The following is an 88,785-nucleotide window of genomic DNA, read 5'->3' as shown; positions in this document are numbered from 1 at the left end:
GCCAACGCCAACATCGACCTCGGCTACTACGCCAACTACACCTACGACCAGCACCTGCGGACCTCGCCGCCGCTGAACTTCCCGACGCCGGCGAACCCGACCTGGGTGCAGGACACCTTCGCCGAGATCCCGATCTCGAAGCTGCCCGCCGGCTTCTAGGTCGCCCGCCAACGAGTGCCCTCCTGACGGGTCGTCAGGGGGGCACTCGTTCGTTGTCCGGTCGGTGCTGCGCGGGAGTTTTTGTCGGTGGTGGGTGCGACGATCGGTTCATGTCCAGCGACCCCGCTGCCACCACCCCGGTGCTCGACGCCGCGGAGTTGGAGTGGCTGTTCTCGTCGGACGTGCCGGAGTGCGGCAGCGGATTCGACACGCCAGAGGATGCCGAGTCGTTCGGCGTCGAGTCCCGCGAGTTGGCGCTGATCGCCTCGTGCGAGCGGCAGATCCCGATGTTGCACGGCATTCAGGTCAAGGCGACGGCCGAATTCGTGGCGCAGACCAAGGCCGAGATGATGTTCGACTGGCCGGGCGACGCGGAGCGGTCCGCGACCGCGGAGATCGGACTGCTGCTGGGGCTCTCGCCGCGGGCGGCGTCGGGTCGGGTGACCGAGGCGGCGGTGCTGGTCGAGCGATTCCCGCGCACGGTTGAAGCGTTGTGCGACGGGCTGATCAGCTCGATCAAGGCCCGGATCGTGCTCGAGGAATCGGCGAACCTGCCCGACTCACAGTGCGCGGCGCTGGAGGCGGCGGTGCTGCCCAAGGCCGTGGGGTTGGTGCCGAGCAGTTTGCGGCGGGCGGTGCGCCGGGCGGTCGAGAAGTTGGACGCCGAGGCTGTCGTGAAACGTGCGGCGGCGGCTCGCCTGGAGCGATCGGTGCAGCTCTGGGCCGAGCCGAACGGAATGGCGACCGTGACGGCGAAACTGCCGGTGGAGCAGGCATTCGCGGTGTTCGGCATCATCGACGCCCTGGCGCATGAGAACCGAGCACCGGGGGAGTCGCGCACGATCGACCAGTTGCGTGCCGACGCCCTGGTCGAGTTGGTGTGCCGTCCCGGCGATGTTCCGGCCCGCGTCACGCACGAGGTGCGGATCCTGGTCCCAGCGAATCTGCTGCTCGGCACCGGGGCCGAGGCCGGCCGGATGGCCGACGGAACGCCGATCCCTACGCACATCGCCGAGGCGATCGCCACGGACGCCCGATGGCGGCGGATTCTCACCGACCCGGCCGACGGCAGCTTCCTCGACCTGAGCCCGAACACCTACGCGCCCAGCAATCCGCTGGGACGGTTCGTCCGGGCTCGTGATCAGCGGTGCCGCTTCCCGGGCTGCCGACAACCGGCGGACCGCTGCGACATCGACCACACGATTTCGTTCCTCCTGGGCGGCCGGACCGTCCGGATTAATCTGGGGTCGTTGTGTCGGGCCCATCATCGGGTGAAACACCTACCTGGCTGGATATGCAGTCAAGAACCCGACGGCACCCTCACGTTCACCACACCGCACGGCGAGACCTACCGAACTCGTCCGCCGACCGCCGATGCGGCGGAACGGTCCGTCGAGAGGCTGACTTCGGTGTCGGCCTTGCCGCCGTTCTGATTTCGCGGCGCTGAATCCGTCGGTGGCTGCGGCTATCTTCTCCTCGACACACCATCGAGGGGGGACCGTGAGCGGTAGGGTACGTCTGTCGGTGATCTCGTTCTGCGCGGCTGTGCTGCTCGCGGCCTGCTCCGGTGGGTCAACCAGCCCGTCGCCCGCCGCCGGTGGTTCGGCGCCGCCGCCGACACCCAGTGCGACGTCGACTGTCGACGCGGGCTACTACCGGTTGGTGCAGTACCCCGACTCGGGGTTCAGCGGCTTCTACGCCCAGACCGCCGCGGCCCAGCACACGATCGACATGGAGATGTACGAGCTGGCCGATACCACCGCGGAGTCCGCGCTCGCGGCTGCCGCGGCCCGGCACGTCACCGTGCGGGTGCTGCTGGACTACGACTTCTCCGGGCATGCGGTGAACCAACCGGCGTTCGACTATTTGAGTGCGCACGGTGTCCAGGTCCGGTGGGCACCGACCGGCGTCATCTTCCACATCAAGGCCGCCACCTTCGACGGCGCGACCTCGGACATCTCGACGGCGAACCTCACCAGCAAGTACTACGCCGACACCCGCGACGCCGGGATCGTCGACACCGACCCGGCTCAGGTGAAAGCGGTCGAGCAGACCTTCGACGGCGACTGGAACCTCGGTTCGACCGGCAGGCCCAACGACGACGCCGCGCAGGTGTCCGGGCTGATCTGGTCGCCGATCACCGGCGACAGCACCGCGCAGACCGCGCTGGTGAACCAGATCGCCGCGGCCCGGCAGTCAGTCTTCTTCGAGTCCGAGGAGCTCAGCGACGCTCCGCTCTACAACGCACTGGCCGCGGCGGCCAAGCGCGGGGTGAACTGCGAGGTCGTGATGACCGACGCAACCCAGTGGCACAGCGCCTTCGCGACGTTGGACGCAGCCGGCTGCCACGTCCGCACCTATCCGAACCGCTCCGGGACGCTCTACATCCACGAGAAGCTGATCCTCGACGACGCCGGCACCCCGGACGCGTCGCTGCTGCTGGGCAGCCAGAACGCCAGCTCGAGCTCGCTCACCCGAAACCGCGAACTCGGGCTGCTGCTGACCGCGGCGCAAGCCCCGTCGGTGATCTCGGCAGTGGCGGCCACGTTCGCCGGCGACTACTCGGGAGCCACAGCCTGGGGCAGCACGCCCGCAGCGAATCCGGCACCGGGGCCGACGGCTGCCGCGTCGCACCCGACTTCGACCGGGGCGAACTCCTGCACGCCGCTGACGAACGCCGGCAACTGCTACCGACCGGGCGAGCAGTGCCGCACCGTCGACCGCGGTAGCTCCGGCATCGACGCCGACGGGCAGCCGATCACCTGCCGCCAGGCGAACGGATGGCGCTGGGAGACCACCTGAGCCAGCCCGGTCCGGTCAGTGCGCGTAGGTGCCGCTGAAGGTGCCCTTCGAGCCGATCGCCTTCACGACGAGCTTGCCGTTCGACTTGAGCGTCGCCTTGTAGGTGCGGCCACCGGCCTTGAACTCGATCGCGCCGTCCTTCAGGTGCTTGTACTTCACCGTGGTCGACAGGTCGTAGCCGCCCACCTCATAGGTGAGGTGGTTCTTGTAGACGATGATCACGGTCTGCCGAATGTCGTCGATGTACGACCCGGAGGGCGCAGTGGCCAACTGTCCGGCGACGAGAGCTGCGGCGATCATTCATTCCCCGTGTGTGTGATGTGGCCTGCCTGCCCCAGTAAGACGGTTCAGGGCCGCTGCCGCGGGTCGGCCGAACAGTCGGATTTGTCCGCCGTTCGTACCAGGGCAAGGCGAAGCCCCGCGACGCGTTCGGGGCGTGCCGCGGGGCCTCGGTCCTGGAGTCCTGAGAGCAGGGCCTACGACTGCACCAGGTCGTAGATCTTGAACATGGGCAGGTACAGGGCGACGATCATTCCGCCGACGATCGTGCCGAGGAACGCGATCATCAGTGGCTCGATCAAGGCGGTCAGCGACTCGGTCATCGTTTCGACCTCCTCGTCGTAGAACTCGGCGATCTTGCCGAGCATCTCGTCCAGCGCCCCGGTCTCCTCGCCGGAGGCCATCATGTGCACGACCATCGACGGGAACACGGGGTGGTTGCGCAGCGGTCCGGAGATCGTCTCGCCGGACTTCACCGACTCTCCGACGTCCTTGATGGCCCGGCCGATCACGACGTTGCCGGTGGTCTCCGAGGTGATGTCCAGCGCCGCCAGGACGGGCACCCCGGAGCGGAGCAACGTGCCAAGGGTGCGCGCAAAGCGGGTCAGGGCGATCTTCTGGAACAGCTTGCCGAAGACCGGGATCTTCAGCTTGAGCGGGTCGACCAAGTTGCGGACCTGCTCGCTCTTGCCGTGCTTGCGCCACAGGTAGGCGGACAGGACAGTAGTCAGCGCCATCAGCGGCGCGATGTACTTCATACCGTTGGAGGCGTCTACCAGGACCTGTGTCGCGAACGGCAGTTGGCCGCCGAGGGACTTGAACAGTCCGCTGAAGACGGGGACGACGAAGATCAGCATAGCGGTGACGAGCAGGACCGCCATGACCAGCACGACGACCGGGTAGGTCATCGCCGACTTCACCTTGCCGCGGAGCTTGACCTCGGACTCGAACGTGTCCGCGATCTGACGCATGCTCAGGTCGAGGAAGCCACCCTGCTCGCCGGCCCGGACCATGCTGATCATCAAGGGCGGGAACGCCCGCGGATGCTTCTGGAACGCCGCGGACAACGAGTTGCCGGCCTCGAGGTCGGCCTTCACGTGGGTGAGCACTCGCTTCAGCTCGACGCTGTCGGACTGCTCGGACAGGATCGTCAGCGTGCGCAGCATCGACATGCCCGCGTTGATCATTGTCGCGAACTGCCGCGAGAACACCGCGAGGTCCTTGAGCTTGACCCGCTGCTTGCGGAAGCGGATCTCGCGTTCCAGGCCCTGGGCGGCCAGGCGCACTTCCAGCGGCCGGTAGCCCATCTCCCGCAGACGTTCGGCGACCGCCGTCTCGTTGGCCGCCTCCACCTTGCCCTCGATCAGGCGACCCTTGGCGTCCTTCACCTTGTACGCGTACTGGGTGGCTGTGCTCACCGGCAGGTCTCCGTTGTCGTCGTTGCGGCGTGGGCGAGGTGAGGGTGCGTCAGATCGACAGCGGCTGCGCGTCGTAGCGCATCTGCTGCGGCGGACGGCGCATCGTGGAACCGGTGAGCGTGAGCAGGTCGTCGCGGTTGGAGCAGTGCTCCATCGCCTCGGCCAGCGTGATCTTGTTGGTGCGGACCAGGTCTGCGAGGTGCGCGTTCAGCGTCTGCATGCCGTCCTTGGCGCCGGCCTGCAGTGCTCCCGGGATCTGCGGCAGCTTGTCGTCGCGGATCATCGCCCGGATGCCCGGAGTGCAGACCATGATCTCGACCGCGGCCACCCGCCCGGTGCCGTCCGCGGTCCGGCACAGCGTCTGGCAGGCCACACCGGCCAGCGTGGCCGCGAGCTGGGTGCGGATCTGCTGCTGCTGGCCGGCGGGGAACACGTCGATGATTCGGCTGATCGTGTCCTGCGCGGACTGGGTGTGCAGGGTGGCGAGCACCAGGTGGCCGGTCTCCGCGGCGGTCAGCGCGACCGAAATCGTCTCCAGGTCGCGCATCTCACCGACCAGGATGACGTCCGGGTCCTGGCGCAGCACGTGGCGCAGGGCCTTGGCGAACGAGTGGGTGTCGACGCCGACCTCGCGCTGATTCACCAGCGAGCTCTTGTGCTGGTGCAGGAACTCGATCGGGTCCTCGATGGTCATGATGTGATCGCGTCGGTTGCGGTTGATCATGTCGACGATCGCGGCCAACGTCGTCGACTTGCCGGATCCGGTCGGGCCGGTGACCAGCACCAGGCCACGCCTGAGCTCGGCGAAACTGGACAGCACCGCCGGCAGATGCAGGTCCTCGAGCGACTTGATCTCCCACGGGATCACGCGGAGCACGGCGCCGATCGACTCGCGTTGCTGGTAGATGTTCATGCGGAATCGCGCGTGCCCGGGCAGTGCGTATGACAGGTCGAGCTCGAGGTTCTCCTCGAACGTCTTGCGCTGACGCTCCGTCAGCATCGCGTAGATGACCTCACGAAGCTTCTGGTGGGTGAGGACTGGTTGGTCCTCGATCACCATCATCTTGCCGTTGTGCCGCACCGCCGGTCGGGCGCCGGCGGTCAGGTGCAGGTCGGAGCCGCCCACCTCGAGCAGGTGGATCAACAGTTCGTCGAGGTCGATGCGCTTGCGTTCGATCTCGGCCCGCCGCTCGACTTCGTGCAACTCCGCGGCGGCGGCGATGCGGGCCAACGTCTCCAACCGGTGCTCAGCGGTGAGGGCCTCGATCGCCATCTCGTGGGTGGCCGCCAGCGCTTCGGCCTCGTTGTAACGGGAGATGATCTCAGCGGGCGCGTCGCCCGGCGGGTACCACGGCCGCGACCCGGAATAGCCCGACTCGGAAACGTCGTACTCCACCTTGATCCTCCGGCGCTACGAATCGGCCGGCCGGGTCGGCCGGGCCTGACGAGAAGTCCCTCGATGGACATTCGTCATTTCCGTAGCGCGAGTTGAGGATCTGCCAAGGAAACGTCTCAGCGGGACGGGCGTCCGTCGCGCCGCGCCTCCTCCTGCACCATTCGCGCGGAATTGGGCTCCCGGGCGGCCGGCATCGGTTCGTGCTTCGGCATGGTCTCCTCGCGCGGGCTTATCATCGAGTCCGGGTCGGTCTCGATCTCGTCGTCGGGGCCGGGCGCGTCCTGTGGGCTGGTCGCCGCGTCGTCCGGGTCGTCCTGGGCCGGTTGGTTGTTCTGCGAGCTGTTGCCGGGCGCCGTGTTCGCCGGGCCGTGCCGCGTCGAGTCGTCGGGCATCGGCTGCGGGTTCGTCGGCGTGGTCGGCTCTTCGACTTGGGGCTCGTGCTTGTGCTTGTGCTTCGGCTTGTGGACCGGTTTCGGGCACGGCTTGAGGTTGATCGTGTCGCCGTAGGCCGGGACCGGCTCCCCGAGGTACTTGCGGCACGGGCCGTATTCCATCGGCGCGACCTTGCCGGTCCACCACGAAGTGCGCTTCTCCGCACCGGCCCAGTCGAAGGAGAAGTGGATGTGGTCGGTGTGGTCGCTCTCGCCGTGGTAGCCGTTCCAGCCCTCGTCGAGCTTGTGCGCGGACCAGATCCGCTGGTTCCAGATCACGTACATCAGCCCGAGGCGACGGGCGATGGTCGCGTCGTCGGACAGCAGCCAGTCGATGACCCGCTGCCCGGCCACGACGTCGGCGTAGCTGTTCGGGTTCAGCATCCAGTCCCACGCGCGGCCCTCCTTGTGCTCCGAGGTCGCGCCCTTGCTGCACTCGCGGACCGCGCCGCCGCTGAAGCCGCGGTGCCAGGTCGTCAGCACGAAGTCCTCGAAAGCTTTGACGCCGGGTTTCACGTGGGGGTCGCAGGAGACCTGCGGCTCATAGGGGGAGAGGTCCTCGATGCCGGCGGGCAGCGCGACCTCGGACCGGGGCATCGGCGCGACGCCCGGCTGGCTGGCGCGGTCCGGGTGCAGCACGCCGGCGGCCTCGGCGCCGGTCGCGCCGAGCACCATCGGGAGCGCGACGCCGAGGACGCCGGCGGCCATCGCACGGTGCCGCGTCGTGCCCGAGACAAGGCCCCGGCGCGGTGCGCGGTGCCGACCCTTTGCGTACTTGCCCGCCATGCCCGTGCCCCCCGAGTGACCCGTGTTGCTGGTTCCGCTCGGGGTTGATTGTTCGGGCGCAATGGATGCGTGAGGCAGGCGATTGCGCCGAACCGGTGAGTTACACAGGTGTCGTTCGGGTCCATCGGAAGGTGGCAATGACGGCGTTGAACAGTTGGATCAGGTCGCTCGTCAGATCGTCTTCCAGCGCGGAGAAGGTGATCAAGATCCAGCGATCGGGCTCGTCCGGGACCGGCAGCACGTAGCCGACCCGGCGGGAGGCCGCCGCGGCGCCGCGGGCCGGATCGGCCGGGTGGCCGCTCTCGGTGCGGGAGCAGACGACGCCGTCGAGGATCAACCGCTCGGTGTCCGGGGCGGCGGCGCGGCGGGCGAGCAGCACCGCGGGGTCGAGCGGGTCGAGCGAACCGAACGCGACCTCGGCGACCACGAACGACTCCGCCATCGGCCTGCCGTACCGGGCGACGACCGGCAGGTACAGATCCACGCCGTTGCCGTCGCGCGCCGCCGCGGCGGCCTTCCGGATCGCCTCGGCCGCGTCCGTGCGCCGGTCGGCTGGAACGCTCGACGGCTCTGGTGCGACCGCGTTGAGGACGGCCTCGATCGCCTCGGCGGTCCCGGAGCGGAGCGGGATCCGGGCCCAGCCGGGCGGCAGGACGATCCGGTAGCCGACCTCCGCGGCGCCCGCCTCCGGGTCGGTCACGCGCCGGGGATCTTGCCCCCCGCGACCGGGGTCCCGTCGGCGAGGCTGAGGGTGATGGTGCGGACGAAATCGTCCAGGTCGTCCTGCGCGGCGGCCATCCGTTCCAATTCGGTGGTACTGGCCGACACGATCACGACTGCCGGCCGATCGGGCACCTTGAACGCATACCGGAGGGAGATGAAGATTCCCGTGTCGTGCCGATCGGCATCGTCGGGGTCGGCCAATGAGGCGTGCCGGGTGACCTTCAGCCAGCGGCCGAGGGCGTCGGTGCGGAACTGCTCCACGGCAGGTTTCTCGATCGCCTCGGGGTCATCGACGCCGGCTGCCTCCTCGACTGTCAGGTCCGGATGATCGTCGACCCAGACGCGGGTCACGATCGCGGACTGGCGCGGATCAGGCAGGTACAGGTAAGTGACGATCTCGAATGGCCGGGACGGGTCGAACCCGCCGAACTGCGCGCCGTAGACCGCAAATTTCAGCGCGGTCTCCGCGACTGCTTCGTCGCCTGGGTGCTCGGCGCCAGGGTTCGTCTCGACCCAGGCGCCCCATGTGATGGGAGCCGTTTCTTCGCCCCATTGCTGGGGGTCCTTCCAATGGCCACCCCAGGACGGAATACCGATCCAACAGCGGAAGTCATAGTCGACGTCGGCGTGGATGATCTGATTCAGCGGCGTGCCGAACTGGCTGTGGCCGAGTTCGCCCGCGGTGGGGCAGCCGGTTCTCGAGCCGTCGGGGGCGTCGTGCTTTTGGCGAAACAGGTTCATTGCAGCGGGCCTCCGGCCACCACCCAGTGTTTGAACCCACCGTATGACTTCTTGAGGGCCGTGTGGTTTCCGATCTTGTCGGCGGCGTCCACTCCTGTCGCGGTCGGGAAGTTGGCCCGACCGGCACTGACCAGGCGATCCCCGTGATCGGCCAGCCGCTTCACCGTCGCGTCGTTGCCGTACCGAAGGCGCATGGTGTCGATGACTGCCGCGCTGTCGGCGGCCTCACGCTCGCCTGCCAGCAGCACGTGGCCCAGGCCGGCGCTCGGCTCGGGAGTCGCCAGGACCTCGCCGGCCGCGTCGCTTGAGGCGCGAGCGCGTCGTTGCTCAAGCTCCTGCAGGTCCTTCTGTGCGTGCTGGCGCACGGGTTGCGTGCTGGCCGGGTCAGACATGACTGTCTGGAACTCCGCTTCGGTCCTGATTTGGACCTCGTCGGCGGCCTCGCGCCCGGCGGCCTGAGCCGCCGCTTCCCGGGTGGCTTCGGCGGTGCGGCCCAGGCCGCGGGTCAGGCGCTTGGCTGCGCTGAGGCTGCCCAGCGCGAAGATGTCCAGGCCGAGGTCGAAGCGGGCGCCCTTCTCGCCGCCGGCGACCTGCACTGCGTGCGCGGCGAGGCTGATCCCGGCGGAGGCCTGGCCCACTCCCTCGGCAAGCTCGACCAGTTCCACCAACGCGACGCCCTCGCCCAGTCCCGGGACCAGCAGGGCCGCGCCGGCGGCGATGGTGGTGATCCAGCCGAGTTTGTCGGTCAGGCCCTCGATCCGGCCGTTGTTGCGTTCGACCCATTGGTGGATGTGGTCGAAGAAGCCGTCGGTGAGGTTGTCGTCGATGGCCTGGGAGATCTGGTGCGCCCAGTAGCGGTCGCGGCCAGCGGCTTCGTCCAGGAGGTGTTGCAGGTCCCGGCGGGCCTCTGCCAACTGTGCCTCGGGGCCGGTGAGTTCCGGGGCTGCGCCCAGGCCTCCGGCGGGCATGGTCTGGTAGGTGAACAGGTTCGGGTTCAGCAGATCCGAGTGCGGGTTGCGCTTGCGCTCGGCCTTCGCCGCCAGGGCCCTGTTCAACGCCTTGACGGTGGCGGCCTGGAACTCCTCCAGTTCCGGGGCCCAGGAGTTCAGCAGCCCGGAGACCTTCGAGTAGCGCTCGGCGACGGTCTCCAGCCTCTTGGGCGCCTCAAGCGCCGAGGCCCGCAACTCCTCGACGGACTGCCCGGTCATCGACGCATCGGCCCCGATCCGCCGCAGCCGACCGGCCTGGTCGCGGATCCCGACGGCCATGTTCCGCAGGCGCGAGGTCTCCCCGAAGATCGCGTCCGGGTCGCCCGGCAACGGATCCCGCTCTGCCAGGGGCGCCCAGTCGGTCGGTCGGGACGTCAAGTCCGCTCGTGCCCGCGAGCCGAAGCCAGTGCCTCGTCCACCGACCGGAAGGTGTCGGCGATCGCCCCGCAGTGTGTCCCGAGCTTCTGCAGATGGTTCGTCAGGTCCTCGCGGTGGCGGTCCCAGTTCGAGGCGAACTCGTTCATCTGGTGCCGGATCTGCGCCCCGCCCCAGATCCGGGCCTCGTCGTTGCGGCGTTGGTGCAACTGCTCGAACTCCTCGGCGATGGCCGCCAACGACAGCCGCGTCCCGTGCAGGACCGAGTAATCGACGCGGAGATTGGCCACGTCGGAATCGTCGCACGCAAGATCGGTCCGCAGAAGCGACGCTGTCAGGCGACGACGCGCAGGACTTCCTCGATCGAGGTCAGGCCCTTCTTGACCTTCAGCCAGCCGTCCTCGCGCAGCTTGGTCATGCCGTTCTCGACGGCCACCCGGTAGATCTCGTCGGCGGTGGCCCGGGCCACCGCGAGGCGCTCGATCTCCTCATCGACGTGCATGACCTCGTGCAACGCCATCCGGCCGCGGTAGCCGGTGCGGGCGCAGTGGTTGCACCCGATGGGCCGGTACAGGGTCGGCAGGCCGGTGTGGTCGATGGGGAAGCGCAGATCGGCCAACTCGGTCGCGGTCGGGGTGTAGGCCTCGCGGCAGGACAGGCACAAGGTCCGGCACAGTCGCTGGGCCAGGATCGTGTCGATGGCCGAGCCGACCAGGAACGGTTCGATGCCCATCTCGACCAGACGACCGATCGCGGACGGGGCGTCGTTGGTGTGCAGGGTCGACAAGACCAGGTGGCCGGTCAGCGCGGACTCGATCGCGATCTGGGCGGTCTCGTGGTCACGAGCCTCACCGATCAGGATGACGTCGGGGTCGGCACGCAGGATCGAGCGCAGGGCCCCGGCGAAGGTCAGTCCGGCCTTGGGGTTGGTCTGCACCTGGTTGACCCCGGGCATCCGGTACTCGACCGGGTCCTCGACGGTGATGATGTTGACCTCAGGCTTGTTCAGGATGTTCAGCGTCGCGTACAGCGTGGTCGACTTGCCCGATCCGGTCGGCCCGGTCACCAGAATCATCCCGTAGGGCTTGCTGTACGCGGTCCGGTAGCGGGTGAAGTTCTCCGGCGAGAAGCCGAGGTCGTCCAGGCCGAGTTGGGCGGTGGTGTTGTCGAGAATTCGGGCGACGATCTTCTCGCCCCACACGGTCGGTAGGGTCGCCACGCGCAGGTCGATCTTGCGGCCCTGGTGGTTGACCGACAACCGGCCGTCCTGCGGGATCCGCCGCTCGGCGATGTTGATGTCCGCCATGATCTTCAGCCGGGAGATCACCCCGGCCTGGATCGACTTCGGCGACCGGTTCGTCTCGTGCAGCACGCCGTCGATGCGGTACCGGACCCGCAGGCTGTTCTCGGTCGGCTCGACGTGGATGTCCGACGCCCGGTCCGAAATAGCCTGTGAGATAAGGAGATTGACGAACCGGACGATCGGCGCCTCGGTGGCCACCGCGGTGAACGAGGCCAGGTCGGCCGCCTCCGGCTCGGCCGTGGCGATCGTGCCGGACAGGTCGGTCAGCTCGTCCTCGGCGCGGAAGATCTGCTGGATCCGCGCCTCGATCTCCTCGGCGTCGGCCAGCACGAACCGCACCCGCGCCTTGACCAGCCGGGTCAGGTCGTCCTTGAGCTCGATGTTCCCGGCCTGTTTGAGGCTGACCGCGACCAGCAGCTCACCGTTGACGATCTCCAACGGGAGGATGCCGAACCGCCGGGCCTGGTCGGCGGGGATCCGCGAGGCCGCCGACGGGTCGACCGAGTAGCCGACCAGGTCGACCGAGGTCATCCCCATCGCGATGGCCTCGGCCCGCAGGACGTCCTGCGGGCGGACCTCGCCCTCGTCGATCAGCACCTGCAACGGGGTCCGCCCGTCGGCTGCGGCCCGGGCGATCGCCCGCCCGAGCACGTCGGGCTGGATCGCCTCGGAGTTCAGCAGCGCCCGGACGGTCTCACCGTCGTACGGCGCGGCATGACGCGCCGTCAGTTCAGTCATTTCCCCGCCCCGCGCACTGTTTTCGTCCTGGTCGAGTCCGCAACGCCCCCGCGCCGATCACGTGGGTGGCAGTACCGCCAGGGCCGCAGTCGGGTCCTCCTTGTAGCGCACGATCAACTCGGCGGTGGCCTCGTCGATGCGCTCGAACAACGCCTTGCGATAGGCGGTGAGCTTCTCCTCAGCGGCACGCAGCCGGGCGGTGGCCTCCTCGACCGCGGCGGCGTCGTGGAAGTCGATCTCGGTGACCCACATCCACTCGGACTCGGGCAGGTCGGGCAGCGGCCCGGCCGGGTGCACCGACGACAGCGCGGTGCGCGAGGCGCCGGTGCCGGTGTCGCCGAGCACCTTGATCAGCTGAGGCAGCGTCAGAGATCCCTGGGTGTGCGAGCCGGCGGCGATCAGGTCGAGCCGGGCGTGCACCAGGCGCCGCCAGTAGGAGACCTTGTCCTCCTCCTGCTGGAGGTCGCGTCGGTAGATCCGCAGCGCCTGCAGGTCCATGGCGGACAGAGCACGGACCTGACCCTGCGTCATATCCGCTGGTTGGCGCTCGCTCATCGTCACCTCGTCGGTCTCCCCCCGCCGTGCCGCCGGGACCCGCTTGTCCGCGATGCTCATCGTGCCACCACCTCCGCCTGGGCCGCGCTCATCCCGGCGCGGCGCAACATCACCGACAGGTCGTGCGGACGCGTCGCGACCAGACGCGCCTCCTCGAGGCTCACGGTGCCCTCCAGCACCAGCCGGCACAGGTCCTGGTCGAAGGACTGCATGCCGAGGTAGCTGCCACCGGCGACCAGGTCCGGGATTGTGTCGGTCTTCTCCGGGTCGGCGACGGCCTCGGCGATCCGGGCGTCGGCGACGGCGACCTCCATGACCGCGATCCGGCCCTCGCCGTCGGCCTTCGGCACCAGCCGCTGGCAGACGATGCCCTTCAGCGCCGCGGCGAGCGAGAGCCGTACCTGGCGCTGCTCGTGCTCGGCGAAGAAGTCCACGACACGGTTGACGGTCTCCTTCGCGTCGGTGGTGTGCAGCGTCGACATCACCAGGTGGCCGGTCTCGGCGGCGGCGAGTGCCGCACGCACCGTCTCGGTGTCGCGCATCTCGCCGATCAGGATGACGTCGGGGTCCTGTCGCATCGCCGCGCGCAGCGCCGTCGAGAAGTTGCGCGTGTCGAAGCCGATCTCGCGCTGGCTGATCGCGGCTACCTTGTCGTGGTGCGCGACCTCGATCGGGTCCTCGATCGTGATTATGTGGACCGGCCGGGCGCGGTTGATCTCGTCGACCATGGCGGCCAATGTGGTGGTCTTGCCGGAGCCGGTCGGGCCGGTGACCAGCACCAGTCCGCGGGGCTCGAGCGCCAACTTGGCCAGTGCCTCGGGCATGCCGAGTTGTTCCAGGGTGAGCGGTTCGTCGGTGATGTGTCGCAGGACGGCGGCGACCTCGCCGCGGGTCTTGTAGACGTTGACGCGGAACCGGCCGACGCCCGCGACCACGGCAGCGAAGTCGACCTCGTTGTTGGTGTCGAAGAGGGCCGCCGACTCGCGCGTCATCGTCGGCATCACCAGGTCGGAGACCTCCGCGGAATCCAGCGGATCCTCACGCAGGTTCACCAGCGAGCCGGAGATCCGCACCCGGGGCGGGCTGCCCGGCTTCAGGTGCAGGTCCGAGGCCTTGTTCTCCAGCACGGCGCGGACCAGTGGGGTGATCTCCAGGCTCGCGCGGCGGCCGGAACGCGGTGCCGGGACGACGACCTCGGGCTCGACCGAAAGGTCCCAGGCCGAGGTGTCGAATCCGTCGGTGGTGGGCTCGGGCGCGCGGTGCCGCGGGGTGGCGTGACCGATCGGCGGTTCGCTGCTCATGCCTTCTCTTCGGCTTCGCACCGGGTCGGCTTGAGTCCACCAACGGTAGGAAATTCTCACACCCGCGCCGATCATCGATGATCGCAGTGCGCACTCTCATACGCGGAGTGCGCACTCTCATACGCGGAGCGTCAGGAATCGTCCGCCCGGAGCGCGAGAAATCGCGCCCCGATCATCGATGAGCGTGTTGGGCCCGGTGCCGGCCGACGTTCGGCTGATTTCGACCGGGAGGTATTCAGCCCGGGATCACCTCCGCCGATGTAGCGGTCACACGCAGTTCAGGCGTGCTTCGACACCCAGGAGGACCCAGCGGTGAATCGTCCCTTCGATCGCAGCGTCGTCGCGCTCGACATAGGCAGTTCCGGGGTCCGGGCAGCCGAGTTCACCGTCGGACGTCGACCGCGACTGGAGAAGTTCGCCGCGATGCCGTTGCCTACCGGCGCGGTCAACGCCGGCGTAGTGGTCGACCCCAGCGCTGTGGGCAAGGCACTGAAGCAGCTGTGGTCGAGCGCCAAGTTCACCTCCAAGCAGGTCGTGTTCTCCATCGCCAACGACCGTGTGCTCGTCCGCCAACTGGACCTGGACTGGATGGAGCCGTCGGACTTCCGCAAGGCGCTGGTCTACTCCGTCGCCGACGCGATCCCGATGTCGCTGGACGACACCAACCTGGATTACCACATCCTGGAGGAGCTGTCGGCCGTTCCGGAACTGGGCATCGACCGGACCCTGCGGGTCCTGATCGTCGCCGCCGGTCGCGACATGGTCGAGACGTTCGTGACCGCGTTGGACGAGGCCGGACTCTCGCCGCTGAAGGCCGATCTGGCGCCGTTCGCCTTGATCCGCGCGGTGTGCCCGTCGGCCGTCAACGTGGCCGCCGACACCGCCGAGGCGATCGTCGACATCGGCGCGGACACCCTCACCGTGGCGGCCCATTCCGGCGGCCGGCCCCGGTTCGTCCGCACGATCAGCCACTTGGGCGGCCGCTTCATCACCGGCGAGCTGCAGCAGAAGTTCGGTTGGAGCTTCGACCAGGCCGAGCAGGCCAAGGCCAACTTCGGCCTGCCGCGCCAGCGCACGGGCCTCATCCCGGCGCCTGCCGCGCCGCACGGCGCGGCCTCGAACGGAACCGGCAGCACCCCGGCCACCTCGGTCGGTTCGGTCGCCGAACACTCGGCGCAGCAAGCGATCGCCGAGCGCGCGACCGCGGTCGTCGGCGAGGTCCGCACCACCCTGAACTTCTTCCTGTCCGCGGGGACCGGCGTCACCAAGCTGTCCCGCGTCGTGCTGACCGGCGGCGGCTCGTTGCTGTCCGGGCTCGACGAGCGGATCTCCGAGGCCCTCGGTGTCCCGGTGGAGGCGTTGGCGCCGCCGGAGAACGTCCGCTTCTCCCGCGCGGTGCCGAAGGACCCCGTTGGGTCCGCCTCGGTCGCGCTGCTGTCCGGTCTGGCTCTGGGAGCTGAGTGAGATGACGTTCCCCGCAATTGATTCGACGCGCTTCGACGCCGCCGCACGCACCGGTATTCCGGTGCTCAAGCTTCCGTCGGTGAACCTGCTCTCGCCGGCCACCCTGCAGTCGATCGCGGTGCGCCGGGTGCGTCGCCGTCTGGTCGCTGCCGGCCTGGTCGCGGCGGTCTTCGTCGGCGGCGGCTGGATGGTGCAGAACGCCCGCCTGGGTGCCGCCAACCAGCGGTTGGACAACGAGAAGTCGGCGACCGCACCGCTGAACCAGCAGTTGGCGGCCCTTGCGCCGATCGCGCAGTTCTACTCCGAGCTCGACGCCCGCAAGACCGCCGCCTCGCAGGCGATGGCCGCCGAGGTGCTGTTCTCCTCGGCGCTGACCGACCTGAAGAACCGCACCCCCTCGGGCGTCACGATCACGAACTTGTCGGTCACGCTGACCCCGGCCACGGTCACCGCGGTCGCCCCGCCGGTCTCGCCACTGACGAAGGCCGGCATCGACGGCAACGGCAACGACATCACGCAGTCGCAGGCCCAGGCCGCCGCCACCGGCACCGCGGCGAGCACGACTTCGACCGGCAGCAGCACCGCGCCGGCGAGCAGCACGCCCACCAGCACGTCGTCCACAGGCGCGTCCTGTGCACAGCCCGACCCGTTCAGCCCGGCAGTCGTGATCGGCTGCATCACACTCAGCGGTGACGCACCCAGCCGGGCTGCGGTCGGTCAGCTGATCAACAATCTGAAGGTCAGTCAGTTGTACGCGTCCCCGTTCATCACCACGACCACCGTCAGCGGCGCCGACGGTTCGCAGCAGGTGCAGTTCAACGGCACGGTCGGTCTCACCAGCGCCGCCGTCAGCGGTCGGTACGCCGATCTGAGTTGGCTGGCGGACCCGAAGGTGCTGTCGGCCGCCGAGGCGATGATCGCCGCCGGCGACACCGCCGGCAACCGTCTGGCCAAGGAGACCGCCGCGCTGCAGGCGCTGCAGGCCGCTCAGGCCGCTGCCGCCGCCAAGGCGCAGGCCGCCGCCGCGGCCGCGGCCCAGACCGCCGCGGAGCAAGCCGCCGCCGCGCAGTTGGCGGCAGCGGCCGGGGCAGCGCAGACCGCGGCCGGCGGCAGCGCGACGAGCGCGCCGAAGGCGAGCACCAACAGCAGCACCACGACCACCACGAAGGGGAAGTAGCGGTATGGCGCTGGACTGGGCACAGGGGATCTCGTTCCGCCGCGGACGTGCGCCCGGTGCGAACATGCGCCGCGGGATGCCGCCGCTGACCCCGACCGCTAAGGTCACCGCGATCGGCGCCGTCGGCATCGCCGCGGCGCTGGCGGTCTCGTACGTCGCCGTCCTGCACCCGCGTGGTGAGCAGGTCGGCAAGGTCGATGCACAGACCGCGCAGGTCGCCGCGTCGAACGACGCGCTGCGCAGCCAGATCTCCGCCCGCCAGGCGGAGCAGGCGCAGTTGCCGCAGCTGGAGAAGATCTCCTCGGCGATCGACGCCCGGTTCCCGGCGAGCTCGCAGCAGGCGAAGATGTTCCAGATGGTCACCGCGGCCGCGGCCTCGGCGGGCATCGCGCCCCAATACCTGACCAACCTGACGGTGGGCGTGCCCACCTCGGTCTCGGCGAGCACCAACAGCTCCGCGCATCTGCCCGGCGTCGGCCAGCAGATCGGCCAGGTTGCCTCGCAGTCTGTCTCCCTGACCGTGCGCGGCACCGCCGCCGACATCCGCAAGTTCGTGGCCAACCTGGAGCAGTTGCCGCGAGCCTTCGAGGTCACCTCGCTGAACCTGACCCAGCCGCTGCCGGTCACCGCCTCGACCACGGCCGGGACGACCACCGCCACCACCACGACCACCACGACGCCGGCCGTCCCGGCCGCACCGGACGCGAACTTCGACACCGCCACGATCAGCGGCCAGATGTTCCTGATGCCGACGGTGGCAAACCCGACCACGGCGAGCAAGTAGTAGTTGTGCTCGCGCTCGCTCTCGGCCTGTTCGGCCTGCTGATCGGTTCGTTCCTCAACGTCGTCGTCCACCGGGTGCCGCAGGGCGTCTCGGTGGCCGACGGTCGGTCCGCCTGTCCGAAGTGCGACCACCAGATCCGATCGCGCGACAACATCCCGGTCCTGTCCTGGGTGCTGCTGCGCGGGCGGTGTCGCGATTGCGCGAACTCGATCTCGATGCGTTACCCACTGGTGGAACTCGGCACCGGGGTGCTCTTTTCCTTGCTGGGGCTGCGTTTCGGGTTGTCCCCGATGCTCCCGGTGGTCCTCCTGCTGGGTGCCGCCGGTGTGGCCCTGGCGCTGATCGATCTCGACACCGGTCGGCTGCCGTTCGCGATCACGGTGCCGCTGCTGGCCGCGTTGGCGGTGCTGATGGTGGTGCCCGGCTCGACCCACAGTTGGTCGCCATTGGGCGCCGCGCTTCTTTCGGTGCTGCTCTGGTTCGGTGTCTACGGCGGGTTGTGGCTCGGCACCGCCGGCCGCGGCATGGGTCTGGGCGACGTCGTGCTGGCGCCCAGCCTGGGCCTGGTTCTGGGCTGGCTCGGTTGGGGCCCCAGCGTGATCGGCCTGTTCGGCGGCTTCGCCGCGGGCGGCGTCATCGGGGCCGCGCTGATCGCGGCCGGCCGGGTCCAGCGGCGCTCGGCCGTGCCCTTCGGGCCGTTCATGCTCACCGGCGCAGCGATCGGCCTCTTCGCCGGTTCCCCGCTCTGGACGGATTACCTGCGCCTGGTCGGCGTCTGACGCCTCGACCTGCGAAGGGCCCGGTCCGAGATTCTCGGACCGGGCCCTTCGGCGTTCGGTGAGCTCAGGCCGCCGACTCAGCGGCGGCCTGGGTCCTGATCAGCGTGCGCAGCGCCAGCACCGCGCGGGTGTGCAGCTGGCTGACGCGAGACTCGGTCACGCCCAGCACCCGGCCGATCTCGGCGAGCGTGAAGCCCTCGTAGTAGTACAGCGCGACGATGACCTGGTCGCGCTCGCGCAACTGGCGCACGTGGCGCAGCAGCAGGGTGCGCACCACGTCGTCCTCCAGTGCGTCGCCGGGCGCGGGGGCGTTGTCGACCACCACGAGGTCCTCGGTGGCCGAGATCGAGGTGTAGGAGACCTTCGCGTACAGGTCGCGCAGGGCGGCGGCGCTGATCCCGAGCTCGGCGGCGACCTCTTCCTCGGTGGGCATACGGTCCAGCCGCGTCTGCAGGGTGAGGTGCGCCTTCTCGATCGCACGGACCTTGTCGCGCACCGAGCGGGGCACCCAGTCGGCCGCGCGCAGGGCGTCGATCATCGCGCCCTTGATCCGCGGCACAGCGTAGGTCTGGAACTCCAGTCCACGGTCGAGGTCGAACTTGTCGATCGCGTCGATCAGCCCGAAGATCCCCTCGGAGACCAGGTCGTTGGGGTCGACGCTCTGCGGTAGCCCGGACCGGACGCGACCGGCCACGTACTTCACCAGCGGGGCGTACTGCACGACCAACCGGTTGCGCAGCTCGGGCGACCGGGTCTCCCGATACTCCCGCCAGACCTGGTGGATCTCGACCGACACGATGCCTCCGCACCCGAACGAACCGCTGAAATCCCGCGACCCGGGGCCGGCTTCACCCGAGGCTTTTTCACTGTAGGCGTCGGCTTGAACACGCTCCGTGTGAACGAAAGAGCCACTGCTCTCGAAGGCGAAAGTCGCTCCGTTCGGCTGAGGCCTTGATGGGCCGAACGCTCAGGAGCGGAATCGGGAACCTTGCGACGAAACCTGGAACCACGGTCCTGCGTCCTATGGGCGAAAGCGCCAACCGTGAGCTTTCCGCCTGCCCCGTGTGGTGGTTGGCCCGTACTGGTCAATTGACCCGTACTGCCCAATCCGCACCCGGCGACTCGACAAGAGGAATACCGTGAACGCCATGCTGATTGAGAAGTCGCCGATCTACGACGCCCTCGTCGGTGAGCTCGGCAACCCTGTGCCCGCCACCCCGATCGACTGCACCTACGCGGCCGTCCTGGCCATGGCTGAGGTAGAGCCCGGCGCTGAGCCGGTCAGTCTGCCGGCGCCTGGCAAGCGTTCGAGTGCCAAGCCGTACGCTCCCAAGCAGATGGCTGCCAGCTGACCCTGCACCGCCTGTGGCGCCGCCGGACCGCTGCCCGGTCCCGGCGCCGGAGTTGCCGGCTCCACCAGCCTGCGTCCGCCGTGTCGTAGCTCGACGCCGGACGTCGCCGAGTGGCGCGTCCGCGATCCACTGCGCCGCACTGTCCGCCCGCCGGACTGTGCGGCGTTGTGCTTTTCCGGTGCCGTTTGGCCCCAAGTTGTTCCTGACTCACCGGTACGGGAGACTGGAAGGGAGCTTCAGTACCCGGGAAGGGACATCATGAGCGAGGGCAAGCCCGCTGGTAGCGACACGCTCACCGTGACCGACAACCGCACCGGCCGCTCCTACGAGATTCCGATCGAGGACGGCGCAATTCGGGCGAATCACCTGCGCCAGATCAAGGTGGACTCCGACGACCCGGGCCTGCTGTCCTACGACCCGGCCTTCACGGCCACGGCCAGCTGCCACTCGGCGATCACCTACATCGACGGCGACGCGGGCATCCTGCGCTACCGCGGCTACCCGATCGACCAGCTCGCCGAGCGCAGCAACTTCCTCGAGGTCGCCTACCTGCTGATGAACGGCGAACTGCCGACCGGCGAGCAGCTCACGGAGTTCGGCGCGACGATCACGAACCACACGTTCGTGCACCAGAACGTCAAGAAGTTCATGGAGGGCTTCCACCACGACGCCCACCCGATGGGCATCCTGGTCGGGACCGTCGGCGCGCTGTCGACGTTCTACCCGGAGGCCAAGCAGTTCACCGACCCGGTGAACCGGCGTCTGCAGATGGCCCGCCTGATCGCGAAGATGCCGACCCTGGCGGCCTACGCCTCCCGGCACTCGCGCGGGCTGCCGTACGTGATCCCGGACAACGACCTGTCCTACGCCGGCAACTTCCTCAACCTCATGTGGAAGATGTCCGAGCCCCGCTACGAGCCGGACCCGATCCTCGAACACGCCCTGGACGTGCTGTTCATCCTGCACGCCGACCACGAGCAGAACTGCTCGACCAACGCGATGCGTGCGGTCGGCTCCTCGCACGTCGACCCGTACTCGGCCGCGGCCGCCGCGGTTGCCGCGCTCTACGGCCCGCTGCACGGCGGGGCGAACGAGCAGGTGCTGCGCATGCTGCGCGAGATCGGCGACGTGAAGCACGTGCCGAACTACGTCGAGCGGGCGCGCAAGGGTGAGTTCCGCCTGATGGGCTTCGGGCACCGGGTCTACAAGAACTACGACCCGCGGGCCCGAGTAGTACGGCAGATCGCCGAGGAGGTGTTCAAGGTCACCGGGCTGAACCCGCTGCTCGAGGTGGCCGTGGAGCTCGAGCGCATCGCGCTGGAGGACGACTACTTCATCTCGAAGAAGCTGTACCCGAACGTCGACTTCTACACCGGCATCATCTACGAGGCGATGGGATTCCCGGCGGAGATGTTCACGGCGCTGTTCGCGATCGGCCGCATGCCAGGCTGGTTGTCGCAGTGGGAGGAGATGCTGCTCGACCCGGAGCAGAAGATCGCCCGGCCGCGGCAGCTGTACTTCGGGGCCCCGGAGCGCGACTACGTGCCGGTCGCGACCCGCGACAAGGTCTCGCACGGCCTGTTCTCGCCGCCGGACAAGCCGATCGTCGGCGACTGACTGACCGCGAGGAAAAACTAGAGGCTCCCCACCGGGCGGTGGGGAGCCTCTACGTTCTGTGTGCCGGTTACTTGACCTCGACGGTCGCGTCGCCCTGCTTGTCGATCTTGTCGACCGTGACGGTGTGCTTGCCGAACGTGCCCGACTTGCCCTGGGCGATCGTTTCCGTCTTCTTGCCGACGGTGACCTCGACGCCCTTCTTGGTCGCGCTCTTGCCGAGCTCGACCGTGACGCCATTGATCTTGACCGACTTGCCGGCCTTGACCTGGGTGCCGGTTGCCGCAGCGGTGTTGGTGGCCGGCGCGGGGGCCGGTGCGGGGGCCTCGGCGGGGGCCGGGGCGTCGGCCGACGAGGCACTCGACGCGAGCGCGGGGTTGTCGCCCCCGGTGATGTCACCGTTGGTGAACGAGCCCGCGATGATGACTACGGCTGCAGCCGCGACACCCAGGGGCAGCAGCGGCGAGGAGGCAAGGGAATTCTGCATAGCACAGGATTCTAGGACAACTCCGGCGTCCGTTGAATGGAAACTTCAACATCAAATGCGCTACCGAATGTGACGTTCGTCCGGTGCAATCGTCCGGCCACTGTGTGCTACTGGCAGGTGCTACTGGGCGGTGCGCGCCTCGGCACGGGCCCGGGCCACCGCTTCGTCCCAGTTCTCGAGCGTCTCGACGTAAAGCTGCCGCACAGCTTCCACGCGTTGATTGAGCTCGCGCACCGTCCAGTCCGAGACGTCGATCGGCGGCGCGACCAGCACCTCCATCCGCCCGGCCCGGATGAGGTTCGAGCCCCGCCACATGAGTTCGCCGGCGTTCCGAATGATGACCGGGACGATCGGCACCCCGCCCTGCATGGCCAGGTGGAACGCGCCCTTCTTGAACTGTCCGACACGGGGCGTGAGCGACCGAGTGCCCTCCGGAGCGATCATGATCGAGTAGCCGTCGGCCAGTCGCTCCAGCGCAGGCTGCAGCGCGGCCTTGGCCTGCCGGCTGTCGGTGCGGTCGACCAGCGCCGCGTTCGTCAGCCAGGCCATCTGGCCGATCAACGGCATCCGCTCGACCTCCTTCTTGCCGATCGGCGTGATGTCGCGCTGGACGACCTGGAACACCGCGAGCGGGTCGAGCAGGCTCTGGTGGTTGAAGATGAACACCGCCGGCCGGTGGGTCCAGGCGTGGTGCTCGCCGACGACGTCGACGTCGACACCGGCCAGGCCCAGCATCAGGTCGCCGCCGACGCCGATGAGGGTGTTCGCGGTCACCCGGCGGCTGCGATTGAGCAGCCCGAGCCCGGCCGCGATGACGCCGCCGGCCGCCATGCCGGTGTAGGCGGCGACCGTGCGCGGCATGTCCAGGAACGAGGCCGAGGTGCGCGGCACGAAGCGCTGCACCTGCCAACGGTGGGCGTCGGCGTGGGCGAGCAGTTCCGGCTCGGGGTTGACCGGGCGTGGGTTGCCGACGGTGGAGAGGAACTCGATGTCCTCGTCGCCGTTCGCGTAGCCGTAGCTGGCCTCGAGGTCGATGTCGTTCTCGCGGGCATAGGCCTGCACGGCCAACGCCTTCTGCTTGCCCCAGAGCATCTCGCCGTCGACCTCGCCGGTGGCCCGTCCGTCGGCGTCGAAGGCCATCCGCGTGCACAGCACGTGGTCGAAGCCCAATTCCTCGGCCAGCGCCTCGACCTGGAACGTCAGTGCGGAGGACGCGATCACCACCAAGTGCCCCTGGCGCTGGTGGTGCGCGATGCGGTCCACCGCGTCGGCGAACAGATGCCCGCCCAATGTCGAGCGGGCGAACTTGCGGCCCATCTCGTCGAGCTCATCGGCGTTCTTGCCGCGGAAGATCGCCAGGCCGGCCTTCATGAAGTCCTCGACCTCGGTGTGCCCGGTCCGGGTGCCGAGCCCGGTGAGCACCAACCGCGCGGTGTCGACCGGCCCGATCTGACGGTTCTTCAGGCGCTCCTTGATCAGTGCGAGCGCCGAGTAGCCGTCGACGATCGTGCCGTCGAAGTCGAAGAACGCGGCGACCTTCCCACTGCCGGATCCAGAAGTCCCCATCAGGTAGCTCCCGTCGTCGCCACAGCGGCCTCGGTCTGATTGCCTGTCAGATGCTTGCTGCGCAAGGCTTCCCGGGCCGTGGCGACCCGGTGCAGCTCGTACTGGTTGATCCGTTCCAGTCGGGCGAGCAAGTCGTCCAGTTGCGCGGCGAACGCCACCCGGCCGTCCAGGACCTCGGCGCCCGCGCCGAGCAGGCCACGGTTGGCGGCCAGCGCGAAACCGTTGCGGAACAGGTGCATCGAGATCGCCTCGGAGGAGGTGACCCGCCGCTGCAGTTGGAACTGCTTGCCCAGCCCGAGGCATGCCTGCGCGGCGGCCTTCGGGTCGACGGCAACCGGCCCGGCCGCGACCAGGTAGTCGGCGACCACCGCGTAGGACTCGACGAACGAGCGCAGTGTGCGTTGCGCGACCAACGGTCCGCGCTCGGCCAGCTCGGCACCGATGTCCTCGAGCTTCTCCCAGCGGGCCTCGTCGGGCTCGATGCGGCGCAGTTCGGCCTGCAGCTCCTGGCGAAACTCGTCCTTCTCGCTGAAGAAGAACTCGAACTTCAACAGGTCGCGCAACCGCATCGCCTCGCGCCACGCCCCGATCATGCCGCCGCCGGTTGCCGAGACGTGCAGGAACGCCAGCTCCAGGATCGCCCGGGCGACGAAGATGTGCACGGTCGCGTTGCGGTAGAACGCGGCGATCAGCTCCTGATCCGGGCCGATCCGGTAAACCGTCTGCGGACCGCCGCCGTAGCACTCGACCACGTCGGAGTCGACGAGCTTGGTCAGCGTGGCCAGCACGCCGGCGTCGGTGGCCAGCTCGCGGGTGGCGCCGTCGACCAGGGTGTCGCGGGACAACGCGAACTCCAGGATCGGCGCGACCACCGCCCGGACCTCGGGCAGCGTGAGCGCCCGGTCGCCGGCCCCGAGCAGCGCGAAGGTGACCAGCGCCGGCGCGGTGACCATGGTGGCCAGGTTGATCCGGGTGCAGACCTCGAACGCGACCTTGCTGCGGGCCAACCGGGACCGGGCCGCGAGCTGCTTGGCGTCGGTCGGCACGCCGTTCTCGCCGACCAGGTAGGTCGCCAGCGCGTCGCGCAGGTTGATCGGCTCACCGAAGCGGACGTGGACCTCGCCGAGGTGTCCCTGGCGCTGCTGCTTGACGAAGTGCGCCAGCCAGCGGATCCCCTCCACCTGTTTGACCGCACCGCGGGACTCCGCGGTGGTCTCCTCGGCCTCGTGCAGCAGGTCGTAGACGATCGCGGTCGGGACCAGCAGGACGTCGCCCAGTCCCTGCTCCTCTACGGCGTCGCACAGGTAGTTCAGCAGCCCCATCATCGGCGGCAGCAGCTTTCCGGTGCGCGATCTGGTGCCCTCGACGTAGAACTCCAGGTTGAACCGCTTGGCCGCCAGGAACCCGAGGTAGCGGGCGAGCACGAAGCGGTACACCGCGTTGTCGCGGAAGCTGCGCCGGATGCCGACCGCGCCGATGCGCTTGAACAGCGGGGTCAACGGCCAGAACATCATGTTGATGCCGCCGAGCACATGGTTGTGCGGAAGCCCGTTCTCGTAGGTGATCGAGGCCATCACGTACGGGTCGAGATTCGACTTGTGCGTGGGCAGGAACACCATCGGGTGACGGGTACTCAGTTCGCGCAGCCGGGCCAGCTGCTCACGGTCGACGTCGAGGTCGTAGGACCGCGAGTGCAGTGAGCGCGCCCAGGCCGCCCAGACGTCGATCGCCCAGCGCCGCTCGGCGCTGGCCATCTCGCCCAGGTAGACCTTGCAGTCGGCCAGCACCGACTCCGGGCTGCGGCCGATCTGCCCGGCCAGTTCCTCCGCGTGCTCGATGAAGTCCCGGTTGTTGAGCAGTTCTTCCACGATCCCCAGTGGGGCGCGGAATCGGTCGCCGAGCAGGCGCCGCTCAGCCATGCCCAGCACGATGTGGGCCTGCCGGTCGACGAACGCGGCGAACGCCGCAGCCGAGTCCAGGTTCAGCGCTTTCGGGTCGAGCTCCCGCTCGGTCCACCGGGTGCGCAGTTCCGCGCGGGTGGCCGGGGCCCCGATCAACAGCCGGGCGCTGTCCGGATCGCGGGCCAGCGCCCGGGACTGGCCGCGGTCGCGCAGCGCGCCCGGTTGCGGCAACCGTATCCGGGCCAGCGCCGAACGCACCCCGGCCTGCGGGTCGCGCTCGAGCTCCACCGTCCAATGCACGCGGACCGGCACGATCGCCGCCGATTCGCCGGCTGCGGCCACCGCCGCCGGCGCGGAGGAGTGCACCGGTGCGCCCACCGACTCCGCCCAGCGCCGGATCAGCGCGGCCTCCACGTCGGTGTCGGCCTTGGCCAGCACGACCATCGCAGAGGCCGGCGGCCAGGCGATGCCCACCGGCTCGACCACCCGCGGCATTGGCACCGCGCTCATCAGCAGACCGAACCGGGGGCGTCGGTCATCGGCCCAGTGCGATGATCTCGTCGAAGCCCTGCCGCATGCAGTCCAGCAGCAGGTCCGGGTCCGGCACGGCGTCGTGGTCGGTCGCGAAGGTCAGGCAGCACGTCCCCGCGTGGGTCAGCATCACCGCCATGATCGCGCAGCCGGGCACCGGGCCGAACGGGAACATCCGCTCGATGTGCGCCCCGGCCAGGTAGGCCGGACGGTTCAGCCCGGGGATGTTCGAAGCCTGCAGCGCGGTCTTGTCCGCGATGCCCAACGTCATCGGGCCGAGCACCCCGATCGGCAGCCGGGAGGTGAGCGGGGCGGTCGCGGCCAGGAAGTCCAGGGCCGGTTCGCTCCGGGCCGCGCGGACCCGCTCGCCGATCAGTGTGATCCGCCGCAGCGGGTCGGGCTCGCCGACCGGCGCGGCGACGTACGCGCCGGCGAACTTGTTCCCGCCGGCCGCCTCGTCAGCCTTGCGGGTGCTCACCGGGATGGCGATCGGGACGTCGCCGACCGGGGCTCCGTGCTTCGCGTGGTAGTGCCCCAGACCGCCGAGCAGTCCGGCCAGGTACACGTCGTTGAGACTCGCGCCGGCGGCCTTCGCGGCCGTGCGCAGGTCGGTCAGCGGGAAGTCCAGGACCCGCAGCCGGCGAGCCAATCCGCGTCGGCTCAGCAACGGCGACGGGTTGCCCGGGACCGCCAGCACCCGGCGCAGCGAACGGAGGTAGGCCAACGCCGAGTTCGGGTGCCGCAGCGCCGCAACGGCGACTCGCCCACCCTCCACGACGAGATCCGTGACCGCGCGCACCGAGTCGACCGGCTCGCGCAGCGGGGTGGCCGCCGAGATCGTCGGCAGCACCGGCTCGTCGGACTCCTCCGGCCCCGCGGGCAGCAGCATGTTGAACAGGGCCACCCCGGAAGCGCCGTCGGTGATCGCGTGATGGAGCTTGAGCAGGTAGCCGGCCTTGCCGTCGGGCAGGCCCTCGACCAGCATCGCCTGCCACAGCGGCCGGGCCGGGTCGAAGGGCGCCATGTGCAACGCCGCGGCCAGGTCCAGGAGCCCCTCCTCGCCGCTGCCGGCGGGCAACTGACACCGCGTCAGGTGGTAGGCCAGGTCGACGTCGGTCTGCTGCCAGCGCGGCCGGGCCAGCCGCAGCGGGTCGTCCACGACGCGCTGCCGGAAGCGCGGCACCGCCCCCACGTGCGTGGCGTGCACGGCGACCAACCGGTCCCAGTCGGGGGCGCGGTCCAGAATGTTCAGCAGGAGGACGTCGGACCGCAGCCGGGCCTCGGCCTCGGCCCGCCACATCAACGCCTCGGTGTCGGAGAGTTCATGCCCGGCCGACCAGGCCGCCAGAGCGGCCGCGTCCGGGGACACCGATTGCTGACGGGTCGTCACTTCTGTCCTCCTGCCAATCCGAGCACCTCGTCGAGGGACTCCTGCATGCAGCTGTTCAGTAGATCCGGGTCCGGCACCGCCTGGTTGTCGGTGGTCACGCCGATGCAGCAGATGCCTTCGTGGGTCGCGAGAGTGGCCATCATCGCCGAGCCGGGGACGGGACCGAACGGGTACATCCGCTCGAGATGGGCACCGGCCAGGTAGGCCGGGCGGGTCAGGCCGGGGAAGTTCGAGGCCTGGATGTCCAGGGCGTTGGACACCCGCAGCGTGATCGCGGTGACCAGTTGTGCGGGCAGCCGCGAGAGCAGACCCGCCGACTCACCGAGGTAGTCCAATGCCGGCTCGGTACGCACGGCACGCACCCGCTCGCCGACGAGCGCGATGCGTCGCGCCGGGTCCGGTTCGCCGGCCGGCCCGGCGATGTAGGCGCCGGCGAATTTGTTGCCCCCGGCCGGGTCTCCGGCCACCCGCAGGCTGACCGGCAGAGCGGTCGGGATGTCTCCGATCACCGAGCCGTGCTTCGCGTGGTAGCTGCCCAGCCCACCCAGCATCGCGGCCAGGTACGCGTCGTTGAGGCTGCCCCCGGCAGCTTTCCCGGCCGCCTTCAGATCGGACAGCGGGCACTCCAGCGTCCGGACCCGACGGGCCAGGCCACGATTGGCCAGCAACGGCGAGGACGTCCCGGGCAGTTTCAGCACCCGGCCGAGGGACTGCACATAGTCGACCACCGACCCGGGCCGGCTCAGCAGCCGTCCGGTCATCCCGCTCACAGTGCGAGCCGCGCCCAGGGTCGCGTCGACCGAGTCGCGCACGATCGCCAGCCGGTCGGACTCGGCCGGCTCGTCCGGGCGGGCGGGGACGCCGTAGCGCTGCGGATCGTCGGCAGGCTCGGGTCCGCGGGCGAACAGGATGTCGAAGAGCTGCATGAACCCGGTGGCGTCGGCCAGTGCGTGATGCAGCTTGATCAGGTAGGCCGCCTTGCCGCCGGGCAGGCCCTCGACCAACACCGCCTGCCAGACCGGCCGGGCGGTGTCGAACGGCGCCATGTGCAGTCCGGCCGCGATATCGAGCGCCCCGGCCATCCCCGTGCCGTCCGGCAGTCGCACCCGGGTCAGGTGGTAGGCAAGGTCGGAATCGGTGTCGACCCAAGCCGGTGTCCGGAGCCGCAGCGGGTCGTCGACGACCCGCTGCCGCAGGCGCGGCACCGTCTCGATGGCCCAGGCGTGGGTGGCAACCACGCGGTCCCAGTCCGGGGTCCGGTCGAGCACCGCGAGCATGATGCCGTCCGAGCGCAGCCGGGCGTCGGCCTCGATGCGCCACATCAGCGCCTCGAAGTCGCTCATCCGCGGGGCGGCCGACCACAGCGCGCCGGCGTCGTGGTGGTCGGTCATCGGGCCCGGCCTTGCAACCAGGCCACCAGTTCGCCGATGACCGCGGCCTGGATGGGCTCGTTGTAGATCTCGTGGAACAGCCCCGGCCACAGCCGGGCCGTCACGTCGGCCGAGGACACCCCGGACACGATCACGCCCAGGGCCCGCGACGGGACCAGCCCGTCGGCGCTGCCGTGCATCACCTGGACCGGCAGGGTCAGTTCCGCCAAGCCGGCGATCAGTTTCTCGGAGTCGGCCAGGATGCCCAACGTGGTCCGCGACGGCGGCCCGTGGTGGACCAACGGGTCGGTCCGGTAGGCCTCGACGACGGCCGGGTCGCTGGACACGGCCGGCGACAGGTCGAGTTCGGGAATCTCCGGCAGGGCAACCAACGCGAGCAATTCGGGCGGGAACACGATCGCGGCGCCGGACAAGGACAGCCCGGCCAACCGCTCCTGGTGCGCCTGGGCGTAGGCCAGCGCGATCGCCCCGCCCATCGAGTGCCCGAGCAGGAAAACCGGCCGCTGCCCGGCGGCGGCGAGGTCGACCAGCAGGTCCAGGTCGGCGACGACGTCGGCCATCGAGTCGATGTTCCCGCGCTCGCCGGCCGACCGGCCGTGGCCGCGGTGGTCGACCGCCCAGACGTCGTAGCCGGCCGCAACCAGCGCGGTCGCGACGTGGGCGTACCGGCCGCTGTGCTCGGCGTAGCCGTGGGCGATCACGACGTCGGCCCGGGGATTCTGGGTGTGCCACGAGCGGAAGAAGAGTCGCCCGTCCGCGAGGCTGCCCTCGTTGTGATTCACAGAGGTTCCTCCGGACACAGGTCACCGGTGGTTCGGAACCCCCAAGTTACGGCCAACCGGGCCGCATGGCCATTCCGGGATCACGGCCCGACAAGCTGGGTGTGAGGCCGCCCCTCAGCGCGAGGTGCGCGCCTTCGCGACCACCTCGAGCATGTGCGGGACGGTGCACAGCTTGACCCGCGGCCGCCCGCCGGCCTCCCCGGAGGCGGTCTCGTGCCGGTCGATGGCACGCCAGTCGAGTTCCTCGACCACGTCCGGGCAGCGCGAACGGACCCAGTCGGCCAAGCCGGCGATGTGGGCCGCGTCGCGGTCCGGCCGCCCGGCCAGGTCGGCCAGCACGGCCTCGGCCGTCTGCTGCCCGTCCTTGCGGTTGGTCCCGATCACGCCGCTGGGGCCGCGCTTTATCCAGCCGGTGACGTACTCCCGCTCGCCCCCGGTGACCCGGCCGCCCTCGTTCGGGATGATGCCGCGCCTCTCGTCGAACACCACGTCGGGCAGGGCCACGCCGCGGTACCCGACAGCACGCACGACCACGCCGGCCGGCAGCGTCTCGCGGGTGCCGTTGTCGCGGGCCTTGACGCTGCCGTCCTCGGCAGTGACCAGGTCGTTGCCGCCCAGCACCACCTCGGTGACCCGGCCGTTCTCATCGGAGTGGATCTCGATCGGCGAGCTCGCGAACCGCAGCACGAGGCGCCGGGGCCGGCCGCTCGGCGGGTGGTCGTTGACCAGTCGACGCATCGCCTCGAGGTTCGTGCGTACCGTGTGCGGGGCCCCTTTCATGGTCTCGGCGTCCAGGCCCTCGAGGACGGCAGGGTCCAGCACGCAGTCGACGCCGTCCAGCTCGCCGAGCTCACGCAGTTCGACGGTGGTGAACGCGCCTTGCACAGGGCCACGGCGGGCGACGACCACGACCTCGCGGACCTTCGAGGCGCGCAACGTGGTCAGCGCGTGGTCGGCGATGTCGGTGCCCGCGAGCACCTCGGTGTCGGTGACGAGGATCCGGGCCACGTCGAGCGCGACGTTGCCTGCACCGATCACCACGACCCGCTCGGTGTCGAGGTCCACCGTGAAGTCGCGGAAGTCCGGGTGGGCGTTGTACCAGCCGACGAAGTCGGTCGCGGCGACGCTGCCGGGCAGGTCCTCACCAGGGATTCCGAGGTGGTTGTCGCTCTTCGCCCCGACCGCGTACACCACTGCGTCGTAACGCTCGAGCAGGTCGGCCCGGGAGACGTCACGGCCGAACTCGACGTTCCCGAAGTACCGGAAACGTTCGTGGTCGGCGGTCTTGGCGAACGTCGCGCCCACGTTCTTGATCTTCGGGTGGTCGGGGGCGACCCCGGACCGGACCAGGCCCCACGGAGTCGGCAACTTCTCGTACACGTCGACGTGGACCAACGGCTCGTCCGACCGCAACAGGACCGTTGCGGCGTAGAACGCTGCCGGGCCGGAACCGACAACTGCTACGCAGGCTGTACTCATGCGGTTGCCTCGCTGCGTCCGTACTGCTGTCCGGGGGGTTGCCGCACGACCCTATTCGGTCGGCTCCCCGGCGCTTTCAGGCCCCGAGGTGGAACGCGGCAAGTCGGCGCGGCTCCCCGACCGCGCAGCCCAGCCGGTTCAGCCCGAGCACGTCCTCGGACAGTGCGAGCATCGAGCAGTCGGTCATCGGCGCGATCACGGCGACATGCTTGGTGGTGGGGGAGAGGACCAGGGCCGGGATGTGGTTGCTGGTGCTGTCGCCCTCGTCCCAGTCGATCATCACGACCAGCCGCCCGGCCCTGTAGTCCGGCGAGGCGAACACGGCCGGGAGCACGTTGTGCAGCCAGGTGTCGCCCTCGGTCACCATGTTCCCGGCCGGACAGTTCGTGGCGCCGTGCATGTCGTCGCACAGGTTCGGCACGAGCATCGAGTACGCGGGCAGGTTGCCGCTGCTCAGGTCGGTGTGGAACGCGCCGGAGCTCATCGCCCCCATCGGGACGGCGGAGGTGGCGCACTGGCTGCGCAGCCCGGTGTAGTAGGTCGCCGGGACGTGTCGCACGGCGTAGTCGCCGCTGTTGGTCAGGTCGCAGTTGCTCGGCATCGACTCGGCGTAGGTGCGCCACGTTCGGCCGCTGCCGGTCACCTCGGCGAAGATGCTGCTGCTCGGGTCGGGATGGGCCGACGGTGGATTGTCGTCGCAGATGCCACGGCGGTCGCCGCTGGTCAGCAACAGGTACGAGGCCAGCGACGTGCACTGCACCGGGTAACCGGCGTCGAACGCGGTAGCGGTGCCGTACTGCTGGGACAACGAGGTCAGGTACGGGGCCTTCGCGGAGCTCAGCACGGCTCCGTAGGTCTCGTTCTCCTCCATCACGACCAGCACCTTCTGGTACGGGTCGGCGACCGACGAGCCGGCCGAGGCCTGGTTGGACGATGCAGCCTGGGCCGGCGCCGTGCTCGCCGCCGCCGAGGAGCCGGACTGCGCCGCGGAGCAACCGGCGAGCCCGGCGCCGATCAGGCTGAGCGCCCCCACCGTGGTCAGCACACGCTTGGTCGCGCGCGACAGCGGTTTGGGTCCGCGGTCCCGTCGACCAGGCGTCGGCATCGTGTCGATCGTGCGGCGGCCCATGACCGACCCTCCTCGCGCCTGGTGCCCCCCGGACCCGGCTGTGCTCGAGTGTGGGGCTCGGACCTTGGAGTGGGTGGATCTTAACAAGTTCCTAGCTATTGGTCCGTTGGACGAAGCTTCGCGCCTCGCCGATCCGCCCGGGGCACGTGCCATACCGTTACCCGGTGACCGAGACCGCGGAGCCCGCCGCCACGGCTCCCCAGGAGCCCGGGCCGGCGCACGGTCCGCACGCCCCGTGGGGCGACGGGCACCCGGAACGCGCGGACAAGTTGATCCTCAGCCTGATGGTGTTCATGGGGTTCTACTACCTCGGGACCATGTTTCTGGTCGGTCCGCTGGTCGGGCGGCACCCGGTGTGGCTGGCGCTGATCCGCGGTTCGACGTCCGCGGTCATCACGCTCGGGGCACTGGCCGGGACCGGGCACGGGTCGATGCTGGTCGCGATCTTCGCCGGGCTGCCCGGGACGATGCTGTTCGACTGGGTGTACTGGTGGGCCGGGCGTCGCTGGGGCGAGAATGCGCTGCGCATGGCCTTTCGGGGCCGCAAGGCCGAGCGTCGGATCGAGTTGGCCAAACGCCTCGGCGGTCGGTACGGCCCACTGCTGGTGGTCACGGCCTACATCGGGCCGATTCCCATGCAGCTGATCACTGTCGCGGTCGCCATGGCCGGAATGTCCCTGCCGGTCTTCCTGATCCTGGACGCGATCGGTGCGCTCATCTGGCTCGGGCTGTGGGCCGGGCTGGGCTACTGGATCGGTGAGGACGCGGTCCACGTCGCGGACGCGGTCTCGCACTATTCGCTGCAGGTCACCATCGGCCTGGTGGTACTGGTGGTCCTGCGTCAGAGCTGGGCCCGCAAGCGTGCCGGTGCCCCCGCCGGGGGACCCCGGCGGGAGCGCCGCTGACGCTGAGTCAGAAAGGGCGACAGAGTCGCGGCGTCAGATGATGCGGGTCGAGTCCAGGAACTTCGCGCCGAGTTCGTCGTCGCCCTTGATGTTGACCCCGGACTCGCGCCACGGCGCGCGGCCGGTGCCCCACACCCCGAACGTCGCCGCGTCGCCGGAGATCGCCGCGGCCGCCTGACCGGCCGCGCCCTCGGTGACCCGGACCCGGCCGTTCTTGCCGCCCGGCCCGACGGTCCAGACGCTGCCGCCCGGGCCGACCAGGTCCAGCTCCACCGGGCCGGTCAACCACGACAGCCGGTCGCCGGACATCGCGGGCAGGCCGAGCATCATCCACTCAGTTCCTACCGTGACCATGTTGGCGTCCGGTTGTGGCGCGGGCCGGCCGATGGCGCCGGCGATGTCGTGGGTGACGTGCAGGGTGTGGTCGAAGACGAACGCGCTCGTGAGGATCGCCGCCGGGTAGGTGCCGACCTCGGCCACCTTGATCGGCAACGCCCGCAGGGGTGGCGCCTGCAACGCCTTGGCCATGGGCCGGAACCGCTTGCCCCACACCGCGTACTCGGTCAGCACCCGCGAACCTGGCCACTCCTGGCGCTTGGCCACGTCGGCGTTGTTGGCCGCCTCGATGTCCTTGCCCAGCATCAGCTTGATGAACCACGGCGTGAACGCACCGTGGTACGCCGCACCCATGTGCGAGACCACGTCCTTGACCGTCCAGCCGGGGCAACGGCTCGGCGTGGCCCACTCCTCGGCGGTCAGCGCGGACAGGTAGGCGACGTTGGCCTCGTGGCCGGCGGCCAGTGCGGCCACCCGATCGGCAGACATCGGAGAACTCCCGGGATCAGTTGTGCGAGAAGGATTTGGCCAAGCCCTTGAGGTAGATCGCGGCGACTGCCTCCATACCCGCGTGGAAGGCAGGCAGCGCCTTGGTCTTCACCAGCTTCGTGCTCGGCGGCTCGTAGCGGTAGGTGAACTGCAGCGTGTGGGGGATGCCGTCCTCGCCAGGGGTGAAGAGGTAGTCGGTGTTCGCGTCGGCATGCCCCGTCGGCCAGGTCACGCGCTGGGTGGTGGTGAACCGCACCGAGCCGTCGGACCGTTCCTCCACCTCACCGAGCTTCTCGTCGATCTCGATGTCCACGAAGGCCGCGCCGCTCAGGTTCATCCCGACCGTGTAGATCAGCGTGTAGCCACTCTCGTAGCTGGGCACCGCTCCCGGCCAGTTCTCGCGGGACCGCATGGTCCTGCAGTACTCCACCAGCGACTTGACGTCGCCGTCGAACGTTCGGGTCGCCACGACCGTCTCCATGTCCGCCTCCTGGGCGTTCCTGCTGTGTCTGATCTGACTGTGTCTGATCTGACTGATAGTCAGTTGATCGTGCGTCCGTGTCCGGCCCAGAACGGGGCCCGCAGGTCGCGCTTGAGCACCTTCATCGCGGCCGACAGCGGCAGGGGTTCGCTGCGCAGGTCGATCGAACGCGGCACCTTGTAGCCGGAGATCGTCGTGCGGGCATGGGTGATCAGGTCCTCGGCGGTGACCTCGTGGCCGGGCCGGATCACGCAGATCGCATGCACCGCCTCGCCCCACACCTCGTGCGGGATGCCGATCACGGCGACCTGGAGCACCGCCGGGTGGGTGCAGATCGCGTTCTCCACCTCGACGGAGTAGACGTTCTCCCCGCCGGAGATGATCATGTCCTTGGCCCGGTCGACCAGGAAGAGGTAGCCCTCCTCGTCGAGGTAGCCGACGTCGCCGCTGTAGTACCAGCCCTCGCGCAGGGCCTTGGCGGTCTCCTCCGGCTTGTTCAGGTAGCCGGTCATGAAGTTGCCGGCTCGGGCGCAGACCTCTCCGGGTTCGCCGACCGGTAGCGGGTTGCCGTCCTCGCCGCGGATCTCGAGCTGCACGCCCGGGACCGCGCGGCCGCACGAGCCCAGCCGCTTTCCCTTACGGTGCTCGGAATCCGGCAGCACGGTGAGCACCGTGCAGCACTCGGTCATGCCGTAGCCCTGCACGATCTCGCAGTCCGGCAACAGTTCCAGCAGCTTGCCCAACAGGGCCCCGGGCATCGGCGAGGCGCCGTAGGTGATGCGACGCAGACTGGCCAACCGCTCGGGCCGGAAGTCCGCGGAGTTCACGATCATGCCGAGCATCGTGGGCACCAGCACCGTCGAGGACGGCCGGTAGGTCTCAGTGGCGACCAGCGAGGCCTCGGGGGAGAACATCGGCAGCACCACCATCGAGGTGCCGAACATCGGTGCGCCGACCAGGCCGATCATCGTGGCGCCGTGGAACATCGGGGTCTGCACCAATGTGGGCGCGGCGGTGTCCCAGGGCAGCACCATCGCCGCGTGGTACTGGTTCAGGACCTCGGCGCGGTGGGACAGGATCACGCCCTTGGGGTGCCCGGTCGTCCCGCCGGTGTACATCAGAACGGCAGGTGACTCCTCGTCAGGTTCGGCGGGGAGCCGCGGCTCAGCGGCCGCCAGCATCGCCTCGTAGCCGATGTCGGCCGGGCCCTCACCACTGGTCAGCACGACCCGCTTGAGCTGCGTGCGGTCGCGGATCGACTCGATCAACGGCGCGAACGTCGGGTCGACGAAACACACCGTGGTGCCGCTGTCGTTGAGGACGTAGACCAGTTCCTCCGCGGAGAACCGCAGGTTCAACGGGTTCATGATCGCCGCCCCGAGCAGGCAGCTGTGCCACAACTCCACGAACGGCAGGCTGTTCAGGCTCAACGTCGCGACCTGGTCGGACGCGGTCACGCCCAACTCGGTACGCATCGCGTAGGACAGGCGCGAGATCCGGTCCAGGTGCTCACCGAACCGGACCTCATGCCCGGTCGCGGCGTCGATGAAGCCGATCCGCTCGGCGTTGGCCTGCAGGCTGGGCAGCAGGGACCGGGTGAACACGAGTTCCTTCATCGCACCCTCCATTGGGTGGCCGGTGTTGACGCCCCGCGTATGAGTGTTGACGCCCCGCGTATGAGAGAGCCCCGCCAGATCATCGATGAGCGGAGGGAGGCTTGCCGAACCTTAGCTCTCCTGCAGCGCGGCGAGCACTGCGCCGATCTGGACCTGCTCGCCCTCCTTGACGTTGAGCGCCGCCACCGTGCCGTCCTGGGGGCTGCGGATGGTGTGCTCCATCTTCATCGCCTCCAGCACCAGCAGCGGCTGGCCGGCCTCCACGACGTCGCCGACGGCGACCAGGATCCGGACCACCGCGCCGGGCATCGGTGCGGTCAGCCCGCCGGTCGGCCCACCGGCGCCCGGCGCGGGCAGGGGGTCGAGCACGTGGAAGGTGGAGTGGCCCAGCGGGCTGTCGACGGCTGCCAGCCCGATCGTCTCGGCCGTCCGGTCGTCGGACAGATGGACCCGGTAACGCCGCCGGACGCCGCCGGCGGTGAGGTCGACGTTCGCCCCGTCGGCTCGGTGGATGGTCATCGGGACGCGTTCGTCGTCGATCTCCAGGACCGCGTCGGCCCCGGTCAGGTCGGACGCGACCTTGATGGTCTCGCCGTCGGCGGTCTTGAAAGTGACCGTCTCCAGCGTCGCCCGGTTGTTGCGCCACCCGCGCGGCACCGCGGGCTGCGGCAGCCCGGCGGGCCGGGCGCGGTGGTGCCGGGCGATCGCGGCCACGGCCGCATGGAGGCGTTGCGCGGTGGCGTCGCCGGCAGGATCCAACAGACCGGTGACGCGCTCCAGGAAGTCGGTGGTGGTGTCGCCGGCCAGGAACGCGTCGCTGCGCAGGATCGCGACCAGCAGGTCGCGGTTGGTCGTGACGCCGTGCAGTCGCGCCCGGCACAGGGCATCGGCCAGCAGCGCGGCCGCCCCGGCGCGGGTCGGCGCGTGCGCGATGACCTTGGCGATCATCGAGTCGTAGTAGGGACTGACGGTGCCGCCGTCGGTCAGCGCGGAGTCGACGCGCACGGAACCGCCGCCGCTGCGCGCCGGAGCGAACTGCGCGGCGGCGGCGATCTCGAACAGTTCGAAGGTGCCGGAGACCGGCAGGTACCCGGCGGCCGGGTCCTCGGCGCAGAGCCGGACCTCGATCGCGTGGCCGTTGATGTCCGGCGCGCACGCGGTGGCCGGCAGCGGTTGGCCCGCGGCGACGGCGAACTGCAGCGCCACCAGGTCCAACCCGGTGATGGCCTCGGTGACCGGGTGCTCCACCTGGAGCCGGGTGTTCATCTCCAGGAACGCGGCGGTGCCGTCGGTGCCCACGATGAACTCGACGGTGCCCGCGTTGCGGTAGCCGACGGCCTGCGCCGCCGCGACCGCGGCCTGGCACAGGTGCGCGCGAAGGTCGGCGTCGACGAAGGAGGAGGGCGCTTCCTCGACGATCTTCTGGTGCCGGCGCTGGATCGAGCACTCGCGTTCGAACAGCGCGACCGTGTTGCCGTGGTCGTCGGCGATCACCTGGATCTCGATGTGCCGCGACGGCGACAGGTAGCGCTCCAGGAACACCATCGGGTTGCCGAACGCCGACTCCGCCTCGCGCTGCGCCGAGGCGATCGCATCGGCGGCCTCGTCGGCCGAGGCGATGATCCGCATGCCGCGCCCGCCGCCACCGGCCGAGGCCTTGACGATCGCGGGCAGGCCCACGGCCGCCAGCGCGGTCGCGACGTCCACGGCGTTGCCGTCGCCTGGCAGGCCATAAGTACCGCCGCCACCCTCGGGCAGCGCCCGTCCGTCGGCGCCGATCGTGAAGCCGGCCAGTACCGGGACCCCGGCGGCGGCCATCATCCGCTTCGCGGTGACCTTGTCGCCCATGGCCGCGATGGCCTCCGGGGTCGGGCCGATGAACACCAGTCCGGCGTCGGCGACCGCCTGCGCGAACGCCGCGTTCTCGGACAGGAAGCCGTAGCCGGGGTGGATCGCGTCCGCGCCGACCCGGGCCGCAGCGTCCAGGATCAGGTCGCCGCGCAGGTAGGTCTGCCCGGGCGCGGTGCCCGGCAGTCGGACGGCCTCGTCGGCCTCGGCGACGAACAACGCGTCGGCATCGGCGTCGGAGTGCACGACCGCGGTGGCGATCCCGAGCGCGCGGGCGCCGTGGATGACCCGACGGGCGATCTCGCCGCGGTTGGCGACGAGAACCTTCTTGATCTGAGTAGGCATCAGGTGAGGGGCCCTTACATTCGGAAGACGCCGAAGCCGCGCCGGCCCTGCACCGGGTTGTTGTGCGCGGCGGACAGGGTGATGCCCAGCACGGTGCGGGTGTCGACGGGGTTGATGATCCCGTCGTCGTAGACCTTGCCGGACATGAAGAACGCGTGCGACTCGCGGTCGATCTGTGTCTCGATGGCCGCGGTGCGCGCGGCGTCCTTCTCCTCGTCGAACTCCTTGCCCGCGGCCGCGGCGGCGTCGCGGGCGACGATGGACAGCACACCGGCCAACTGCTGCGGACCCATCACGGCGATGCGCGAGTTCGGCCAGGTGAACAGGAACCGCGGGTCGTAGGCCCGTCCGCACATGCCGTAGTTCCCGGCTCCGAAGGAGGCCCCGATGAACACCGTGAAGTGCGGCACCGCCGAGTTGGCGACGGCGTTGATCATCTTCGCCCCGTCCTTGATGATCCCGCCCTGCTCGTAGGACTTGCCGACGATGTAGCCGGTGGTGTTCTGCAGGAAGATCAGCGGGGTGTCCGTCTGGTTGCACAACTGGATGAACTCGGTGGCCTTGTTGGCCTCCTCGCTGAAGATCACCCCCCGGGCGTTGGCCAGCACGCCGACCCGGTAGCCGTGCAGCATCCCCCAGCCGGTGACCAGCGACGAGCCGTAATCGGGCTTGTACTCGGAGAACTCGCTTGCGTCGAGCAGTCGGGCGAGCACCTCGTACACGCTGAACGGCACCCGTAGGTCTGCCGAGGCGATGCCGAGCAGTTCGGCCGGGTCGTAGAGCGGGTCCCGCACCACTTCTGCTGCCGGACCGAGCTTGCGCCAGTTCAGCGAGCGGACGATCTGCCGGCCGATCCGGATCGCGTCGCGTTCGTCGACGGCCATGTAGTCGGACAGGCCCGAGATGAAGGTGTGCATGCGGGCGCCGCCGAGTTCCTCGTCGGTGGCGACCTCCCCGGTGGCCATCTTCACCAGCGGCGGGCCGCCGAGGAACACCTTGGACTGCCCGTCGATCATCACGGCGTAGTCGCACATGCCTGGCACGTACGCCCCGCCGGCCGTGGAGTTGCCGAACACCAGCGCGATCGTCGGGATCCCCGCGGCGGACAAGCGGGTCAGGTCACGGAACAACTGCCCGGCGGGCACGAACAGGTCGGCCTGCGTGGGCAGATCCGCGCCGCCGGATTCCACCAGGTTCATCACCGGCAGGCGGTTCTGCTTCGCGATGTCCAGCGCGCGCAGCATCTTGCGCCACGTGTAGGGGTTCGAGGTGCCGCCTTTGACGGTGCCGTCGTTGGCGATAAACATGCACTCGACGCCCTCGACGACGCCGATCCCGGTGACCACGCTGGCACCGACCGTGAAATCTGTGCCCCAGGCGGCCAGCGACGACAACTCCAGGAAAGCCGCACCCGGGTCGACCAACAGGTCGATCCGTTCGCGGACCGTCATCCGGCCGCGCTCGCGATGGCGAGCCATGTAGGCCGCACCACCGCCGGCCCGGGCCAGCGCCAACTGCTCGTCGAGCAGCTTCAGCATGCCCTCGTTGTGGGCGAGGTTGTTCCGGTACTCGTCACCGTGGACGTCGAGTTCAGACCGCAGGGTCGGCAAGAGCGGCCTCCGGGGAGTTGACATGCGCTCTGCACAACGGTCGTCCGGGGCGGTTCACGGGTGCTCCCGGCGAGTTCCGCATCGCGTACCGGGATCGCGGATCGGCCCCGGTAGGTTTATGGACATTAACACGACAGGTCGCCGGCTGTCCACGTTGCGGTTGTCCGGATCGCGGACACCTGCGGGTCAGGACTTGGGATCCGATCGCATCGTGCGCATCCGCTCGGCCCGACCGGTGGCCGGCTCCAACGGCTCCACCGGAGTCTCGAGCAGCACGTGCAGCGCCATCGCGGTCAGCAGTGGTTCCTGCTCCGCGCGGGTGAGCTTGTTCGTGAACTCGGTCGCGGACTGGATCAGCGAGATCGCGCCCTGGCACATCGTCCGGATCTGCTCGATGTCCAGCACCGGCCGTAGCTGGTTCAGCGCGCGGACCCATTCCTCGGTGTAGAGCCGCTGCAGGTAACGCAGGCGGTGCCGGTCCGACTCGGGCAGGCTGCGGAACTCGGTCCGCCAGGTGACGATGTCCGCGGAGTGGTCGAACACGAATTTCACGTGGTTGCCAATGATGGCCCCGAGTGCGGTGCGGGCGTCCGGGATGGCGCGCGCGAGGTCGCCCACCTCCTGGAGGTGGGTGGTGATGGCGTCGTCGAGGATCGCCACCAGCACCGCCTCCTTGCTGGGGTAGTGCCGGTAGAAGGCCGGCCCGGTCAGCCCGAGTGCGCCGCTGATGTCGTTGATCCCGACGGCGTGGTAGCCGTGCTGGGCGAACAGTCGTGCCGCGGCCGCGATCAGCTCCCGCTGCCTTGGCGTGCGGGAGTCGTTCCCGGTCGCGAGCGTCATCGGCGGTCTCCTTCCGCGGGCCCGGGGCGGCCCAAGGCGTCCCGGCGTGACCGACGTGACTGAACGCTAACGATGCGGCGCCGGCGCCGGTTTGTCGATACCCGCCCCCAGGGTATGGTCGCCGTGGTGCGCAGCGGCGAACCTGCGGTTCTTGACACGGCCAGTTTGTCGTCGTTAACGTCCGAACGACGTCGCGCCGGGATTCCGGTGGGCGGAACACATCGCGTGGCGACCGCCTGCGGCGCCAACCGAGGAGGCAGCCGATGAGCGCCAACAAGTCGGACTCGATCGTCATCGCCAACTGCGGCGGCTTCTGGGGCGACGACCCGACTGCCGCGCGCCGGCAGGTCGAGGGCGGGCCCATCGACTACCTGGTCATGGACTATCTCGCCGAGGTCACCATGGCGATCCTGCAGAAGCAGCGCGCCCGGAAGCCTGAACTCGGTTATGCCGGCGACTTCCTGACCCAGATGCGCGACGTGCTCGTCCCGTGCATGGAGCGCGGCGTCACGGTCATCACCAACGCCGGCGGGGTCAACCCGCACGCCTGCGCGGCCGCGCTCGAGGCGCTGGCGGCCGAGCTCGGCGTCGCCGCGGCGGTCAAGGTCGGCGTGGTCTCCGGCGACGACCTGTTCGGCGACCTGGACGGGATCGTCGCGGGCGGTCAGGCGCTGACCAACCTTGAGACCGGCCGGCCGCTGACCGAGGTACGCGACTCGGTGCTGGCCGCCAACGTCTACCTGGGCGCGCCGGGGATCGTGCGGGCCCTGGAGCTCGGCGCGAACGTCATCGTCGCGGGCCGGGTCACCGACACCTCGGTGACGCTGGCGCCGATGATGCACCACTTCGGCTGGGCCCCGGACGACTGGGACAAGCTCGCCGCGGGCGTCGTCGCCGGGCACATCATCGAGTGCGGCTGCCAGTGCACCGGTGGCAACTTCACCGACTGGCACAAGGTGCCCAGCCACGTGAACATGGGCTACCCGCTGATCGAGGCCCACGCCGACGGCAGCTTCGTGGTCACCAAGCACCCCGGCACCGGTGGCCTGGTCAGCGTCCACACCGTCAGCGAGCAGTTGCTCTACGAGATGGGTGCCCCGGGCTACCTCTCCCCGGACTGTGTCGCGCGCTTCGACTCGGTCCAGCTGACCCAGCAGGGCCCGGACCGGGTGCACGTGTCCGGGATCGTCGGCAGTCCGCCGCCGGAGAGGCTGAAGGTCGCGATCAGCGTCGCCGACGGCTACCGCGCCGTGGGCCGGTTGCTGGTCGCCGGGCCGGACACGCTGCGCAAGGCGCGCAAGGCAGCGGAGATCATCTGGAACCTGGCCGGCGGGACCGAGCACTACGAGGCCACCTGCACCTCGTTCATCGGCTGGGACGCCGCCCACCCGCCCCTGGGCAGCGAGGAGCCGAGCGAGGTGCTCGTTCACCTTGCGGTCCGCGACCAAGACCGCAAGAAGATCGACCGCGACTTCGCACCGATGGTCGTCGGCTCGATGCTGCAGTCGATGCCGGGCATGACCGTGCCGGCCGAGCAGGGCCGCCCGCGGGTCGCCGACGTCGTCGCGCACTGGCCGGCGTTGATCAGCCGGGATGTCCTGTCCCCGAGTGTGACGGTGGGTCAGGTGACCGAGCCGGTCACGGCCGGTGCGGCCGCGACCGTCGACCCGGCGCAGATCTCCGGGGTGGCGGCCGGCTCCGACGCCATCGCCGCGTACGCACCGGACGACTCGGCACCGGTGACCGTGCCGCTGCTGCGGCTGTGCCTGGGCCGGTCGGGCGACAAGGGCGACACCGCCAACGTCGGCATCATCGCCCGCAGCCCGCAGATCTTCTCCTGGCTGATCCAGTACCTCTCGGCCGACATGGTCAAGTCGCACTTCAAGGAGATCTGCCACGGGCCGGTCGAGCGCCATCCGTTGCCGAACCTGCTCGCGGTGAACTTCCTGCTGCACAACAGCCTCGGCGGCGGCGGCACCTCGTCGCTGATCTTCGACGCGCAGGGCAAGACCTACTCGCAGTACCTGCTGAGCATGGAGGTCACCGTGCCCTCGTCGTTGGTGGCCACCGCCGGCTGAGAGGGGCGCCGTGAGCGAGCCTGCGAGTGAACCAATGTCACAGTGCCCGCCACTTCCCGACCCGCACCGCAGCACGATGGTGCACCCGTGAGCGGCCTGCGGGACCGGTTGCGGGCGCAGGCCGCTCAGTCGCGCCGGCGGATCGTGTTGGCCGAGTCTGCCGACCCACGCGTGCGGACGGCCGCCGAGATTCTCTCCGGCGACGGGTTGGTCGAGCCGGTGTTGCCGGACGAGGACCTGATCGCGCGCCACCGTGACGATCTGATGCAGCGTTACGTGACGGCCCGTCGGGCCAAGGGAGTCGAGCCGAGCGCGCAGGAGTTGGCCGGGGTGTTGCGCGACCCGCCCACGGTGGGTGCGCTGCTGGTCTCCCTCGGGCACGCCGACGGCTGCGTGGCCGGCGCGGTGGCCACCACGGCGGCCACGGTTCGCGCCGCTCTGCGGATCATCGGGACGGCGCCCGGCGTCGAAACCGTCTCCAGCTTTTTCCTCATGGACTGTCCGCACGCCGAGGGTGGCCCGCGGGCGATGATCTTCAGCGATTGTGCGGTGGTGCCGGATCCGGACGTGACCGCGCTTGCCGACATCGCGATCGCCGCCGCGGCCGGCGCCGAGGCCTTCCTCGGCGAGCCGGCCCGGGTGGCGATGCTCAGCTTCTCCACCCACGGCAGTGCCCGCCACGCCCACGCGGACAAGGTGATCGCGGCCACCGCGGAGGTCCGGCGCCGCCGGCCGGACCTGTGCGTGGACGGCGAACTGCAGGCCGACACCGCGCTGGTCGAAGCGGTCGCCGCGAGCAAGGCACCCGGCGGTTCCGTCGGCGGTCGGGCCAACGTGCTCGTCTTCCCCGACCTGGACGCGGGCAACATCGGCTACAAACTCATCGCCCGCCTCGGCTCGGCGGTCGCGATCGGGCCGATCCTGCAGGGCCTCGCGCTGCCGATGAACGACCTGTCCCGCGGCGCCGGCGTCGGCGACATCGTCGACGTCGCCTGCATCACCGCGATCCAGGCGGGGCCTGGCGTCGCCGGCGCAAGCGCCCCATCCGCGTCTCTTGCGCATCCCAGTACGCCCGAGGTACGTTAACCATCATAAACGTCATGACCGACGTGAGCCGGTTGTGGGTGTGCAGTGCTGGACCGTCGGACTGCTGTGCGGCCTCCCTGGGTGTCAAAGGCGACGTGAGCGAGGGGTAACTCGACAATGCATTACAACTTCGGAATTCAGTGGCTGAAGGCCTTCCGGGCGAGCCCGGAGGCGGTTTGCGCGTTGTACAACAAGGACGGCTTCGTGTTCGAGGACGTCATGCTCGATCAGCACGAGATCACCGACTACGAGGACCTGCTGCGCAACTTCGCGCCGTACGCCAACAAGGACCCCGACGCCGGGATCGGTATCCACAACTTCCGCATCCGGTCCTACATCGGCGACCGCCACTCGGGCCTGCTGCGCTGGGAGTGGTATCCCGAGCACGCCGCGATGTTCCTCGGCCTCGACGTCGCCGGTAAGCCGTTCGGCACCCAGGGCCACACGTTCCACCAGTACAACGAGGCGGGCCTGATCGTCCGTGAGTCCTCCTGGTGGGACGCCTCGGCGATCCTGCGCGCCGTCGGCCCGGTCAGCCCGACCAAGAGCCTTACCGGCAAGACCTCGATCGCCTCGGCCGAGGGCGGGGTCTACCGCAAGGCCGCCTCGGGCGCGGAGCACGCGCAGAACTGGTGCGCCGCGTTCGGCAGCGACGTCGCGGCGTTGCGCGCGCTGTACTCGGATTTCTTCACCCTCGAGCACACGATGGTGGACGACCACGAGGTGGACACCATCACCGACAGCGCGATGCTCGCCGATGCGCTCGGTGGAATCTCCAGCGGGGAGAACGGCGCTTACGCGTTCACCCCGACCGCGGTGTTCGAGGGCAACGGCCACCAGTTGACCCACTGGGACGTCACGATCGAGGGCGCCTCGACGTACCGCGGCCTGCCGACCGGTGGGAAGACGCTGACCACGATCGGCTCGACGTTCCACGAGTTCGACGCCGACGGCCGGATCAAGCTGGAGTCCACCTGCTGGGAGGACAACCGGGTGTTCATTCAGCTCGGGCTGCCGATCCTGCGCCCGCACTACTGGGAGGCGGACTTCGACATGGCTGCGTTCGTTGCCAGCCTCGGCTGACCTAGCAATATTGCGACGAATAGTCGCACAATAGACAGGGCCCACCCTGTCGGTCCGGCGGCGGCGCAGGCTCTTCGCCCGCCGCCGGACCGCATTCGTCGCAAGCAGAAAGGGGTGCGGAAGATGTCCGTCGCCGCACCGGTGCGCGTGCTGTGCGTCGGGGGTTCCACCCGACCCGGCTCGGGTTCCGAATCCGCGATCAAGGTCTGTGCTGCCGCCGCCGCGGCCGCCGGCGCCGAGATCGACCTCATCACCGGACGGGACCTGCTGTTCCCGATCTACGACACCGAGACCGCCGAACGGGACCCGTTGGCCCGCCATTTCGTCGAAGCGGTCCGCGCCGCCGACGCGTTGATCATCGCTTCGCCGGGTTACCACGGCTCGATGTCGGGGATGCTCAAGAACGCCCTGGACCACCTCGAGGACACCCGCAACGACGACCGGGTCTACCTCGACGGGATGCCGGTCGGCTGCGTCGCGGTGGCCTACGGCTGGCAGGCCACCGTCTCGACGTTGCACAGCCTGCGGGTCACGGTGCACGCGTTGCGCGGTTGGCCCTCGCCGCTCGGCGCGACCTTGAACGTGTCGTCGGGCAAGATCTTCGATCCATCCGGGGCCTGCGTCGAGGACTCGGCGCGATTCCAGTTGGAGACCGTTGCCGCTCAGGTCGTGGAGTTCGCGAAGCTGCGGAAGGCGGGCCTCGCCAGTCTCGCCACGGTCGGGACTGCCGGGGGTCTCGCTTGAGGCCGACGCTCGACGACCTGCGTCAGGACCTGGAGGCGGAGACCGCCGCGCTGCTCGACCTCATTCGCCCGCTGACCGAGACGCAATGGCGCACGGACACGCCCGCCGACGGCTGGACCATCGCCGACACCGTCGGGCACCTCGCTTACTTCGACGAGTCGGCCGCGCTGTCCGCCTGCGACCCGGACCGCTTCAACGCGCAGGCCGCGGTGCTGATGGAACGCGGGATGGACTTCCCGGACCGGTTGGTGGTGGAGTTCCGCTCCCTGACGGGTCGTCAGGTGATGGCCTGGTTCGAGCGCGTCCGGGCCGAGCTGATCGACCGCAGCGCCACTCTTTCGACGTCGACCCGGGTGCCCTGGTACGGCCCGTCGATGAGCCTGGCGTCCTTGCTGACGTCGCGAATCATGGAGACCTGGGCGCACGGCCAGGACGTGGCCGACGCGCTCGGCGTGAAGACCGAGCCGACGGCTCGACTGCGGCACGTGGCGCACATCGGCGTCGGGGCGCGCCCGTTCAGCTATTCCATCCGGGGCCTGGCCACGCCGACGACGCCGTTGCGCGTGGAGCTGTGCGCGCCGGACGGCGGGCTGTGGGTCTGGGGCCCGGCGGACGCCGCGGACCAGGTCGTCGGTGATGCATTCGAGTTCTGCCGGGTGGTGACACAACGGCAGCATCTGGCCGACACTTCGTTGCAGGTCGTCGGCGAGCACGCCAACGGCTGGATGCAGATCGCGCAAGCCTTCGCGGGCGCGCCCGGACCGGGCCGCCCGGCCGAGGCGGAACAGGTGGCGTAGGAGATGGATTTCCGCGAGTCGACCGAACATCGTGACCTGCGCGCCGCGGTCGCCTCGATAGCCCGGAACTTCGGGCCGGAGTACTACCTGGCGCACACCGCCTCCGGCACGCCCACCACTGAGCTGTGGGCCGAGGTCGGCAAGGCCGGGTTCCTCGGCATAAACGTCCCCGAGGAGTACGGCGGCGGGGGCGCCGGGCTGACCGAGCTGGCGCTCGTGTGCGAGGAACTCGGCGCGGCGGGTTGTCCGTTGCTGCTCATCGTCGTGTCGGCCGCGATCAGCGTCGAGGTGCTGAGCAAGTACGGCTCCGACGCGCTGCGCGCGGAGTTCCTGCCGCCGTTGGCCTCCGGCGAGCGCAAGATCGTCTTCGCGATCACCGAGCCGGATGCCGGGTCGAACAGCCGTGAGATCAGCACCACGGCCACTCGTGACGGCGACGACTACCTGCTGCGGGGCACCAAGTACTACATCTCCGGGTTCGACGAGGCCGAGCACGTGCTCGTGGTGGCGCGCACCGGCACCGACCCGGCCGGGAACGGCCTGTTGTCGCTGTTCCTGGTCGACACCGACGCCCCGGGGCTGGTGGCGAATCACCTGCCGGTCGACGTGAAGATGCCGGAGAAGCAGTTCACGCTGTTCTTCGACGACGTGCGGGTCCCGGCGTCCCGGCTGATCGGCGTCGAGCACGAGGGCTTCAAGCAGGTCTTCCACGGGCTGAACCCGGAACGCATCACCGGGGCCGCGCTGTGCGTCGGTGTGGGTCGGTACGGGTTGGCCCGCGCCGCGCAGTACGCCAACACCCGCGAGGTGTGGGGCCGTCCGATCGGGACCCACCAGGGCGTGGCGCACCCGCTGGCGCAGGCGAAGATCGAGGTCGAGCTGGCCGCGCTGATGACCGCGAAGGCCGCCTGGCTGCACGACGCCGGACTGCCCGCCGGGTCGGCCGCGAACATGGCCAAGTACGCGGCCGCGGAAGCCGGCATCGCCGCACTCGACGCGGCGATCCAGAGCCACGGCGGCAACGGGGTCAGCTCCGAGTTCGGGCTGATCCCGTACTGGGGCATGGCCCGCCTGCTGCGCATCGCGCCGGTCAACCGCGAGATGATCCTGAACCATGTCGCGCAGCACGACCTCGGGCTGCCCAAGTCCTACTGAGCGAGGAGCCCAAGCGGACAACGGCACTGATCCGCTCGTCCCCAGCTCGGCCGGGGTCTCGGCACGGATGTCGCGTCAGGCCCGGGCGCACACCGCGCCCGAGGTTGCGCTGCGCCGGGTCCTGCACCGGGCCGGGTTGCGTTACCGCGTCGGGCTCCCCGTACCGGGAATGCGCCGGCGGACGATCGACGTGGCGTTCACCCGGGTGCGGGTAGCGGTGTTCGTCGACGGGTGTTTCTGGCACTGCTGCCCGCAGCACGCCACCCAACCAGCCGCGAACTCCGGGTGGTGGGCGGCCAAACTCGCCGCGAATGTCGCCCGGGACGCCGCCACCACGGCACATCTGGAGTCGTTGGGCTGGACGGTGGTACGGATCTGGGAGCACGACCCCCCTGAGGCGGCCGCCGAACAGGTGGCTGCGGTGGTGCGTGACCAGGTGGCGGAGGCCGCTCGCTAACCTCCTCGTTTGCGAGCAACCGGGAGGGCGCGCAGGATGACAGCGGTCGAGAGCGGGACAGCGCCGAGGTCGTTGGCCGACTCGCTGAGCAAGCGTCAGGTCAACATCATCTTCCTGACGATCGTGCTGGGCATCCTGGTCTCGGCACTCGACCAGACGATCGTCTCCACGGCCCTGCCGACGATTGTGGGCGACCTGGGCGGCCGCGGGCACGTGTCCTGGGTGGTCACCTCGTACATCCTCACCGACACGATCGCCACGGTGCTGGCCGGACGGTTGGGCGATCTGTTCGGACGCAAGCTGGTGTTCCAGGCCTCGGTGGTGATCTTCCTGGCCGGGTCCGCGCTGTCCGGCGCGGCCTCCTCGATGGACACGCTCATCGCCTGGCGCGCGATCCAGGGCATCGGTGCGGGCGGCCTGACCGTCACCGCGACCGCGCTGATCGGCGACGTGATTCCGTTGCGCGAACGCGGCAAGTACTCCGGGCTGATCGGCGCCGTCTTCGGCGTCACCACGGTCATCGGTCCGCTGCTGGGCGGCTTGTTCACCGATCACCTGACCTGGCGCTGGGCGTTCTACGTGAACCTGCCGATCGGCGCAGTCGTCGTGCTGCTGGCCCAGACCTCGTTGCCCGGCATAACCCAGAAGGTCAAGCCGGTCATCGACTACGCGGGCACGGCGTTGATCACCGTCGCGGCCGGCGGCGTGGTGCTGGCCACCAGCCTCGGCGGCACCAGCTACTCGTGGACCTCGCCGATGATCCTCGGCCTTTACGCCGCCTCGGCGCTCGGCACGATCGGATTCGTGCTCGTCGAGAGGCGCGTCCGCGAGCCGATGCTGCCACTGCGGTTGTTCCGCGACCCGGTGTTCTCGGTGATCCAGGTGCTGGCGTTCGTCGTCGGCTTCGCGATGCTCGGCGCGATCACGTTCCTGCCGTCGTACCTGCAGTACGTGAAGGGCGTCGACGCGACGACCTCCGGCCTGCGGACGCTGCCGATGGTCGTCGGGCTGCTGGTCACCTCGATCGCCACCGGCATCGCCGTCAGCCGCACTGGGCGCTACAAGATCTTCCCGTTGACCGGCTTCGCGGTGATGGCGGTAGGGCTCTGGCTGCTGTCGCGGCTGAACCCGGACACCGGCTACCCGACGATGGCCGGCGCGATGCTGGTGCTCGGGCTGGGCATCGGCCTGTCGATGCAGGTGCTCACGTTGATCGTGCAGAACACCACCGCGTACTCGGACCTGGGGACGGCGACCAGCGCGGTCACGTTCTTCCGGACGCTGGGCAGCTCGGTGGGGACGGCGGTGTTCGGGGCCATCTACGCGAACGCGCTCCTGCCCCGGTTGACCTCCGCCCTCAAGGAGTCGAAGGGGCTGGACCCGAACAGCATTTCCACCCCGAAGGCCCTGCACGCGCATCCGAAGCCCCTGATCGCCAAGGTCATCTCGGCGTACTCGGACACCTTGCACGTGGTGTTCCTGTGGGCGGTCCCGGTCGCCGGCTTAGCGTTCGTGGTCGCGATCTTCCTGAAGGAGGTCCCGCTGCGCGGGATCGCCCGGGTCGAGGCGACCAACATCGGCAGCGGCTTCGGCCTGCCCGACGGCGACTCGCTGCAGCAGCTGGAGATCGCGCTGGGCAAGCTCATCAAGGCCGAGGGAACCGCGCAGCTGCCGGTGCTGCGCGCCGAGTCCGGGACGGTGATGAGTGAGTCCGACATGTGGTGCGTGATCCAGGTCCGCATCCGGCGCCAGATCGGGGACACCGCGGATCTCTCGCGCATCGCCCTGCAGATAGGCGTGCCGGCCGCGGTCCTGCTGCCCGCGTTCAACAACGCCTGCAACGGCGGCTACCTGACCGGGCCGATCGACGACCTGATCCTCACCCCCCGAGGGGTCGAGGAGGCTGACAAGGTCCGCGCTGCCTGGCGCCGGTGGATTGTCGGGCGCCTGTCGCCACTCGGCGCCGACGACCCGGAGGCCCTCGACACCGCGCTGGACCACCTGGCCCGAGTCACCTTCGCCGAGCCCACCGTCCCGGCCTGACGCCCGGCCCCGGACGCCCGGGCGCGCGGTGGGAAGAAGCCTGACGTAGGACGTAGGCCGTTCGAGTCAACCGCCGAGGCGGAGCTCCTTCTGCATGCGCACGACGGTGCCTGCGGGGCCACTCTCGATGACGGCGTGGTCCATCAGGTTCTCCATGAGCTTCCGGCCCCGGCCGCGGTTGCCGCGGTCCAGCGGCTCCTTCCAGGCCCCGCAGTCGGAGACGACCAACTCCAGGCTCTCCTCGACGAACGCGGCCCGGACTTCCACACTGCCGAGGGCGGGCCCGTACGCGTGCTCGAGCGCGTTCGTGCACGCCTCGCTGGCCGCGATCAGCACGTCGTCGATCCAGTCCGAGTCCGCGCCGATGGCCGCCAGCCACTGCCGCAGCGCACGGCGCGTGGGGGACAGCTCGACGGCTCCCTCGGTCAGCGTGAAGCAGAACTGGCTCGGGACGACCGGCGCATCAGCCATCATCATGCTCACCTGCCAGGAATTCGGCGACGATCCGGTCGGCCGCGTGTCCGGGCGAGAGCTCGGCCGCGCGGACCTGTTCGGTCAATTCCGCTCCCAGCTTGCGGATCTGCGGCGAATCCCGCAAGCGCTGATCGAGGTCGTCATGGACGCTGCTCCACATCCAGTCGACGCGCTGCTGCTGCTGACGACGCGTCAGACCGCCGGTGTTGGTGAGATGCGCGAGGTGCGACTCGAGTGCCTCCCAGACCTCCTCGAGCCCGTCGCCGGTCATCCCGCTGCAGGTCAGCACCGGTGGCGTCCAGCCGGTCTCGTCGTGGCCGAGCAGGTGCATCGTGCCGGATAGCTCGCGCGCGGCGACCCGGGCCTCGCCCGCGGCCGCGCCGTCGGCCTTGTTGACCGCGACCACGTCGGCGAGTTCCAGGACGCCCTTCTTGATGCCCTGCAGGCTGTCGCCGGTGCGAGCCAGGGCCAGGAGCAGGAACGTGTCGGTCAACTGCGCCACGGTGGTCTCCGACTGCCCGACGCCGACGGTCTCCACCAACAGAGTGTCGTATCCGGCGGCCGCGAGCACGGTCATCGCGGATCGCGTCGCCCGCGCGACACCACCGAGGGCACCCGCAGTGGGCGAAGGCCGGATGAACGCCTTCGGATCGGCGGACAGGCGGGCCATGCGGGTCTTGTCGCCCAGAATGCTGCCGCCGCTACGGGCCGACGACGGGTCGACGGCGAGAACCGCGACCCGATGGCCGCGCCCGGTGAGCAGCGTCCCGAACGCATCTATGAACGTGGACTTGCCCGAGCCGGGTACGCCGCTGATGCCGATGCGGCGGGCGCCCATCGCGTTGGGCCCGAGCTCGTCGAGGAGCCGACCGGCAGCCTCGCGGTGCTTACTGCTGGTGGACTCCACCAACGTCACCGCGCGCCCGATGGCAGCGCGCGACCCCGCTCGGACCTCGTCGACCAGCTTGTCCACGTCGAGCTTCGCCACGGGTCAGTGCTGCGCGTTGAGCATCGCGATCAGGTCCAGCGCCGCGTCCGGGATGACCGTGCCCGGGGTGAACACGAACGCTGCGCCCGCCTCGTGAAGCGGGGCCACGTCCGACGGCGGGATGACCCCGCCGACCACCACGACGATGTCCCCGCGGTCCAGGTCGGCCAATGCTGCCTTCAGCGCGGGCACCAGCGTCAGGTGCCCGGCGGCCAGCGAGGAGACCCCGACGATGTGCACATCGGCCTCGACTGCCTGCCGTGCGACTTCCTCCGGGGTGGAGAACAGCGGGCCCACGTCGACGTCGAAACCGAGGTCGGCGAACGCGGTCGCGATGACCTTCTGGCCGCGGTCGTGCCCGTCCTGCCCGATCTTCGCGACCAGGATTCGTGGTCGCCTGCCGTGCTCGGCCTCGAATTCGGCGGCGGCGGCACGGACCTCGGCGATCTTCGGGTTGTCGCCTGCCTCGCTGCGGTACACGCCGGTGATCGTACGGATGTTGCCGGAGTAGCGGCCGAACACAGCCTCCATCGCGTCCGACATCTCCCCGACGGTGGCGTGCGCGCGGGCCGCGTCGATGCAGCGGGCCAGCAGGTTGTCCTCGTCGCCCTTGGGTTCGCGGGCGGCCGCGGTCAGCGCCGCGAGGGCGTCCTGGCAGGCCGCCTCGTCGCGTTCGGCGCGCAACCGCGCCAGCTTGGCCAACTGCTTCTCGCGCACCGCGCCGTTGTCGACCGCGCGCACCTCGATGTCGTCGGCCCCGGAGACCCGGTAGCGATTGACCCCGATGACTGTCTGGGTTCCGGAGTCGATCCGGGCCTGGGTGCGTGCCGCGGCCTCCTCGATGCGCATCTTCGGGATCCCGGCCTCGATCGCCTTGGCCATCCCGCCCGCCGCCTCGACCTCCTCGATGCGGTCCCACGCGCGCTTGGCGAGTTCCTGCGTGAGCCGCTCGACGTAGGCGCTGCCGCCCCACGGGTCGATGACCCGGCAGGTCCCGGACTCCAACTGCAGCAGCAGTTGGGTGTTGCGGGCGATCCGCGCGGAGAAGTCGGTGGGCAGCGCGAGGGCCTCGTCCAGGGCGTTGGTGTGCAGCGACTGGGTGTGCCCCTGGGTCGCGGCCATGGCCTCGACGCAGGTGCGCACGACGTTGTTGAACACGTCCTGCGCGGTCAGCGACCAGCCGGAGGTCTGCGAGTGGGTCCGCAGCGACAACGACTTCTCGGACTTCGCGCCCTGCGACTTCACGATCTGAGCCCACAGCAGGCGCCCGGCCCGCATCTTGGCGACCTCCATGAAGAAGTTCATGCCGATCGCCCAGAAGAACGACAACCGCGGTGCGAACGCATCGATGTCCAGACCGGACGCGACGCCGGCGCGCAGGTACTCCAGACCGTCGGCGAGCGTGTACGCCAGCTCGAGGTCGGCGGTCGCCCCGGCCTCCTGCATGTGGTAGCCGGAGATCGAGATCGAGTTGAACCGGGGCATGTTTCGGGAGGTGAACCCGAAGATGTCGGAGATGATCCGCATCGACGGCAGCGGCGGGTAGATGTAGGTGTTGCGGACCATGAACTCCTTGAGGATGTCGTTCTGAATGGTCCCGGTCAGGGCCTCCGGCTTCACCCCCTGTTCCTCGGCGGCGACCACGTAGAGGGCCAGGACCGGCAGCACCGCGCCGTTCATGGTCATCGAGACGCTCATCTTGTCCAGCGGGATGCCGTCGAACAGCTGCCGCATGTCCAGGATCGAGTCGATCGCCACCCCGGCCATGCCGACATCGCCGGTCACCCGCGGGTGGTCGGAGTCGTAGCCGCGGTGGGTCGGCAGGTCGAACGCGATCGACAGACCTTTCTGACCCGCAGTCAGATTCCGGCGGTAGAAGGCGTTCGACTCCTCGGCGGTGGAGAACCCGGCGTACTGCCGGATGGTCCAGGGCTGGTTGACGTACATGGTCGGGTACGGGCCGCGCAGGAACGGCGCGATGCCTGGCATCGTCTGCAGGAAGTCGACCTCTGCCAGGTCGCCCGCGGTGTAGAGCGGCGGGACGTCGATGCCTTCCGGCGTCCTCCAGGCGGCCTCCGCCGGCGCGCGGCCGGCCTGCTTCTGAAAGGCTGACGCCCAGTCAGTTTCGTTACCGGAAACGGGTTCGTCCAGCGCGATATCGCTGAAGTCGGGGATTGTCGTCACGACTTCTTCTCCAGTTCCGCCTCCCAGCGGATGCGGGGCAGGCCACCTCCGACCGGTTCGGGCAACGTGTGCCGGTCCAGCAGACGTTCGTCGGCGACGGGGAACTTGGTGACCCCGACTATCGCGGCCTCGCCGGCGGCCAGGTCGGCGAGGCGAGCCTCGCGCGTGGCCGCCAGGTGGTCGGCGACCCAGCCGCTGTCCAGCGCGGCCACGATTCCGCCGCCCGACTCCACCTCGGTGAAGACGTCCCAGGCGGCCTGGGCCATGGCCTCGGTCAGCGCCTCGACGTACCAGGAACCGCCGGCCGGGTCGACGACCGCGGTCATGTGCGCCTCCTCGACCAGCAAGGTCGGGGTGTTGCGCGCGATGCGCCGGGCCAGGGTGTCCGACCGGCCCAGCGCCGCGTCGAACGGACGAACCGTGATCGCGTCGGCCCCGCCCACGCAGGCGGCGAAGCAGGCCAGCGTCGTGCGCAGCATGTTGTTCCACGGGTCGTGCCGGGTGGTCATCGGCCACGCGGTGACGACGTGCTGGAACTGCCCGGCCGCGGGACCGGTCTCGCCGCACACCGCGGCCACCCGGGCCCAGGTCCGGCGAGCCGCCCGCAGCTTGGCGATCGTCGTGAATTGGTCGGCGGTCGCGGCAAGGCGGAACTCCAACTGGCCCAAAGCGGTTGCCACGTCCAGACCGGCCTCGGTCAGGGTGCGCAGTGTGGCGACGCCCGCGGCCAGGGCCAGACCCAGTTCTTGGGCGTCGGCGGCGCCGGCGTCGTTGTAGGCCAGCCCGTCGACCGCGGCCGTGCGCAGGTTCGGCCACGCGGTCGCGACCCGTGGTGCCAACTTGCCGAGCTCAGCACGCAACGCCTGCGCTGCGGCCGAGTCGCCGCTGCGGGCCAGCGTCCCGACCGGGTCGATGCCCAGACAGCCGCTGAGCACGTGCCCGCCGAACCCGCGAGCCGTGGCGGCGCCGAGGAACTGCTCGGCCGCGGCAGCGCCTTCGCCCCCGGAGTCCAGGCTCACACCCGCGACATCGAGCAGCACCTCGGAAAGCACCGCGGGAATGTCGGCCACCGCGGTGCCCGCCGGACCGATCGACAGCCACACCGAACTGGCCCCACCCTCGAGATCCTCGAGGAGTTGCTCGGCCGCGAGTTTCGGGTCCGGGTCGGCAATGTGTGCCCGGACGTCCCAGCCGGTGCGGTTGCCCGCCGCGGTCCGGCCACGGGTGAATGGGGCCGCGCCGGGGGCACCGGTGGCCGGCGCGGCGGCAGGTGTCACATCGGTGTAGAGCGGCGCGATCTTCAGCCCGTCCGCGGTTCGGGATGTCAGCGCGGCGACCGCACCGGCCGCGTCGGCGACCTCGACGCCGGAGCGCGCGAGGACTTTCGCCACCAGCGACTGCCACTGCTCGACCGAGGCCGGCGGGAACTGCGCACCGAGCACCAGGTTTTCCACCGGGCCAGGCTACTGTGCCGCGTCAGGTGCTTCGTCAGGTCATCGAATCGACCGGCGCTCCCGCGAACAGTTGCACGTTGTGCGCACGTTCCACGGTGATCCCGCGCGAGGCTCGCTCCTGGTGGAGTTCGGCCAGCGAGGCCGATGCCTTCTCGATCGAGTCCTTCGACGACCAATAGGTCACCGCGGCCATGCGGCCCTCGGCGGTGTTGTTGCCCCAGTAGCCCAGTTGGAAGCCGGGCGACTTCTCGAGGCGTCGGACGACGTCCTGGACGCTCTTGCGCATGTAGTCGATGACGCTCGTGTCGGTGGGGTTTTCGGCCTTGTAGATGACGATGCGGATCCAGGTCTCGGACACGTCTGTCTCCTGTTTGCAGGTCGGGATCACGCCGCGCGGCGGCGCACCGTCGGGTCAGCGTCGTCCGAACAGCCGCCGGTGCTTCGGCTGCGTCTCCTCCTCGGCGTCCGCCGCCCACATCGCGATGGCGGGCACGGTGAACAGCTGCACGTTCTGCACGCTCTCCACGACGATCCCGTGCTCGCGGCGCTCCGCCTGGAGCTTGCCCAACTGGGTGCCGGCCTTTTCGATGGCGGCCTCGCTGCTCCAGTACGTGACCGCTGCCATCGTGCCCTCGTCCGGGTCCAGTCCCCAGTAGCCGAGTCGGAACCCCGGTTGGCCCTCCAGCAGTGCCAGTGTCTGCGCGGTGCTGCTCTTCATGTACTCCAGAGCACTGGGGTCGTTCGCGTCCTGCGCCCGGTAGATGACCACCCGCAACCAGGTCTCGCTCGACATGCCGCCTCCATCCGTCGCATTTCCGCCAGCGCTGCTTCACCTCAGCTTCCTCCCGGTGATCACGGCGGGGCAAGACCGGGTGGCCTCGGGATTGCCCGTCGGCCTGAGCGGCCGTCAGAACCGCGAACGCGGCGGTCTAGCATGTGCCGACGACGCCGAGAGGGGCGAGCCATGAGTCTTGCGGGCCGCACGTTGTTGATCTCCGGCGCCAGCCGGGGGATCGGGTTGGCGATCGCCCTGGCCGCTGCTCGTGACGGCGCCAACGTCGCGTTCATCGCGAAGACCGCCGAGCCGCACCCGAAGCTCGAGGGCACGATCTACACCGCGGCCGCCGAGATCGAGGCGGCCGGTGGGCAGGCGCTGCCGATCCTCGGCGACGTCCGCGACGAGGAGTCGGTGGGCGCCGCAGTGGCAATGACGGTCGAGCGCTTCGGCGGCATCGACATCTGCGTGAACAACGCCAGCGCGATCAACCTGGCGCCGGTCGAGCACCTCGACGTGAAGCGCTACGACCTGATGCAGTCGATCAACTCGCGTGGCACGTTCTTGCTCTCCAAGGCGTGCATCCCGCACCTGAAGAAGGGCACCAACCCGCACATCCTCACGCTCTCCCCGCCGATCTCGCTGCGCCCGGACTGGCTGGGCGCGCACGCCGGGTACACCGTGGCCAAGTTCGGCATGACGCTGCTGGCGCTCGGCCTGGCCGCCGAGCTGGCCGAGGCCGGCGTCGCGTCGAACTCGCTGTGGCCGCGCACGCTGGTCGCCACCGCCGCGGTGCGCAACCTGCTCGGCGGCGACGATGCGATCGCCGCCGCGCGGCGGCCCGAGGTCTACGCCGACTCGGCGTACCGGATCCTCACCTCGCCCAGCCGCGAGTGCACCGGCAACCAGTTCCTCTGCGAGGACGTCCTGGTGGCCCACGGCGTCACCGACCTGTCGGCCTACGACGTCGTGCCCGGCGGCAAGCTCCAGGCGGACCTCTACGTCGACGACGTCAATCCGCCTGGCTACAGCGGCAACTGACGGTCCGTCAGGTCAGATAGTTGCTCAGCTCGATCAGGTTCGCGTCCGGATCGCGGAGGTAGACGCTGAGCATCTGCCCGATCGCGCCGCTGCGCTCGACCGGGCCCACCTCGATGGCCACCCCGGATCGCTCGAGGGTTGCGACCACCTCCGCGAGCGGATCGTCGACGACCAGGCACAGGTCAGCGCTGCCGGGTGTGGGGCGAAGCGCCTTGGGTTCGAACTCGTGTCCGGCGAGGTGCAGGTTGATCTTGCTGGAGCCGAAGTTCAGGGCCTTCCTGCCGTCGTCGAAATCGACGGCTGTCATCCCCAGCACTTCGGTGTAGAAGGCCGTCGTGGCGTCGATGTCGGCAACGGTCAGCACCAGATGGTCGAGTCGGCTCACCTTCATCCGCCACCGGCCACGAAAGTCACCCGGCCGACGGTCGTGCCGTCGGCCAGGTGCTGCAGCCCGTCGGCAACGTCGGCCAGCGCCAGGCGCTGACCGACCAACGGCTTGAGCTTCCCAGCTGTGGCCAGTTCGGCCAGCGCTGCCTGACAGACGGTGATCGCCCCCGGGTCGCGTTCCCGGTACAGCCCCCAGTGCAGCCCGATCACCGAGTAGTTCTTGATCAACACGTGGTTCAACGCCGCCTGCGGGACCTCGCCGCCGGCGAAGCCGATGACCAGGATCCGGCCCTCGAACGCAATGCACTTGGTCGACTGGGTGTAGGCCGAACCGCCCACCGGGTCGTAGACCACGTCGACGCCCCGGCCGCCGGTCGCGTCCTTGACCGCCGCGACCACGTCCTCGGTCCGCCGGTCGACGACCACGTCGGCGCCGAGGTCCCGGGCCACCTTGGCCTTGTCCGCCCCGCCGACGACCGCGATCACGCGGGCGCCCGCGGCCTTGCCGAGTTGCACGGCCGCGCTGCCCACGCCGCCGGCCGCGGCGTGCACCAGCAGCGTCTCGCCGGGGGACAGCGAGGTCCGACGATGCAACGCGAACCAACCGGTGTGGTAGGCGATCAGGAACCCGCCGGCCTCGGCATCGTCCAACGCCGCCGGCGCCGGGAACGTGAACCGGGCGTCCAGCACGGCGTAGTCGGCGAACCCGCCGTGCGGCAGCAGCGCGGCGCCGATCACCCGCTGTCCGGGCACCGCCTCGGTCACCCCGGGGCCGACCTCGACGACATCGCCGCAGACCTCCACCCCCGGTGTGAACGGCAACTCCGGTCGCTCCTGGTACATGCCGCGGCACATCAGCACGTCGGGGAAGTTCGCCGCCGTGGCCCGCACCCGGACCAGCACCTGACCGGGCCCCGCGGTGGGTTGGTCGACCTCGCCGAGTTTCAGCACGGCGCGCGGTTCACCCGCGCCGGTCACCTGCCAGGCCCTCATCCGTGTTCCCTCCGTGCCGTCCGACCGCTGTGCGCACCCTTCGGTCCGAATGGCAAATCCGGACGAACCCGCATTGTTCTCCTAATGGTTTGAGAACTGTCGGGGGTACATGCGAGCCTCACGGCCATGAGTCTTCTCCCTGCCTCCCGAGGCGCCGACGCCGACCTGGCGATCTGCGCGCGGGGACTGGTCAAGCGCTACGGCGCGAAGGTCGCGCTCGCGGGTGTCGATCTCGACGTGCGGCGTGGCCAGGTGTGCGGTCTGCTCGGCCCGAACGGCGCCGGTAAGACGACCGCGGTCCGCATCCTGACCACGTTGACCGCGGCCGACTCCGGCGCCGCGACCGTGGCCGGGATCGACGTGCGCACCGACCCGATCGGGGTGCGCGCCGCGTTGGGCCTGGCCGCGCAGGACGCGACAGTCGACGGCAAGCTCACCGGCCGGGAGAACCTGGTCATGATCGGCGAGCTGCATCACCTCGGCCGGAAGGCAGCCAAGCTGCGTGCGCAGCAGTTGCTCGAGCAGTTCTCGTTGACCGAAGCGGCCGACCGGCGCGCCGAGCAGCACTCCGGCGGGATGCGGCGGCGGCTCGACCTGGCCGCCACGCTGGTGGCCCGGCCGCCGGTGCTGTTCCTGGACGAGCCGACGACCGGACTGGACCCGCGGGCCCGGCTGGAGCTGTGGGAGGTGCTCGACCAACTGGTGGCCGGCGGCTCCACGATCCTGCTGACCACGCAGTACCTGGAGGAGGCCGACCGGCTGGCCGACGAGATCGTCGTGGTCGACCACGGCCGGGTCATCGCCCGGGGCGACTCGCGCAGCCTCAAACGCCAGGTCGGCGGCGACCAGTTGCACGTCGTGGTCACCGACGAGGCCGACCTGGCCCGGGCGGTTGCACTGGTGGAACGGGTTGCCGGCGGCACGGCCAAGGTCGATGCTCCGGCTCGGGCGGTCAGTGCCCCGATCACCGGTGGGCCCGCCGCGGTCGCCGAGCTGGCCATGCTGCTGACCACCCACGCGATCGCGGTCGAGGACCTCGGGCTGCGCCAGCCCACGCTCGACGACGCATTCCTCGCGCTGACCGGCAAGCCCGTCGCCGAGCAGGAGGAGTCCGCCACCGCGCCCGAGGCCTCGCCGATCGAGACGTCCGGCAGCGCCACGCAACGGGTGAGGTTCGAGGTCTGATGGCAGGGGCAGTGGCAGTGTCGAGCTCGGCTCCCGCGTCGTCCCGACGTCGGTCCACGCTGGTCAGCGACAGTTGGGTGATTGCCCGGCGGTGCCTGCTGCACATGCGCCGGCAACCCGAGGCGCTGTCCGACGCGACCATCCAGCCGATCATGTTCGTGCTGTTGTTCGCGTTCGTGTTCGGCGGGGCGATCGACGTGCCCGGCGGCGGGAACTACAAGGAGTTCCTGATGGGCGGCATCTTCGCCCAGACGATCGTGTTCTCCGCGTTCGGTGTGGCGATGTCGCTGTCCAACGACCGCAACAACGGGGCGATCGACCGCTTCCACTCGATGCCGATCGCACCGGCCGCGGTGTTGTGCGGCCACGCGACGGCGAGCCTTCTGCGGGCGCTGCTGCCGATCACGCTGATGTCGCTGACCGGCGCCGCGATCGGTTGGCGCATCCGTGGCGGTCCGGTCGCCACCGTCGAGGCCTACGGGGTGATGATCGCGTTCTCGTTCGCGATGATCTGGATCGGCGTGCTGCTCGGCAGCCTCTGCAAGACCCCGGAGGCGGTACAGGGCGTCTCGTTCGTCGCGATCTTCCCGATCACGTTCGTGGCGAGCACGTTCGTCCCGTACGACACGCTGCCGAACGGGCTGCGCCCCTTCGCCGAGTGGAACCCGACAACCGCACTGTCCGAGTCGCTACGCCAGTTGTTCCACAACCCGGGCGGGCATCCGGCGGCGACCGCGCCGTGGCCGATCGTGCACGCCACTGAGTACACGCTGCTGTGGATGTTCGCGATCGTGGCGATCTGCGCGCCGGTGGCGACCCGGGTCTACTGGCGGAAGTTCCGCGGCTGACTAGAAGTTGGAGGCCGCGCCGACCGCCGGTCGCAGCCGGCCGACGAAGTCCGGGCGGATGCGGGCCGCCAGCGCGGTCGCTGCCGACGGGTCGCCGACCCCCGCCGAGCGCAGCACCTCGCAGGTGGCCTCCTGGTCGAGGCCCTCGAAGTGTCGCAATGCGTACGCGGCCCGGGTCGCCGGCAGCAGCCACGCCAACTCCGAGGCGCCGGCCGAGCTGTCCACCCGGCGCAGCGCCCGGGTCGCCGAGGTGGCGCCGGTCGAGCGCCGTCGGCCGGCAGTCAGCGCCCAGCGGACCACGTGGGCCCGGAGCTGCTGGTACTCGGTCGGTCCCGCGCTCCCCGGGGTCGGGCGCAGGACGTGCTCGACGGCCATGCGGGCGATCAGGGACCGGCGGTCACCGAGCACCGGCGACAGGATCGTGTACGCCAGATGCACGAGCCTGGCGCGGTTTTCCCGACTGGCGAGCGGTGCGGCCCTAACAGGAATGACAGGTCCGGGCATGGCGTCGTCGCCTTCCTGCCGGTGGCACGCGAGGCCGAGTCGCGTTCGGGCGATGATGCCACCCGGTGGAGACGATCTTCCGGCGGGGTGCGGCTGCTGCTGATTCGGGAGGTAGCGCGGAAATTGACCGTTCGGTTCCACTCGCCTGAGCCGAACGCCCGATGGCATCGCCAGTACGGGTCCGTACGGTCGATTGAGGCGAGTGGAACGAGCGCTCCCGCTGCTTTCGACTGGAACGAACGGGAGCGCTCGTTCCCGAGCCGATCGAGACCGTCGACGAGCGCAGCGCGGACCACCGTCTTGGATCAAGCTTGTACGTGGACGGGGGAACGGGATTGACCCGCTTGGCGGAGTTCGTGCTGCGACGGCGGAAGACCGTGATGGTCTTCTGGCTCGCGATGGTCGTCGTCGGCATGTTCACTGCCGGGCAGACGTCGAAACGACTTTCCGTGGACTTCTCGCTGCCGGGTCAGCCTGGCTACGAGACCGCGAAGCAGATCGAGGCCACCTACGGCAACGGCGGCACGATGCCCCCGTCGATCGTGGTCGTGACGGTCCCGCAGGGGACCACGGTCAATGCTCAGCAGACCAAGATCGATTCGGTCATCGCGCAGGTCCAGGCCGCCGCCCCCGATGACCGGATCGTCGACTACTCGACCACGAACGACCCGATCTTCCTCACCACCGACCAGCGGACGACCTACGCGCTGGCCTACCCGCCGCCGTTCAAGTCGTTCACCCAGAAGCTGGACACCGTCGCGATGCAACCGGTGCTCGCGCAGGCGGAGCAGACGACCGGGTTCGACTGGGGGGTCACCGGCTATTCGCAGCTGTCCCAGGGCGGTGGTAAGTCCAACGGCCCGAGCATCCTGACCGAGACGATCATCGGCGGCCTGGGTGCGCTGGCGGTGCTGGCGTTCCTGTTCGCCTCGTTCCTCGCGCTGGTGCCGCTGGTGATCGCGGCCGTGTCGATCCTCAGCACGTTCAGCATCGTGTTGCTCGGGACCTACGTATTCAACATCAGCTTCGTCGTCCAGTTCCTGATCGCCCTGGTGGGTCTCGGGGTCGCGGTCGACTACTCGCTGCTGCTGGTCAACCGCTGGCGTGAGGAGCGGGCCCACGGCCGCGACAACCACGAGGCGGTCGTCGTCGCGATGACGTACGCCGGGCACGCCGTGCTCGCCAGCGCCGGCACGGTCGCCGTCAGCATGTGTTCGCTGCTGGTGATCCCGGTTCCGCTGCTGCGCAGCATGGGCGTCGGCGGGATGCTGATCCCGCTGGTCAGCACCGCGGTCGTCATGACGCTGCTGCCCGCGCTGCTCGGTGGCATCGGTCCCCGAGTCGACTGGCCGCGGATCCGCAACGAGTCCCGCGCCTCCCGGGCCTGGTCGGCCTGGGCCCGCGGCGTGATCAAGTTCCGGTGGCCGGTCGCGGTCGGCACGCTGGGCCTGCTGGCCGCACTGATCGTCCCGATCTTCGGCATCAAGATCGGTGAGACCCAGACCGGCGCGCTGGCGCACACCGGCGCCGCGTACACCCAGTTCCAGACGTTGACCGATGGCGGCGTGCCGACCGGCGTGGTCTCCCCGATGGAGATCCTGGTCAAGGGCCCGGACGTCGATTCCTCGATCAACCAGGTCGTCACGGCGGTGAAGGCCGTGCCGGGCATCGCGAGCGTCGACGCCCCGGACGACCCGGCCTGGCGCAAGGACGGCTCCGCGGTCGTCCAGGTCATCCCGGCCGTCGAGACCGTCGACTCGACCAAGGCGCAGATCGCCAACGACGTACGCAAGTCGATCGAGAACATCCCCGGCGTGGTCGGGGTGTCCGGCACCGGGCCGACCGTCCTGGACTACATCAACGCGGTCTACAAGAACTTCCCGTACAGCCTCGCCGTGATCGCGATCGTGACGTTCCTGCTGCTGGTGCGCACGTTCCGGTCGATCCTGCTGCCGATCAAGGCCGTGCTGCTGAACATCATCTCGGTCAGTGCGACCTTCGGCGCCACGGTGCTGTTCTGGCAGGACGGGCACGGTTCGCAGCAGATCTTCGGGGTCGCGCCGACCGGCGCGGTGACGTTCTGGCTGCCGGTGCTGATCTTCGCTTTCCTGTTCGGTCTGTCGATGGACTACGAGGTGTTCATCCTGGCCCGCATGCGGGAGGAGTACGACCGCACCGGCAACACCAACGCCGCAGTGGTCGAGGGACTGGGCCGCACCGGTCGGCTGGTGACCGGCGCCGCCACGATCCTGTTCCTCTCGTTCCTCGCGCTGGCGGCCTCGCCCGGAACCGACATCAAGGTGTTCGCGACCGCGCTGGGCATCGGCATCCTGCTCGACGCCACGATCGTGCGAGCGCTGCTGGTGCCGGCCCTGGTGGCCCTGTTCGGCAAGTGGAACTGGTGGCTGCCGGACTGGGTGGCCAAGGTCCTACGGATCAAGCCGGTCGCGATCAGCGGCGCGCGGGTCCCCGCGCAGGCCACCGGCCCGGGTCAGATCGACGACGTTCCGTCGCAGATGGCGCGCTTCGACCTGTAGCGCTCACCGGCCCGTCGGCGTACTCGGACGCAGGTCACGGCGCAGTGGGTGGTCGGCCGGCACCTCGACCAGCACGATCGCGAGCTCGTCCGGGTCGGCGATCCAGCACTCGATCAGCCCCCACGGCTCCAGACGTGGCTCCCGGCGCACCGGTACCCCGAGCGCGGCCAGCCGCTGGTGCTCGGCGGCGACGTCCCGCACCTGCAACCACAGCGCTACGCCTGGCCGGGCCGCCTGCTCCACCGCCGCGGACACCTCGAGCAGCCCGTTGCCCAGGAAGAAAACCGTCCCCGGGGCGTCGGACGGGCCGAACTCCCGGGCCACGGCCAGGCCGATGATGTCGCGGTAGAAGGCCACCGACCGGTGATGGTCGGTGGGATGCAGGAGCACACGGCTGCTCAGAACGTCCATGCCCAAGAGGGTGTCTCACGTGGCCGTTCGTAGCGAGCCGATGCCAGGTCGGACGATCGGCCGCTGTGGGGCCGCTGTGATTCGGCTCCCGGAGGTAGCCTGGCCCGAAGCTCACCGCGGCCGTCGGGCGACCTGGACGGCGGTCGCCCAACCGGCCACGACGCAGGCGGCGGCGGGCGCGCCGGTGAGGTAGCTGCCCCGAAGGCCGGCTTTCCGGCCCGGGCGGCTGCCGCACGGCACCAGAAGCCCCCGGGTAGGGCGCCATTCGACGTGTCCCGGGGGCTTCGTCGCGCCGGATCAACCAGTGGTCGCCTTGGGCTTGGCCGATGTGGTAGCCGAGGCGGCCGGCGAGGCCGACGGCTCCGGGCTGGATGTGCCGGCGACGGTTGCCCCGCCGGCTCCGATCACGCCCTTGGCGACCTTGTCCGCGGTGTCCTCGGTGAACCACAGGTTGTGGTCCGGGCCTACGGTCAGGCCCGCGACGACGCTGGTGCTGCTGGGGGTCGGGAACGCCTTGACCACACCGGCCGGGGTGATCTCGTCGATCTTGCCGTCACCCTGGGCGGCCCACAGGTTGCCGTCCGGCCCGGTGACGATGTCGCCGAGGGCGGCATTGGCGTCCGAAACCGCGAACTCCTTGATGGTCCCGGTCGGCGTGATCTGACCGATCTTGTTCCCGGCGCCCTCGGTGAACCACAGGTTGCCGTCCGGCCCGGTGATGATCCCCTCCGGGCTCGACTTGGCCGTCGGCACCGCGAAGTCCTTGATGGTTCCCGAGGTGGTGATCTGGCCGATCTTGTTGCCGTCCTCCTCGGTGAACCAGAGGTTCTTGTCCGGGCCGGTGGTGATCGAGGCCGGGCTGCACCCGTCGCTGCCGCAGTTCGGCAGCGAGAATTCCTTGATGGTTCCCGAGGTGGTGATCTGGCCGATCTTGTCCCCGTCGTTCTCGGTGAACCACAGGTTCCCGTCCGGCCCGGTGGTGATGCCGTCAGGGGTGCACCCGTCGCCGCCGCAGTTGGTCGGCAGGACGAATTCCTTGATGACCCCGGCGGGCGTGATCTGGCCGATCTTGTTCCCGTCGCCCTCGGTGAACCACAGGTTGCCGTCCGGCCCGGTGGTGATGCCCGAGGGGCCGGCCGACGCGGTGGGGACAGCGAACTCCTTCACGGTCCCGGTGGGCGTGACCGTGCCTATCTTGTTGCCGTCGTTCTCGACGAACCAGAGGTTGCCGTCCGGCCCGACGGTGATCTCGCCAGGCGTGGCCGAGGCGGTCGGGATCGAGTACGAGGTGAAGCTCGGCGAGCCGACCACAGGCGTGGAGTCGGTCGGCGGGGCCGAGGCGGTGTCGCTCGGCGTGCTCGCGGACCCGGAGCCCGCGGGGGCCTGCGACGAGGAGGAGGAACTGGAGCACCCGGCGAGCAGCAAGGTGACCACGGCGAGGCCGAGCACACCGGCTGTGGTGCTGTGGCGGCGAAGTTTGAGAGTCACACGATCAACTTACGGGCTGATCATCCGGCGACACGACGATTCCACGAGGTCCAAACTGACTCACAGTCAATTTAATGAAGTGCCGAGCCGATTGCAGGCTGTTGACGCCAGGGATCACAGTAACGCGGCCGCCGGGCTCCGCACGCTCAGCGCAGGAAGCCAACCCGGGATCGGATGTGACGAACAGTCACGTAAAGGTCGGCTCCGGGCGGGACGGGCCGTACCGGGCGAACCGGGAGCGTCCGGGCAAGGGCGACAGCACACCGCCGGGCCCGGTGACCCCGCGACGTCCTCCCACGCCCTCGGCGCCATCGGCTAGTGCCCGTCGGTCCCGGCGTGCGAGCCGTCGCCGGAGGTCAGCCGCAGCCGGGAGGCCTTGATCTCGGCCTCAGCGGCCGCCCGGTCCACCCAGGTGGCGCCCTCGACCGACTTGCCCGGCTCGAGGTCCTTGTAGACCTCGAAGAAGTGCTGGATCTCCAACCGGTCGAATTCCGGCAGATGGTGGATGTCGCGGATGTGCTCCATGCGCGGGTCGTTGGCCGGCACGCAGAGCACCTTGTCGTCGCCGCCCTTCTCGTCGGTCATCCGGAACATGCCGACCGCGCGGCAGAGGATGAGGCAACCGGGGAAAGTGGGTTCCTCCAGCAGGACCAGGGCGTCCAGCGGGTCGCCGTCCTCACCCAGGGTGCCCTCCACGAAGCCGTAGTCGGCGGGATAGCGGGTCGAGGTGAACAGCATCCGGTCCAGCCGGATGCGTCCGGTTTCGTGGTCCACCTCGTACTTGTTGCGGTGGCCCTTGGGGATCTCGATCGTGACGTCGAACTGCAGGGGCGTTTGCACGACAGTTGGGCACCTCGTCTGGACAGAGCTCGCGACGGCACCGGCCGCGCGACTGGTCGCCCCATTCTCCACCGTCCCAACTCGTCGACTTCTGCTGCCTGTCCCACCTTTCGGAGCGGCTCGACAGGTGCGGCAGGCAGCAGAAGTGCGGAATTGGGGGGAGCTGTCGCTAGGGTGCCGGACGTGCGGGGGCGATCGGCGGTGTGCGGCGTTGCGCTGCTGGTGGTCGCGGTCGCCCCGCCGGCGGCGGCCGGCCCGACCCCGACGCCAGGTCCGGCAACGGTCACGACCGCGACCGAACTGAGCCCGATCTTCGCCGCGCAGGGCGCCGAACCGACCTCGACCGGCCTGGCCGCCCGGCTGGCGAAGCTGCTCACGAACAGCGCGCTCGGTCCCCACGTCGGGCTGGAGATCGTCGACGCGGGCACCGGCACCCCGCTGTTCAGCCAGGGCGGCGACGAGGGTTTCACCCCGGCCTCGACCACGAAGCTGATGACCGCCGCCGCGACGCTGGCCACGCTCGGCCCGGAGGCCCGGTTGCACACCCGGGTGGTGCTGGAGCCCTCGGCGCCGGAGCCGACGCCAACACCGGCGACCGTCGCGCCCACCCCCAGCGCGCCACCCGAGCGCACGATCGTGCTGGTCGGCGGCGGCGACCCGCTGCTGACCTCGGTGGCCACCGGCAGCGACGACCTGTACCCGTACCCGCCCCGGGCGCACCTGGACGACCTGGGGATCCAGACCGTCCAGGCCCTGCACAACGCCGGGATCGACCGGGTCCGGCTGCGCTACGACACCTCGTTGTTCAGCGGCCCGGCCGCCGCCCCGGAGTGGGCGAAGAGCTACACCCACGACGTGGTCGGCTCGGTCGTGTCGCTGGCCGTCGACGCGGGCCGCGCGGACCCGCTGCAGGAGGGCCGGGTCGCCGACCCGGCCGCCCGGTCCGCGGCGCTGTTCGTGAACGAGCTGACCGCGTCCGGGATCACCGTGCTGGACAAGCCCGCCCCGGCGACCGCGACGCCGGGTGCCCCCACGATCGGCGACGTCGCCTCGGCGCCGCTGTCGGCGATGCTCGAGGAGATGCTGGAGAACAGCGACAACGACGTCGCCGAGGCGATGGCCCGCCAGGTCGCCATCCACGACGGGCGGCCCGGGACTTTCACCGACGGTGCCGCCGCGGTCCGCACCGAGGTGAGCAAGCTCGGCGTCGACCTCACCGGGGTGACCACCTACGACGGCAGTGGGTTGTCGCGGCAGGACCGCATCCCGCCCCGCGTGCTGGCCCAGGTCATCGCAACCGCTGCCGGCGGGCCGGCCTGCGAGTCCCTGCCCTCCGGCCCGTGTCCCGCCGCGCCGCCCGGCGTCGCGCCGAATCCGGCCCTGCGGGTGCTGGTGGCCGGACTGGCCGCTGCCGGGGTGAACGGGACGCTTGGTCCGCACTTCGTCGACAGCCAGTCCCGGGCCGCGCGGGGCATCCTGCGCGCCAAGAGCGGCAGCCTGCAGGGCGTGGTGTCGCTGGCCGGGATCCTGCCCGACGCCGACGGGCGCCTGCTCACCTTCGACGCCGTCGCCGATCAAGTGGCCCCCGGATTCGGCCTGGCTGCCCGGGTGGCCATCGAACGCATCGCCGCCGCGCTTCTTACCTGCGGCTGCCGCTGACGTCCCGGGCCCGCCCCCCTCTGCAGGTGGGTATCTGCACGGGGCGGATCGGGTGACGGAAGCGCCCTGAGGCCAAGGGGTCTGCGTAGGGTGGGGCCATGGGGAGCGAGCCGGGGAAGAACGAAGTCGTCGACTGGGATCTGGCCGCGCAGATCGGCCGCAAACTCGTGGCCAGGTCGCCGGTCGTGTCGACGTTCGAGGCCATCGAGGTGGTCGACCAACTGCGGCGATTCGCCGCCGAGTCGGTCGGGCACGTCCAGGAGTTCACCGGCCTCACCGCGCCTGACCCGGGCCCGCCGACCCTGGTCGTCGACCGGCAGCGTTGGGTCGAGGTCAACGTCGAGGGCTTCGCCAACCAGGTCCAGCCGCTGATGGACAAGATCGCGGCGACCCGGACCAACCAGATCTCGGGAGCGATCGGCGCGGTCGGCCGCCGGGTCAGCGCGCTCGAGGTCGGGTTCCTGCTCTCGTTCGTGGGCTCCCGGGTGCTCGGGCAGTTCGAGCCGTTCCTGCCCTCGATCGGGGCGGCGGGCCGGGGCACGCTCCTGTTGGTGGCGCCGAACGTGGTCGCGGCCGAGCGGGACATGAAGCTGCGTCCGGACGACTTCCGCCGCTGGGTGTGCCTGCACGAAGAGACCCATCGGGTCCAGTTCACCGCCGTGCCGTGGATGCGGGAGCACATCGCGGGCCTGATCCGGAAGTTCCTGCTGGCCACCGAGGTCGACCCCGGGGTCATGCTCACCTGGGCCAACAACGTCAGTCGCGCGGCCGGCGACATCGTGCGCGGCAGGGGCAGCGTCAGTCTCATCGACCTGCTCACCAGCCCCGAGCAGCGTGAGCTCCTCGACCAGCTGACCGCGGTGATGAGCCTGCTCGAGGGCCACGCCGAGTTCGTGATGGACGGCGTCGGCCCTACCGTGGTGCCAACCGTCGAGGCGATCCGCCTCGCATTCAACGCACGCCGGGCCGGCAGCTCCAGCCTCGACTCGATGCTGCGCCGGCTGCTCGGCCTGGAGGCCAAGATGCGGCAGTACCGCGACGGCGAGGCGTTCGTCTCGGCGGTCGTCGCGCAGGTCGGCATGACCGGGTTCAACCAGATCTGGGCCGTTCCACAGAACCTGCCCACGCTCGCCGAGGTGCACGAGCCGGCGGCCTGGGTGGCCCGAGTGCACGGTGGGGTGCGCCGGGTGCAGCCGGTCGCCGCGGCCCCCGAGCCCCGGTAACGGCGGACGCCGTGGGGCCGCACCCCGCGGTCGCGACGACCCGCTCGGCAGTCCGTGGCGCCCTGGCCGAGCTGGCAGGCGAAACTGTCCTGGTGGCGTGCAGCGGGGGAGCGGACTCACTCGCTCTCGCCGCCGCCGCTGCCTTCGTCGGCACTCGTTCGGGCCTGCGCGTCGGGGCGGTGACCGTCGACCACGGGCTGCAGGACGGTTCGGCGGACCGGGCCGGACACGTCGCCGAGCAACTTCGTGGCCTCGGGCTGGACCCGGTCGAGGCAGTGCGGGTCACGGTCGGGACGGCCGGGGGTCCGGAGGCGGCCGCCCGCGTCGCCCGCTACCGGGCACTGGATGCCGCCGCCGATGCGTACGGTGCGGCCGCGGTGCTGCTCGGGCACACCGCCGACGACCAGGCTGAGACCGTTCTGCTCGGGCTGGCCCGCGGCTCCGGGCCCCGCTCCCTGGCCGGGATGGCACCGGTCGTCGGCCGCTACCGGCGGCCTTTCCTCGGCCTGCCGCGCGACGTCGTCCGCCGGGCCTGTCACGAGGCCGGGTTGACCGCCTGGGAGGACCCGCACAACAGCGACCCGGCCTTCTCCCGGGCCCGGGTGCGCTCGGCCGCGTTGCCCGCGCTGGAGGAAGCGCTCGGCCCTGGGGTGGCCGCCGCCCTGGCCCGCACCGCCGCGCTGCTGCGGGCCGACGCCGACGCGCTGGACGCCGTCGCCGTAGCGGCTGCCGAACGCTGCCGCCGCGAGGGCGGCCTGGACCTGGCCGAGCTCGCCGGGTTGCCCGAGGCGATCCGGACCCGGGTGCTGCGGCGAACCGCGGTGGCTGCCGGGTGCCCGGCCGGGGCGTTGTCCGCCGGGCACGTCGCCGCGCTGGCCCGGCTGTGCGTCGGCGGCGTCGTCGGGCCGCTGCATCTACCCGGCGGCCTGCGGGCCAAACGGTCGTGTGGGACGCTCGTGCTGTTCCGCCCCACGACTGTTCCGCCCCCGACGAATGAGAGCCCGTGAGCGAGCCTGCGAGCGAGCCAATGTCACAGTGCCCGCCAGCGTCGACGCAGGACCGACGGACGAAGGCACGCCGGTGAACGCCGAGGACCTGTCCGGCGACATCGCGAAGGTGTTGGTCTCCGCCGAGGAGATCGCCGTTCGCACGGCCGAGTTGGCGGATCAGATCGACATCGACTATGCGGGCCGCGATCTGCTGCTCGTCGGCGTGCTCAAGGGCGCCGTCATGGTGATGGCCGATCTTGCCCGCGCACTGTCGCACCCGCTCGAGATGGACTGGATGGCTGTCTCGTCCTACGGGTCGGGGACCAAGTCCTCCGGCGTGGTGCGCATTCTCAAGGACCTCGACCTGGACCTGAGCGGCCGCAACGTCCTGGTCGTCGAGGACATCATCGACTCCGGGCTGACGCTGTCCTGGCTGCTGGCGAACCTGTCCTCGCGCGGCCCGGCCAGCCTCGAGGTGTTCGCGATGCTGCGCAAGCCCGAGGCCACCAAGGTCGACGTCCCGGTGAAGTACCTGGGGTTCGACATACCGAACGAGTTCGTCGTCGGGTACGGGCTGGACTACCGCGAGAAGTACCGGAACCTGCCGTTCGTGGCGACCCTGGACGAGCGGGCCTTCGACTGAGCGTACCGGCGGAGACCGTGCGCAGGGCGTTGAAGCGCAGGTCGTAGTACCGTCATAGCTTCAGGGCGGATCTCGGCCGCTCAGGCGCGTCGACCTCCGACGTGGGGGCACCAACGGGTCAGGAGGCAGGGGCGCAGAGCCCCGCGATGATGGACGTCAAGCGCTATCTGCGTGGCCCGGTGATCTGGATCGTCCTGGCCGTGGTCGCGGTGATCCTGCTGTCCCGGGTCCTGGACGCGGCCAACGGGTACAAGAAGGTCGACACCGCGACCGTCGTCAACTCGATCGAGCACAACCAGGTCCAGAAGGCGACCCTGGTCGGTGGCGAGGACATGAAGATCCGCGTCACGCTCAAGCCCGGTTCCAAGAACGAGAAGATCCAGGCCTCCTACATCGAGGGCCAGGGCAAGGACCTGGCGAACCTGCTCCAGACCAAGTCCGACGACGGCTCGATCCCGGACGGCTTCGACGTCGACAACCCGAAGCAGAACTTCTTCGTCTCGCTGCTGGTCACGCTGCTGCCGTTCGTGCTGATCGTCGTGGTCTTCCTGTTCCTGATGAATCAGATGCAGGGCGGCGGCTCACGGGTCATGAACTTCGGCAAGTCCAAGGCGAAGTTGATCTCCAAGGACACCCCGAAGACGACTTTCGCGGACGTCGCCGGCGCGAATGAGGCGGTGGAGGAGCTCCAGGAGATCAAGGAGTTCCTGGAGGCCCCCGGCAAGTTCCAGGCCATGGGCGCCAAGATCCCCAAGGGCGTCCTGCTCTACGGCCCGCCGGGAACCGGCAAGACCCTGCTGGCCCGCGCGGTGGCCGGTGAGGCCGGCGTGCCCTTCTACTCGATCTCCGGCTCGGACTTCGTCGAGATGTTCGTGGGTGTCGGTGCCTCCCGGGTCCGCGACCTGTTCGAGCAGGCCAAGGCCAACGCCCCGGCGATCGTGTTCGTCGACGAGATCGACGCTGTAGGTCGCCACCGTGGAGCCGGGCTCGGCGGTGGCCACGACGAGCGTGAGCAGACCCTGAACCAGTTGCTCGTCGAGATGGACGGCTTCGACGTCAAGGGCGGCGTCATCCTGATCGCGGCCACCAACCGGCCGGACATCCTCGACCCGGCGCTGCTGCGCCCGGGCCGGTTCGACCGGCAGATTGCGGTCGAGCGTCCCGACCTGGCCGGTCGCTTCGACATCCTGCGCGTGCACGCTCGTGGCAAGCCGATCGCCACCGACGTCGACCTGATGGCCGTCGCCCGCCGGACCCCGGGCTTCACCGGTGCCGACCTGGCCAACGTCCTCAACGAGGCGGCGCTGCTGACCGCCCGGCAGGACGGCAAGATGATCGACAACAAGGCACTGGACGAGGCCATCGACCGCGTAGTCGCCGGGCCGGCGAAGTCGTCGCGGCTGATGAACGACAAGGAAAAGAAGATCACCGCCTACCACGAGGGTGGGCACGCCCTGGTGGCCGCGGCGTTGCCGCAGACCGACCCGGTGCACAAGATCACGATCCTGTCCCGCGGCCGGGCCCTGGGCTACACGATGGTGCTGCCGGACGAGGACAAGTACTCGACCACCCGTAACGAGATGCTCGATCAGCTGGCCTACATGATGGGCGGTCGCGCGGCCGAGGAACTGATCTTCCACGACCCGACCACCGGTGCCGCGAACGACATTGAGAAGGCCACCGCCCTGGCCCGGGCGATGGTCACCCAGTACGGGATGACCGAGACCCTGGGCGCGATCAAGCTGGGGCAGGAGCAGGGCGAGGTTTTCCTCGGCCGCGACATGGGCCACCAGCGCGACTACTCCGAGGACGTCGCCGCGATCGTCGACTCCGAGATCAAGAAGCTCATCGAGAATGCGCACAACGAGGCGTGGCAGATCCTCGTCGACAACCGCGACGTCCTCGACGCGCTGGTGCTGGAGTTGTTGGAGAAGGAGACGCTGAACAAGCAGGAGATCGCGACGATCTTCACCGACCTGCGTCGGGTCCCCCAGCGTCCGGCCTGGACCGGTTCGCACGTCCGCATCCCGAGCAACCGGCCGCCGATCATGACGCCGAAGGAGATCGCGCTGGCCAACGGGGTCTCCGAGGACACGACACCCCCGCGGACCTACCCGCCGGACAACCGTCCGGCGTACGAGCCCAACCCCGAGCAGGGCCGGCCGGGTCGCCCGCTCTGGGACCCGCCTAGCGCTTGACGGGCCGGCGCGGCTCCGTACGCTGCCTGGGCAGCCTGCCGAGACGCGACGATCCATCGACCGGCCGACGCAATTCCTGGACGCGCATCCCGGGCCGGGCCTGCAACCGGCGCCGCACTCGAGCGGTTTGGTCCTCGGTGAGCCGCGCGAAGCCCATCGCCAGCAGTGCCACAACGGCGCAGGCCGGGATGAGGAAGAGGCCTGCCGGCCCGGCCAGTTCCCATCTTTGGCCGTAGTGCGGGACCAGCACCGCCGCCGCCAGCACCACCACGGGCATGTGGATCGCGTACAGGGAGAACGAACAGCCGGCCAGTCGGTTGGCGACCCGGACAGCCCGACCCGGCGGCTTGGTCACGTCGGTGATCAGGGTCCACAGCAGGACCGCGGTCGCTGCTCCGATGAGCACGCCGGAGATCTGGAGGGGTGCTGCGGCCAGATGCGTGCCTGCCATCACCACCAGCAGTGCCCCGACCGACACGCGCCGAACGAATCGGATCCGCCGCACCGTAGATCGCGCCGCCCACCGGACAGCCTGCGGCTTGAGCGCCGCCGCGCCCACCCCGATCAGCCAGGCCGGGAAGAGCTCAAGCACGGGCCCGCCGGCGATGACGGAGCCTACGGCCACGACCGCGAGGGCAAGCAGCCGAGTCCGCCGCTGTCGACCGACAACCAGCACCGTCACAGCCCCGAAGATGCAGTAGAACCAGAACTCGTAGGACAGTGACCACAGCGGATAGTCGTGCCCGAAGACCGGTACGTGCAGATCCTGGACGAAGAATATGTTTCCGAGCAGGACGTGCGGAGCATGGGTGAACGGTTTTCCGGTGTGAGCGGTGGGGTTTGCGTACACATCGGCGGTTCCGAAGAAAGTCATGCCCGCCCGGTCCACGCAGAACGTCAACGCCAGGGCGGGCAGCACCACGATCCACAAGCGGGTCAGGCGGGCGGTCAGGTATTCCCGGATGACGAACTGCCCGGTCCGGCACTTGTCCAGAACCGCGCCGCCGACCCAGTAGCCGCTGAGGGCGAAGAAGACCAGCACCGCCTCGCCGCCGAGCGAGGCGAAGGTGTAGCCCAGTTGGGCCGCCGGATTGTGCGGGACGGTCAAGTAATCCCGGAAGAAGAACATCCGAATGTGGCCGGCGAGCACCGCGAAGGCGGCCAGTGTCCGGATCGCGTTGATCAGATGGTTCTCCGAGGCGGCTCGGCCGCTCGAACGCGGTTCCTCCGAAACAGCCATCCGGCACTCCTGATGAATCGCTCCGGTGTGTGCGGGGAAATTCGCACACACAAGTGATTAGAAGATTGTCGAGCGTTCGCTGCGCCGAACACTCGGCGTTAGGTCGTTCGAGTGCCGTGCTCCCCACGGCGCGCCACGCTTGACCAGAGGGCCGCCACCTACACTGGCGGGATGGTCGATCCGATCTCGTTGGACGTCCCCGAGGTGGGCGTGGCCGCGCTCCGGCCGTACGACGCCAAGCGGGTCGAGGACGCGATCCGGGAGATCCTGTACGCGATCGGCGAGGACCCGGACCGCGACGGCCTGCGCGAGACCCCGGCCCGCGTCGCCCGCGCCTATGCGGAGATGTTCGCCGGGATGTGGCAGTGCCCGGTCGAGGTCCTGAACACGACCTTCGACATCGGGCACGACGAGTTGGTCCTGGTCCGCGACATCGAGTTGTACTCGTGCTGCGAACACCACCTGGTGCCCTTCCACGGGGTCGCCCACGTCGGTTACATCCCGGCCGCCGAGGGCAAGATCACCGGGCTGTCGAAGCTGGCCCGGCTGGTCGACGTCTACGCCCGCCGGCCCCAGGTGCAGGAACGGCTGACCACTCAGATCGCCGACGCGCTGATGCGCATCCTCGAGCCCCAGGGCGCGATCGTGGTCATCGAGGCCGAACACCTGTGCATGACCATGCGCGGCGTGCGCAAGAGCGGTTCCCGCACGATCACCTCGGCGGTGCGCGGAATCCTGGCGAACGAAGCCACCCGCGCCGAGGCGATGAGTCTGATCATGCAGCCCGGATCGAGACGCTGACGTCCACCGCGGCCGTCCCGCACGGGGCGCGCCCCGCGTGGCCCGGGTGGCCGGCGCCCGACCGTTGTCTGGTCATGGGCGTGGTCAACGTCACCCCGGACTCGTTCTCCGACGGCGGTCGTTTCTTCGACCCCGAGGTCGCGGTGGCCCACGGCCGGGCACTTCTGGCCGAGGGCGCGGACCTGCTCGACGTGGGCGGGGAGTCCACCCGGCCCGGGGCTCTCCGGGTCGACGAGGCCGAGGAGCTACGCCGGGTCGTGCCCGTGGTCCGGGAGCTGGCCGGCGCCGGTGCGCCGGTGGCGGTCGACACCATGCGCGCGTCGGTGGCCGAGGCCGCGTTGGCGGCGGGGGCCCGGATGGTCAACGACGTCAGCGGAGGGCTCGCCGACCCGGCGATGACCCCGCTGATCGCCGAGGCCCGCGTACCGTACGTCCTCATGCATTGGCGGGGCCCGAGCTCGGACATGGCGTCCCGAGCCGTCTATGACGACGTTGTGGCCGACGTGCGCGCCGAGCTCGCGAAGCGCCTCGAAGCTGTTGTTGCGGCCGGGGTCGCCCCGGAGCAGATCGTGCTCGACCCCGGGCTGGGCTTCGCCAAGAACGCCGAGCACAACTGGGCCCTGCTGCGGGGGTTGGCGCGGCTGCACGAGCTGGGTCGGCCGGTGCTGGTCGCGACCTCCCGCAAAGGCTTCCTGGGGCGCCTGCTCGCCGTCGACGACCAGCCGCGCGACCTGGCGGATCGTGACGACGCGACCACGGCCACCTCGGCCCTCGCCGCCGCGGCCGGTGCCTGGTGCGTCCGCGTGCACGCCGTCCGCCCGTCCCGCGACGCCGTGGAGGTCGCGGCCGCGTGGGCGGCAGGTCAGGAACTCACCGGCACCGCCACCATGATCATTGACTTGGAGAGCGGCCGGGACCGGCCGACGAATCCCCAGTCAACCGGGCGAAAACCCTGATCGAGGGCCATCGCCGTCAATGTGTTCCGCGAGAAGAATTTGATGTGCCCGTGGTCCCACCCGACCGTCCAGTGCTTGTCGCTCTGGTTCAGAGCCGCGATCGCCAGGTTCTTCAGATAGCCGTGGTACGGCGTGCTGAGGACAAGTCGCCCACCGGGCCGCAACGCTTCGGCCGCCCGGCCGAAGAGCCGGCGCGGCAGGAACAGGTGCTCGATCACCTCGACTGCGAGGACCACGTCGAAGTTGCCGCGCAGTCGGGGCGCCAGCGCCTCGTTGATGTCCTGCGCCTCCCAATCCAAGTCCGGGTGAGCGCGCCGGGCCATTGCGATTCCGGAGACCGAGGCATCCGCACCCACCGTTCGGAAGCCCGCCGATGCCAGCGTTCGGGTGAGAGCGCCGTTGCCGCAACCAAGGTCCAAGAGGTCGCGCCCGGCTGCCGGGCCGAGTTTCGCGAACAGTCCGGGTATCAGACAGCCGTGGCTGTCCAGCGCGTCCGGAGAATCGAAGCGAAATTCGTCGAGCAGCGGCCCGCTCGTCTCCCCCGTCGCAGAGTCGCCTTTCACCAGTAACAACCTTCTTCCACGGTCAGGTATCGCTGCGGCCGCTCCTCCGCCGACGGGCGGGTCCAGGCTGCGTTGGCAAGCTTGCGGATCTCGTCGTCGCGCTCCCAGCGGGCGCCAAGAACCCCGAACAGAAGCTGGGTCGCGCCACCGAGGTGGATGCCCCAGCGGCCGAGTGCGCGTGCGTGGGCGGCCAAGGGCAGCGACCAGGCTCCGGCGCCGATCACGGCGACGTCCCAATCCCGCGCAGTCATCTCATCCTTCAGCCGGGCGAGCGCGCTGGACCAGTTCAGATCCACCGGCGGGACGAGATGAGCGTGCGGAGGCGGGCACAGCACGTCCATCTCGAAATCGGGCAGAACCCCGGGCCGGCCGGCCCATACCAATTCGCGCCGCTCGTACTGCGCGCGGATGGTCATGCCGAAAGGCGAGACCACAAGTACCCGCTTGCCGTGCAGCGCCGCGCTCCACGGTTGAAAGTGCCGAAAGGGTTCGAGGGCTGACATCGGGATGTAGGTGGCGTGCGGCGCGTAATCCCGTACCACCGCTCGCTCGCCCCATCGAAACCACACCGCCAGTGCGTCGATCTGACCGACGGCGTCCAGATATGTCCGGGCGAAACGCGAGTGCTCCGCGGCATCGACCGGGAACACGCCTGCACACTTGTAGAGACGAACGGCGTGACGGCCCCAGTCCTGAACCGAGCCCGCCGCGTCGCGATGTGCGAGGTAATGGCGGATGCTGAAAAGTTCGGCGGCACCGATCTTCGCCACCGCCATCGGCCTGCCCTCGCGGATCGTTGCGGCGAGCAGTTGATTACCGCTCTGGGGGGCAAGGACCGTGCACCCGCGGTACTTCCGTCGTTCGACGACGAACCGCGCCCGAGCCACGGGCCGCACAACGTCTTTGGCTCGTTCGATCAGCCTGAGCTGGAGACGCTCGACCCCGCTCAGCCCGGCCTCGGCTCCGCCCGCCGGTTGGTTCAGCCCCGACACCCCGGAGCCTCCGGTGTCCCGATGCTGCGATGTGATGCTCACGGCACGCCCCCGTCCGTCTCGCGACCACCTTGGGTGAGGGACCCGGAACCCGGCGAGCCGGTTGCTCCGGATGTGCCGCCAAGCCCGGGTAACGTACTGCTCCATGCGTAAGCGGCACGCCTCGAGCGGCAAGGGGAGATGACCGCCGCGACCCCATCGGATGGGGACGTGCTGCTCGAACTCAACCAGGACCTCTACACCGCGTTCGAGAACGCGGACCTGGACGGGATGGACGCCCTGTGGGCCGGCAACGGCCTGGCCGAGTCCGTGGTCTGCGTCCACCCCGGCTGGCCCACCCTGCGCGGCCGCGACGAGGTCATGCGGTCCTGGGCGATGATCATGGCCAACACCAGCTACATCCAGTTCGTGCTGACCGACATCGAGGTGGCGGTGGCCGGCGAGGTTGCCGTGGTGACCTGCGTGGAGAACATCATCACCGCAGCCGATGACGACTCGGAGTCCGAGTCCACGGCCTTCGCCGGGGCAAAGGGCGTGGCCACCAACGTTTTCCGGCGAACCGACTCCGGCTGGCGGCTGTGGGTGCGGCACGGCTCACCGGTCCTGGACGGCGTGGAGGACACCCTCGAGGAGTCCGACGACTCACCGGGCTGACGGTCACCCGCTCGCGCTAAGCCGGGCGCCGCACTCCTGACCGCTCGATAATGTTCCCTACCTGTACGAATGCGGCGTCTTCGGTGTCGGGGGCCCTGCACCGCGGCGGTGCGGTGTCGCTTGGGGAGGCGCAGAACGTGGCTGCATCGGGCACCTTGCGGGACCTGGCGCGCGCCGGTTTCTACTGGTCGAAGGCGCTGGTCGGCTACTGCACGCATCGCACGGACTACTTCTCCCCGTTGCCCACGCTCGGTCGACGGGCCACCGTCCGGTCGCGGACCGGTGGCACGATCCGGCTCTCGTTGCGGCCCGGCCTCTCGGACGCTCGCTCGCTGTTCCAGGTCTTCCTGGCTGAGGAGTACCGACTGGACCGCCTGGCGCGCTCCGCCGAGATGCGTACGTACTGGACCGATGTGCTCGCGTCGGGTGCTTGCCCGCTGATCATCGACTGCGGGGCCAACAACGGCATGTCCGCCGCCTATTTCGCCTCCGCCTGGCCCGGGTCGAAGGTCGTCGCAGTGGAGCCCGACAGTCGAAACATGGAGATGCTGGTCCGCAACACGGCCGCCTTCGACGTGGATCCCATCCTGGCCGCGGTCAGCGACGCTCCCGGCCGGTTCAGCATCATGAACCCGGACGACGACCTGCGCGGACTGCGCACGGCGGCGACCGAGGACGGCTCGATCGAGGGCGTCACCATCCCGGAGATCCTGGCGCGGTACCCGCGCCCGCAGTACGAGCCGTTCATCCTCAAGGTCGACATCGAGGGCGCCGAGGAGAACCTGTTCCGCGGCGACACCGACTGGGTGGACGACTTCCCGCTACTGGCCCTGGAACTGCACGACTGGATGCTGCCGGGCAATGCCACCTCCAAGAACTTCCTGTGTGCGGTGGCCCAGCGCAACCGTGATTTCGTCCAGATCGGGGAGAACACGTTCTCCATCCGAAACGGGCTGAGTTCCCCGCAGACCACGGCCACGATGGGCTGATCCGGCCCGCATCCCGGTACGGAGGGTCGGGGTACGTCCGAGCGAGTCGGTGGTCGGCCTGCGCCCTCCCGGCCCCTTGTCCCGGCCCCTTGTCCCGGCGCCGACTCGCCGTCCCCTGAGATCGGGGAGAGCCCCAAGCCCTCGACCTGCGCGGTGGTGCCCTCCGGTGCCGCGGCGGGTAGGTTGCTCTCCGGGAGTCGTGGCCGTACTCAGCAGCCGGAAGGGGGATGCTCGATGCGAGAGCTGGATCGCGTGGCCCTGCGCGGCCTGCGCGGTTTCGGTCGGCACGGCGTCCTGCCCGCGGAGCGGGATCTCGGCCAGCCGTTCATCATCGACGTCGATCTCGGCCTCGACACGAGCACCGCGGCCGGCTCCGACGATGTGCGCGACACGATCGACTACGCCGAGGTCGCCGACTCCGTGATCGCCCTGGTGGAGGGCGAACCGGTGAATCTGATCGAGACGCTGGCGGAGAGAATTGCGGCCGAGTGTCTGGTTCGGACGGTGGTGCAGACGGTCGAGATCACGGTGCACAAACCCTCCGCCCCGGTGGCGGTGCCATTCCAGGACGTATCAGTGACGATCACGCGGAGTCGCCAGTGAACGACACCCCGGCGTACCAGGTCGACGACACTCTCACCGGCCAGCTGCGTCCCATCCGACGCGCCGTGCTGTCGTTGGGCAGCAACTCGGGCGACCGTGCCACGAATCTGCAGAACGCGATCGACGCGATCCTCGACGCCCCCGGGATCTGGGGCCTGAGTGTCTCGCCCGTCTACGAGACCCTGCCCGAGACCGAGGCGGACGGGCCCAAGTTCCTGAACGCGGTGCTGATCGTCGACACCGAGATGTCCGGCGCCACGCTGCTGGAGCGCTGCCACGCGGTCGAGGAGGCTTTCGGCCGGGCCCGGGTCGGCGAGGACCGCAGTGGCCCGCGTCGCCTCGACATGGACGTGATCGCGCTGGCCGACCGGGTGCTGGACGACCCGGCGATCACGCTTCCGCATCCGCGGGCCCACGAGCGGGCGTTCGTGCTGGCGCCGTGGCACGACATGGAGCCGGACGCGCAACTGCCGACCCGCGGCAAGATCGCGGACCTGCTGCTCGACGTCGACCTCGGGACGATCCGCAAGATGCCGGACTTAGTGCTGGAACTTCCCGCCTGACGATCTGCGGGTGAGCCAAGGATGAACGCCACTCGCGGATGGGTGCTGGCAGCGATCGCGGCTGTCTCCGCCTCGCTGGGTTGGGGCGGGGCACTGCTGATCGACGGCCTCGGTCGGGCCTTGCCGCAGGTCCCGGCCTCCGCCCCGTCGGTGTTGGCGCTGTTCGCGGCGACCCTGTTCACGTTGGGCTTCACGACCCGGGCCCGGATGCGGGCCGCCCGGGAACGGCCTCCCGGGGCCAAGGCGATGGATCCGTTGCTGGTCGCCCGGTACGCCGTGCTGGCCCGGGCGAGTTCGCCGGTCGGTTCCGGGGTCATGGGCCTGTACGCCGGGTACGCCGTCTTCCTGGTGCCCGGTCTGGACCAGTCCGGGCACCGCAGCCTGGTCGGGATGGCAGCGCTGGCGGTGGCCTCCGGGTTCGCTGTGGTGGTCGGCGCGTTGTTCCTGGAGCGCATCTGTCGCGTGCCCGGCGACGGCGGTCCGGACAACTCGAGCCTGCCCCAGCCGCGGGATCGGGCACGCTGATCGGAAGCGTTCGCGACACCCGGCGCGCCTCACCAGAATCTCCAGTCACAGAAGTTACGTTTTGGCCATGACTCGTGGTCGACACCGCCAATCAACTCTCGTCAAGGCCGTCCCTCCGGTGACCGTCGCGACTCTGGCTACGGCCGGGCTTGCGCTCGCCGCGTTGACCGGCAGCATGCAGGTGCTGCGGATGGCCGTGATCGCGTCCTGGCTCATCGCGCTGGCCATAGCGGGCTACGCGGGCCACCGCGGCCGGAAGGACTCGCGGGAGCTGGCGCTGGCGGAATCGACCCGGCGACGCGACGAGAGCCTGTTCGCCGCACAGTTGGAGACCCTCAGCACCGGTATCAAGTCGCTGGAGACTCAACTCCAGCGGTTGAACACCGAGGCGGCCACGCTGCGCTCCGAGGTCGTCCAGCTGCGGGCGGAGAAGGCCGAGGCCGACGAGATCGTCCGGCTGGCACTTGCCGAACGGGCCCGGGCCGCTGTCGCCGAGCGGGAGGCCAACGACCAGCGCCTGCTCACCGCGGCTGCGTTCGAGGCCGCGGCGGCGGTCCTGGAGAGCCTCAGCTCCGGGGTGATCAGTGAGGACGAGCCGGACTGGGTGTCGTCCTGGATCGCGAACCTCGGCACCCGCGGGGAGCTCGACCTGACCATGCACGACGACACGATCGCACTCGACCTCTCGGCGTGCCGCGATGACACGTTGGTCGCCACCGCCTGAACTCGATCTGGCCGTGCACGACGACACGATCGCACTTGACCGCTGGTTGTTGCGCGAACAGACGTTGGTCGCAAGCGCCTGAGGAACACTCGGCGACCCGCGAAGGTGCCCGATCCGCAGCCGGCGGATCGGGCACCTTCGCGTTTCGGGTCGTCCGCCGCTCACGGGCGCGCCTCGATTCGCCGGTGCGGGCCGAAGGTGGCGCGCACTGTGCCATTGGTTCGCTCGCAAGCTCGCTCACGGACGACCCGGGGACCCCCGGCGGCTCAGGGGGTCAGGTCGGTCAACACGTTGGCCTGCGTGGGCGCCGAGCCGCGGGCGGTCCGGGTCGGCTTCTTTGCCTTGGTCGAGCTCGTGGACTTGGTCGCGGTCGAGGTGGTCGGCGTGTTGTTGGCCGGCGTCGACTGCGTGACCGAGGGTGAGCCTGACGAGTCGCTGCCGCCACCGAGCAGGCCGGGGTCGACGGCCCGCCAGGCGCCCGACCCGACCACCAGCGCGGCGGTGATGGCCATCAGCGCAAGCACCCGGCGCGGCTTGACGACGCCCAGCCCGCGCCGCCACGCATCCTGCGGCTCCGACTCGGTCTCCGCGTCGGCCCACTCGTAGACGTTGCCCTCGGCGTCGACGATCTGGCCGTCCTCGTCGATCCAGAACTCGCCCTCGGTGTACTCGTAAAGTTCCTCGACCTGCGTCCCGGCGACGATCTCGAGGGTCGTCTCCATCGCGCTCTCGTCCTGGTCGGCGGGGGCCTCGACGCTCGACGCCGCCGCGGGCAGTCGGTGCGGGGTCGGAGCGGCGAGCAGGTCCTCGAGGCTGCCCAGCTCGCGCGGCGCGACGACGCTGCGCGCGGAGACCGCCCCGGCCACCACTGCGCCCGCGTGCGACCGGCGCCGGTTCGGGCGGGCCTCCGGACCGGGCAGATCCGGGATCGAGCTGACGACCGGGGGCTCCTCGTACACCGGCGGGAACTCGACGTCGGCCTCGGGCCGACGCGCAGCCGGGATGGGCGTGGTCGGCGCCTCCGGGCGGCTACGCGCCGCCTGCTCGCGCTCGGCGTGCTCGCGGGCGATCCGCTCGCGAGCGATGCGCTCCCGCTCGGCGCGAGCCGCGGCGGCTCGCTGCTCCTCCGCGGCAGCCCGTTCGGCCGCGGCCTGCGTGGCGGCTGCCTGCTGCGCGGCCGCGCGTTCCGTGGCCGCCTTCTCGGCAGCGGTCTGCAGGGCCGCGGCGCGTTTCGCGTTGGCCTGCTCGGTGGCCGCACGTTCGGCAGCCGCACGCTCCGCGATGGCATGCTCCTGCGCCTGGCGCGTGTTCTCCTCGGCCAGCCGGGCCCGCTCCGTGGCTGCCCGCCGCACCGCCGCCTTGGCCGCGGCCAAGGCCTTCTGGGTGGCGGCCTTCTCCGCCGCCGCGATCTGCTCGGCGGCTGCCTGCTCGGCGGCAGCGTTCTCCGCGACGAGTCGGGCGTTCTCCTCAGTCAGCCGGGCGATCTCGGCCGCGAGCCGGGCGTGCTCAATTTCTGCCCGCTCCGCGACCCGCTCGGCCACGGCGCGCTCGGCCTCCAGCCGCGCCCGCTCCGCGGCGTCGGCCTCTGCGGTGCGCTGCGCGGCCGCCACGTCCTCGGCCGTGTGGGCCGCTTCCGTCGCCCGGGCGGCCATGGCCTCGCGAGCTGCCTCGGCGGCCTGCGCGACCGCGAGCTCCTGCTCGGCCTGCGCCGCCGCACGCTGGTGTGCGATAGCTGCGTGCTGCGCCTGGGCGTGCTGCTTGCCGGTGGCCTTGGCCGCGGCGGGGACGATCGGCTCGCCGCCCTTGCGCATCGGGGCGATTCGGATGCTTCCCCAGCGATCGGCGCCGTCGGTCGGCTCGGCCGCCGTGGCCTCGATGACAGCCGGCTTGCGTCCGACCACCGTCGGCACCTCGAGCTGCGGGCGCTTCTTCCCCGCGGGTGCCGGCTGGGGTGCGGCCGGAGCCGCGCCGGCGAGCAGCGCGGCACCGGCCGCGGCGGTGAAAGCAGGGTGGATCTCGCGCATCAGCCGGGCCGTCGGGCCCAGCCGCGTGGTCAGCTGCTGGGCGATGAACGGGACCGCGCTCGTGCCGCCGCACAGCAGCACACCGGCCAGGTCGCCGACCCGCAGGCCGGCGCTGCCGACGGCGTCCAGCAGCAGGTCGATCGACCGCTGCGCGACGTCCGCGACGGCAGACTCGAACTCGGCCCGGGTGATCCGCGTGGTGATCCGCCGACCGTCGAGCGTGACCTCGATGGTCGCATCGGTGGCCGACGACAGCGTTTCCTTGGCCTGCCGGCAGGCGAGGCGGAGCTGCTCCAGGACGGGGGAGTCCGCCCGGACCTCGGCGAGAGACTGCGTCGCGGTCGGCTCGAGGCCGCCCAGGACGTGGCGCAGGACGGCGTCGTCGAAGTCGACGCCGCCGAGGTCGTGCCGTCCCGAGGGGGCGCCGAGTGGCCAGGCCGCCCCGTCGTCGCCGACGCGCAGCGCCGAGGCCACGACCGACTCGCCGCCGAGGTCGAACACAGCGAAGGCGGCGCCGGGCCCGGCGCCGGTGACCCGGATCCAGGCCTGGCCGGCTGCCACCGCGCCGCTGACCAGCCGGACGTGCGCCAGCCCGCGCCCGGACAGGGCGCGCTGCATGAGCTCCAGCTTGTGGGCGCCCCAGCCGGCCGGGTGCACCAGGGTGACCGCGTCCGGCATTGCACGCTCGTTGGCCGCGGACTTGGCGATCACCCAGGCGACCACCGCGGCGGTGATGTCCTGCGGGAGCAGCATCGTGTGCCGACCGTTGGCCGGCCCGACCGTCATCGGGATCTCGTCGCCGATGCGCGGGACGAAGCGGCGCACCATGCGGTCCGGCAGCTTGGCTGCCGCGGCGGCCGCCTCGTCGCCGCAGCGGATCGCCCCGTTCGTGTCGACGAGCACGGCCGCCGGAACGGCAGCCTCCCGACCCAGCGGAACCGCGCGTACGGCTCCCGTGTCGTCTGCAACCGCCGCCACAACGACGGTCGCGCCAAGGTCGATCCCCAGCCGATACCCCATTGGAATCCCCCTCCAACCGGCTCCGCTCATGGCAACACAACGCGACGAGCCGGCGGGGAGTGTTGGCGCAATCATTGACCTCGCTGAGGTGAGCGGCCGAATTCTGGCCCCACCAAAATGGGCGAAGACGTGCACCAGCGCGGTTTTGCACTGCACGCTCCGCTCATCGATGATCGGGATGGGCACTCTCATACGCGGGACGGGCACTCTCATACGCGGGGCGTCAGATTTCGGCGGCCTCGGGCCCTCCAGATGACGCCTCGCTTATGAGAACGCCTCCGGCGGAGGCGAATTGGTGCCCTCTTGGGGGGCTTCCGAGTGGATTGCCCCATTCGGCCCATCCGGTAGAGGCCGCGATCGAGGCGAGATCAAGATGGTCGCGCTGAATCCCACGTGCCCGGGGACGTCGGCTCCGTCGGGGCGTTCGTGGAAGGACACCAATGTTGGACCGCGACCCGGAAAACCGCCCTGCCGAGCAGGAGCCCACCGCTGCGGCGGACTTCGGTTGCGCCGAATCCCCGATCCTCGCGCCGGTTCGAGACGCTGCGTTCCTCGCGGCCGAAACGGTGATCCCGCCGCAACGCGTCGCGCCGGTCCGGGTCGAGCGACCCCAGCGGCGCACGGACATCCAGGCCTTGCGCGCGCTCGCCGTCTGCCTGGTGATGCTGTACGACCTCTGGCCGAACTCGGTACGCGGCGGTTTCGTTGGCGTGGACGTGTTCTTCGTGATCTCCGGTTTTCTGATCACCGCTCAGTTGCTGGAGATCCGCCCGTCCCGGTTGGTGGAACTTGCTGCGTTCTGGGGCGGGCGAATCCGTCGTTTGCTGCCTGCCGCGACGCTCGTGCTCGCGGCGACGCTCGCGTTGTCCGCCTCGGTCGGCCCGCCCGGAGAGTGGAAGCACGGTGCCACCGGTGTGCTGGCTGCCGCCGTGGGAGTGCAGAACTGGGCGTTGGCCGGGCGGTCGTTGCCGCGCATCGACATCAACGACGGGTTGGGTTCGGTCCAGCAGTTCTGGTCGTTGTCGGTCGGCGAGCAGTTCTACCTGTGCTGGCCGATCCTGCTGCTCGCCTGCTTCTGGGTGGCGCGGCGGATTCGTCGCGACGACCGGGCGGTCGCCGGTGTGCTGCTGACGCTGCTCGTCCTCGGTTCGTTCGCGTGGTCGGTCAGCATCACCGCGACGTCGCCCGCTGCGGCGTTCTACGCGACCCCGTCGCGAATCTGGGAACTCGGCGTGGGCGCACTGCTCGCGGCGGTGGGCCCGATGCTGCCCCGCAGTTCCGGCGAGGAGCCGGACGACCGGTTGCGGATGATCTGCGCTGCAGCGGGCCTGGGCGCGATCGCCTGTTCCGTGCTCGCGTTCTCCACGGCGACGCCGTGGCCCGGCTGGATGGCCGCCGGTCCGGTGCTCGGTACCGTGGTGTTCCTCGCCGCTCGGGTGCCCGACGAGAGCATCCCGGGCCTGCTGCTGGCTGCCCCGCCGTTGCAGTGGCTGGGCGGTGCTTCGTACTCGATCTATCTGTGGCACTGGCCGCTGATCGTGTTCGGACCGCAGCTGATGGGGCATCAGTTGTCCATCCTGGAGAAGCTCGGGGTGCTCGTCCTGAGCCTGCTGCTCGGCGGGCTGAGCAAGCGGTTCGTCGAGGACCGGTTCCGGCCGGCCCGGCCCGGTACCAAACCGTGGCGTACGTTCGTCGCCGCGCTGGCCGGGATCGTCGTGCTGGTGGGCGGCTCCGGCGCGCAGTTGGCGGCCGCCGGGCAGGCCGAGGCTCCGGCCTGGACTCAGCTGCACGCCGCGCTGGCCGCCGACCACGGATGCCTGGGCGCGGGCTCGCGCCTGGCGGCCCGGCGCTGCCCGAGCGCGACCAACCAGATCGTGCCGAATCCGCTGATCGCCACCGCGGATCTTCCGGTGGCGGAGAAGAGCAACTGTCTGGTCGCCGAACCGTTCGTGGCGTTGCCGCGCTGCACCTACGGCCCAGCCGACGCCAAGGTGAACATCGCGCTGGTCGGTAACTCGCTGGCCGCGCAGTGGATGCCCGCCCTGCGCCAACTGGCCGACCGCAACCACTGGCGGATCTCCGAGTTCCTGTCCACCGACTGCCCGGTGACCACCCGTCAGTTCCTGCTGCGGGACCCCGCCACGGACGCCGCGTGTCTGGCCTGGGGACGCAAGGTGATGACCGCGACCACAGCCGGCCACTTCGCCGTGGTCGTAACCTCGGACCTCAGCGAGCAGACGAGTCGCACCTCGGCCGCCCACGTCGCCTGGGCCCGCGGGTTCGCGGCCGAGTTGACGTCCTGGCGAGCCGCGGGCTCGAAGGTCCTCGTGCTGCGGGCCACCCCGCTGCCCGCACACACGACTTCCTCGCCTGCCAACTGCGTGGCCCAGCACGGATACGACTACTCGGCCTGCGCGGGACCGCGTTCGCAATGGGTGCGGCCCGACCCGTTGGCCGACGCCGCGACCGCGCTCGGCGGCCCCGGGATGGACATGGTCGACCTGACGGACTGGTTCTGCGAGTCGCAGTGCCCGGCAGTCATCGGCGGCGTACTGGTCTACCGGGACGGCCTGCACCTGACGGCCACCTTCGCCCGGACGATGGCCCCGGCATTGGAGCCGTACCTGCAGCAGGAATTGCGGTCGCAGTCATCCGCAGCGCACAAGTAAGCGGCGACCCGGCCACGGTTGGTGTCGATCCGCGCTCGCGCTCGCGCCCGCGGCTGCAGGGGCGAGGAACTCTCGGCGACCCACGAGGGTGCCCGATCCACTGCGGAGGATCGGGCGCTCCTGCGTTCCGGGCTGAATCGACCACCCCATTCCGCTGCCGGCCGAGGGCTCGGGCGACCGAAACCCGTCCGGACTATTAGATTCAGTTCGGGACGAAGGCGCCTTTACGATCCTGTTCATGGCTGACCGAACCGGCGCGCAGAAACTCCTGTATCCGGAATCTGCCGCCGGCGGGTTCTCGCACGTCGACAGCACGGTCGCGTTCTACTCGCGGGTCAATGCCCTACTGTCCCCGGACTCCGTCGTGGTAGATCTGGGCGCCGGGCGGGGAGCATTCCTGGAGGATCCCGTCAGCTATCGCCGCGACCTGCGCCGACTGCGGGGCAAGGTGGCGCGGGTCATCGGGTTGGACGTCGACGAGGCCGTCCTGGACAACCCGGCCTTGGACGATGCACACCCCATCAAGGTCGGCGGCTCCTTCCCGTTGGCCGACAAGTCGGTCGATCTTATGGTCTCGGACTTCACTTTCGAGCACATAAGCGATCCCGCCCAGGTAGCCCGCGAGATCTCGCGCGTCCTGCGGCCGGGAGCTTGGTTGTGTGCCCGGACACCAAATCGGTTCGGCTACATCGGGATACCAACCCAGGTCGTGCCCAACGGGCTGCACGGCCGGGTGCTGGCCCGAGTTCAGCCGGACAGGCAGGCGAAGGACACGTTTCCCACCTGCTACCGACTCAACACGATGGCGGATCTGAAGCGCCATTTCCCGGAGGACGAGTTCGAGCACTGCTCCTACCTCGCCGACTCCGAGCCGGCATATTTCGGTGGTTCAACGGCTGCGTGCCGCGTCGTCCGAGCCGTCTCACAGATCGTCCCGGGCCGTTACCGTTCCGTGCTGTTCGTGTTCCTGCGGCGCAAGTGACGTTCGCCTGACCGACAGGCCGCTGGAGGCCGACGGCTGTCAGATAGGGCAGATCGGCGGCGGGGGCAGCCGACTCTTCGCCGCAGCGTCGCACGGTCGATCGACGAGGGCTGCGGACGGGACACCTTTCGCCACACCTGGCGAAGAAACGCCCCCAACCTGGACCGTTTCATCCGTTCGGCTCAGCGACCAACCGCCGGCGTATTCGGATAAACCATGATCTTCGGAGCGGCTACGTGGCCGTCACACCGTGGGCACGTGAGGAACTGCGGAGGATCTGCATGAACTTCCAGGACTACGTGTCGGTCATTCGCGAACGTTGGCTCTTGGTGCTGCTCGGTACCGTCCTGGGCCTTGGTCTCGGGTCGGCCGCAGCGTTTCTCTCGACCCCGGAATACCAGGCCAGCACCACATTCTTCATTTCCACGCCGGACCAGTCGCGGGACGCCAATCAGGCCCTGCAGGGCTCGCTGCTGTCCGAACAGAAGATCAAGTCGTACATCGATCTTGCGAGCAGCCGAAGGATCCGGGAGGAGGTCTCCCGTCGCGTCGGATTTCCGGTGGCGCCCGGTGCGATCTCCGCTTCCGCCCAATCTGGCACGGTCCTGCTCACCCTGAGTGTCCAAGACGACTCGCCGAAGCGTGCGCAGACGTTGGTCGATGCAGCCGCCGGCGCGTTCGGCGACCTGGTGGCGGATCTCGAGCGACCGACCTCGGGCGAACAATTGGTGGTTGCCCGCCAGGTGCAGGCTGCCGACCTACCCGTCGCTCCGGTCTCGCCGCGCAAGAAGACGGACATGTCGCTCGGGCTGCTGCTGGGTCTGTTGCTGGGGATGTTCGCCGCGGTTGCTCGGCACACGATGGATCGCACCGTCAAGTCGTCGGAGGCATTGGGCGACCTGGTCCAGGCGCCGGTGCTCGGAG

79 protein-coding genes (1 of these 79 running past the window's edge) are annotated in these 88,785 nt (G+C 69.8%); 37 read left to right on the top strand and 42 right to left on the bottom strand.

Annotation, left to right across the window (positions count from 1 at the left end; all coding sequences use genetic code 11):
- Positions 1-269: 269 nt before the first annotated feature.
- On the top strand, positions 270-1,592 hold the full coding sequence (locus tag VHU88_22015) for a DUF222 domain-containing protein (protein HEX3614378.1): 1,323 nt from the start codon (positions 270-272) through the stop codon (positions 1,590-1,592).
- A gap of 67 nt (positions 1,593-1,659) precedes the next feature.
- Positions 1,660-2,961, top strand: coding sequence for a phospholipase D-like domain-containing protein (locus VHU88_22010; GenBank protein ID HEX3614377.1), 1,302 nt, complete (start codon positions 1,660-1,662; stop codon positions 2,959-2,961).
- A gap of 15 nt (positions 2,962-2,976) precedes the next feature.
- On the opposite strand, the gene VHU88_22005 is transcribed toward VHU88_22010, so the two are convergent.
- The 11 genes from VHU88_22005 to VHU88_21955 all read right to left on the bottom strand — a co-directional run bounded on the left by VHU88_22005 (position 2,977) and on the right by VHU88_21955 (position 13,996).
- Complete coding sequence (locus VHU88_22005) at positions 2,977-3,261, bottom strand: hypothetical protein (GenBank protein HEX3614376.1); 285 nt, start codon at positions 3,259-3,261, stop codon at positions 2,977-2,979.
- 176 nt (positions 3,262-3,437) lie between these two features.
- Entirely contained in the window at positions 3,438-4,658 is a 1,221-nt protein-coding gene (locus VHU88_22000; GenBank protein ID HEX3614375.1) for a type II secretion system F family protein, read from the bottom strand.
- Between the two features lie 49 nt (positions 4,659-4,707).
- Positions 4,708-6,054, bottom strand: coding sequence for a PilT/PilU family type 4a pilus ATPase (locus VHU88_21995; GenBank protein HEX3614374.1), 1,347 nt, complete (start codon positions 6,052-6,054; stop codon positions 4,708-4,710).
- Between the two features lie 116 nt (positions 6,055-6,170).
- On the bottom strand, positions 6,171-7,193 hold the full coding sequence (locus VHU88_21990; protein ID HEX3614373.1) for a hypothetical protein: 1,023 nt from the start codon (positions 7,191-7,193) through the stop codon (positions 6,171-6,173).
- A gap of 178 nt (positions 7,194-7,371) precedes the next feature.
- The gene (locus VHU88_21985) at positions 7,372-7,971 is read right to left on the bottom strand and encodes a hypothetical protein (protein HEX3614372.1); all 600 of its coding nucleotides are present in this window, start codon (positions 7,969-7,971) and stop codon (positions 7,372-7,374) included.
- Positions 7,968-8,735, bottom strand: coding sequence for a hypothetical protein (locus tag VHU88_21980; GenBank protein HEX3614371.1), 768 nt, complete (start codon positions 8,733-8,735; stop codon positions 7,968-7,970). The genes VHU88_21985 and VHU88_21980 overlap by 4 nt, the downstream gene beginning before the upstream one ends.
- Positions 8,732-10,102, bottom strand: a complete 1,371-nt coding sequence (locus tag VHU88_21975; GenBank protein ID HEX3614370.1) for a hypothetical protein — start codon at positions 10,100-10,102, stop codon at positions 8,732-8,734. Before VHU88_21975 ends, VHU88_21980 begins: the two co-directional genes overlap by 4 nt.
- Positions 10,099-10,389: a hypothetical protein gene (locus VHU88_21970; GenBank protein HEX3614369.1), complete on the bottom strand. Its 291-nt coding sequence runs from the start codon at positions 10,387-10,389 to the stop codon at positions 10,099-10,101. The genes VHU88_21975 and VHU88_21970 overlap by 4 nt, the downstream gene beginning before the upstream one ends.
- Positions 10,390-10,433: 44 nt before the next feature.
- Entirely contained in the window at positions 10,434-12,140 is a 1,707-nt protein-coding gene (locus VHU88_21965; GenBank protein HEX3614368.1) for an ATPase, T2SS/T4P/T4SS family, read from the bottom strand.
- 57 nt (positions 12,141-12,197) lie between these two features.
- A complete protein-coding gene (locus tag VHU88_21960; protein ID HEX3614367.1) occupies positions 12,198-12,755 on the bottom strand; it encodes a hypothetical protein in 558 nt (185 codons plus the stop codon).
- Positions 12,752-13,996, bottom strand: coding sequence for a PilT/PilU family type 4a pilus ATPase (locus VHU88_21955; protein HEX3614366.1), 1,245 nt, complete (start codon positions 13,994-13,996; stop codon positions 12,752-12,754). Before VHU88_21955 ends, VHU88_21960 begins: the two co-directional genes overlap by 4 nt.
- Before the next feature lie 312 nt (positions 13,997-14,308).
- On the opposite strand from VHU88_21955, the gene pilM reads away from it, so the two are divergent.
- From pilM to VHU88_21935, 4 genes are read left to right on the top strand one after another with little or no spacing between them, the layout of a single operon-like run.
- Positions 14,309-15,460 (top strand): type IV pilus assembly protein PilM, encoded by a 1,152-nt coding sequence (pilM, locus tag VHU88_21950; protein HEX3614365.1) that lies wholly within the window; start codon positions 14,309-14,311, stop codon positions 15,458-15,460.
- A 1-nt stretch (position 15,461) separates the two neighbouring features.
- On the top strand, positions 15,462-16,637 hold the full coding sequence (locus tag VHU88_21945) for a hypothetical protein (protein ID HEX3614364.1): 1,176 nt from the start codon (positions 15,462-15,464) through the stop codon (positions 16,635-16,637).
- A gap of 4 nt (positions 16,638-16,641) precedes the next feature.
- Positions 16,642-17,421 (top strand): hypothetical protein, encoded by a 780-nt coding sequence (locus tag VHU88_21940; GenBank protein ID HEX3614363.1) that lies wholly within the window; start codon positions 16,642-16,644, stop codon positions 17,419-17,421.
- Positions 17,422-17,426: 5 nt separating this feature from the next.
- A complete protein-coding gene (locus VHU88_21935) occupies positions 17,427-18,200 on the top strand; it encodes a prepilin peptidase (protein ID HEX3614362.1) in 774 nt (257 codons plus the stop codon).
- Positions 18,201-18,264: 64 nt separating this feature from the next.
- On the opposite strand, the gene VHU88_21930 is transcribed toward VHU88_21935, so the two are convergent.
- Entirely contained in the window at positions 18,265-18,996 is a 732-nt protein-coding gene (locus VHU88_21930) for a FliA/WhiG family RNA polymerase sigma factor (protein HEX3614361.1), read from the bottom strand.
- 352 nt (positions 18,997-19,348) lie between these two features.
- Between VHU88_21930 and VHU88_21925 the strand changes: the two genes are divergently transcribed.
- Together VHU88_21925 and VHU88_21920 are read left to right on the top strand one after the other, a co-directional pair.
- Positions 19,349-19,552, top strand: coding sequence for a hypothetical protein (locus VHU88_21925; protein ID HEX3614360.1), 204 nt, complete (start codon positions 19,349-19,351; stop codon positions 19,550-19,552).
- Between the two features lie 258 nt (positions 19,553-19,810).
- Positions 19,811-21,169: a citrate synthase gene (locus VHU88_21920; protein ID HEX3614359.1), complete on the top strand. Its 1,359-nt coding sequence runs from the start codon at positions 19,811-19,813 to the stop codon at positions 21,167-21,169.
- 67 nt (positions 21,170-21,236) lie between these two features.
- Here VHU88_21920 and VHU88_21915 read toward each other — a convergent pair whose 3' ends face one another.
- From VHU88_21915 to VHU88_21880, 8 genes are all read right to left on the bottom strand, one after another.
- A complete protein-coding gene (locus tag VHU88_21915) occupies positions 21,237-21,653 on the bottom strand; it encodes a hypothetical protein (protein HEX3614358.1) in 417 nt (138 codons plus the stop codon).
- A 120-nt stretch (positions 21,654-21,773) separates the two neighbouring features.
- Positions 21,774-23,219 (bottom strand): HAD-IB family hydrolase, encoded by a 1,446-nt coding sequence (locus VHU88_21910; GenBank protein ID HEX3614357.1) that lies wholly within the window; start codon positions 23,217-23,219, stop codon positions 21,774-21,776.
- A complete protein-coding gene (locus VHU88_21905) occupies positions 23,219-25,630 on the bottom strand; it encodes a 1-acyl-sn-glycerol-3-phosphate acyltransferase (protein HEX3614356.1) in 2,412 nt (803 codons plus the stop codon). Before VHU88_21905 ends, VHU88_21910 begins: the two co-directional genes overlap by 1 nt.
- A gap of 25 nt (positions 25,631-25,655) precedes the next feature.
- The gene (locus VHU88_21900; protein ID HEX3614355.1) at positions 25,656-27,041 is read right to left on the bottom strand and encodes a wax ester/triacylglycerol synthase domain-containing protein; all 1,386 of its coding nucleotides are present in this window, start codon (positions 27,039-27,041) and stop codon (positions 25,656-25,658) included.
- Complete coding sequence (locus VHU88_21895; protein ID HEX3614354.1) at positions 27,038-28,432, bottom strand: wax ester/triacylglycerol synthase domain-containing protein; 1,395 nt, start codon at positions 28,430-28,432, stop codon at positions 27,038-27,040. The genes VHU88_21900 and VHU88_21895 overlap by 4 nt, the downstream gene beginning before the upstream one ends.
- The gene (locus VHU88_21890) at positions 28,429-29,214 is read right to left on the bottom strand and encodes an alpha/beta hydrolase (protein ID HEX3614353.1); all 786 of its coding nucleotides are present in this window, start codon (positions 29,212-29,214) and stop codon (positions 28,429-28,431) included. Before VHU88_21890 ends, VHU88_21895 begins: the two co-directional genes overlap by 4 nt.
- Before the next feature lie 114 nt (positions 29,215-29,328).
- On the bottom strand, positions 29,329-30,693 hold the full coding sequence (locus VHU88_21885; GenBank protein ID HEX3614352.1) for an FAD-dependent oxidoreductase: 1,365 nt from the start codon (positions 30,691-30,693) through the stop codon (positions 29,329-29,331).
- Between the two features lie 76 nt (positions 30,694-30,769).
- On the bottom strand, positions 30,770-31,822 hold the full coding sequence (locus tag VHU88_21880; GenBank protein HEX3614351.1) for an alkaline phosphatase family protein: 1,053 nt from the start codon (positions 31,820-31,822) through the stop codon (positions 30,770-30,772).
- Positions 31,823-31,986: 164 nt separating this feature from the next.
- Here VHU88_21880 and VHU88_21875 point away from each other — a divergent pair, with 164 nt between their 5' ends.
- The gene (locus VHU88_21875) at positions 31,987-32,727 is read left to right on the top strand and encodes a DedA family protein (protein HEX3614350.1); all 741 of its coding nucleotides are present in this window, start codon (positions 31,987-31,989) and stop codon (positions 32,725-32,727) included.
- Between the two features lie 33 nt (positions 32,728-32,760).
- On the opposite strand, the gene VHU88_21870 is transcribed toward VHU88_21875, so the two are convergent.
- From VHU88_21870 to VHU88_21845, 6 genes are all read right to left on the bottom strand, one after another.
- Positions 32,761-33,552, bottom strand: coding sequence for a maleylpyruvate isomerase family mycothiol-dependent enzyme (locus tag VHU88_21870; GenBank protein HEX3614349.1), 792 nt, complete (start codon positions 33,550-33,552; stop codon positions 32,761-32,763).
- A 16-nt stretch (positions 33,553-33,568) separates the two neighbouring features.
- Positions 33,569-34,033 carry a hypothetical protein gene (locus VHU88_21865; GenBank protein HEX3614348.1) on the bottom strand — a complete coding sequence of 155 codons (465 nt, stop codon included), beginning with the start codon at positions 34,031-34,033 and terminating at the stop codon, positions 33,569-33,571.
- A gap of 59 nt (positions 34,034-34,092) precedes the next feature.
- The gene (locus VHU88_21860) at positions 34,093-35,649 is read right to left on the bottom strand and encodes an AMP-binding protein (GenBank protein ID HEX3614347.1); all 1,557 of its coding nucleotides are present in this window, start codon (positions 35,647-35,649) and stop codon (positions 34,093-34,095) included.
- A 111-nt stretch (positions 35,650-35,760) separates the two neighbouring features.
- On the bottom strand, positions 35,761-37,842 hold the full coding sequence (locus tag VHU88_21855; protein ID HEX3614346.1) for a biotin carboxylase N-terminal domain-containing protein: 2,082 nt from the start codon (positions 37,840-37,842) through the stop codon (positions 35,761-35,763).
- A gap of 14 nt (positions 37,843-37,856) precedes the next feature.
- On the bottom strand, positions 37,857-39,452 hold the full coding sequence (locus VHU88_21850) for a carboxyl transferase domain-containing protein (protein HEX3614345.1): 1,596 nt from the start codon (positions 39,450-39,452) through the stop codon (positions 37,857-37,859).
- 186 nt (positions 39,453-39,638) lie between these two features.
- Entirely contained in the window at positions 39,639-40,292 is a 654-nt protein-coding gene (locus tag VHU88_21845) for a TetR/AcrR family transcriptional regulator (protein HEX3614344.1), read from the bottom strand.
- A 263-nt stretch (positions 40,293-40,555) separates the two neighbouring features.
- Between VHU88_21845 and VHU88_21840 the strand changes: the two genes are divergently transcribed.
- From VHU88_21840 to VHU88_21805, 8 genes are all read left to right on the top strand, one after another.
- The gene (locus VHU88_21840; protein HEX3614343.1) at positions 40,556-42,370 is read left to right on the top strand and encodes an acyclic terpene utilization AtuA family protein; all 1,815 of its coding nucleotides are present in this window, start codon (positions 40,556-40,558) and stop codon (positions 42,368-42,370) included.
- Positions 42,371-42,457: 87 nt separating this feature from the next.
- Positions 42,458-43,456, top strand: a complete 999-nt coding sequence (locus tag VHU88_21835; GenBank protein HEX3614342.1) for a phosphotransacetylase — start codon at positions 42,458-42,460, stop codon at positions 43,454-43,456.
- Between the two features lie 117 nt (positions 43,457-43,573).
- On the top strand, positions 43,574-44,539 hold the full coding sequence (locus VHU88_21830; protein HEX3614341.1) for a hypothetical protein: 966 nt from the start codon (positions 43,574-43,576) through the stop codon (positions 44,537-44,539).
- Between the two features lie 123 nt (positions 44,540-44,662).
- A complete protein-coding gene (locus VHU88_21825) occupies positions 44,663-45,283 on the top strand; it encodes an NAD(P)H-dependent oxidoreductase (protein ID HEX3614340.1) in 621 nt (206 codons plus the stop codon).
- The gene (locus tag VHU88_21820; protein ID HEX3614339.1) at positions 45,280-46,080 is read left to right on the top strand and encodes a TIGR03084 family metal-binding protein; all 801 of its coding nucleotides are present in this window, start codon (positions 45,280-45,282) and stop codon (positions 46,078-46,080) included. The genes VHU88_21825 and VHU88_21820 overlap by 4 nt, the downstream gene beginning before the upstream one ends.
- Positions 46,081-46,083: 3 nt before the next feature.
- Positions 46,084-47,235, top strand: a complete 1,152-nt coding sequence (locus VHU88_21815; protein ID HEX3614338.1) for an acyl-CoA dehydrogenase family protein — start codon at positions 46,084-46,086, stop codon at positions 47,233-47,235.
- On the top strand, positions 47,195-47,692 hold the full coding sequence (locus VHU88_21810) for a very short patch repair endonuclease (GenBank protein HEX3614337.1): 498 nt from the start codon (positions 47,195-47,197) through the stop codon (positions 47,690-47,692). The genes VHU88_21815 and VHU88_21810 overlap by 41 nt, the downstream gene beginning before the upstream one ends.
- Before the next feature lie 36 nt (positions 47,693-47,728).
- Positions 47,729-49,735, top strand: coding sequence for an MDR family MFS transporter (locus tag VHU88_21805; protein ID HEX3614336.1), 2,007 nt, complete (start codon positions 47,729-47,731; stop codon positions 49,733-49,735).
- A 66-nt stretch (positions 49,736-49,801) separates the two neighbouring features.
- Here VHU88_21805 and VHU88_21800 read toward each other — a convergent pair whose 3' ends face one another.
- From VHU88_21800 to VHU88_21775, 6 genes are read right to left on the bottom strand one after another with little or no spacing between them, the layout of a single operon-like run.
- Positions 49,802-50,206: an ATP-binding protein gene (locus tag VHU88_21800; protein ID HEX3614335.1), complete on the bottom strand. Its 405-nt coding sequence runs from the start codon at positions 50,204-50,206 to the stop codon at positions 49,802-49,804.
- Complete coding sequence (gene meaB, locus VHU88_21795; protein HEX3614334.1) at positions 50,199-51,197, bottom strand: methylmalonyl Co-A mutase-associated GTPase MeaB; 999 nt, start codon at positions 51,195-51,197, stop codon at positions 50,199-50,201. Before meaB ends, VHU88_21800 begins: the two co-directional genes overlap by 8 nt.
- A gap of 3 nt (positions 51,198-51,200) precedes the next feature.
- Positions 51,201-53,381, bottom strand: a complete 2,181-nt coding sequence (gene scpA / locus VHU88_21790; protein HEX3614333.1) for a methylmalonyl-CoA mutase — start codon at positions 53,379-53,381, stop codon at positions 51,201-51,203.
- The gene (locus tag VHU88_21785; GenBank protein HEX3614332.1) at positions 53,378-54,835 is read right to left on the bottom strand and encodes a methylmalonyl-CoA mutase subunit beta; all 1,458 of its coding nucleotides are present in this window, start codon (positions 54,833-54,835) and stop codon (positions 53,378-53,380) included. The genes scpA and VHU88_21785 overlap by 4 nt, the downstream gene beginning before the upstream one ends.
- 34 nt (positions 54,836-54,869) lie before the next feature.
- Positions 54,870-55,193: a hypothetical protein gene (locus VHU88_21780; GenBank protein ID HEX3614331.1), complete on the bottom strand. Its 324-nt coding sequence runs from the start codon at positions 55,191-55,193 to the stop codon at positions 54,870-54,872.
- Between the two features lie 54 nt (positions 55,194-55,247).
- Positions 55,248-55,628 carry a hypothetical protein gene (locus VHU88_21775; GenBank protein HEX3614330.1) on the bottom strand — a complete coding sequence of 127 codons (381 nt, stop codon included), beginning with the start codon at positions 55,626-55,628 and terminating at the stop codon, positions 55,248-55,250.
- Between the two features lie 171 nt (positions 55,629-55,799).
- Here VHU88_21775 and VHU88_21770 point away from each other — a divergent pair, with 171 nt between their 5' ends.
- A complete protein-coding gene (locus VHU88_21770; protein ID HEX3614329.1) occupies positions 55,800-56,651 on the top strand; it encodes an NAD(P)-dependent oxidoreductase in 852 nt (283 codons plus the stop codon).
- A 7-nt stretch (positions 56,652-56,658) separates the two neighbouring features.
- Here the strand turns inward: VHU88_21770 and VHU88_21765 are convergent, their stop codons facing one another.
- Both VHU88_21765 and VHU88_21760 read right to left on the bottom strand, forming a co-directional pair.
- Positions 56,659-57,042, bottom strand: a complete 384-nt coding sequence (locus VHU88_21765) for a VOC family protein (GenBank protein ID HEX3614328.1) — start codon at positions 57,040-57,042, stop codon at positions 56,659-56,661.
- Positions 57,039-58,031 carry an NADPH:quinone oxidoreductase family protein gene (locus VHU88_21760; protein ID HEX3614327.1) on the bottom strand — a complete coding sequence of 331 codons (993 nt, stop codon included), beginning with the start codon at positions 58,029-58,031 and terminating at the stop codon, positions 57,039-57,041. The genes VHU88_21765 and VHU88_21760 overlap by 4 nt, the downstream gene beginning before the upstream one ends.
- A 126-nt stretch (positions 58,032-58,157) precedes the next feature.
- Here VHU88_21760 and VHU88_21755 point away from each other — a divergent pair, with 126 nt between their 5' ends.
- The gene (locus VHU88_21755) at positions 58,158-59,216 is read left to right on the top strand and encodes an ATP-binding cassette domain-containing protein (protein HEX3614326.1); all 1,059 of its coding nucleotides are present in this window, start codon (positions 58,158-58,160) and stop codon (positions 59,214-59,216) included.
- Between the two features lie 77 nt (positions 59,217-59,293).
- Complete coding sequence (locus VHU88_21750) at positions 59,294-60,064, top strand: ABC transporter permease (protein ID HEX3614325.1); 771 nt, start codon at positions 59,294-59,296, stop codon at positions 60,062-60,064.
- On the opposite strand, the gene VHU88_21745 is transcribed toward VHU88_21750, so the two are convergent.
- Positions 60,065-60,502 carry a hypothetical protein gene (locus tag VHU88_21745; protein HEX3614324.1) on the bottom strand — a complete coding sequence of 146 codons (438 nt, stop codon included), beginning with the start codon at positions 60,500-60,502 and terminating at the stop codon, positions 60,065-60,067.
- Positions 60,503-60,903: 401 nt separating this feature from the next.
- On the opposite strand from VHU88_21745, the gene VHU88_21740 reads away from it, so the two are divergent.
- Complete coding sequence (locus VHU88_21740) at positions 60,904-63,105, top strand: MMPL family transporter (GenBank protein HEX3614323.1); 2,202 nt, start codon at positions 60,904-60,906, stop codon at positions 63,103-63,105.
- 3 nt (positions 63,106-63,108) lie between these two features.
- On the opposite strand, the gene VHU88_21735 is transcribed toward VHU88_21740, so the two are convergent.
- The 3 genes from VHU88_21735 to VHU88_21725 form a co-directional block, all read right to left on the bottom strand.
- On the bottom strand, positions 63,109-63,516 hold the full coding sequence (locus tag VHU88_21735; protein ID HEX3614322.1) for a VOC family protein: 408 nt from the start codon (positions 63,514-63,516) through the stop codon (positions 63,109-63,111).
- 297 nt (positions 63,517-63,813) lie between these two features.
- The gene (locus tag VHU88_21730; protein HEX3614321.1) at positions 63,814-65,004 is read right to left on the bottom strand and encodes a hypothetical protein; all 1,191 of its coding nucleotides are present in this window, start codon (positions 65,002-65,004) and stop codon (positions 63,814-63,816) included.
- 315 nt (positions 65,005-65,319) lie between these two features.
- Positions 65,320-65,832, bottom strand: a complete 513-nt coding sequence (locus tag VHU88_21725) for an inorganic diphosphatase (GenBank protein ID HEX3614320.1) — start codon at positions 65,830-65,832, stop codon at positions 65,320-65,322.
- Between the two features lie 195 nt (positions 65,833-66,027).
- Here VHU88_21725 and VHU88_21720 point away from each other — a divergent pair, with 195 nt between their 5' ends.
- From VHU88_21720 to ftsH, 5 genes are all read left to right on the top strand, one after another.
- The gene (locus tag VHU88_21720; GenBank protein ID HEX3614319.1) at positions 66,028-67,503 is read left to right on the top strand and encodes a D-alanyl-D-alanine carboxypeptidase; all 1,476 of its coding nucleotides are present in this window, start codon (positions 66,028-66,030) and stop codon (positions 67,501-67,503) included.
- 98 nt (positions 67,504-67,601) lie between these two features.
- Positions 67,602-68,726 (top strand): zinc-dependent metalloprotease, encoded by a 1,125-nt coding sequence (locus VHU88_21715; protein HEX3614318.1) that lies wholly within the window; start codon positions 67,602-67,604, stop codon positions 68,724-68,726.
- A gap of 11 nt (positions 68,727-68,737) precedes the next feature.
- Entirely contained in the window at positions 68,738-69,733 is a 996-nt protein-coding gene (gene tilS, locus VHU88_21710; GenBank protein ID HEX3614317.1) for a tRNA lysidine(34) synthetase TilS, read from the top strand.
- A gap of 73 nt (positions 69,734-69,806) precedes the next feature.
- Positions 69,807-70,358 (top strand): hypoxanthine phosphoribosyltransferase, encoded by a 552-nt coding sequence (gene hpt / locus VHU88_21705; protein HEX3614316.1) that lies wholly within the window; start codon positions 69,807-69,809, stop codon positions 70,356-70,358.
- Positions 70,359-70,507: 149 nt separating this feature from the next.
- A complete protein-coding gene (gene ftsH, locus VHU88_21700) occupies positions 70,508-72,556 on the top strand; it encodes an ATP-dependent zinc metalloprotease FtsH (GenBank protein ID HEX3614315.1) in 2,049 nt (682 codons plus the stop codon).
- Here the strand turns inward: ftsH and VHU88_21695 are convergent.
- Positions 72,546-73,796 carry an acyltransferase gene (locus tag VHU88_21695; protein HEX3614314.1) on the bottom strand — a complete coding sequence of 417 codons (1,251 nt, stop codon included), beginning with the start codon at positions 73,794-73,796 and terminating at the stop codon, positions 72,546-72,548. The two genes, ftsH and VHU88_21695, sit on opposite strands and share 11 nt — an antisense overlap.
- Positions 73,797-73,967: 171 nt before the next feature.
- Between VHU88_21695 and folE the strand changes: the two genes are divergently transcribed.
- A complete protein-coding gene (folE, locus tag VHU88_21690) occupies positions 73,968-74,597 on the top strand; it encodes a GTP cyclohydrolase I FolE (protein ID HEX3614313.1) in 630 nt (209 codons plus the stop codon).
- A gap of 74 nt (positions 74,598-74,671) precedes the next feature.
- Positions 74,672-75,553 (top strand): dihydropteroate synthase, encoded by an 882-nt coding sequence (gene folP / locus VHU88_21685; protein HEX3614312.1) that lies wholly within the window; start codon positions 74,672-74,674, stop codon positions 75,551-75,553.
- Here the strand turns inward: folP and VHU88_21680 are convergent.
- Together VHU88_21680 and VHU88_21675 are read right to left on the bottom strand one after the other, a co-directional pair.
- On the bottom strand, positions 75,460-76,116 hold the full coding sequence (locus tag VHU88_21680) for a methyltransferase domain-containing protein (protein HEX3614311.1): 657 nt from the start codon (positions 76,114-76,116) through the stop codon (positions 75,460-75,462). The two genes, folP and VHU88_21680, sit on opposite strands and share 94 nt — an antisense overlap.
- Positions 76,113-77,150, bottom strand: a complete 1,038-nt coding sequence (locus VHU88_21675; protein HEX3614310.1) for a hypothetical protein — start codon at positions 77,148-77,150, stop codon at positions 76,113-76,115. The genes VHU88_21680 and VHU88_21675 overlap by 4 nt, the downstream gene beginning before the upstream one ends.
- A gap of 168 nt (positions 77,151-77,318) precedes the next feature.
- Between VHU88_21675 and VHU88_21670 the strand changes: the two genes are divergently transcribed.
- From VHU88_21670 to VHU88_21645, 6 genes are all read left to right on the top strand, one after another.
- Positions 77,319-77,762, top strand: coding sequence for a nuclear transport factor 2 family protein (locus tag VHU88_21670; protein ID HEX3614309.1), 444 nt, complete (start codon positions 77,319-77,321; stop codon positions 77,760-77,762).
- 137 nt (positions 77,763-77,899) lie between these two features.
- Positions 77,900-78,751 (top strand): FkbM family methyltransferase, encoded by an 852-nt coding sequence (locus tag VHU88_21665; GenBank protein ID HEX3614308.1) that lies wholly within the window; start codon positions 77,900-77,902, stop codon positions 78,749-78,751.
- Positions 78,752-78,985: 234 nt separating this feature from the next.
- Positions 78,986-79,354, top strand: coding sequence for a dihydroneopterin aldolase (gene folB, locus VHU88_21660; protein ID HEX3614307.1), 369 nt, complete (start codon positions 78,986-78,988; stop codon positions 79,352-79,354).
- The gene (gene folK / locus VHU88_21655; GenBank protein HEX3614306.1) at positions 79,351-79,917 is read left to right on the top strand and encodes a 2-amino-4-hydroxy-6-hydroxymethyldihydropteridine diphosphokinase; all 567 of its coding nucleotides are present in this window, start codon (positions 79,351-79,353) and stop codon (positions 79,915-79,917) included. The genes folB and folK overlap by 4 nt, the downstream gene beginning before the upstream one ends.
- Positions 79,918-79,938: 21 nt before the next feature.
- Entirely contained in the window at positions 79,939-80,442 is a 504-nt protein-coding gene (locus tag VHU88_21650; GenBank protein HEX3614305.1) for a DUF3180 domain-containing protein, read from the top strand.
- A gap of 118 nt (positions 80,443-80,560) precedes the next feature.
- Complete coding sequence (locus VHU88_21645) at positions 80,561-81,166, top strand: hypothetical protein (protein HEX3614304.1); 606 nt, start codon at positions 80,561-80,563, stop codon at positions 81,164-81,166.
- A gap of 266 nt (positions 81,167-81,432) precedes the next feature.
- Here the strand turns inward: VHU88_21645 and VHU88_21640 are convergent, their stop codons facing one another.
- Positions 81,433-84,210 (bottom strand): Hsp70 family protein, encoded by a 2,778-nt coding sequence (locus VHU88_21640; GenBank protein HEX3614303.1) that lies wholly within the window; start codon positions 84,208-84,210, stop codon positions 81,433-81,435.
- Positions 84,211-84,653: 443 nt separating this feature from the next.
- Between VHU88_21640 and VHU88_21635 the strand changes: the two genes are divergently transcribed.
- The 3 genes from VHU88_21635 to VHU88_21625 form a co-directional block, all read left to right on the top strand.
- Positions 84,654-86,879, top strand: a complete 2,226-nt coding sequence (locus tag VHU88_21635) for an acyltransferase family protein (protein ID HEX3614302.1) — start codon at positions 84,654-84,656, stop codon at positions 86,877-86,879.
- A 238-nt stretch (positions 86,880-87,117) separates the two neighbouring features.
- Positions 87,118-87,861: a methyltransferase domain-containing protein gene (locus VHU88_21630; GenBank protein ID HEX3614301.1), complete on the top strand. Its 744-nt coding sequence runs from the start codon at positions 87,118-87,120 to the stop codon at positions 87,859-87,861.
- 236 nt (positions 87,862-88,097) lie between these two features.
- Positions 88,098-88,785: the 5' portion of a polysaccharide biosynthesis tyrosine autokinase gene (locus VHU88_21625; GenBank protein ID HEX3614300.1), read on the top strand. The gene runs 914 nt beyond the window's last position; the window shows 688 of its 1,602 coding nt (coding positions 1-688); the start codon lies at positions 88,098-88,100; its stop codon lies beyond the right edge, outside the window.

The sequence above is a fragment of the Sporichthyaceae bacterium genome (assembly GCA_036269075.1).
GTDB lineage: Bacteria > Actinomycetota > Actinomycetes > Sporichthyales > Sporichthyaceae > DASQPJ01.
Note: the sequence above shows the minus strand (reverse complement) of the source record. Positions and strands in the feature narration are given on the sequence as shown.

Bases quoted from the DNA above. Each gene is read 5' to 3' on its own strand.
- VHU88_22015 (HEX3614378.1), top strand. From the start codon at position 270: ATGTCCAGCGACCCCGCTGCCACCACCCCGGTGCTCGACGCCGCGGAG.
- VHU88_22005 (HEX3614376.1), bottom strand. From the start codon at position 3,261: ATGATCGCCGCAGCTCTCGTCGCCGGACAGTTGGCCACTGCGCCCTCC.
- VHU88_21990 (HEX3614373.1), bottom strand. From the start codon at position 7,193: ATGGCCGCCGGCGTCCTCGGCGTCGCGCTCCCGATGGTGCTCGGCGCG.
- VHU88_21980 (HEX3614371.1), bottom strand. From the start codon at position 8,735: ATGAACCTGTTTCGCCAAAAGCACGACGCCCCCGACGGCTCGAGAACC.
- VHU88_21965 (HEX3614368.1), bottom strand. From the start codon at position 12,140: ATGACTGAACTGACGGCGCGTCATGCCGCGCCGTACGACGGTGAGACC.
- VHU88_21960 (HEX3614367.1), bottom strand. From the start codon at position 12,755: ATGAGCATCGCGGACAAGCGGGTCCCGGCGGCACGGCGGGGGGAGACC.
- VHU88_21955 (HEX3614366.1), bottom strand. From the start codon at position 13,996: ATGAGCAGCGAACCGCCGATCGGTCACGCCACCCCGCGGCACCGCGCG.
- VHU88_21945 (HEX3614364.1), top strand. From the start codon at position 15,462: ATGACGTTCCCCGCAATTGATTCGACGCGCTTCGACGCCGCCGCACGC.
- VHU88_21940 (HEX3614363.1), top strand. From the start codon at position 16,642: ATGGCGCTGGACTGGGCACAGGGGATCTCGTTCCGCCGCGGACGTGCG.
- VHU88_21925 (HEX3614360.1), top strand. From the start codon at position 19,349: ATGCTGATTGAGAAGTCGCCGATCTACGACGCCCTCGTCGGTGAGCTC.
- VHU88_21920 (HEX3614359.1), top strand. From the start codon at position 19,811: ATGAGCGAGGGCAAGCCCGCTGGTAGCGACACGCTCACCGTGACCGAC.
- VHU88_21915 (HEX3614358.1), bottom strand. From the start codon at position 21,653: ATGCAGAATTCCCTTGCCTCCTCGCCGCTGCTGCCCCTGGGTGTCGCG.
- VHU88_21910 (HEX3614357.1), bottom strand. From the start codon at position 23,219: ATGGGGACTTCTGGATCCGGCAGTGGGAAGGTCGCCGCGTTCTTCGAC.
- VHU88_21905 (HEX3614356.1), bottom strand. From the start codon at position 25,630: ATGAGCGCGGTGCCAATGCCGCGGGTGGTCGAGCCGGTGGGCATCGCC.
- VHU88_21895 (HEX3614354.1), bottom strand. From the start codon at position 28,432: ATGACCGACCACCACGACGCCGGCGCGCTGTGGTCGGCCGCCCCGCGG.
- VHU88_21885 (HEX3614352.1), bottom strand. From the start codon at position 30,693: ATGAGTACAGCCTGCGTAGCAGTTGTCGGTTCCGGCCCGGCAGCGTTC.
- VHU88_21880 (HEX3614351.1), bottom strand. From the start codon at position 31,822: ATGGGCCGCCGCACGATCGACACGATGCCGACGCCTGGTCGACGGGAC.
- VHU88_21870 (HEX3614349.1), bottom strand. From the start codon at position 33,552: ATGTCTGCCGATCGGGTGGCCGCACTGGCCGCCGGCCACGAGGCCAAC.
- VHU88_21865 (HEX3614348.1), bottom strand. From the start codon at position 34,033: ATGGAGACGGTCGTGGCGACCCGAACGTTCGACGGCGACGTCAAGTCG.
- VHU88_21860 (HEX3614347.1), bottom strand. From the start codon at position 35,649: ATGAAGGAACTCGTGTTCACCCGGTCCCTGCTGCCCAGCCTGCAGGCC.
- VHU88_21855 (HEX3614346.1), bottom strand. From the start codon at position 37,842: ATGCCTACTCAGATCAAGAAGGTTCTCGTCGCCAACCGCGGCGAGATC.
- VHU88_21845 (HEX3614344.1), bottom strand. From the start codon at position 40,292: ATGACGCTCGCGACCGGGAACGACTCCCGCACGCCAAGGCAGCGGGAG.
- VHU88_21840 (HEX3614343.1), top strand. From the start codon at position 40,556: ATGAGCGCCAACAAGTCGGACTCGATCGTCATCGCCAACTGCGGCGGC.
- VHU88_21830 (HEX3614341.1), top strand. From the start codon at position 43,574: ATGCATTACAACTTCGGAATTCAGTGGCTGAAGGCCTTCCGGGCGAGC.
- VHU88_21825 (HEX3614340.1), top strand. From the start codon at position 44,663: ATGTCCGTCGCCGCACCGGTGCGCGTGCTGTGCGTCGGGGGTTCCACC.
- VHU88_21815 (HEX3614338.1), top strand. From the start codon at position 46,084: ATGGATTTCCGCGAGTCGACCGAACATCGTGACCTGCGCGCCGCGGTC.
- VHU88_21810 (HEX3614337.1), top strand. From the start codon at position 47,195: ATGTCGCGCAGCACGACCTCGGGCTGCCCAAGTCCTACTGAGCGAGGA.
- VHU88_21805 (HEX3614336.1), top strand. From the start codon at position 47,729: ATGACAGCGGTCGAGAGCGGGACAGCGCCGAGGTCGTTGGCCGACTCG.
- VHU88_21800 (HEX3614335.1), bottom strand. From the start codon at position 50,206: ATGGCTGATGCGCCGGTCGTCCCGAGCCAGTTCTGCTTCACGCTGACC.
- VHU88_21775 (HEX3614330.1), bottom strand. From the start codon at position 55,628: ATGTCGAGCGAGACCTGGTTGCGGGTGGTCATCTACCGGGCGCAGGAC.
- VHU88_21770 (HEX3614329.1), top strand. From the start codon at position 55,800: ATGAGTCTTGCGGGCCGCACGTTGTTGATCTCCGGCGCCAGCCGGGGG.
- VHU88_21765 (HEX3614328.1), bottom strand. From the start codon at position 57,042: ATGAAGGTGAGCCGACTCGACCATCTGGTGCTGACCGTTGCCGACATC.
- VHU88_21760 (HEX3614327.1), bottom strand. From the start codon at position 58,031: ATGAGGGCCTGGCAGGTGACCGGCGCGGGTGAACCGCGCGCCGTGCTG.
- VHU88_21755 (HEX3614326.1), top strand. From the start codon at position 58,158: ATGAGTCTTCTCCCTGCCTCCCGAGGCGCCGACGCCGACCTGGCGATC.
- VHU88_21735 (HEX3614322.1), bottom strand. From the start codon at position 63,516: ATGGACGTTCTGAGCAGCCGTGTGCTCCTGCATCCCACCGACCATCAC.
- VHU88_21715 (HEX3614318.1), top strand. From the start codon at position 67,602: ATGGGGAGCGAGCCGGGGAAGAACGAAGTCGTCGACTGGGATCTGGCC.
- ftsH (HEX3614315.1), top strand. From the start codon at position 70,508: ATGGACGTCAAGCGCTATCTGCGTGGCCCGGTGATCTGGATCGTCCTG.
- VHU88_21695 (HEX3614314.1), bottom strand. From the start codon at position 73,796: ATGGCTGTTTCGGAGGAACCGCGTTCGAGCGGCCGAGCCGCCTCGGAG.
- folE (HEX3614313.1), top strand. From the start codon at position 73,968: ATGGTCGATCCGATCTCGTTGGACGTCCCCGAGGTGGGCGTGGCCGCG.
- folP (HEX3614312.1), top strand. From the start codon at position 74,672: ATGGGCGTGGTCAACGTCACCCCGGACTCGTTCTCCGACGGCGGTCGT.
- folB (HEX3614307.1), top strand. From the start codon at position 78,986: ATGCGAGAGCTGGATCGCGTGGCCCTGCGCGGCCTGCGCGGTTTCGGT.
- VHU88_21650 (HEX3614305.1), top strand. From the start codon at position 79,939: ATGAACGCCACTCGCGGATGGGTGCTGGCAGCGATCGCGGCTGTCTCC.
- VHU88_21640 (HEX3614303.1), bottom strand. From the start codon at position 84,210: ATGGGGTATCGGCTGGGGATCGACCTTGGCGCGACCGTCGTTGTGGCG.
- VHU88_21630 (HEX3614301.1), top strand. From the start codon at position 87,118: ATGGCTGACCGAACCGGCGCGCAGAAACTCCTGTATCCGGAATCTGCC.